The 115,343-nt window shown below is 45.3% G+C and carries 110 protein-coding genes and 2 pseudogenes; 8 read left to right on the forward strand and 104 right to left on the reverse strand.

Annotation, left to right across the window (positions count from 1 at the left end):
• The 3 genes from secF to ACFSW5_RS00525 form a co-directional block, all read right to left on the reverse strand.
• Positions 1-909 (reverse strand): protein translocase subunit SecF (gene secF, locus ACFSW5_RS00515; RefSeq protein WP_379268575.1); only part of this gene is annotated, 909 nt, incomplete at its 3' end.
• Positions 899-2,131: a protein translocase subunit SecD gene (gene secD / locus ACFSW5_RS00520; RefSeq protein ID WP_379268577.1), complete on the reverse strand. Its 1,233-nt coding sequence runs from the start codon at positions 2,129-2,131 to the stop codon at positions 899-901. The genes secF and secD, both read right to left, overlap by 11 nt.
• An 86-nt stretch (positions 2,132-2,217) precedes the next feature.
• Positions 2,218-2,454 carry a post-transcriptional regulator gene (locus tag ACFSW5_RS00525; protein WP_379268579.1) on the reverse strand — a complete coding sequence of 79 codons (237 nt, stop codon included), beginning with the start codon at positions 2,452-2,454 and terminating at the stop codon, positions 2,218-2,220.
• 203 nt (positions 2,455-2,657) lie between these two features.
• On the opposite strand from ACFSW5_RS00525, the gene spoVB reads away from it, so the two are divergent.
• Positions 2,658-4,235 (forward strand): stage V sporulation protein B, encoded by a 1,578-nt coding sequence (spoVB, locus tag ACFSW5_RS00530; RefSeq protein WP_379268581.1) that lies wholly within the window; start codon positions 2,658-2,660, stop codon positions 4,233-4,235.
• Positions 4,236-4,289: 54 nt separating this feature from the next.
• On the opposite strand, the gene ACFSW5_RS00535 is transcribed toward spoVB, so the two are convergent.
• Positions 4,290-5,054: a YetF domain-containing protein gene (locus ACFSW5_RS00535; RefSeq protein ID WP_379268583.1), complete on the reverse strand. Its 765-nt coding sequence runs from the start codon at positions 5,052-5,054 to the stop codon at positions 4,290-4,292.
• A 188-nt stretch (positions 5,055-5,242) separates the two neighbouring features.
• Between ACFSW5_RS00535 and ACFSW5_RS00540 the strand changes: the two genes are divergently transcribed.
• Positions 5,243-5,638 (forward strand): TIGR04086 family membrane protein, encoded by a 396-nt coding sequence (locus ACFSW5_RS00540; RefSeq protein WP_379268585.1) that lies wholly within the window; start codon positions 5,243-5,245, stop codon positions 5,636-5,638.
• Positions 5,639-5,749: 111 nt separating this feature from the next.
• Here ACFSW5_RS00540 and yajC read toward each other — a convergent pair whose 3' ends face one another.
• The 34 genes and pseudogenes from yajC to ACFSW5_RS00710 form a co-directional block, all read right to left on the reverse strand.
• Positions 5,750-6,073, reverse strand: a complete 324-nt coding sequence (gene yajC, locus ACFSW5_RS00545; RefSeq protein WP_379268587.1) for a preprotein translocase subunit YajC — start codon at positions 6,071-6,073, stop codon at positions 5,750-5,752.
• 14 nt (positions 6,074-6,087) lie between these two features.
• A complete protein-coding gene (gene tgt / locus ACFSW5_RS00550; RefSeq protein ID WP_379268589.1) occupies positions 6,088-7,221 on the reverse strand; it encodes a tRNA guanosine(34) transglycosylase Tgt in 1,134 nt (377 codons plus the stop codon).
• 500 nt (positions 7,222-7,721) lie between these two features.
• Positions 7,722-8,780 (reverse strand): tRNA preQ1(34) S-adenosylmethionine ribosyltransferase-isomerase QueA, encoded by a 1,059-nt coding sequence (queA, locus tag ACFSW5_RS00555; RefSeq protein WP_379268591.1) that lies wholly within the window; start codon positions 8,778-8,780, stop codon positions 7,722-7,724.
• A 9-nt stretch (positions 8,781-8,789) separates the two neighbouring features.
• Positions 8,790-10,898 carry a SpoIID/LytB domain-containing protein gene (locus ACFSW5_RS00560; RefSeq protein WP_379268593.1) on the reverse strand — a complete coding sequence of 703 codons (2,109 nt, stop codon included), beginning with the start codon at positions 10,896-10,898 and terminating at the stop codon, positions 8,790-8,792.
• Between the two features lie 31 nt (positions 10,899-10,929).
• Positions 10,930-11,937 carry a Holliday junction branch migration DNA helicase RuvB gene (gene ruvB / locus ACFSW5_RS00565; RefSeq protein WP_379268595.1) on the reverse strand — a complete coding sequence of 336 codons (1,008 nt, stop codon included), beginning with the start codon at positions 11,935-11,937 and terminating at the stop codon, positions 10,930-10,932.
• Between the two features lie 21 nt (positions 11,938-11,958).
• Positions 11,959-12,594, reverse strand: a complete 636-nt coding sequence (ruvA, locus tag ACFSW5_RS00570) for a Holliday junction branch migration protein RuvA (RefSeq protein ID WP_379268597.1) — start codon at positions 12,592-12,594, stop codon at positions 11,959-11,961.
• Positions 12,591-13,091, reverse strand: a complete 501-nt coding sequence (gene ruvC / locus ACFSW5_RS00575) for a crossover junction endodeoxyribonuclease RuvC (RefSeq protein WP_379268599.1) — start codon at positions 13,089-13,091, stop codon at positions 12,591-12,593. The genes ruvA and ruvC overlap by 4 nt, the downstream gene beginning before the upstream one ends.
• A gap of 180 nt (positions 13,092-13,271) precedes the next feature.
• On the reverse strand, positions 13,272-13,901 hold the full coding sequence (locus tag ACFSW5_RS00580) for a BofC C-terminal domain-containing protein (RefSeq protein ID WP_379268601.1): 630 nt from the start codon (positions 13,899-13,901) through the stop codon (positions 13,272-13,274).
• Between the two features lie 128 nt (positions 13,902-14,029).
• Entirely contained in the window at positions 14,030-16,165 is a 2,136-nt protein-coding gene (locus ACFSW5_RS00585; protein WP_379268603.1) for a LysM peptidoglycan-binding domain-containing protein, read from the reverse strand.
• 161 nt (positions 16,166-16,326) lie between these two features.
• Entirely contained in the window at positions 16,327-17,205 is an 879-nt protein-coding gene (ilvE, locus tag ACFSW5_RS00590) for a branched-chain-amino-acid transaminase (protein ID WP_379268605.1), read from the reverse strand.
• Positions 17,206-17,252: 47 nt separating this feature from the next.
• Positions 17,253-18,128, reverse strand: coding sequence for a prephenate dehydratase (pheA, locus tag ACFSW5_RS00595; RefSeq protein WP_379268608.1), 876 nt, complete (start codon positions 18,126-18,128; stop codon positions 17,253-17,255).
• Positions 18,125-19,114 carry a homoserine kinase gene (gene thrB, locus ACFSW5_RS00600; RefSeq protein WP_379268610.1) on the reverse strand — a complete coding sequence of 330 codons (990 nt, stop codon included), beginning with the start codon at positions 19,112-19,114 and terminating at the stop codon, positions 18,125-18,127. Before thrB ends, pheA begins: the two co-directional genes overlap by 4 nt.
• Before the next feature lie 22 nt (positions 19,115-19,136).
• Entirely contained in the window at positions 19,137-20,423 is a 1,287-nt protein-coding gene (locus ACFSW5_RS00605) for a homoserine dehydrogenase (RefSeq protein ID WP_379268612.1), read from the reverse strand.
• Between the two features lie 26 nt (positions 20,424-20,449).
• A complete protein-coding gene (locus tag ACFSW5_RS00610) occupies positions 20,450-20,893 on the reverse strand; it encodes an ACT domain-containing protein (protein ID WP_379268614.1) in 444 nt (147 codons plus the stop codon).
• A 165-nt stretch (positions 20,894-21,058) separates the two neighbouring features.
• Positions 21,059-22,381, reverse strand: a complete 1,323-nt coding sequence (obgE, locus tag ACFSW5_RS00615) for a GTPase ObgE (RefSeq protein ID WP_379268616.1) — start codon at positions 22,379-22,381, stop codon at positions 21,059-21,061.
• Between the two features lie 12 nt (positions 22,382-22,393).
• Positions 22,394-23,131, reverse strand: a complete 738-nt coding sequence (locus tag ACFSW5_RS00620; RefSeq protein ID WP_379268618.1) for a Spo0B domain-containing protein — start codon at positions 23,129-23,131, stop codon at positions 22,394-22,396.
• Positions 23,132-23,372: 241 nt separating this feature from the next.
• On the reverse strand, positions 23,373-23,681 hold the full coding sequence (gene rpmA / locus ACFSW5_RS00625; protein ID WP_379268620.1) for a 50S ribosomal protein L27: 309 nt from the start codon (positions 23,679-23,681) through the stop codon (positions 23,373-23,375).
• Positions 23,682-23,694: 13 nt separating this feature from the next.
• Positions 23,695-24,033, reverse strand: coding sequence for a ribosomal-processing cysteine protease Prp (locus tag ACFSW5_RS00630; protein ID WP_379268622.1), 339 nt, complete (start codon positions 24,031-24,033; stop codon positions 23,695-23,697).
• A gap of 13 nt (positions 24,034-24,046) precedes the next feature.
• On the reverse strand, positions 24,047-24,358 hold the full coding sequence (rplU, locus tag ACFSW5_RS00635; RefSeq protein ID WP_379268624.1) for a 50S ribosomal protein L21: 312 nt from the start codon (positions 24,356-24,358) through the stop codon (positions 24,047-24,049).
• A gap of 283 nt (positions 24,359-24,641) precedes the next feature.
• Positions 24,642-25,940 carry an Rne/Rng family ribonuclease gene (locus ACFSW5_RS00640; protein ID WP_379268626.1) on the reverse strand — a complete coding sequence of 433 codons (1,299 nt, stop codon included), beginning with the start codon at positions 25,938-25,940 and terminating at the stop codon, positions 24,642-24,644.
• A gap of 142 nt (positions 25,941-26,082) precedes the next feature.
• On the reverse strand, positions 26,083-26,967 hold the full coding sequence (locus ACFSW5_RS00645) for a M50 family metallopeptidase (protein ID WP_379268628.1): 885 nt from the start codon (positions 26,965-26,967) through the stop codon (positions 26,083-26,085).
• The gene (locus ACFSW5_RS00650) at positions 26,960-27,898 is read right to left on the reverse strand and encodes a peptidoglycan DD-metalloendopeptidase family protein (RefSeq protein ID WP_379268630.1); all 939 of its coding nucleotides are present in this window, start codon (positions 27,896-27,898) and stop codon (positions 26,960-26,962) included. The genes ACFSW5_RS00645 and ACFSW5_RS00650 overlap by 8 nt, the downstream gene beginning before the upstream one ends.
• A gap of 203 nt (positions 27,899-28,101) precedes the next feature.
• Positions 28,102-29,250, reverse strand: a complete 1,149-nt coding sequence (locus ACFSW5_RS00655; RefSeq protein WP_379268632.1) for an FtsW/RodA/SpoVE family cell cycle protein — start codon at positions 29,248-29,250, stop codon at positions 28,102-28,104.
• Positions 29,251-29,258: 8 nt separating this feature from the next.
• Positions 29,259-30,050 (reverse strand): septum site-determining protein MinD, encoded by a 792-nt coding sequence (gene minD, locus ACFSW5_RS00660; protein ID WP_379268634.1) that lies wholly within the window; start codon positions 30,048-30,050, stop codon positions 29,259-29,261.
• Between the two features lie 12 nt (positions 30,051-30,062).
• Positions 30,063-30,719, reverse strand: a complete 657-nt coding sequence (minC, locus tag ACFSW5_RS00665) for a septum site-determining protein MinC (RefSeq protein WP_379268637.1) — start codon at positions 30,717-30,719, stop codon at positions 30,063-30,065.
• Between the two features lie 178 nt (positions 30,720-30,897).
• Positions 30,898-31,422, reverse strand: coding sequence for a rod shape-determining protein MreD (gene mreD, locus ACFSW5_RS00670; RefSeq protein WP_379268639.1), 525 nt, complete (start codon positions 31,420-31,422; stop codon positions 30,898-30,900).
• A complete protein-coding gene (mreC, locus tag ACFSW5_RS00675) occupies positions 31,419-32,303 on the reverse strand; it encodes a rod shape-determining protein MreC (RefSeq protein ID WP_379268641.1) in 885 nt (294 codons plus the stop codon). The genes mreD and mreC overlap by 4 nt, the downstream gene beginning before the upstream one ends.
• A gap of 36 nt (positions 32,304-32,339) precedes the next feature.
• Complete coding sequence (locus ACFSW5_RS00680; protein ID WP_379268644.1) at positions 32,340-33,371, reverse strand: rod shape-determining protein; 1,032 nt, start codon at positions 33,369-33,371, stop codon at positions 32,340-32,342.
• 41 nt (positions 33,372-33,412) lie between these two features.
• On the reverse strand, positions 33,413-34,102 hold the full coding sequence (gene radC, locus ACFSW5_RS00685) for a RadC family protein (protein ID WP_379268646.1): 690 nt from the start codon (positions 34,100-34,102) through the stop codon (positions 33,413-33,415).
• Positions 34,103-34,253: 151 nt separating this feature from the next.
• Positions 34,254-34,391: pseudogene (locus ACFSW5_RS00690) on the reverse strand (Maf family protein); the annotation flags it as partial.
• On the reverse strand, positions 34,346-36,229 hold the full coding sequence (locus ACFSW5_RS00695) for a recombinase family protein (RefSeq protein ID WP_379268648.1): 1,884 nt from the start codon (positions 36,227-36,229) through the stop codon (positions 34,346-34,348). The gene ACFSW5_RS00695 and the pseudogene ACFSW5_RS00690, both read right to left, overlap by 46 nt.
• Positions 36,230-36,263: 34 nt before the next feature.
• Positions 36,264-36,530 (reverse strand): hypothetical protein, encoded by a 267-nt coding sequence (locus ACFSW5_RS00700; protein WP_080837125.1) that lies wholly within the window; start codon positions 36,528-36,530, stop codon positions 36,264-36,266.
• A gap of 222 nt (positions 36,531-36,752) precedes the next feature.
• Positions 36,753-37,328: a hypothetical protein gene (locus tag ACFSW5_RS00705; RefSeq protein WP_379268651.1), complete on the reverse strand. Its 576-nt coding sequence runs from the start codon at positions 37,326-37,328 to the stop codon at positions 36,753-36,755.
• Between the two features lie 267 nt (positions 37,329-37,595).
• A complete protein-coding gene (locus ACFSW5_RS00710; protein ID WP_080837121.1) occupies positions 37,596-38,204 on the reverse strand; it encodes a hypothetical protein in 609 nt (202 codons plus the stop codon).
• Positions 38,205-38,328: 124 nt separating this feature from the next.
• Between ACFSW5_RS00710 and ACFSW5_RS00715 the strand changes: the two genes are divergently transcribed.
• Positions 38,329-39,516, forward strand: coding sequence for a hypothetical protein (locus tag ACFSW5_RS00715; protein ID WP_379268653.1), 1,188 nt, complete (start codon positions 38,329-38,331; stop codon positions 39,514-39,516).
• 28 nt (positions 39,517-39,544) lie between these two features.
• Here ACFSW5_RS00715 and ACFSW5_RS00720 read toward each other — a convergent pair whose 3' ends face one another.
• On the reverse strand, positions 39,545-41,227 hold the full coding sequence (locus tag ACFSW5_RS00720; RefSeq protein WP_379268655.1) for a hypothetical protein: 1,683 nt from the start codon (positions 41,225-41,227) through the stop codon (positions 39,545-39,547).
• Positions 41,228-41,473: 246 nt separating this feature from the next.
• Here ACFSW5_RS00720 and ACFSW5_RS00725 point away from each other — a divergent pair, with 246 nt between their 5' ends.
• A complete protein-coding gene (locus tag ACFSW5_RS00725; protein WP_379268657.1) occupies positions 41,474-42,169 on the forward strand; it encodes a helix-turn-helix domain-containing protein in 696 nt (231 codons plus the stop codon).
• 46 nt (positions 42,170-42,215) lie between these two features.
• On the opposite strand, the gene ACFSW5_RS00730 is transcribed toward ACFSW5_RS00725, so the two are convergent.
• From ACFSW5_RS00730 to ACFSW5_RS00825, 20 genes and pseudogenes are all read right to left on the reverse strand, one after another.
• Entirely contained in the window at positions 42,216-43,316 is a 1,101-nt protein-coding gene (locus tag ACFSW5_RS00730) for an AlbA family DNA-binding domain-containing protein (RefSeq protein ID WP_379268660.1), read from the reverse strand.
• A gap of 555 nt (positions 43,317-43,871) precedes the next feature.
• Complete coding sequence (locus tag ACFSW5_RS00735; protein WP_379268662.1) at positions 43,872-44,906, reverse strand: DUF262 domain-containing protein; 1,035 nt, start codon at positions 44,904-44,906, stop codon at positions 43,872-43,874.
• Between the two features lie 111 nt (positions 44,907-45,017).
• Positions 45,018-45,338: a hypothetical protein gene (locus tag ACFSW5_RS00740; RefSeq protein ID WP_379268664.1), complete on the reverse strand. Its 321-nt coding sequence runs from the start codon at positions 45,336-45,338 to the stop codon at positions 45,018-45,020.
• Positions 45,339-45,354: 16 nt separating this feature from the next.
• Positions 45,355-45,723, reverse strand: coding sequence for a hypothetical protein (locus tag ACFSW5_RS00745; protein ID WP_080837107.1), 369 nt, complete (start codon positions 45,721-45,723; stop codon positions 45,355-45,357).
• A gap of 153 nt (positions 45,724-45,876) precedes the next feature.
• Positions 45,877-46,236 (reverse strand): hypothetical protein, encoded by a 360-nt coding sequence (locus ACFSW5_RS00750; RefSeq protein ID WP_379268667.1) that lies wholly within the window; start codon positions 46,234-46,236, stop codon positions 45,877-45,879.
• A gap of 309 nt (positions 46,237-46,545) precedes the next feature.
• The gene (locus tag ACFSW5_RS00755) at positions 46,546-47,058 is read right to left on the reverse strand and encodes a hypothetical protein (protein ID WP_379268669.1); all 513 of its coding nucleotides are present in this window, start codon (positions 47,056-47,058) and stop codon (positions 46,546-46,548) included.
• A gap of 199 nt (positions 47,059-47,257) precedes the next feature.
• Entirely contained in the window at positions 47,258-48,424 is a 1,167-nt protein-coding gene (locus ACFSW5_RS00760) for an ATP-binding protein (protein ID WP_379268671.1), read from the reverse strand.
• 160 nt (positions 48,425-48,584) lie between these two features.
• Positions 48,585-49,805, reverse strand: a complete 1,221-nt coding sequence (locus ACFSW5_RS00765) for a restriction endonuclease subunit S (protein WP_379268673.1) — start codon at positions 49,803-49,805, stop codon at positions 48,585-48,587.
• Positions 49,798-51,363, reverse strand: coding sequence for a type I restriction-modification system subunit M (locus ACFSW5_RS00770; RefSeq protein ID WP_080833603.1), 1,566 nt, complete (start codon positions 51,361-51,363; stop codon positions 49,798-49,800). The genes ACFSW5_RS00765 and ACFSW5_RS00770 overlap by 8 nt, the downstream gene beginning before the upstream one ends.
• On the reverse strand, positions 51,360-51,989 hold the full coding sequence (locus ACFSW5_RS00775) for a restriction endonuclease subunit S (RefSeq protein ID WP_139787128.1): 630 nt from the start codon (positions 51,987-51,989) through the stop codon (positions 51,360-51,362). The genes ACFSW5_RS00770 and ACFSW5_RS00775 overlap by 4 nt, the downstream gene beginning before the upstream one ends.
• 74 nt (positions 51,990-52,063) lie before the next feature.
• A complete protein-coding gene (locus ACFSW5_RS00780; protein WP_379268676.1) occupies positions 52,064-54,817 on the reverse strand; it encodes a type I restriction endonuclease subunit R in 2,754 nt (917 codons plus the stop codon).
• A gap of 283 nt (positions 54,818-55,100) precedes the next feature.
• Complete coding sequence (locus tag ACFSW5_RS00785; RefSeq protein ID WP_379268679.1) at positions 55,101-56,564, reverse strand: hypothetical protein; 1,464 nt, start codon at positions 56,562-56,564, stop codon at positions 55,101-55,103.
• 104 nt (positions 56,565-56,668) lie between these two features.
• On the reverse strand, positions 56,669-57,061 hold the full coding sequence (locus ACFSW5_RS00790; protein WP_139787243.1) for a hypothetical protein: 393 nt from the start codon (positions 57,059-57,061) through the stop codon (positions 56,669-56,671).
• 4 nt (positions 57,062-57,065) lie between these two features.
• A complete protein-coding gene (locus ACFSW5_RS00795) occupies positions 57,066-57,599 on the reverse strand; it encodes a hypothetical protein (RefSeq protein ID WP_379268682.1) in 534 nt (177 codons plus the stop codon).
• 17 nt (positions 57,600-57,616) lie between these two features.
• Positions 57,617-58,066: a hypothetical protein gene (locus ACFSW5_RS00800; protein ID WP_080837081.1), complete on the reverse strand. Its 450-nt coding sequence runs from the start codon at positions 58,064-58,066 to the stop codon at positions 57,617-57,619.
• Between the two features lie 113 nt (positions 58,067-58,179).
• The gene (locus tag ACFSW5_RS00805) at positions 58,180-58,473 is read right to left on the reverse strand and encodes a WG repeat-containing protein (protein ID WP_379268685.1); all 294 of its coding nucleotides are present in this window, start codon (positions 58,471-58,473) and stop codon (positions 58,180-58,182) included.
• A pseudogene (locus ACFSW5_RS00810) lies at positions 58,474-58,791 on the reverse strand (WG repeat-containing protein); the annotation flags it as partial.
• A gap of 270 nt (positions 58,792-59,061) precedes the next feature.
• Positions 59,062-59,634, reverse strand: coding sequence for a hypothetical protein (locus tag ACFSW5_RS00815; protein ID WP_379268687.1), 573 nt, complete (start codon positions 59,632-59,634; stop codon positions 59,062-59,064).
• A gap of 131 nt (positions 59,635-59,765) precedes the next feature.
• Positions 59,766-60,344 (reverse strand): hypothetical protein, encoded by a 579-nt coding sequence (locus ACFSW5_RS00820; RefSeq protein WP_379268689.1) that lies wholly within the window; start codon positions 60,342-60,344, stop codon positions 59,766-59,768.
• Positions 60,345-60,781: 437 nt separating this feature from the next.
• Positions 60,782-61,570 carry a hypothetical protein gene (locus ACFSW5_RS00825; protein WP_379268692.1) on the reverse strand — a complete coding sequence of 263 codons (789 nt, stop codon included), beginning with the start codon at positions 61,568-61,570 and terminating at the stop codon, positions 60,782-60,784.
• A gap of 166 nt (positions 61,571-61,736) precedes the next feature.
• Between ACFSW5_RS00825 and ACFSW5_RS00830 the strand changes: the two genes are divergently transcribed.
• Positions 61,737-62,240, forward strand: a complete 504-nt coding sequence (locus ACFSW5_RS00830; protein ID WP_379268694.1) for a cold-shock protein — start codon at positions 61,737-61,739, stop codon at positions 62,238-62,240.
• A 76-nt stretch (positions 62,241-62,316) separates the two neighbouring features.
• Here ACFSW5_RS00830 and ACFSW5_RS00835 read toward each other — a convergent pair whose 3' ends face one another.
• The 7 genes from ACFSW5_RS00835 to ACFSW5_RS00865 all read right to left on the reverse strand — a co-directional run bounded on the left by ACFSW5_RS00835 (position 62,317) and on the right by ACFSW5_RS00865 (position 67,796).
• Complete coding sequence (locus ACFSW5_RS00835; RefSeq protein WP_379268696.1) at positions 62,317-62,715, reverse strand: hypothetical protein; 399 nt, start codon at positions 62,713-62,715, stop codon at positions 62,317-62,319.
• A gap of 335 nt (positions 62,716-63,050) precedes the next feature.
• Positions 63,051-63,530 carry a hypothetical protein gene (locus ACFSW5_RS00840; protein ID WP_139787129.1) on the reverse strand — a complete coding sequence of 160 codons (480 nt, stop codon included), beginning with the start codon at positions 63,528-63,530 and terminating at the stop codon, positions 63,051-63,053.
• Positions 63,531-64,882: 1,352 nt separating this feature from the next.
• A complete protein-coding gene (locus ACFSW5_RS00845; protein ID WP_379268698.1) occupies positions 64,883-65,218 on the reverse strand; it encodes a hypothetical protein in 336 nt (111 codons plus the stop codon).
• A 31-nt stretch (positions 65,219-65,249) separates the two neighbouring features.
• Positions 65,250-65,570 (reverse strand): hypothetical protein, encoded by a 321-nt coding sequence (locus tag ACFSW5_RS00850; RefSeq protein ID WP_379268700.1) that lies wholly within the window; start codon positions 65,568-65,570, stop codon positions 65,250-65,252.
• A 29-nt stretch (positions 65,571-65,599) separates the two neighbouring features.
• Positions 65,600-66,268, reverse strand: coding sequence for an EAL domain-containing protein (locus ACFSW5_RS00855; RefSeq protein ID WP_379268702.1), 669 nt, complete (start codon positions 66,266-66,268; stop codon positions 65,600-65,602).
• A complete protein-coding gene (locus tag ACFSW5_RS00860) occupies positions 66,255-66,848 on the reverse strand; it encodes a recombinase family protein (protein ID WP_379268704.1) in 594 nt (197 codons plus the stop codon). Before ACFSW5_RS00860 ends, ACFSW5_RS00855 begins: the two co-directional genes overlap by 14 nt.
• Before the next feature lie 471 nt (positions 66,849-67,319).
• On the reverse strand, positions 67,320-67,796 hold the full coding sequence (locus ACFSW5_RS00865) for a hypothetical protein (RefSeq protein ID WP_080833637.1): 477 nt from the start codon (positions 67,794-67,796) through the stop codon (positions 67,320-67,322).
• Positions 67,797-68,796: 1,000 nt separating this feature from the next.
• Here ACFSW5_RS00865 and ACFSW5_RS00870 point away from each other — a divergent pair.
• Entirely contained in the window at positions 68,797-69,162 is a 366-nt protein-coding gene (locus ACFSW5_RS00870) for a hypothetical protein (protein ID WP_379268707.1), read from the forward strand.
• A gap of 262 nt (positions 69,163-69,424) precedes the next feature.
• On the opposite strand, the gene ACFSW5_RS00875 is transcribed toward ACFSW5_RS00870, so the two are convergent.
• The 6 genes from ACFSW5_RS00875 to ACFSW5_RS00900 form a co-directional block, all read right to left on the reverse strand.
• Positions 69,425-69,580 carry a hypothetical protein gene (locus ACFSW5_RS00875; protein WP_379268709.1) on the reverse strand — a complete coding sequence of 52 codons (156 nt, stop codon included), beginning with the start codon at positions 69,578-69,580 and terminating at the stop codon, positions 69,425-69,427.
• 69 nt (positions 69,581-69,649) lie between these two features.
• On the reverse strand, positions 69,650-70,522 hold the full coding sequence (locus ACFSW5_RS00880) for a BsuPI-related putative proteinase inhibitor (RefSeq protein ID WP_379268711.1): 873 nt from the start codon (positions 70,520-70,522) through the stop codon (positions 69,650-69,652).
• A 198-nt stretch (positions 70,523-70,720) separates the two neighbouring features.
• Complete coding sequence (locus tag ACFSW5_RS00885) at positions 70,721-71,329, reverse strand: hypothetical protein (protein ID WP_379268713.1); 609 nt, start codon at positions 71,327-71,329, stop codon at positions 70,721-70,723.
• 674 nt (positions 71,330-72,003) lie between these two features.
• A complete protein-coding gene (locus tag ACFSW5_RS00890) occupies positions 72,004-72,219 on the reverse strand; it encodes a hypothetical protein (protein ID WP_379268716.1) in 216 nt (71 codons plus the stop codon).
• A gap of 109 nt (positions 72,220-72,328) precedes the next feature.
• Positions 72,329-74,725 carry a leucine-rich repeat domain-containing protein gene (locus tag ACFSW5_RS00895; RefSeq protein WP_379268718.1) on the reverse strand — a complete coding sequence of 799 codons (2,397 nt, stop codon included), beginning with the start codon at positions 74,723-74,725 and terminating at the stop codon, positions 72,329-72,331.
• 170 nt (positions 74,726-74,895) lie between these two features.
• The gene (locus ACFSW5_RS00900; RefSeq protein WP_379268720.1) at positions 74,896-75,828 is read right to left on the reverse strand and encodes a stalk domain-containing protein; all 933 of its coding nucleotides are present in this window, start codon (positions 75,826-75,828) and stop codon (positions 74,896-74,898) included.
• Between the two features lie 225 nt (positions 75,829-76,053).
• Between ACFSW5_RS00900 and ACFSW5_RS00905 the strand changes: the two genes are divergently transcribed.
• Positions 76,054-76,257 carry a helix-turn-helix domain-containing protein gene (locus tag ACFSW5_RS00905; protein WP_080837050.1) on the forward strand — a complete coding sequence of 68 codons (204 nt, stop codon included), beginning with the start codon at positions 76,054-76,056 and terminating at the stop codon, positions 76,255-76,257.
• A 691-nt stretch (positions 76,258-76,948) separates the two neighbouring features.
• On the opposite strand, the gene ACFSW5_RS00910 is transcribed toward ACFSW5_RS00905, so the two are convergent.
• From ACFSW5_RS00910 to ACFSW5_RS01025, 24 genes are all read right to left on the reverse strand, one after another.
• Positions 76,949-77,314, reverse strand: coding sequence for a hypothetical protein (locus tag ACFSW5_RS00910; protein ID WP_379268724.1), 366 nt, complete (start codon positions 77,312-77,314; stop codon positions 76,949-76,951).
• Positions 77,315-77,806, reverse strand: a complete 492-nt coding sequence (locus ACFSW5_RS00915) for a hypothetical protein (protein WP_213084130.1) — start codon at positions 77,804-77,806, stop codon at positions 77,315-77,317. It abuts the gene before it with no gap.
• A 180-nt stretch (positions 77,807-77,986) separates the two neighbouring features.
• Positions 77,987-78,652: a hypothetical protein gene (locus ACFSW5_RS00920; protein ID WP_379268726.1), complete on the reverse strand. Its 666-nt coding sequence runs from the start codon at positions 78,650-78,652 to the stop codon at positions 77,987-77,989.
• A 42-nt stretch (positions 78,653-78,694) separates the two neighbouring features.
• Positions 78,695-79,744 carry a Kiwa anti-phage protein KwaB-like domain-containing protein gene (locus ACFSW5_RS00925; protein ID WP_379268729.1) on the reverse strand — a complete coding sequence of 350 codons (1,050 nt, stop codon included), beginning with the start codon at positions 79,742-79,744 and terminating at the stop codon, positions 78,695-78,697.
• Between the two features lie 110 nt (positions 79,745-79,854).
• Positions 79,855-80,796: a hypothetical protein gene (locus ACFSW5_RS00930; RefSeq protein WP_379268731.1), complete on the reverse strand. Its 942-nt coding sequence runs from the start codon at positions 80,794-80,796 to the stop codon at positions 79,855-79,857.
• Between the two features lie 129 nt (positions 80,797-80,925).
• The gene (locus tag ACFSW5_RS00935; RefSeq protein ID WP_379268733.1) at positions 80,926-85,413 is read right to left on the reverse strand and encodes a leucine-rich repeat protein; all 4,488 of its coding nucleotides are present in this window, start codon (positions 85,411-85,413) and stop codon (positions 80,926-80,928) included.
• A 181-nt stretch (positions 85,414-85,594) separates the two neighbouring features.
• Positions 85,595-85,786 carry a hypothetical protein gene (locus tag ACFSW5_RS00940; RefSeq protein ID WP_379268735.1) on the reverse strand — a complete coding sequence of 64 codons (192 nt, stop codon included), beginning with the start codon at positions 85,784-85,786 and terminating at the stop codon, positions 85,595-85,597.
• A gap of 93 nt (positions 85,787-85,879) precedes the next feature.
• The gene (locus tag ACFSW5_RS00945; protein WP_080833664.1) at positions 85,880-86,152 is read right to left on the reverse strand and encodes a hypothetical protein; all 273 of its coding nucleotides are present in this window, start codon (positions 86,150-86,152) and stop codon (positions 85,880-85,882) included.
• A 92-nt stretch (positions 86,153-86,244) separates the two neighbouring features.
• Positions 86,245-86,724: a gamma-glutamylcyclotransferase family protein gene (locus ACFSW5_RS00950; protein WP_379268738.1), complete on the reverse strand. Its 480-nt coding sequence runs from the start codon at positions 86,722-86,724 to the stop codon at positions 86,245-86,247.
• Between the two features lie 28 nt (positions 86,725-86,752).
• Complete coding sequence (locus ACFSW5_RS00955) at positions 86,753-87,709, reverse strand: amidoligase family protein (protein WP_379268740.1); 957 nt, start codon at positions 87,707-87,709, stop codon at positions 86,753-86,755.
• A gap of 238 nt (positions 87,710-87,947) precedes the next feature.
• The gene (locus ACFSW5_RS00960; RefSeq protein WP_379268742.1) at positions 87,948-93,068 is read right to left on the reverse strand and encodes a hypothetical protein; all 5,121 of its coding nucleotides are present in this window, start codon (positions 93,066-93,068) and stop codon (positions 87,948-87,950) included.
• 33 nt (positions 93,069-93,101) lie between these two features.
• A complete protein-coding gene (locus ACFSW5_RS00965) occupies positions 93,102-93,356 on the reverse strand; it encodes a hypothetical protein (protein ID WP_080833673.1) in 255 nt (84 codons plus the stop codon).
• A 232-nt stretch (positions 93,357-93,588) separates the two neighbouring features.
• Complete coding sequence (locus ACFSW5_RS00970; RefSeq protein ID WP_379268746.1) at positions 93,589-94,446, reverse strand: hypothetical protein; 858 nt, start codon at positions 94,444-94,446, stop codon at positions 93,589-93,591.
• 110 nt (positions 94,447-94,556) lie between these two features.
• Positions 94,557-95,828 (reverse strand): leucine-rich repeat protein, encoded by a 1,272-nt coding sequence (locus ACFSW5_RS00975; protein WP_379268748.1) that lies wholly within the window; start codon positions 95,826-95,828, stop codon positions 94,557-94,559.
• Positions 95,825-96,385 (reverse strand): hypothetical protein, encoded by a 561-nt coding sequence (locus ACFSW5_RS00980; RefSeq protein ID WP_379268750.1) that lies wholly within the window; start codon positions 96,383-96,385, stop codon positions 95,825-95,827. Before ACFSW5_RS00980 ends, ACFSW5_RS00975 begins: the two co-directional genes overlap by 4 nt.
• Before the next feature lie 755 nt (positions 96,386-97,140).
• Positions 97,141-97,380, reverse strand: coding sequence for a hypothetical protein (locus ACFSW5_RS00985; RefSeq protein WP_080837027.1), 240 nt, complete (start codon positions 97,378-97,380; stop codon positions 97,141-97,143).
• Between the two features lie 79 nt (positions 97,381-97,459).
• A complete protein-coding gene (locus tag ACFSW5_RS00990; protein WP_379268753.1) occupies positions 97,460-98,170 on the reverse strand; it encodes a hypothetical protein in 711 nt (236 codons plus the stop codon).
• The gene (locus ACFSW5_RS00995) at positions 98,151-98,921 is read right to left on the reverse strand and encodes a hypothetical protein (protein ID WP_080833685.1); all 771 of its coding nucleotides are present in this window, start codon (positions 98,919-98,921) and stop codon (positions 98,151-98,153) included. The genes ACFSW5_RS00990 and ACFSW5_RS00995 overlap by 20 nt, the downstream gene beginning before the upstream one ends.
• A 17-nt stretch (positions 98,922-98,938) precedes the next feature.
• Complete coding sequence (locus ACFSW5_RS01000; RefSeq protein WP_379268756.1) at positions 98,939-99,388, reverse strand: hypothetical protein; 450 nt, start codon at positions 99,386-99,388, stop codon at positions 98,939-98,941.
• 1,428 nt (positions 99,389-100,816) lie between these two features.
• On the reverse strand, positions 100,817-101,464 hold the full coding sequence (locus ACFSW5_RS01005) for an HNH endonuclease (protein ID WP_379268758.1): 648 nt from the start codon (positions 101,462-101,464) through the stop codon (positions 100,817-100,819).
• A gap of 25 nt (positions 101,465-101,489) precedes the next feature.
• Positions 101,490-102,185, reverse strand: coding sequence for a hypothetical protein (locus tag ACFSW5_RS01010; RefSeq protein WP_379268760.1), 696 nt, complete (start codon positions 102,183-102,185; stop codon positions 101,490-101,492).
• Between the two features lie 31 nt (positions 102,186-102,216).
• Positions 102,217-102,756, reverse strand: coding sequence for a hypothetical protein (locus ACFSW5_RS01015; RefSeq protein WP_379268762.1), 540 nt, complete (start codon positions 102,754-102,756; stop codon positions 102,217-102,219).
• An 18-nt stretch (positions 102,757-102,774) separates the two neighbouring features.
• A complete protein-coding gene (locus tag ACFSW5_RS01020) occupies positions 102,775-102,996 on the reverse strand; it encodes a DUF5348 domain-containing protein (RefSeq protein WP_245809759.1) in 222 nt (73 codons plus the stop codon).
• 56 nt (positions 102,997-103,052) lie between these two features.
• A complete protein-coding gene (locus ACFSW5_RS01025; protein WP_379268764.1) occupies positions 103,053-103,226 on the reverse strand; it encodes a hypothetical protein in 174 nt (57 codons plus the stop codon).
• 820 nt (positions 103,227-104,046) lie between these two features.
• Between ACFSW5_RS01025 and ACFSW5_RS01030 the strand changes: the two genes are divergently transcribed.
• On the forward strand, positions 104,047-104,241 hold the full coding sequence (locus ACFSW5_RS01030) for a hypothetical protein (protein WP_080833696.1): 195 nt from the start codon (positions 104,047-104,049) through the stop codon (positions 104,239-104,241).
• A 653-nt stretch (positions 104,242-104,894) separates the two neighbouring features.
• Here the strand turns inward: ACFSW5_RS01030 and ACFSW5_RS01035 are convergent.
• From ACFSW5_RS01035 to ACFSW5_RS01070, 8 genes are all read right to left on the reverse strand, one after another.
• The gene (locus ACFSW5_RS01035; RefSeq protein WP_379268767.1) at positions 104,895-105,785 is read right to left on the reverse strand and encodes a hypothetical protein; all 891 of its coding nucleotides are present in this window, start codon (positions 105,783-105,785) and stop codon (positions 104,895-104,897) included.
• The gene (locus ACFSW5_RS01040; RefSeq protein ID WP_379268770.1) at positions 105,778-106,587 is read right to left on the reverse strand and encodes a hypothetical protein; all 810 of its coding nucleotides are present in this window, start codon (positions 106,585-106,587) and stop codon (positions 105,778-105,780) included. Before ACFSW5_RS01040 ends, ACFSW5_RS01035 begins: the two co-directional genes overlap by 8 nt.
• 148 nt (positions 106,588-106,735) lie before the next feature.
• Positions 106,736-107,074: a hypothetical protein gene (locus ACFSW5_RS01045; RefSeq protein ID WP_379268772.1), complete on the reverse strand. Its 339-nt coding sequence runs from the start codon at positions 107,072-107,074 to the stop codon at positions 106,736-106,738.
• Positions 107,075-107,241: 167 nt separating this feature from the next.
• Complete coding sequence (locus ACFSW5_RS01050) at positions 107,242-110,739, reverse strand: hypothetical protein (RefSeq protein ID WP_379268774.1); 3,498 nt, start codon at positions 110,737-110,739, stop codon at positions 107,242-107,244.
• Between the two features lie 2 nt (positions 110,740-110,741).
• Complete coding sequence (locus tag ACFSW5_RS01055; RefSeq protein WP_379268776.1) at positions 110,742-112,229, reverse strand: hypothetical protein; 1,488 nt, start codon at positions 112,227-112,229, stop codon at positions 110,742-110,744.
• Positions 112,230-112,687: 458 nt separating this feature from the next.
• Positions 112,688-114,259, reverse strand: coding sequence for a stalk domain-containing protein (locus ACFSW5_RS01060; protein WP_379268778.1), 1,572 nt, complete (start codon positions 114,257-114,259; stop codon positions 112,688-112,690).
• Positions 114,260-114,363: 104 nt separating this feature from the next.
• A complete protein-coding gene (locus ACFSW5_RS01065) occupies positions 114,364-114,786 on the reverse strand; it encodes a hypothetical protein (protein ID WP_379268780.1) in 423 nt (140 codons plus the stop codon).
• A 183-nt stretch (positions 114,787-114,969) separates the two neighbouring features.
• Positions 114,970-115,152, reverse strand: coding sequence for a Maf family protein (locus tag ACFSW5_RS01070; RefSeq protein ID WP_379268783.1), 183 nt, complete (start codon positions 115,150-115,152; stop codon positions 114,970-114,972).
• Positions 115,153-115,343: the final 191 nt, after the last annotated feature.

A 115,343-nucleotide genomic window follows, 5' to 3' on the forward strand; every position in this document is an offset into this window, starting at 1 on the left:
TTTCGGTTTAACCGCTACCTTCGGCTTTTGCTTGCTCTTCAAGACGAGCCACAGCGGGCTGGCAACGCAGATCGACGAATAAGCGCCGCTCGCCAGACCGATAATCTTCGCCAGGGCAAACAGCTTGATCGATTCGCTGCCGAACAGGAACAAGCAAATCGCCACGACGAGCACGGCGGCAACGGTATATAAGTTCCGCGCCATCGTCTGCCAGATGCTCGCGTTGACCATCTCGGCAAGCTGTTCCTTAGTTTTATATTTGCCGAAACGCAAGTTTTCGCGGATCCGGTCAAATATGACGATTTTGTCGTTGATGGAATAACCGATCGTCGTCAACACGGCCGCGATAAACGGCAAATCGACCTCGAGCTGGAACAGCGAAAACAACGTGACGACAAAAAAGGCGTCGTACAAAATGGCGACGATGGCCGCAACCGAGAAACGCCATTCGAACCGGATAATGACATAAAGCATAATGGCAACGCTCGCGATAATAACCGCGTAAATCGCCTTTTGTCCGAGCTCCTGCGCCATATCGGGCGATACGACGTTTACTTCGAAGGAAGCTTTGTCGCCGTATGTGTCCGTGAACGCCTTCTTGACGGCGTTCACCTGGTCCTGATTCAGCACCTCGTCGAACCGGGCGGATACGCGGTCGCCGTTGTTGCCGCCGACTGTCGGCGTGACATCCTCGAAGCCCGCTTGCTTCAGAAGATCGTCCGCCTGCGTTTGCGTTATGCTTTGGCCCACTGTAATATCCATATTCGTGCCGGCTTTAAAATCTACTCCGTAGTTCAAATTAAATACGAGCAGCGATATAATGCCTAGCACGGTCATAATGCCGGAAAACCAGAAAAACTTCTTGCTGTGCTTTACAAAATCGAAACGGATCTTCGTATTAAAGTTCACGGATTTCAGACTCCTTCACTCCGTAGTATGACGGCTTCCTGAACAGGTTGCTCTTGATCAGCAGATGGATTAGCAGACGGGACAGGAAGACGTTCGTCACGATACTGACCAGGATGCTGAAGATCATCGTGAGCGCAAAGCCGCGGATCGCGCCGTTGCCGACCCAATACAGGACGATGCTTGCGATAATGTTCGTTACGTTGGCGTCCATGATCGTACGGAACGAGTTTTTGGAACCGGACTTAAGCGAAGAAAGCAGGCTTTTGCCGCTGCGGATTTCTTCCTTGATCCGCTCGTACATAATAATGTTGGCGTCCACCGCCATCCCGATCCCCAGCACGAACGCCGCGATGCCGGGCAGCGTAAGCGTCGCGTCCATAAGCCAAAACACAAGAATAAGCAGCCATGTGTAGGTAATGACCGTTATAGCCGCCACGACGCCGGGAACGCGGAACAATGCGATTAAGCAAACGAGAATGATGGCCGTACCGATCAGGCCGGCTTCCACCGTCTCTTGCAGCGACTGCTGTCCAAGCTTCGCTCCTACGCTCTGGGTATATTTTTCCGTCAGCTTGAGCGGCAAGGCGCCCATGTTGATCTTATCCTTCAAATCGTTTGCTTCGTCCAGCGTAAAATCGCCGCTGATTTGCGCCGTTCCGCCGCTGATGGCGCTGTTGACCGCCGGATTGGAAATCATCTCGTCGTCCAAGTAGATGGCAAGCGTCTGACCGATCAGCTCCCTCGTGACATCCTCAAACAGCTTCGCGTCCTTCAATTTTATCGTTACGAGCGGATTGCCCATTTGGTCGTATTCGACTTTCGCGCCGTTCTCGACGAAGTCGGTGCCCTTGAGCTTAACGGTGCCGTCCGGCGCACGGAAGGTCAAATTGACCGGCTCGCCGAGCATTTTGCGCACTTCGTCTTCGTTCGTGACGCCGGCAAGCTTGACCCGAATCCGGTTCGACCCTTCCGTCGTAATTTCCGGCTCGGCGATACCGAGCTTGTCGATACGCGATTCCAGGCTTCGCGCCGTTTCTTTCAACGATTGCGGGGTTACTTCTACGCCGCCTTCCAAAGGAGCCGCTTCGTATAAAATTTCGAAACCGCCTTTTAAATCCAATCCTAGCCTAATGTCCTTGACTAGCGAAGGGCTCGTCCAAGCGATAACGCCAAACATGACGACTACGATCGCAAGGAAGGCAGCTAATCTCTTCCAGTTCATAGTATCCTTTGTCCCCCTTAAGATCTCAATATTCCTATTATAGCGGTGCTTAAAAAACGAGTCAAAAAAAAGAAACCGCTTTTCTCTCAAAAAGGGTTTCCTTTAAATGCGCTCATCGTTAAATAATTCATGAATTGGGTAGCCTTTAGCGACAAAATGTCGTTCACGATTTCGTGGATGGCCGGCTCGCCCTTTTTCGCGTATTTCGCGCTGACGCACTGCCATATTTCTTCGCCCGTCACATGCTCGTAGCCGATAAGCCTAAACTCCTCCGCCTTGCTGATGCACAGCTCTTTAATGGCATCGTCCCAATTCTCCCTCATGCGCCGTGCCCTCCTTTTGCAAGCCATATCAACTCTATTAATTCGCTGTGCGCTCGCCTTTTCCTGCCCGCCCGCCGCCCTTTCGGCAAAAATGCGTGGCATGCACCCGGACATGCCGCGCATAAAGATTTAGTACAGGCTCGCGCGGAAAAAAGGCGGCTTAAGCCTGCAGCCAATAATCCGGTTAAATGAGGGACGTACAGATGACCAAGCAATCGTTTATTAAAGGGGCTATGATTCTGCTGGCCGCCGGGGTGATCAACCGGCTTCTCGGCTTCGTGCCCCGCATCGCGCTCCCCCGCATCATAGGGGCCGAAGGCGTCGGCTTATACCAGCTCAGCTACCCGTTCCTGTCCGTCCTGCTTACGATCATTACGGGAGGAATACCGCTTGCGGTCGCGAAGTGGGTCGCCGAAGCCGAATCGGCCGGCGATTCGGCGCGCATCAAGCATATCGTCCGGACGGCTCTTGGCATAACCGTCTCGCTGGCCGTCGTCATGACTTGCGCTCTTCTGCTCTGCGCTCCTTGGATCACCACGCATCTGCTGCCGGACAGCCGGGTCTACTGGAGCTTCGTATCGATGGCGCCGATGCTTGTCATCATCGCGGTTTCATCCGTATACCGCGGCTATTATCAAGGCAAGCAGAACATGATCCCGACGGCCGTCTCGCAGATCGTCGAGACCGTATCGCGAATTATATGCCAGCTCGGATTCGCTTCCTTCTTTTTGCAATGGGGACTCGAATGGGCCGCCGCCGGCTCGATGCTTGGCGTGCTGGTCGGCGAAGCGGCCGGCCTGGCCGTCATGCTGTGGACCTTGTCCCGCGAAAAACGAAAAAATCGTAAAACAAAAAAGCCCAATACTCAATTGGGCATCCCCTTCCCCGAAGCGCCGGAACGCCAAGAGCCTGTCCTGGGGAGGCTGCTCCGTTTATCGATCCCCGTCACGGCCAGCCGGATGGTAGGGGCGCTCTCTTATTTGCTTGAATCGATATTTACAGCCCGGAGCCTGGCCGCCGCCGGCATCGCGACCGGCGTTGCGACGGCCCAATACGGCGCGCTGCAGGGCATGATTATACCGCTTGTGCTGCTGCCGACCGCTTTAACCTATTCGCTTGCCGTTTCCCTTGTTCCTTCGTTATCGGAAGCGGCGGCGAAAGGCGACAAGGCCGCCATCCATAAGCGGCTTCACCAATCGATGCGTTTATCTCTAGTCGCGGGCGCGCCTCTCGTCGTTTTTATGACGCTGTTCGCCGAGCCGATCTGCAGGCTGCTGTACAAGCATGCCGAGATTGCTCCGATGCTGGCATGGATGGCTCCCGTCGGCGTGTTTATCTATTTGCAGGCTCCGCTGCAAGCGGCCCTGCAGGCGTTAGACAAGCCGGGAACCGCGCTTATGAACTCCTTTGCCGGAGCCGTCGTGAAACTTCTCCTTATCTTGGTTCTAGCCTCCAACCCGGCTTACGGCATTAAAGGCGCTTTGATCGCCATCAACGTCAACATTGTGCTCGTCACCGTTCTTCATGCCGTCAGCGTCATGCGAACGATCGGTTTCCGCATGAATTTGCTTGACTTCGTCAAGGTAGGAGCGGCAATGATCGTGATGGCGGGAGCGGCCCGCTTTACGATGAACCACGAGCCGCTCTCCAGAGAATGGAGCAACTTGCTGGCTGCCGTCGCCGCAAGCGCCGCGGTCTATTTGCTCCTTATGGTTTGGATGCGGATCATCGACCGTCAAGACATGCGCCGCATTCCGGTTATCGGAAGATGGTTCCGTTAACGCTCGGCGGATCGGAACAAGCCTTGCGGAGCGTCGAAGTGCAGGAGGGCGCCACTACCGCTTTCTGTCCATCGTATCCACAAACAAATTCCCTTTGTGATCGATCGTGCACAGAAAAACATCCTTAAAATCGCGAACGCCTTTTTCCTGAAGCACGTTTTTCAGCCAAAAACGCGTTTTTTCCAGCTTCTTTAAATTCTCATCCTGAACCTTGCCGTCCATAATTAACGGTATCGGCAGCAATTCGAACCGGTATTTATGAGGAATGGTAACGTTGTCCGTCTCCGGGGTTTCGGCCGCCGCTTCTTTGCTTGCTTCCTCCGCGCCGCCGGTGTCGCCGTTGCCGGCTTCATTGCCCTCCGCCTGCTCCGGGGATTTGGGTAAAATCGAAAGCTTGCCCGACGTTTCCAAAATGGCAAATTCGACGTCGGCGACGTTTTGAATTTTATTTTCGCGAAGCTGCAGCATGAGATCGTCCAAGTTGTAACGCTGCTTGCGCATCATCTCGCGGTCCAGCTTTCCTTTGGATATGATCAAGCTTGGTTTGCCGTCGAACATAAGACGCAGCTTCCGGTTTTTTAGAATTAGCCAGGATATGCCGAGCTGAACGACAAGAAGCGCGGCCATCGGCAATACGCCTTCCCATATCGGCCGCTTCGTGTCTTCGATAATCAGCACCGCTATTTCGGCGATCATGATAAAAATGACCAAATCAAATACGGACAGCTTTCCGATCTCACGTTTGCCCATAAAGCGGATGACGAGGAAAACGACAACGTAAATAATCAGCGTCCGGGTCAACAGGCTCCACAACTCCACAGGATTACGCCTCCTTGGCACAAGTGTATCTGTATTGCCTATTGTCACCTGCCGCCATATGCCGCATGCAGTTTTACGATGCACGAATATATGGCAAATGAACGGCTGTCCCTCGGGAAAATGGTACTATTCCGCCAGGCTTGGCCATATGGATTAGTAATACGGGTATTGATTTGGAGGGATAGTCGATGAGTGTGGCCAAACAAACAAATGCGCCAAAAATAAGCTCGCCGTTTCTTGCCGGCATTTTGTGGTCCATTATTTGGCTTGCGGCCGGCGCCTTGCTGTTATCGCTGCTGCTGCAATACAGCAACGTGAAGGAAGACAACCTGCCGATGTATTCGATGGTCGTTCACGGCTTCTCCGCCTTTGCGGGAGGCTTCGTATCCGCTAAGCGTTCGGGCAGGAGAGGCTGGTACTACGGAGGGTTTCTGGGCTTGCTGTACGGCATCGCCATTCTGCTCATCAGCTTTCTGGCGGTTGACGCATCCTTGTCGCTGCGAAGCTTGACGCTGCTGTTGACCGCGTTGCTGACGGGAGCTTTAGGGGGCATCATCGGGGTAAACCTGGGCCGGTCGTCCTAAAATAAAAACCTGCCGCCGACAAACACCGTTTGTCGTATACGGCAGGTTTTTTAAATTCTCGCCGAAACGGTTCGTCCTTTGATAAGGACGACAAAATCGTTTCCGCTTGCGTTAAGCTTTCTCTTCCGTCGCGGCAGGCGCGCTGCTTACCACCGTGTTGATCGCACTGCGTTCAAACGTCATGCGCGTCGTATCGTTGACGCGAAGCACTACGGTATCGTCGGTTAATTCAACGATGGTGCCGTGGAGGCCTCCGATCGTCGTAATCTTATCGCCCTTCTTCAGTTGGCTAAGCAGCAGGTTGCGCTGCTTCTGTTTCTTTTGCTGAGGACGAATAAGCAGAAAATAAAAGACCGCAAACATCAAAATAAACGGCCAGATCATTTGCCAAATGCTGCCGGTCGTACCGCCGGCCGCTGTTTCCGCCAATAACATGGATATCCCCCCTTTCAAAATCCTTTTTCGTTGTCTTGCATTCCGTATTTTTCAAAAAACTCGTCGCGGAAATCAAGCAGACGGTCCTCCATAATGGCTTCCCGGACGTTCTTCATCAATTGAATGAGGAAATGCAAATTATGGTAAGTTGTCAGCCTGATTCCAAATGTTTCGTCCGCCTTAATCAAATGTCTGATATAGGCTCTTGAGTAATTTTGGCATGTATAGCAGGAGCATTCCGGGTCAAGCGGCCCGAAATCCTCCGCGTAAGCCGCGTTGCGGACGACAAGCCGGCCTTGGCTCGTCATCGTTGTCCCGTTGCGGGCAATGCGGGTAGGCAAGACGCAATCGAACATATCGATGCCTCGGATCGAGCCTTCGACCAACGCATCGGGCGATCCGACCCCCATCAAATAACGGGGTTTCGTGCTTGGAAGCAGGGGTACCGTATAATCCAGCACCTCGTACATCAGGTGCTTCGGTTCGCCGACGCTCAAGCCACCAATAGCATAACCCGGGAAATCCATGGAAGTCAAATCGGCCGCGCTTTGTCTGCGAAGGTCTTCGTACATGCCGCCTTGAACGATGGCGAACAAAGCTTGGTCGTGCGGACGGGCATGCGATTTCAGGCAACGTTCCGCCCAGCGGGTCGTCCTCTCGAGCGACTGCTTCGCATAAGCGTGATCCGCAGGATAAGGCGGGCATTCGTCGAACGCCATCATAATGTCGGGGCCGAGAGCGTTCTCGATTTCCATCACCTTCTCCGGCGACAGGAACAGCTTATCCCCGTTCAGATGGGAGCGGAATTCCACCCCTTCCTCGCTGATTTTGCGCATTTCGCTCAAGCTGAACACCTGAAACCCGCCGCTATCCGTCAGAATCGGCCGGTCCCAGTTCATAAACTTGTGAAGGCCGCCCGCTTTTTTGATGAGCTCATGACCCGGGCGGAGAAACAGATGGTATGTATTGCTTAATATGATTTGCGCATTCATCGCTTTGAGCTCTTCCGGGCTCATCGTCTTTACGGTAGCCAGCGTTCCGACCGGCATAAAAGTCGGGGTTTCGATAACGCCGTGAGGCGTATGGACGCGGCCAAGTCTCGCGCCGGATTGCTTGCATACCTTAATCAATTCGTAAGTAACTGCCACGTTTTTACGCCATCCTTTGTAAGTAACCTCTATCCTTAAGAAGGACTTATGGGGGGATGCTCCCCCATGCCCCTTTAAAAACTATTTCCTAACCAAAGGCTCGAACCAACCCAAAGACTCCCAACCAAAGGCTCCCAACCAAAGGCTCCCAACCCCCTAAATCCCCCTTGTCGTAAGGGGGACTCCAAGGGGCGTAGCCCCTGAAGGCCACCCCAAAAGGAATAACGAACTTTGCCGCAGAGATGCCTATAAGATCATCTGCTTATGGGTAATATCCCTTTTGCTCAGAATCTTAACCCTTGGAATCAACGTCGTCTCCTCTTCTGAGTCTCGGGGATACTGCCGATAAGGGAAGGAGAACCCGTAATTCCGATCAACATCCGTTCATAAACCGGTATTACGTATATCGGAAAGTTCGGTTTCATTTTATTCGAAAAAAATCGAAACCAAAGCGAAGCGCCGGCCAGAGATGCCGGCTAAGCCCGGGAAAACGGCAGGGCTTAGTTCTTGTAAATAAACATCGCGTCGCCAAAGCTGAAGAAACGGTACTCGCGTTCAACGGCTTCGGCGTAAGCCTTCATGATAAGCTCCCGGCCGGCTAACGCGCTTACGAGCATAATAAGCGTCGACTTCGGCAGGTGGAAATTGGTCAGCAAGCAATCCACCAGCTTGAATTCATAGCCCGGATAGATAAAAATATCCGTCCAGCCGCTGGATTCGCCGACGGGCCGTCCGGCCTCAGCCGCCTCGGAGGCGACGGTTTCGAGCGTACGCGCGGACGTCGTGCCGACGGCGACGATTTTGGAGCCGCGCTCCTTCGCTTCCCGGATAATGGCGGCCGTTTCCGCGCTGAGCTCGTAATATTCCGAATGCATCGTATGCTCTTCAACCGTCTCCGACGACATCGGACGAAACGTGCCCAAGCCGACGTGCAAGGTGAGATACGCGATAATTACGCCTTTGTCGCGCAGCTTCCGCAAATACTCCTCCGTAAAATGAAGCCCGGCCGTCGGAGCGGCCGCGGAACCTTGACGCTTTGCATAGACAGTCTGGTAACGGTCCCGCTCCTCAAGCCGCTCTTTAATGTAAGGGGGAAGAGGCATTTCGCCGAGACGGTCGAGCAGCTCCTGAAAGATGCCTTCATAAACGAACCGGATAGTCCTGCCCCCCATGTCGGCTTCTTCCTCGACGACCGCCTTCAACAGCGGCGTACCGTCTCCCCGGTCTCCAAACCAGATTTCGGTCCCCTTCTTCAACCGTTTGGCCGGCTTCGCAAGTGTCTCCCAGCGGTCGTTGTCCAGCTGCTTTAGAAGCAGCAGCTCCGCTTTGGCGCCGGTATCGGCCTTCATCCCGATCAGCCGCGCCGGAATCACCTTCGTATCGTTCAGAATCAATACGTCACCGGGCGCGATGTAATGCTCCAAATCGGTAAACATCCGGTGCTCGATAGAGCCGGTTTCCCGGTTTAAGGCGAGCAGCCTGGAGCCTGTCCGGTTCGAGAGCGGCATCTGGGCGATTAGTCGTTCCGGCAAATCAAAATCAAAAAGATCAACGTTCATTGGTAGATATCATTCCTTAACGATTTCGACGTCTTTATAGTAGTATTTCAAAATATATTGGTAGTCATACCCTTGCTCGGCCAGACCGTACGCCCCGTATTGGGACAATCCGATGCCGTGCCCGTTGCCTGTGCCCGTAAATCGGAACGACGGTTCCTTCGTTGCCGTACGCACATCGCCTTGCCCGTTCAAAATAAATACGTTAGGCTCCGTCAATTGCTTCGCTTTGCCGTCCGCGCCCATCACGTACAGCGGCTGGGCATTGCTCGTGCGAGTCGCCGTAGCCGAGCTTCCGCTCATCACGATTTTCGCCGTCTCGTCAACGGTGAATTTCGTGCTTGGGAGCGAGCCGAGCGCCGAACGGAATTTATCCGGGTATTTCACCCCGAGCTCCGTGCCGTTGACGTTCATGGCCAGCACGCGTCCCGATTCGCCGCGTTCCGTCACCTGAAGCGACCAGATGGAGCTTGGCACGGTCGATGTAATGTTGTTTTTCATCGAAGCGAGAAGCTCGCTTGAGGTGAATGGCCCTCTCACCCAGCTCATCGCATTCGATTGGACGGTCTTCTCGACCGCCACGACCTCCGTCCCTGCGGCGGCTGTCGCAACGGCCGGCACGTTGCTTTGGACAAGCGGAATTTTACGAACGTCGGCACCGGATACTCCGACCGTCATAATCGGTTTCCCCGCCGCATTTTTTCGTCCCGTGTCCGTCAATTCGCTTTCCTGAATGTAACCGACCACGCCGCTTGGCAGCACCGAGCGGTACCAATAGCCAAGCCCCTTCTCCGCGATGCTGTCGGCCGGGCTTGCCACGCTTTTCAAATAAGGGACCGCATTGCCCCACACCTCGGTCGCATCGGATGTCTTCCCGCCGCCATTCGAGGAGAACAGCGCTTCGATCAGCTTGCCGTTGTACAACAGAACTTCTCCTGCGGTTGCGTCAACGGCCGCCCTTGTCGCGGGCGTCTCCGCACCCGTGCCTCCGTATGCTTCGCTCAGGACGCTGTCCACGACATGCGCGATCTGGAAGCCGAAGCCTTGATACAGCGCGTACGTTCTGGCCGCCACCGCTTGCGCTTTCAACGCCTCGGCCGGCCAGGAAGCGTACATTTCGGATCCTACGACCGAATACAAATATTGCTCGAAAGGAAGTTCGTTGACGACGGCAAGCCTGTCGTTCAAGACGCTGATTTCGAACGAGCCGCGGTAGGTGCGGTTATACCGCTCCGTAAGCTTGATCGGATCGTCGCCCGCTGGCGAAACCCATACCTTCATTTCGTTGCCCGGAATAAGATACATGCTTGCGGAAGCGTCAGCCTTCGCCGTAATCGAATGATCCGTACGCTTGATCAGATAAAGCTCGCCGTCCGCCGCCCGCTGCAGGCTGGAAGATACGGCGGCCGCTTTCGTCTGTACGGCGGCAAGAGCCGTTTCGTCCGCAGCGGAGCCGACCAGCACGGTATACTTCAGCGTCCCGCCGTCGGCCTTGTTCAAGGCGACATAAGCGTCGACCCCGGCGTTGCCGAAAGCTTTTGCCGCATTGACGGCCTCCGCCTCCGTGCCGTAGCTGCCGCCTTTCAAGTGAAGCGGTCCTTGCAGCTCGGGAGCGTATCCGCCGCTCAGCTTCTGAAGCTCTTGATCCGCCTTCCAGCGGGCCTGCGCAGCAGAAGCGGCCGAAGCGGTCGCATAGACTCCTTCCGTCACTTGATAGACAGTCTGGCCGTTTTTCCATAGAGAGAATAAAAACCCGGTCCCCGATGCCGACTGCACCCGTTTAAATACGGATAGCGCCGTGGCGAAATCAGCCGTCTCTACCAATTTGACCTTATAATCGTCCCGCGAGAAGCGCACTTGCTCGCCCGCGCCCGCGGCAAACCAGCGCTCGGTGCCGGCAGGCTGCCTAACGCCGACGCTGACGCCTCCGGTGGACGATAGCGTTGCGGCCCCCGTGTTAACGGTGTACTTGCCCGGGTAATTCAAGAAGATGCCGACCCGGATCGTATCAAGCCCCGGCACCGCCCCTTGCGAAGGAGTGACGCCGAATACGGACATCAACAAGATGCCGATCGTCGTCAGCAAAGATACGCGGCGCAATGTCCAACTAACATTCATCATTCGTACTTCCTCTCTATTTTCGCTATAGTCTTCATGGATTTCTATCCGGATAAGGAAGCTTCATATGGCGATAAGCCTGCTCCGTGGCGATCCGGCCGCGCGGCGTCCGCTGCAGAAACCCGATCTGCATCAAATAAGGCTCGTACACGTCCTCAATCGTCTGGCTTTCTTCGCCGATCGTGGCGGCAAGCGTATCAAGGCCTACCGGCCTTCCCGCAAACGACGTCATCATCGAGCGGAGCATCTTGTGATCGATATAATCGAGCCCCATCGGATCGACCTGCAGCAGCTCCAGCGCCGCGTTCGCGATGTCATGGGTGATGATGCCGTCGCCCCGCACCTGGGCGAAATCGCGCACGCGCTTCAGAAGCCTGTTCGCAATGCGGGGCGTTCCCCTGGAGCGCATGGCGATTTCCTCCGCGGCTTCGCCCGCAATGGACATGTCCAGCAAATCGGCCGTACGCGACACGATAAAGGACAATTCCTCGATCGAATAATATTCGAGACGGCTGACGACGCCGAACCGGTCCCGCAGCGGCGCCGACAGAAGTCCCGCTCTCGTCGTAGCCCCGATCAGCGTAAACCGAGGCAGATCGAGCCGCACGGAACGCGCGCTTGGCCCTTTGCCGATCATAATGTCGAGGGCGTAATCCTCCATCGCCGGATAAAGCACTTCTTCCACCGCGCGGGACAATCTATGAATCTCGTCGATAAACAATACGTCGCCTTCCTGCAAATTGGTAAGCAAGGCGGCCAAGTCGCCCGGCCTTTCGATCGCCGGTCCCGAAGTCGTCCGCAGATTGACGCCAAGCTCATTCGCAATAATATTGGAAAGCGTCGTTTTGCCAAGTCCGGGCGGACCGTAAAGCAATACATGGTCAAGCGCTTCCTTGCGCAGTTTGGCCGCTTCGATATAAACCTTCAAATTTTCCTTCGCTTTTGTTTGTCCTATGTATTCCGACAAGTAGCGGGGGCGCAAGCTGAGCTCCGCTACATGCTCGTCCATCATCAGATTGGCGGATATGATCCGGTCCTCCATCAAGCTTCACTCCTTCCCCGATCAGCCTTTGAAGAGCTGCTGAAGAGCCCGTTTCATCAAACTGTCCACGCTTTCGTCCGCCGTCACGCTTTCCTGCAGCCCATGCCAAGCTTTATCCAGCTCGGCCGACGTATAGCCAAGCGCCATCAGCGCTTCCCTTGCTTCCTGCCACGCCTTGCTGCCCTCCCGGTCGCTCGGATGAACCGCGAAATCGGCCAGCAAGCCGGCCGCGGCAAGCGAACCCGCTTCCCCGTCCAGCAGACCGAACAGCTTGTCCTTCAAATCCAGCACCATCCGCTGCGCCGTTTTTTTGCCGATGCCGGGCAGCTTGGTCAGAAACGCGACATTCTCCTGCTGAATCGCCGCGATAATCGTTTCGGGCTTGCCGCCCGCCAGCACGCCGAGCGCCACCCGCGGTCCGATGCCGGAAACGTCGATCAGCTTGCGGAACAACGTCTGCTCGTCTCTCGTCTGAAAGCCGTACAGCAATATGGCGTCCTCCCGTACATGCTGGTGAATATAAATGGTGACGGGCTCCTCGTTCCTGGCAAAAACATATGGATTGGGCGTAAAAACCCGGTACCCGATATCTTTTACGTCTACCACGATATATTCCGTTTCAAGATGGACAACGCGGCCCTTTAAATAATCGATCATGGATGCACCTCGTTCAGTTTTCGCTTCATTACGACGGAATGGGCATGGCAGATTGCCACGGCAAGAGCGTCCGCGACGTCGTCGGGCTTCGGAATCGCCGCCAGCTTCAGAAACATCTTGACCATCTCCTGAACCTGACGCTTCTCCGCATTGCCGTAGCCAACGACCGCCTGCTTCACCTGAAGCGGCGTATATTCCGCGATAGGCAGCCCGCGCTGAGCCGCCGCCAGTATAATGACGCCTCTTGCCTGACCAACGGAAAAAGCCGTCGTTACGTTGCGGTTGAAAAACAGCTTCTCGACCGCCACTTCGTCCGGCTTGTACTTATCCATCAGCGCGCCTGCCGATTCGTACACGGTAAGAAGCCTCTTCTCGGGAGGCATATGCGCTTCCGTCTCGATCGAACCGTATTGCACCGGGACAATCTTATGACCGATTTTATCAATAAATCCGAAACCCGCGATCGCGATGCCGGGGTCTATGCCAAGAATGCGCAAAACGCCAACTCCCTTATTTTTAAAAAAACAGACGCATGCTTCTGCTTAAGTAGACTCTATTATAGCAAATCTTCCACGGAATGAGAACACGCGTTTGACGGGATAAAAGAAAGCCCCTTCGTAAGAGACCCCGACGAGATAAAAAAACAAGAGGCGTTCCGGAATAAACGCCCCTTGCAGTCAAAACTGGTTATTGTCCTTGCTTTCCAGCGCGTAGTCGCTAAACGTGGACAATACGCTGTTGTACTCATCCATGTCGTTGATTTTTATGCCGCCGATGAGCTGCTTCAGCTTATCCTTCGGCAGGCTGCTTTCCATATAATTGACGTCGAGCTGAAAAAAAGTCCGCATCACTTTTTCCTGGCGGGGCAAGCCTTCGAACAACGATAAATTGCCGTTGCGGTCCAGCCCCATATAGATATCGCTGCGGCAAAGCGGCGACAGCTCCTCGACCTGCTGCTCCATCACCACTCTGCGGCGTTCCTCCGCAAACGACGCCGTCCATTCCGGATGGGTGCGGATAAGCCGGATAATTTGGCCGGCCCTCATCCGGCCAAGCTCCTTCGTCTCCTCGCCGCAAATGTAAATGCGGTGAACGGTCACGTCAATGAGCCCGTCCCGCTTCTCAAGCTCGTTTATAATCCGGGCCTGCGGTTCCGGCGGAACGGGTGCCGCGGGATCCGCGGCGGCCTCGTTTGGCGCCGCTCCCGCGCCCAGCATAAACAAAGCGACGCACCCTAATGCCAGAAGACCTCTTCGACCTCTGCGGAGACGTTTTTTTAATTGCTTCCATAAGCTGAACTGCAGCATGAAACGTACTCCTTTCACTTTTTGGCTTATTGTTCCTCCTTTTGCTTCTATTATGCAAACGAAAAACAAGGCTTCCGGACGATTCCGCTATTGACGGAAAACGGCGGGAGCCTTGCTAAACATTATAGTTACCGGTTAATCCATGGCAAACTGTTTCTGCTGGATGACCTTTTGGCGCGCGAACGCGTTTTGACGCCGGCTTTTTTAGTACCTTTCTTAACGGAGCTCGCCTTAGCTTTGGCTGGCGCTGCCGCCGTCTTGACGGTCGGTTCGTCGTCATCGCGTTTTTTGCCGCATCCGCAATCCTCATCCGGCTTCGCCTCGTTAGGCTCCGTCCAAGGCGGATTAGCTTCGTAACCGCTCAAAGATGCGTTCGGGAGGGGCATGTTGACGTTAGCCGGATAGCCGTAAGGAACGGGCGGGAAAGGCATGTTGCCATGTCCGTAATACGGCGGGAAAACGGCGTTCGGATAACCGGCCCAAGGGGCGGCGTTTGGCGCATTGTCGGCTATTGGCGCGTTGGGGTTGGAATGGCCGAAGTCAATGTTTTCGGCGCCGCCGAACGGATGAGGATAACCGTAGAACGGGAAGTTTTCGTTCGGATAACTTACGTTCGGACCCATCATGTTCGGGAAGCCTTCGTTCGGATAACTTACGTTCGGGCCCATCATGTCCGGGAATTGTTCGTTCGGGTAGCCGACGTTCGGTCCGGCCATGTTCGGGAAACCTTCGTTCGGATAACCTACGTTCGGACCCATCATGTTCGGGTAGCCTTCGTTCGGGTATCCGACGTTCGGTCCGGCCATGTTCGGGAAGCCTTCATTCGGATAACCTACGTTTGGACCCATCATGTTCGGGAAGCCTTCGTTCGGGTATCCGACGTTCGGTCCGGCCATATTCGGGAAGCCTTCGTTCGGATAACCTACGTTCGGACCCATCATGTTCGGGAAGCCTTCGTTCGGGTACCCGACGTTCGGACCGGCCATATTCGGGAAACCTTCGTTCGGATAACCTACGTTCGGACCCATCATGTTCGGAAAGCCTTCGTTCGGGTAACCTACGTTCGGACCGGCCATGTTCGGGAAGCCTTCGTTCGGGTAACCTACGTTCGGACCGGCCATGTTCGGGAAGCCTTCGTTCGGGTAACCTACGTTCGGACCGGCCATGTTCGGGAAGCCTTCGTTCGGGTAACCTACGTTCGGACCCATCATGTTCGGGAAGCCTTCGTTCGGGTACCCGACGTTCGGACCCATCATGTTCGGGAAGCCTTCGTTCGGATAACCTACGTTCGGACCCATCATGTTCGGGAAGCCTTCGTTCGGATAACCTACGTTCGGGTTAACGACGCCCGGCCATATGGAGTGCGGGTTTTCCTGATTGGGCCCCATGATGTTCGGACCCCCGGCATTCGGCCATTCCGCATTTGGACTTACCGGCATATTATACAGCGAATTCGTTTCGGTTGCGGGAATCCCGTATTGCTTGAACAAATCGACATTAGGCGTATGCTCGGCGTGAACCGGCATTTTTTTCTGCTCCACCGGCTTTTGAATCGGGGGCGGCGTTACTTTGGGCTCCGCGGCAATCGGCTCCTTCGGCGCGGGCGATACAGGCACGGGCGACACGGGAGCCTCCGGCGGCTTAGCGGGCGTCTCCGGCACGACGGGCGCCGTCGGTTTTTTCCAGGTCGGGAAATTGCCCGGCGTGTTTACGTTAGGGCCGGTTGCTCCGGGAATTTGCGCCGTGTTTTTCTTGCCCATCCAACCCTGCATGCCGTGCCATACGGCCGCCGGATTAAACGGGAAAAACGATTGCGGCTGCTGCACGCTTTGCGGCGCTTGAACGTTTTGCGGTACGTTCAGCGGACCGACCGTGTTTCCCATTCCCGCCGGCGTCTCTCCGGTTACGACAGGCGGCAGCTCGACGGTTTCGCCCGACACTTTCGGAATATTGACGATTTCTCCTGTCAGCAGCACATTCGGATTTTTTAATTGAGGGTTGGCTTTGATCATGTCGGCAAGCGGAACCCCCCAAGCTTTCGACAGCTTCCACAGCGTATCCCCTTGCTTCACGACATGCTGGCTCATAATTTCCATTCCGCCCGTACCGGAAGTCGTCGAAGGAATTTTGATCTTCATCCCGACATCGATAACGTTCGGATTGGTTATGCCAGGGTTCAACTTTAAAATCTCGTCTAGCGATACGCCATATTTTTGCCCTATCGAATATAACGAATCGCCTTTCTTCACAATGTGAATCTTCACGCGCCGATAACCTCCCGTCACAATCTTAACAACGAAACAACTGGATCAATCCCTACATCCTATGCACGAATTGGGCGAGTGTCTCCTATTTTGCAAAAAAAAATAGCAAAGCAGCTGTCCGGTTATTCCCGGATTCTGCTTTGCTATCTGGAACGATTGAACTAAAAAGCCTGAACGCCGTCGACCGTTACGATTTGGCGGAATTCTTGAAGCAAACGCGTCGTGATCGGGCCCGCCTTGCCGGAACCGATCGTGCGTCCATCGACCTCTCGCACCGCAATGACTTCGGCGGCCGTGCCGGTGAAGAACGCCTCATCCGCGACGTATACGTCGTGCAGCGTAAACGGCTCCTCCTTAAGCGGGAGACCCAGCTTGCCGCACAGCTCCATAATCGCCCCGCGCGTAATCCCTTCCAATGCGCCAACGTAACACGGCGGCGTATAGACGACGCCGTTCTTGACGATAAAAATATTGTCGCTGGAGCCTTCGGCCACGTAACCTTGCGAATTGAGCATAATCGCTTCGCCGACGCCGGCGTTGTTGGCCTGGATTTTGACAAGGACGTTATTCAAATAATTAAGAGATTTGATTTTCGGGTTAAGCGCATCCGGCACGTTGCGCCGCTGAGAGACGGATACCGATACGAGACCGTTCTCGTAAGCTTCTTCCGGATAGATCGAAAGCTCCTCTACGATAATGATGACGAACGCTTCCGGACAACGGAGCGGATCAAGCCCCAGATTGCCCGGCCCCCGGGAAACGACAAGCCGAATGTAGCCGTCGCGGAGCCCGTTGCGCCGAACGGTCTCGACGAGCGCTTCCTGCATCTGTTCCAAGGAGAGAGGAATTTGAAGCATAATCGACTTGGCCGAATCGTAAAGACGGTTCAAATGCTCCTTCAGCTTAAAAATATTTCCGCTATAAATCCGGATCCCTTCAAAAATACCGTCTCCATACAAGAAACCGTGATCATAAACCGAAATTTTCGCATTTTCCTTCGTTACATATTGCCCGTTTAAGTAGATCCATTGCTGCTTCAATCGTTATCCCTCTCTTTCTTCGAATTGGCATCGGTTGTTCCCGATTGTCAAACGTTCAGTTGTTCATAGGTGAAGCTCGGGTAACTGCCCAGCACGCGAACCTGGCAGCCGATCGCTTCGATTTCCGCAATTGCGGATGGCAGCAGCACCGTGTCCAGCCCCATCTCGATATCGATGTAAAAATAATAGGTCCCGAGCTTCTTCTTCGTGGGACGGGATTCGATCCGGCTCAGGTTGATCCGCCTCCATGCGAAAGCGGACAACACTTGATGAAGCGCGCCCGGATAGTCCTCCGGCGGCGTAATGAGAATGCTCGTTTTCGTATGTACCGAGCTGCGCGCCGTGTATGGCTCCGGTCCGACGAGCAGAAACCTTGTATAGTTATTGTCGTGGTCGGTGATGCTTTCCTTCAAAATATCAAGGCCGTTGTTCCATGCGGCCGTAGCCGTGCCGATGGCGGCCCAGCCCGCCTCCGGATGGTCGCCGACGAGCTTGACGCCTTCGGAGGTGCTGCCTACATGCTCCGTCTCCGCCTGCGGCAGTTCGCTGCGCAGAAATTGAAGGCATTGGGCGATGGCTACGGGATGGCTGATCACCTTTCGGATGCGGCTCAGTTCGATCGTTCCGTCCTCGTTCTGGAACGCTTCGCGCCTGCCGATCAAATTTTGGATGGAAGGATACACCCATTCGGCCTGTATCGGCAAATCGACCTCATGCACCAGCCAATCCATATGCAGGCTGACGGAGCCTTCGATCGTGTTTTCGATCGGGATGACGCTGTAATCGGTCTCGCCGTTTACGGTGGACATAAAAACGTCGGCGATCAGCCGATGATGCTTCCATTCCGCCTCATCGCCCGCGAACAGCCGCTTGGCGGCCTCGTCGGAGACGGAGCCTGCTGGCAATAGCGCTATCGATTTCATCGGCAAGCCTCTCCTTTAATCCGGTCCGGCAAAGACGGCTGTCCGTCCTCGCGATTGTCCTCGATCGTAAGCTCGGCGCCCGCCGCCGCCGGCTTGAGCCATATCGTTTCCGCCTCGATCCCCTCCGCGCCAAGCGTATCGGTGAGAAAACGCTCCAACCGCGTTTTGTCGGCGCTGTCCGCGTCCGCGAAAGCGATTAATGTCGGACCCGCCCCGCTTAACGCCGCGCCTAACGCGCCGAATTCCGCGGCCCGCTCGAGTATGGCCGACATGCCGGGTATTAGCGCCGCGCGGTACGGCTGGTGCAGGCGGTCGCGCATGGCGCTGCCGATCAGCTCAAGCTGCCCCGCCGCCAGCGCCGCGACAAGCAAGGAACTGCGGCCGACGTTAAATACCGCATCCGCCATCGGCACTTCCTTCGGCAGCGCATGCCTCGCCTGCTTCGTCGCCAGCTGGAACGACGGAATGGCGACAAGCGTCTCCAGCCTCGAATGCGGCTCAAGCCGCACATAATCGGCACGCTGCCCGTCCCAGGCGGACACGACGATGCCGCCGAACATCGAAGCGCCGACATTGTCCGGATGCCCTTCCAGCTCCGTTGCGATTTGAAACAATCTGTCGTCCGTGAGCGGACCTCCGATCAGCGCGTTGGCCGCCGCCAAGCTGCCGACGATCGCCGCGGCGCTGCTCCCGAGACCCCGCGTCAGCGGAATTTCGCTGTACATGGCAATGTCCAGCTCCGGCAAGGATACGCCGGCCTCGTCGAACACTTTTTGGGCGACCTTGTATAACAGATTGGTTTTGTCCTTCGGCAAGCCTTCCATGTTGCCGCCGTAAAACCGGAAGGACGTCTCGTCCGAAGCCGACATTTCGATCCAAGCGTATAGCGACAAGGCCATGCCGAGCGTGTCGAAGCCCGGTCCCAAATTCGCCGTGCTGGCGGGCACCTTCACGGTCACTTTACGGTTTTTCCATTCGCTGCTCATGAAGCTTTCTCCTTTTTGTCTGCTATCCTTCGACCCGGTATACGCTCTTGATTCTGCGCACCGTCTCCAGCGATTCGAACGAGCGGAGCACCTGCTGAACCGCCGCCTTGCTCGCGTCGTGCGTAATAATGATAATTTCCGCTTCCGGAATGTTCGGGTTCGGCTGCTGCAGCACCGACTCCAGGCTTACTTCGTATTCGGCGAACACCTGCGTAATGCGGGCAAGCACGCCGGCGCGGTCGTCCACATGCAGCAATATAAAATATTTCGAAGATATCTGGTCGTCCGTCTTCAGCTTCTTCTCTTTGTAAACCATGGCGCCTTGTCTTCCCGCCACGCCCAGCTTTTTGTTTTTGATGACGGCGACAAGATCGGACACGACCGACGTAGCGGTCGGAAGCTCTCCCGCTCCCGCGCCGTAGAACATCGTTTCGCCCACCGCTTCGCCGTGCACGTATACCGCGTTAAACACGCCGTTCACCGACGCGATCGGGTGCGATTGCTTCACCATCGTCGGCTGTACGCTGACGCTGATCTGATCGTCTTGGCATTCCGCGATGCCGAGCAGCTTCACCTCGTATCCGAGACGTTTCGCATACAAGATATCCTCCTTGCTGACCGACGAAATGCCTTGCACGGACACGTCGTCCAGCGCAACGTTCGTCCGGAAGCCAAGCGTGGACAAAATCGTCATTTTGCGCGCGGCATCCAGCCCCTCGACGTCGGAAGTCGGATCCGCTTCGGCATATCCGAGCTGCTGGGCTTCCTTCAGCACATCGTCGTAAGAAGCGCCTTCTTGGCTCATTTTGGTCAAAATATAGTTGGTCGTGCCATTGACGATCCCCATAATTTTAATGATCCGGTCGGACGAGAAGCCTTCGATCAGCGTCCGGATAATCGGGATGCCTCCGGCGACGCTCGCTTCGTAAAGCACGTCGCAGCCGTTGTTTTTGGCCGCTTCCAATATTTCCGGCCCGTGCAGCGCCATTAAGTCTTTGTTCGCCGTTACGATCGATTTGCCCCGGGCAATGGCCTCGAGCAAATAAGTCCGCGTATGCTCGACGCCGCCCATCACTTCCACGATCACGTCGATCTCGGGGTCGGCGATAATGTCCCACGGATCCTCCGTCAGCTTGCTTTCGTCAATCGTAAGACTGCGCGCTTTCGCCTTGTTTTGAACCAGAATTTTTTCCACATGAATCGGCGAGCCCGCTTGATTCTGCAAATCCTCCTGATGCCCCTCCACAATCCGGACAACGCCCGTACCTACCGTTCCTAAACCTAGCAATCCTACTTTAACCGGTTTCATCCTGTTTCCCTCCGCAACAATATTTGCTAGCCTTGACCGACTACGATCGCTTTGCGCACGCCGTCCTGCCTTCTTAGCGCGTCGACGAGCCCGTTCAGTTCCCCGGACAATTGCGACACGTCGACCGAAATCACGACATTGGCGTATCCTTGCAGCGGGATGCTTTGATTCATCGTGAGCACGTTTCCTTCCAGATCCGCCACGAGGGCCAGCACTTTGGACAAAACGCCGGACCGATGCTCCAAATCCATCGAAATGGTCGCAATCCTTTCCCGCTTCAGCTCGCTCAGCTCATATACGCCGTCTTTATATTTATAGAAAGCGCTCCTGCTTAGCCCGATTCGCTCGGTTGCCTCATGAACGGTGGCCGCTTCGCCTCGCCTCAGCATTTCTTTCGCCTGTACCGTCTTCATGATCGCTTCCGGCAAAATGTCTTCGCGAACGACATAATAACGGCCTACGTTCGCCACTCGATTCGTCCTCCCTAAAAAGACATCTGTTCTCTTATAGTGGACATTATAAAGGAATCTACCGTCTGCGGCAATAGGTAACGAATATAATTTAGAATAAAGGCCGTCTGTTGTCAGACGGCCTTCTTCCGTGTCAATATAACCTGCTCTTGTGAGCGGCGGCGGTTAAAATATATAATCGGAGCCTTCAAAAAACTCAAACGTATAGTAGCCGATCCGCACCGTATCCCCGTCTTTCGCTCCCGCTTTGCGGAGAGCCGCGTCCACGCCCACTCGGCGCATCAGGTTCGCAAACCGCATGACCGCGTCATAGGAGGTTAAATTAATGCGTTTCATATACCGCTCGATGCTTTCGCTTTCGATGACGAACACTTCGTCCTCCCGATGGATTTCGAATTTCATCTCTTCGCGCTGCTTTTCGTATTTGTATACTTTGCGCTCTTCGATTTCTTTGACTTCCTCCACGGCCGTCTCTTCCGGCAGCGATTCCAGAACGTCCATCGCCTTATAAATAAGCTCCTGTACGCCTTGCTTCGTCAAGGTCGAAACGGGAACGATGACATGCTCCAGACCGTCCTCCCGCTCGGCGATCTGCTGCTTGAACAGCTCCAGATTGTCGGCCGCCTCCGGCATGTCCATCTTATTGGCGGCAATGATCTGCGGCCTTTCCATCAGCTTCGGATTGTAGAGCGCCAGCTCTTCGTTGATTTTCACCCAATCCTCGTACGGGTCGCGGCCGTCGACGGCTGCGATGTCCACGACATGAATGATGACTCTCGTCCGCTCGACATGCCGCAAAAACTCGTGGCCCAAACCGACGCCTTCATGGGCGCCTTCGATCAACCCCGGCAGGTCGGCCATAACGAAGCTGCGCCCGTCGCCGACGTCGACTACGCCCAAGTTCGGCGTAATCGTCGTAAAATGATAGGCGCCGATTTTCGGCTGAGCCGCCGTCACGATGGACAGCAGCGTCGATTTGCCGACGCTCGGAAAACCGACCAGCCCGACGTCCGCCATCACTTTAAGCTCGAGAACGACCCAGCGTTCTTCGCCTTCCTCGCCGTTCTCCGAAATATCCGGCGCCGGATTGCTGACCGTGGCGAACCTCATATTGCCCCGTCCGCCTCTGCCGCCGCGCGCGATCACGACCTCTTGGCCGTGGCGCGTCATATCGGCAATGATCTCCTGCGTGTCGTCGTCAATGACGACGGTACCGGGCGGGACGCGGACAATCATGTTTTCCGCATTCGCGCCGTGCATCCCTTTCACCTTGCCCCGTTCTCCGGCCTTGGCCTTGAAATGCTTCTGGTAACGGAAATCCATAAGCGTTCGGAGACCTTCGTCCACGCGGAAAATAACGTCGCCGCCTTTCCCTCCGTCGCCGCCGGCCGGCCCGCCTTCCGGCACGTATTTCTCGCGGCGGTACGAGACGATGCCGTTTCCACCGTCGCCGCCTTTTACAAATATTTTCGCTTTATCGACAAACATGATGTCCCCCGTTCAAGCCCGCCATTCTGCACGAAGCAGCATGCTTCCATGCGGCTGCCCGGTATGAACCGGCCGCAGCGGCGCGCCTTCCAACTGCTGATTTATTTTGCTCGCGAAGCGCTGCTCGCCGCTAAGCTCGCCTTGATAGTAAAATGCCGCATACAAAGCTTCGTCATCCATGGAAAGCTTCATCGTCAGCATGGACGGTTCGCCGCCAGTCGGGACGGCCGCAAACCGGTAAGCGTTTATAATATCGATGAGCGATTCCGCCACCTTTGCGCTGTCTACGGGCAAATCCTGAAGCATGACGCCGTCTTCGACTTCAACGCATAGCTGAATCGCGTTCGTCATCGCGCGGAAAGACTGAATGTAGTTGACCAGAGCCGGTTCGCCAAGCTTCGCGATTTTGCTTTCCTGGGCCATTTTATCGCGTATTTTCTCCACGTACTCTATAGTTCTGTCCAGCTTCTGCATCCGGATATACCCGTATAACACCTGCAAATCGTTCATCCAATCGTGCCGATGATGATTAAGCGTACGGATGCTTGCAGCTTGAATCGTATGTATGGTACGCCTCGTCTGCTCGGCATGGTTTCTCCGTTCGGCCATCACCCATAACAGGGCCGATCCTGCAAGGCCGGCTACGGCCAGCGTATACAGCCACAGCTCACCCGGCCACACGAACCCGGCAGCTACGGGCAGCACGGCAGCTATCGCCACAATCTTTTTCGCTGTTTGCAAGCGATTCATGGATTTGATCCCACTTTCCCCATTTTTCCGGCTTATCCAGTATACCATGATGACGACCCATTGACCAATGCGCAAGCGGAAGCAGCTCCGCCGGCCTTACCCATGGACGGACCGATCCGGCGTATGTCAATCGGAATGTCCGACATACTAGGCAAAGCAAAAATCGCGCGGACTTAACAGATAAGTCCTTTAACGGCAAAATGCCCCGGCCTGTCGTCAGGTCGGGGCACTTCTGCTGTTATTATTCTACCGCTGCGGCAACCGGAGCTGCATCAACCGGGTATACGCTCACTTTTTTGCGATCGCGTCCCCAACGTTCAAATTTCACAACGCCTTCCACTTTCGCGAAGAGCGTGTCGTCTTTGCCGATGCCCACGTTCGCGCCCGGGTGAATTTTCGTACCGCGTTGACGAACGAGAATGCTGCCGGCCGTTGCGATTTGACCGTCGGCACGTTTAGCGCCAAGACGTTTCGCTTGGCTGTCGCGTCCGTTCTTCGTGGAACCTACACCCTTTTTGGATGCGAATAACTGAAGATCCAATTTCAACATCGATTGTCCCTCCTTACTGCAAAAGTTGTTCGTGAATTACGACATGCTTGCCGTAAGATTGTGCAATAGAATCAAGCATAACGACCATCGATTCGAGCTGGAGCTGAAGCTTCTCCTCCACGGCCTTGTCGGCCTGCTCCGGAATATCCGAAGACACCCAGCCGCTTTTGACGACTGCGGGGAGCTGCACGCCGGCCAGCGCCTCGATGGCATTGACGGTGCCGACCGTTACGGCCGACACGCCGGCGCAAACGATGTCCTTGCCCGGCTTCGCATATTGCGCATGTCCTTCGACCGCGAACGATGCGATCCGCCGGTCGGAAGCCCTTCGAGCGATCGTAACGGTTATCATGAAAACCTCTCGCTTACGCTTGGATTTTCTCGATCGTTACTTTCGTGTAAGGCTGACGATGACCTTGCTTGCGCGCATAGTTCTTTTTCGGTTTGTATTTGTAAACAACAATCTTCTGGCCTCTGCCTTGCTTCTCGACTTTACCGGAAACGGTAGCGCCGGAAACAAGCGGAGCGCCGGTCACGAGACCGTTGTCTTTGGATACAGCCAGCACGCGGTCGAAAGTTACGCTGTCGCCTTCGTTTACGTTCAGTTTCTCGATGTAGATCACATCGCCCTCCTGAACTTTGTACTGCTTACCGCCGGTTTCAATAATTGCGTACATTGCTCATTGCACCTCCTTGTAGTCGAAGACTCGCCTGATGCAGGTGGCACGGGGAAAGTCCCTTCGCTCTTGCGAACCTGATCGGAGCGGTATGATATAGCGCCGAGCAAGCAGAAACGATACTTTCGTCCTTATCCAAGGACGATACGTTTCGCGTAGAAAGATAGCTTGTATATAAGGATAAGACCTTATAAGTCGGTTATCTTTCAGATACGCCCAGAACATATACTTGATTATTCTATCATAAGCATGCCCGCAGTTCAATACTAAATACTAACATGAACTAAGACTTGACGCTCGTCTCGCTCCGAGTCAAACCGCCTTTCTCCATCGGCACAGCGGCTTCGAACGGCTGCCTGCCGGTTCCTCCGCATGCCGGACATCGCTCCGCATTCAGCTTCGCCGAATTTTCCCGCGCTTTCTTGCGGGTCATTTCCAGCAGACCGAGCCTCGTCCATCCGACGACGGTGCACTTCGTGCGGTCCTGCTTCGTCCAATGCTCAAGACGGTGCAGTACCCGGTCGCGATTCTGCTCGAGCTCCATGTCGATAAAATCGATGACGATAATGCCGCCGACGTCGCGGACCCGCAGCAGCCTGGCGATTTCGTCCGCCGCCTCCATGTTCGTCCGGAAGACCGTATCCTCCAAATCTTTGCCGCCGGTAAACTTGCCTGTGTTGACGTCAATGACGGTGAGCGCCTCGGTTTCGTCCCATATTAAGCTGCCGCCGCTCGGGAGGCGAATGCTGGATTGGAAATCGGCGTACAGCTGGGCCGTGATCCCAAACGCGTCGAACATGGTTTCGTTCCCGTCCGGAGTGTAAAACGATAGCCTCCCGGCAAACGGAGGCGACATGTCTTCCAGCAGCTGCTTCAGCGTCTCGAATCTTGCGGGATCGTCAATCCATACTTCGTTTATATCGGCCGTCAAGCTGTCGCGGATAATCCGGCGCATGAGCCCGACCTCCCGGTGAATTTCGGCCGGCGCGGACGCCTTGCCCGCCGAAGCCGCAACGCGCCGCCACTGCCGCCTGAGCTGCGCAACATCCGCTTCAAGCGCTTCGAACGACGCTTCGCCCGCCGCCGTCCGCATAATAATGCCTTCGTCCTCGAGGCGAAGCTCCTCTCCCGCCGTACGGAGCCTCGCTCTTTCCTGCTCGTTTCCGATCTTTTTGGAAACGCCGACATAACCGGCCTTCGGCATATAGACAAGGAACCGCCCCGGAAGCGCATAATGGGTCGTCACGCGAGCCCCCTTGCCGCCGATCGGCTCCTTCATGATTTGAACGAGCAACTCCTGCCCGGGACGAACGAGCTGCTTAATATCGGGCTTGCGTTCCGATTGCTTGTCCATGTTGGGATGGAGAAGCTCGTCCACGTATAGAAACGCGTTTTTGGACAAACCGATATCCACGAACGCCGCCTGCATGCCCGGCAGCACGTTGACGACCTTGCCTTTATATATATTGCCCACGAGACCGCTGTGCTCCGAACGCTCCATGCCAAATTCAATCAGCTTGCCGTCCTGGACGATAGCGGTTTGCAGCAGTTCGCCGTCGCCGTGCATCAACATTTGCTTCATCCCGCGCACTCACCTGCCTTGCCTGTTTTCTTTCATTTTAGCATAAGCGCAAGCGGCTTTCGACGCCCTTCGGCTCAAAGCTTACGTTTGGCGGTGAAATATAAGACAGGAGCATCCGCATACCAGCCTTCCGTCCCCGGCACTATGGCAAAAACAGTTCCAGAAGCGGCCGGTTCGGATTGCGTTCGGTCAGCAGGCGCTCGATAATTTGCTGCTCGGGCACCACCTTTTCGACCGCGCCTCCGCGGCCTTTCAAATAGACGTAATGATAGCGGTCGCGCCAGAACTGCTTGGCGACCTGCATTAGCGTTTGCCTGCCTCCCGCGACGATCGGGAGTGCCGCCGTTTCGCCGGCGAGCTTGGGCTCGGCCAGCCGCTCGCGGTGCATCAGAAACCGATAGAACAGGAACGGAATGTTGCGCGAATAGGTCCAGTTCGTAAACCAAAGAAACAGACCGACCACGGCCAAATTCAGCTGGATGCCCCGAATTCCCGCGAGCGCGGGCACAACGGCGTAAAGGAGCATCAGCGCGCTGCAGGTTAAGCTGATCCTGGCGCTCCATACCATCGTCGTATAGTAATTCAGAAGCTTGCTTAAACCTGCTTGCAGCAGCTTGCCCCCGTCCAGCGGATAAATCGGCAGCATATTGAACAGCCCGATCGCCAGATTCGCTTTGACGATAAATCCGGCCCAATCGGACTCCCACCACCCAAGCTGCCCCAGTCCCCATGCGGCAAGCCCCATCCAGGCGTTCTGCAGCGGGCCGGCAACGGCGACTATGGCGTCCTCCTTCGCGGAAACCCCGCTATGGTTATCGACCTCAAGCACGCCGCCGAACGGCAGCAGCTTCACTTCCCGCAGCTGCCAGCCGAAGCTTCTCGCCGCAACGACATGCCCGATCTCGTGGACGAGCACGATCAGAAACAGCGTAGCCAGCTCGATTAAATAGCCGGTCAAAAAAGAAGCACCCATAATAAAGACGAACAGCGGATGTACCGACCAAACGATCCCTTTCCACTTAATCAAGCGGAATCACGTCCGCCGGATCCACATACCGGCCGCCCTGCTTTACGGCAAAATACAGCAGGCTCGGTTCTTCGCCTTGCGCCTGTCCGATGTTTCCGATCGGGTCGCCCGCCTCCACCCAATCATCCTTCTTAACGGTTGCGCCCGCCAATTTGCCGTAAACCGTCATTCTACCGTTCGTGTGCTGGATGACGATCGTGATGCCGCCGGTGCCTTCCCCTCCGTTCGTCACTTGCGCGATACGTCCCGTCTGAACGGCGACAACCTGCTCTCCGGATTCCCCCGCCAATTCGATGCCGCTCAGCAGCTCCGCGAACGTCTTGACCAATACGCCGGACCGAAGCGGTTCTACGACCGGCTGCTTCACGGTTCCGTCGACCAGCTCGGCGGGCTGCTCTTTGCTTTCGAAGATCGGAATAAACGAAGGCGCTCCGGCGAACGTCTCCCGATACCATGCGGCCGCGGCCTCGAAATCCATCGGCTCGGTCATCGCTTCTTCAATCCACTCCCGGCTCCCGTCCAGCCACGGCAAATCGTAGCGGAATACGGCCCATATGGCCGCAAAAAGAAGCAAAGCGGCCGCAGCCTTCCAGCGCAGACCTTTCCAGAACGCTCCGCCCTCCGTTCCCCTATCGGAGCCCGGCGGGTCGTACCGGTCCGAGTATGCGCCGTTCCAATCGCTCCTGTTCCACGTTCCGAGCCAAGGATTCGGGTTCGCTTTCCATTCCTTCTCCGGGTCGGGCTCGTCCGTCAAGTCCGGATGACCGTAATTCGATAACCGGTCGAACTGCACGCTCTCGTCGTAAACCGGCTCATGGACGGGCGAACGATGCCGGAACGGATCCCGTTTCCGTTCAGCGCGTTGCTGCTCTTCCAGCAGTTTCCTGATTTTATCTTGCCGCCTTTGTCGGATGGCGTCTTTCGTATTCATCTCTCGCCTTCCTCCTCCGCAATTAAAGTTTAAGCTCTGCTAAGCCGAAACGTTCGCGATAAGCTTGTTCTTCCTTCATGCTTATGAGGAGGAGCGGACAACTATTCATGCCGGGAGGCGCGAGATCAACCTCTTATCAGTAAACAAAAAGCAGGCGGACAAGAAAGTCTTGTTCCGCCTGCTTTCGTCTATGACGCTAATGGCTAATCGGCCAGCTCATACACTTCCTGATGCGCCCTGATACTGAACACAATACCGATGCACAGCATATTCAGCAGCAAGGACGTGCCGCCGTAGCTGATAAACGGCAATGTTATGCCGGTTATCGGCATAAGGCCGATCATCATGCCGATATTTTGGAAAATTTGGAATACGTACATGGACGCGATCCCAATAACAATATAAGAAGCCCGCCTGTCGTAGCATTGATAAGCAATCATAATAATGCGGTAAATAAGCAGAAAATAAAGCATCAACAACACGGCCGCGCCGGTAAAACCAAATTCCTCGCCGATGACGACAAAGATGGAATCCGAATACGGATAAGGAATAAAGCCGCCTTTTTTCATATCGCCCTGCATATAACCGTCCCCGCTTAATCCGCCCGATCCGATGGCGATCTGGGCGTTTTGCGATTGGTGCTTATCGTCGGCCGACGCTTCTTCCGGGTTGATAAACGTGTTGATCCGGGCATACCAGTGTTCTTTGTCGTGATCGGTCAGATAGTCTTTAATATTTTCGTTGAAGACGGTAAACAGCGTAACGAAGAGGACGATTCCCGCTACGACCGCGGCCAAGCCGATTAGCACGTGCGTATATTTGACGTTTCCGATCCATAGCATTCCGAGCAAAATAACCAAATAAATAATGGCGTTGCCGAGGTCCGGCTGAATCATGACGAGCATAAACGGAACAAATACGAAAGCTCCGATCGGCACGATATCCTGCACAAAATTAAGTTTGTCTCCTTGCTTTCGCCCCAGCAAATAAGCTACGCCGACAATAATGACGATTTTGACCGCTTCCGCCGGCTGGAAGGACAACGCTCCAAGCCTGAACCAGCCTGTAGCTCCGTTAATATTGCTGCCCGCAAAAAATACGAGCACCAGCAAAACGATGCCTATCCCGTACAGCACATGCCACAGCTTAAGCAAAACCCGATAATCAAATACGGTCGCCATGACGGCTAAAAGCAGGCCGACCGCATAAAATATGACCGTTCTGACATCCGTATTGGCGTAATTGCTGCTTTGGCCGTCGATCGCGCTATGAATCGAAATGACGCTGATACACATCAAACATAACAAAATGACGAATATGCCCCAGTCAATCTTTTTTAGTTTGTTAAGCACAGCTTAAATCATCCTATTCCCAGAAACTTGCGGAACCGTTTGAAAGCGCCGGTCTTCTCTTCCAGCTGCATCAAAGGAACCATGTCCCCAAGAATGCGTCTCGCAATGTTCCGGTATGCGATTGATGCCCGGGAGGAAGGATCCATAACCGTCGGTTCGCCGGCGTTCGCCGATTTAATGACCTTCTCATCATCCGGCACAATACCAAGCAAGTCAACCGCCAGTACTTGGCATATTTCGTCTACGTCGAGCATCTCTCCGCTTTTGACCATTGTCGGCCGAATGCGGTTAATGACGATTTTGGATGCGAGCTTTTCTTTTTCCAACAGTCCGATAACCCGATCCGCGTCGCGCACGGCCGCATTTTCCGGCGTCGTTACGACAATGGCGCGGTCGGCGCCGGCAATGGCGTTCCGGAAGCCGTGCTCGATGCCCGCCGGGCAATCGATGATGACATAATCGAAATCCTGTTTGAGCTCCAGCACGATATCTTTAACCTGCTCGGGCTTGACGTCGTCTTTATCCTTCGTTTGAGCAGCCGGCAGCATGTACAATTCCTCGAACCGTTTGTCCTTGACAAGCGCCTGATTAAGGCGGCATCTTCCTTCCGCAACGTCAACCAGATCGTAGATAATCCGGTTTTCGAGTCCCATGACCACGTCCAGATTGCGCAAACCGATATCGGTATCCACCATGCATACTTTTTTGCCCAGCAACGCGAGCGCGGTACCGAGATTGGCCGAAGTGGTCGTTTTGCCGACTCCGCCTTTGCCCGAAGTGATTACTATCGCCTCTCCCATGCTCAACACTCCTTAAACGTAAGTTGAATGGCCGCGCAGCCGGTAAAGCTGAGTCATCTTGTCGATATGCATCTGGCCATCCTTCAAAAAAGCGAACTCCATCGCGGAATCCCCCGTCATCCACTCCTCGGGAGGCCTGCTGATCACATCCGCGATTCGGAGTTGGGTCGGCCGCATTAGCGAAGCGGCGATGATGACGTCCGTACGCCCGTTGCATCCGGCGTGCGCCATGCCGCGAAGGGCGCCGACCACATAAATGTCGCCCGTGCAAATGACGGTTCCGCCCGGGTTCAAATCGCCGGCCAGCAGCAAATCGCCGTCATGCTCGATCGTCTGACCCGAACGGACGATTCCCGTAAACACTTTCCAGCCGCTCTGATCGTTATGTTTCGTCCCGTTCTCCGCTTCCGATTCGATGGACTGAACCATTAAGTTCCCTTGCGTGCGAATGATGGACCGGATCCGTTCCTTGTCTTCCTCGTCCAGCCGCCTTTCGCCAAGCTTGACCTGCACATGCACGAGAGGTCCGGTCAGCAGCTGCTGATGCGTCTTCTCCAGCTTGTACTGAAGCTCGTCGAGCAGAACGGAAAATTCGCACTGATCGTCAAGAAGGAACACGAGACCTTCTTTAACCCCTTTGATGATAATATGCTGCTTCTCGGCCACCACTGTCCCTCCCCAACATTAACCATTCTTGCAGCACAAGGTCAAATCCTGCTTTAAGGCTCGGATCACTCGCGAAAGGCGGGAGCTTGTTTGCTTGCCGTTTCGACTCCAACACACCCGCAAACAGCTAGAAACGGGCCGTATCGGGCTTCGGCAGCCGACGGCTTCTTTAGGCTGGTCGTCAAGCTTCCTCCTTGTCCGGGTTTTTCTTGGCGTCCGCCTCAAGGAACCTTCTGAGAGGCACATAGACGAGCAGCGCAAAAGCAAGCTGCAGGAACAAGCTGGGCAATATATGATCCAGCAAAGCCCACGCGTAAGTTTCCGTAGAAATACGGAAAGCATAATAAATGCCGTACATAACCGAATCATAAACGATGTAGTTGATTCCGATAACGGAAAGCGCAGCGAGCAGCGTGCAACGCTTGTTCTCCAAAAGGACGCCGGTGTAATAACCGAGCAAGCCCGTTACGAACGCCCCGGGGCCGATCATATGGCCGAAGTAAACGACGTCCTGCAGCAGGCCGAAGCCCGCACCTAGCAAAAGCGCACGATGCCGGTTGCTGTATAACGAACAAAAAATAACGACGACAAACACAAAATGAGGAACGATTCTCGACGTGTAGCCGGCCGGAATGATCCACGGCATTACGGTGCCCTCGACGATAAACAGAAGGAGCATAAAGCCGATCAGCTTGTTGATGCTCATTCGGCGGCATCCCCCGTTTCAGGCATTTGAACGACAAATACCTGCGTCAAATGCTCGAAATCGGCGGACATTTTAACGGAAGCCGTGTTGGTCAATCCGAAATCGCCCACTTGCTTGGACTCGACCGTGCCGATCACGAGTCCTCGCGGATACACATTGCCAAGTCCCGACGTAATGACGGTATCGCCTACGGCCATCTTGTCGTTTTCGGGAATTTTGGTCATGACGAGCATGCCCGATTCATTGTCGTAACCGCTAATGATGCCAAAAGATTCGTCCTGGCGGCCCATGATGGTCGCCGCGATCAGGTTCGACGTCGGCGACGTCTCGTCCAGCTCCGTAATCGGCGTCACCGTTGCGGTGTACGGCCTTACTTCGTCGACAATACCGACGAGACCGTCTACCGTCGTCACGGCCATGTTTTTCTTAATGCCGTTCTTCGAGCCCAGGTTGATGACAAGCGTCTGGCTGTTGGCGTCGTTATTGACCGCAACGACCTGCGCGATCAAATAATTGTAGTCGTACATTTTTTTCTGCTGCTCGGTGAAGCCAAGCGCTTCTTGCAATTCCCTGTTCTCTTGCTCGACCCAGTTGTAATGAATTTTGTCTCTGGCATACGCAGCCGCCGTCTGGCGGAGCTGCTCGTTCTCTTCATAGATCGTGCGGAGGTTGGCAATATCCTCAAAGAAGCCCGCTATCGACGCAGCGGGCTTGTAAAACCATTGTTGAACGGTACCGAACGCATCCCCGAGAAATTTCTCGGGCCAAGTCAGCTCCTTTCGGTCGCTCAACGAAAATCCGATAATCGCGATGAACAGAATAAACCCGGTCATAAGCATGAATACACGCTTATTTCTAAGCAGCCTAAACAGCTCGATCACCTGCCCGTTCCATGTCCGCTTCCCCCTCGGACGGCATTAGCGCTTACGGGAAGACGAGCCGCCTTTATTTTTGAACAGATGGATATGGTCAAGCGAGCGTCCCGTTCCGATCGCCACGCAATCGAGCGGATTGTCGGCGACGATAACCGGCATGCCGGTCTCGCGCGACAGCAGCTTGTCCAGATTGCGAAGCAGCGCTCCGCCGCCCGTCAACACGATGCCGCGGTCCATAATATCGGCCGACAGCTCCGGCGGGCATTTTTCCAGCGTAATTTTTACCGCGTCCACGATCGCATTAACGGTGTCGGTCAGCGCCTCCGTTATTTCGTCGGACGTAATCGCAAGTGTTTTCGGAAGGCCCGTTACGAGGTCGCGTCCTCGAATTTCCATCGATTCAGGCTGATCGAGCGGAAGGGCGGAGCCGATTTCCATCTTCAGCTGCTCGGAAGTTCTTTCGCCGATCATCAAATTGTACATCCGCTTTACGTATTGGATAATAGCTTCGTCCATCTCGTCGCCGGCCACGCGAATCGAACGGCTCGTCACGATGCCGCCGAGCGAAATCACCGCTACCTCCGTCGTGCCGCCGCCGATGTCGACGACCATGCTGCCCGTCGGCTCCCATACCGGCAGATCGGCTCCGATCGCAGCCGCAAACGGCTCTTCGATCGTATAAGCTTCTCGGGCGCCCGCTTGCTTCGCCGCGTCTTCCACGGCGCGCTTCTCTACCGCTGTAATGCCCGAAGGGACGCACACCATCACGTTCGGATGCTTCGGAAACAGCGAGCGCTGTTTCTGCGCTTGGCGGATAAAGTATTTGATCATCGTTGCCGTCGTGTCGAAATCGGCGATAACGCCGTCCTTCATCGGACGTACCGCGCGGATATTGCCGGGCGTTCTGCCGATCATCTTCTTTGCGTCTTCGCCTACGGCCTCGATCGTTTTCGTATCTGTACGCAGGGCGACCACGGAAGGCTCCCTGACCACAATTCCTTTGCCTTTAATAAATACGAGCGTATTCGCTGTCCCTAAATCAATACCCAAATCCTTCGAAAAACCACCAAACATGTTAATACTCCCTTCTAAATGCGACAATCCCTTTTATTATATTACATATATCCGTGTTCCTTCAAACTTACAAAACGTCCGTCGCCGATGACAAGATGATCCAGCACTTCGATGCCGACAAGCTCCCCTGCTTCCATGAGCCGCTTCGTTAAACCGATGTCTTCGGCGCTTGGCGTAGGATCGCCGCTAGGATGATTATGTACGCAGATGAGCGATGCGCTGTTATGCTTAATGGCCGCCCGAAACACTTCTCTCGGATGAACGAGCGATGCGTTTAGCGTGCCGATCGACAATGTTTCCCGGGCAATAATGTGGTTTTTGGTATTGAGGAACAAGCATACGAAATGCTCCTTCTTCAGCAGCCTCAAGTCTTCCATTACGCAATCCGCGGCGTCTTGGGGCTTGCGGACGGTGACCGGCTTGCCGGAGCCGCTTCTGGACACTCTTCTGCCCAGTTCGATTCCGGCCCGCAGCTGCACCGCCTTGGCAGGACCGATGCCGCGGATCGCTACAAGCTCGTTTAAGCTCATATCGACCAGATTGTGCAAGCTTCCCGCTTCCTTCAGAATGCGGGAGGCCAGATGCACGGCCGATTCCCGTTTCGTTCCCGTGCGAAGCAATATCGCGATCAATTCGGAATGGCTTAACGCTTCTGCCCCATATCGCATCATGCGCTCTCTTGGACGTTCATCATGGGGGACATCGCGCAGCGTATAGCTATGCGGCTCCATGCCCCTTTTCCTCCGTCTTTATCTCATATTCATAGAAATAATCATTGTTATCATCAGTCCGGTTTATGAAAGCTGCGGACCGTTTCTCTCGTTTTTAGCGGAAACACAAGCCATGTATCTGAAGTATAACGGATTTAATCCGGCTTGTTACTTAAAAAACATTAATGTTGTAGCGTTCAAGCATATCGGACAACAGCGATAGCGGCAGTCCCACCACGTTAAAGTAGCAGCCGTCGATCCGGTCTACGATCGTCGAACCGTAACCTTGAATGCCGTAGCCTCCAGCCTTGTAGTGCTTAATGGTTCTTTTGACGTTTTTACCGAATTCAATATCTTAAGCGGCGTTACATTCGATTGAATATCAGTTGCTACAGTAGAAATAAAGGATTTTGTTACTGCTCCGGCTTTATATGTAACGGTAGCCTTAGCTTTACCTCCACCACCAGAACCGTCTGGATCATCATCTCCTCCATCGTAATTTAATAATTGCTCAATATTGGCTTTCAAATATATTGTAGGTTCCCCATCTTTACTGACGATTATTTTATCGATCAGAATCTCGAGGTCTTTACGATTCAGTATTTCCTTAGCTATAATATCATCAAAAACTTGGAGAGCAGATACTGCCCCTTCTTTGAAACTGCTCGTTCTTTCCCTAACAGCGGTCAATTCCTCAATCTGCTTCGAGACGATATTGATCTGTTGACGTTTATCAGCTTCTATTTCAGCATAATTCTCGGATATGAGTTCCTCCATATCTGGATTCTTCGCAATATCCTTAATCCGTTGTGACATAGTCACTCTAAGTTCATTAGTAAGTTCCTGGAGTTCTTTATTTAGCCTCTTCAGGGAAAGTTCAAAGTTATCTTCTCGCTCAACATGATCTTTAAGTTTGGCATCGAATCCTTCGATGGCACTACTTAACTTTTCTCGAAGTACGGTAAGATGCGCTTTTATCGCAAGAACAAGTGTACGATCTAAGATATAGTGCGTTGCACAGCCTAGTTTTCCAACTCTCCTGTATGTTCCACATATGTAGGACTTATGTTTACCCTCCTTGTTAAGAGCAACCATCCCATGACCACAGTCAGCGCATTTTAGAAACCCCGAGAAAAGATTAATGTGTTTATAACCAGTGCCTCTATAGTTTTCATCAAGACGTTTATTGGCAATCCGTTGCGCTAATTCAAAATCCTCTTTGCTTACAATAGCTTCATGATTGTTTTCAAAAACATACTGCTTATCTGGTTCAACCTTCGACGCTCTCCCGTTGATTTCTGTTAGTTGAAATCTTCCCTGTCGAAGTGTCCCAATATAGAAATCGTTTCTGACAATCCGTTGAACCATTCTTTGAACCCAATTGGTCGTTACATCCTTCTTGTAGACTTTACCGGCATTTTCTTTATCCCTCTTTGCAACCATTGAAGGAGTTGGAATATTATTTTCGGTCAAGTAGATGCAAATCTTTCTATAACCATATCCCTGCAAATACATTTCAAATATTTTTCTAACAACCCATTCTGTATCTTCGTCAATAATAATCTTTTCACGATTAAGAGGGTCTCTCTTATAGCCATATGGAACGGAAGCAATATACTTCCCTTCCTTCATTTTCGTCTTGATGTTATCTTTTATTTTCCGACTAATATCTTTGACGTATCTCTCATTATACCACGTTTTTATCCCTAGTATCGAATCATCATCTGTTTCAGAATCATAGTTATCACTAATCAGTATTAACCTAACACCCTGACGTTTCATGTCTTCAAGAAAAAGCAAGGTTAATGCATTATGTCTACCGATACGAGATAAGTCCTTGACTGCCAAAATAACTTTATACCCGTTCTCGATTGCTATGTTAATTTCCTTTAACATGCGGTTAAAATCAGGTCTGTCAAAAGTATACCCACTAACATTATCGTCTTCAAACATTACAATATTGGAGACTAAGTCTTTAAACTTTTCAACAAAATAATCTTTAATCATTTTTTGCTGAGCGATAATTGTTGCATAGTTCGACTTATCTTCGTCACGACTAATTCGTGAATACCCAAAATAAAGAGTTCTAATCCTAGACGGATTAGAACTCATCGCTTGATCTTTTGAACTCACGCTATGCTGAACCATTGTTCTATACACCTCATCACAACTATTGTAGTGCTTATTGTACCTCAGCTAACCATGTCGGTTCAACACTTTGTTGTGAGAGGGCATTATCTAGAATCAGTTTTTCAAGACCGGATTTCATATCTTCAATACCAGAGATAAATGTTACAATCTTAAACTTCTTGGATTTCGCAACTTTCTTCAAAACAGCATATTCCTCAGAATCTTTTTGATTTTCGGTCATCCAAACAAAGACCAACCTATTCCCTTTATCGACTTTGACTTTCAAACTTCTGGTTTCATCTGAGAATTTAGTTGACATGCTAATCACGACCCCTTAAGGCAATTTGGAGTGATAACCCCATGCCTTTTCGCGGATACCTCTTAATTACAAAAACAAACAGCCTATTCAAGTGTTCAAACTCCCATTCACATATCTAGAACCTCGAACGACAATTTCTAGAAGCACAAATAAGCCTAATCCTTTGTCACAATGACGAAAGATCGGCTCTCTTTAACAAAATACAATACCTAATTTCAAATATCAGGTCACCAAGACCAAATTACCCCTAACCACTGTGACCTCGATTCGACTAAACGTAAATGTTTCCTGAGAGTCGTCGGTCACATATGCACGTAAGATACCTTGTTGAGCTTCAAAAATGAGGTCATCGATGTAATTTTGAATCGTCTCTTGCCGCGTGGCTCCTTCTAAATCGCCTTCAGCAAGAGCTTCTTCATAAAGATCAAGTGGGACACAAAGATAGCATATTTTAGAGACTAATTTATCGAATGCGTAAGAAGGTAACTCCCCGTCGAGGATTTGTTGTTTACCTTGCATGTCAAGAGCAAGCAAAATGTGATAAACGAGTTGCCCTTGACTCAATAAATCAAATATGACCTCCTTATCCTGATCTGTCGATTCCACTTGGAAAATTTTGTTGTAATGAACATAAACCGTCCTTTGCACATTACCCCGCTTGAATGCATCAATGATACTGTCTTTCATTTTGAAAACTTTCATCAAGTCTTCGGCAAGTCTTTGACTTCGAGTTATAAAAGGCAACACTTTCCCGTTCCCAAATATCCTCTGATCAATTTTTCCATGATCATCCGCCATGTCCAAAACCCCTTCACAAGAATTCCAACCTTAAACCCAGTAGGGAAATAGTTGGTTACTCTATGTAAAAAAGCTCTGGTTTTCACTCTGAATTTGAAGGGATTCTCGATTCTTTTCAAAAATTTATCTGCAGAAATTTCATTATGTACATAAAAATGAGCATGATCCCCATAGATAGCTCATCTTTTAAGTTCCAAATAAAAAAAGCCGGATGCAACATCCGACTGGTAGATTATTAATTCACTATGGTAGAAATAACTCATATAGTTATTTCGATATGAAATAGGTCTCAAATCGTTTAAAATGTCTGACGAAACTTCTTAAACTGAAGTCCAGTATTGTATCACTTCCATCATTGAACTCCCCAATGACTTGAATTACATCAATGTCGGGACGAAGTTTGGAAAGTATATCTTCACAATCATCATATGTTCTCATTAAATAAGCAAGTTCTCTTGCTGCTGACTCCATATCAGCACGTTCCTTTTCACTAGCGTCATAATAACCGCCCCCTACACCTCTAACTACCAAATCAATAAAATTTTTACCAGTTTGATCTTCAATATAATGAAAGACAATTTTGAATAACTCAGCTACAGTCTTTTCAACATCAATATCAAATGACATACTAACGTGAAGATCACTATCATTGCTTTTATTTCGTGCAACATCCAAGGATAGTTCTGCTTTTTTCTCCGATCCATTTTTTCGCCTAGCTTCTTCAACAAAAGACTCAAAGGTTTTTATAATGTTCCCCGTATCATTACGCTGTTCAAAAAACTCTCCAATATAAGACTGTTCAATATCCGATGAACGATCTTTGATTACTCTGTACTGCTTCGTATCGCCTTTAGGATTTACAGAAAAAGTAATCATATCAACACCTCGCTTCACAATGTCTAAATATTCCACAATTCTTCACGGAAAAACATATTCCTCTTATATTCATAAATGATATGGTATAATTCCATGTAAGCACTATTGGCGGGAGGAAGTATAGATGTCCATTCACATAAATGACATATTACCAATCAAAATTACAGAAGTAAAAACAGAAGCAGAGTTACTCCTGATATTTGAAGTTTGGAAATATATCAAACATATCGTCAACTCAAATGTATCCTTTACCAACGTTACAATCTCAACTAGACTGTATGCAACTTCACATTACAAGTTTATTTTTGAAAATGGCTTAAAGTTTGATAAAGTTCCTGACTCTAGCATATCAATAAAAGAAATTGAAGATTACTTCTGTCCAAAGAACAAGTTCCTTTTCGATATTGCGTTTAAAACCATAAATGATGAAATTGTTACCTACGATTACAATTACGACCCTGATAAAAACCGAATTCTTCACAGCGATGATCGCTCTACAGCCTATGTCAGTCTTGTTGCTAGGTTATTAGTAGAAGATTTCTTAAATCATCGAAAGAAACCAAGGAAGCTTATCATTGATCACTATGGCTACCAACACACCGAGGACGAGTATGTAGAGCTTTTTATTTTGCAAAACTATGGTAATCGTATATTAGAAGATATAATCGAAATAAGATACCCCCATAATAGCAAACCACAAGCTGAATGGGTAAGTTACATATACCATCAAAGAAGAATAGGAAATTTTATCGAGAAATCCGATGTTGAAGCTAAACATAAGTACTTAGTGGATAACTTCATTCAAGGTGATGTAGTTCTACTTTATACATTCGAAAAAGGGAGAAACAAGATAAAAAAACTAAAAACTTGTTATCCCGCGATAATAGAAAGCTTTAATGAAACTCAGATCAGCTTGATCTACTACTCTCCAATTGAAACAACTGATACACATATTTGCAGACTCCTAGATAACAACCTTGACCCATCTGAGCATACAATTAAGTTGGAGCCAAGAACAGCTAATGAACTGCAACTTGAAGATGTAGGAATTGATCATTTATATTCAAATGAAAGCAATTATATACTTAGACCAATAGATCAGGAGGGTAACCCCATAGATAACGATGGAACAATACAATATTTCAAAATCGGTAATCACTGTCAAAAAATTTGGCTAAATACCATCGAAACCATTTATGCAGTATTTAAAGACCATAATATACAAGCATTTAACGAAGTACGATTTAAGAATATCTACTTCAAAGATAGAACCCCTATATATGATCAAATCAGAGCAACCAACCGAAGGTAACCAATACTGGGTTACCTTCGGTTGTTAACTAATTGCTTTTTTGGAAATGCTCCAAGTAACCGAACTTCTCGCGAAATTTTGGGAACACTTTTGCTTTACCATTATCCCATTTGAAGATTTCTTGTGGTGAAACAGAATCTTTAACACGCGTAAACTCAGGATTTGGTAATTTAGTACTTTTTGTTGGGTAACCCTTTACACTATCCAAATCCAATCTTATTTGAGAAGCATGATTATAAATTGAGCAGACCCCTAAGTACTCGTCTCTCATTAACAAAAACATAAACTCAACCAGTGTAAGGTTAAATTTTTCGTGAGCTTTTACATGTCGATATTTAACATCCGGATAGAAAACCCTATCTTTCAACTTGTTAAGCTCCCACTCTTTGTTATCAATTACTGGAACGGATAAATCTTCGTCTGAGACTAACGTAAATCCAACTAAAATAGGATAAAACTCCCCCTCAAGTCGATAGCCCTCATATGTTGGATATTTTAACTCATTTATTACAAATAACTTCCCTGAGCTACATCCGAGTTTATCGAAACGGCTTTTGAACTCAGATCTCATCGCCCTTAAAAGTTGGTAATTTGTTGTTTTATATTTCCCATCCCGTAACTTTGAAACAAATTGCCCCATCTCTGAATTGATACCGAGATAATGTTGAAAAACCAATATTTTTTCAGAGTCAGTGTTGAACTCTATGTACTGATTGCGGAAATTATTGTCTTGTTTGTCCTTAGGGATTAAGTCCCAAAAGCGCTCATACCCCGGCTTCACCTTGTACTTACCCTCGAACGTTTCTTCATCAATTATGTCTATATTAGCCTTTATAGCCCCATATCTTCTCTTAAAGCTAATATAAGGCGTAGGGATCATTTCTTTACCTTCACTATTGGTGACACGCCCAACATATCTATCATTTTTCACTTCAATTGCGTTTGTCGATTTAACAGAGAGATATGCTCCCCTTGGATCACCATTTGCCTCACAATACCCTGCGTACTCATCTCTAATGATCAGGTACATGAACTCGTAAAGAGTAAGGATAAAGGGTTGACCTGCTTCCACAGACTCATACTTAATGTCAGACTTTTCAATCCCTGTTACATTATTAAGTTTAACATCGATTCTCGGAATTAATATTTGCTCATCGGATACCAGTTCAACTGCAATTGGTTTGACATCATTAACATACTTTCTGCTCTTACCTTTATGTTTAGTTCGAGTAGCGAACATAGACTCCAACCCTAATAACTTGTTGTAGTGTAGAGTTCCACTCTTACTAGCCAATTGTTCATATTCTTTCCTAGATAGTTTTTCTATCTCGTCGTAACCTTCAGCACGAACAGCTTTATTTTTATCCGTCATCTCAAATACGGCATTACCTTTTTTAGAAATACGAACTTTTGTATCCAGCATCTCCGAAACTATTTCGTCTTTCAATTGGTTATATTTTTCTTGACCAATGTCACCACTTAAAAACTGTTCTCGCAGCATTATAAGATTAGGAATTAAAGTGGCTTTATAAGGAACATCACTAAGTCTCCTGGCATCATCAAGAGTCAACACTTCAGCGTCAACTAACCCTCTCAGTTCACGATTTAATTGGCTCAGTTCACGATTTAATTGGTTGTACTCCAATGTTTTTTCCAGTTCACGACTGAATTTGTTAATTTGCAACTCTTTAGCTAATGGCTTATTCTCCACAAATCAGCACTCCTTCCTCAGTTAATCAATATTGGCTGTCTATCAAAAGGTCTAGGGTCTTAAGTTTATTATAGATATTCGACAAAAAACACCGTTGTCCTTCTATGAACTTAATTCTCGACATTACTCCACTAAGAAATCCTCGTAAACACATCGACAAATGGATTGAAGTAACTACAACTTTCGACCCTTTTTTTCCGAAGAAAATATTAGATGCCTGTTTCGAGAGAGAGGGGGTAATTCTATATGGATATCCGCGCAGAGTTTGGACAGAGAGTCAGGGAACTTCGAGCCAGAAGTGGCATGTCGCAAGAGATACTGGCTCATCGAGCGGAGCTGGATCGTACATACATAAGCGGAGTAGAGCGCGGGGAACGGAATATCAGCATCGTCAACATCGAAAAGATCGCCGCGGCGCTTCAAGTGTCGGTTGCATATATGTTCTCCAATGAGAGATTTTCTGCAACCCCTGCCTACCAACAGAAAGACCTTAGTGTTCCACTAAAAGAGCGATTTAAGTATCAAGTGGATAGCGAAAAGAGGATCTTGGCTTTTCAAGTGCATGGACTACTTTCAGGTGAACACGTGGATTACATGTCAAGAACGCTTCTAGGAATTTGCAACGCTTTTGGGAAAGAAGAATTAAACGTCCTTGTTGACCATCGAGATATGAAGGCATCCGATGGCGAACCCGTTGTTTATTCGCCGGAAGTCGCAGAAAAAGCCGTAACATTCCAACGGGAGCTTCTGAAATACAGTAAGCGGGTCGTAGCTTTGTGCAATTCGGAATTTATGGTGCAAAACCTGAACCATGTGGCAACACAAAGCGGAATAATCCATAAAGCTACTCATATCTTTGGGCGAGATAAAGAAATGGTCGGGAGGGCATATGAACTTCTCGGGATCAATGACAATGAGTTAATCAAAGCTAAAGCAAACTAATAAAAGATCCAAGAAAAATCATATTTTTCCTGGATCTAACGCTTAATCATTTCAATTCGTGCGGATACCTCGAATAACCATAGGCATTCCAAAGTGAATCCATGATGGGGCGGATTATCTCGGGAATAACGACAGAATCGAGATCTTCAATAAATATCTCTGGAAAGATCATTTTATCGAACTCATACGGAACAATGTCATGATCAGCATAAAATGAGTCGATATCTTTGAGTGTCAACCCCTCAATACCGTATATAGAAAGCATAACATATAGCGGCTCCCTCATTTCTAACATTCGATAATTTTGAAAGGAATAGTGGAAGGTCTGTCTTAACTTTTCATATAAGCTACTACCTGACATCGCATTATCATAAATAATCCTGGTCGTCGCATGCTCAATGATACCATTCCTGAAAAGCTGAAATTTACATGAACGATCATCAGTATCAGAATAAACTCCGATAAAGTTAATCCGGCGATTATCGACTGTGGTTGCAATAGGAGTAGTCCTAATCTTATTGAAAATACCTGACAAATCCACTACGTTTGATCTTTCAAAAGCAGATATCGGTACGAAGTGGAGAAGGATAAACGAGCTGCTCCCAAACTTTTCAATATGATGGACAACCCTCTCCTCAAGAAAAGTCGAATACTTCTTAGTAAAATCGCTGCTTTCAAGAAACATTTGCCGCAGTTGCTGAATATCCAAATCAAACTTACCGTTTGCTTGTCGCATAAAGAATTTGTTGTTATGTTTGACCCTATGTGGACGAAGCCAGCTTCGTTTTGTTCGGATCACGATCACATACTTGTTGTCTCCGACTTCAATGAACTCAATCTCAACCCCCGCCAACCTGGGCTCGATATTATTACGGAAGATATCGAGAAGGCGCAACTTTTCCTTGTCAATATCGCTGCACGATACCCCTAAAATACTAAAGGGGATTCCTTCTTCCTCGTCGATACCAATCAGTAAATCTCCACCTTGTGAGTTGGCGAAAGAAGTTACGGCTTCACATAATTGCTCAGGACGGATCATGTCTCGTTTATAATCGATCTGCAACCCTTCTCTGACAGGAATATCGCCCAACAAAGATTTCAAATCATCCAAAGTGATGTTCTCGATTGATTTATGTAACAACGACACTTTAACGACCACCTCGCAAAGAAAATTTATCCCACCCGCTTGACCATTCTCGTAAGCTCCTCATAAAAGTATTGGCAAGCGACTTCCTCCATCAAGAAGTCTTTCTCGTTGGTTCTGATCCCTTTCTCATTGTAATACACGAGCCATCGGTTATTCTTACGTTCCAGACACAGCCGCTCATTATAAAGTCCGCCATCCAAACTGTAACTATCCTCGGGAACGCGTTCTTCCTTCAACCGGAGTCGAAGTTCTTCTCGGGTCAACTTTATCACTTCCTCGTTACTTTAGCGTTTTCCTGATGATTTCAACAATGTCCAAGAAAATCCTGCTTTGATCGGGAATTTGAGTGGGATGAGTAGGTAAATCTTAAAGATGATTACCCCTTTGAGGGGGGTTCAAATTTACTAGGAAAATCGCCAATCAGTGTTTCAATTGCGATTTACCAGTCTGTTTGTCAATGCTTAACTTCAAATAAAAAGAGACACTGCGTGATGAGCATTTGCAATGTCTCTTTCGTGGTAACAGATCAATCGTTCTTGTATTTCGGATCAAAATTCAATTGCTCTGAGCAACGGCATTGGCGAAGGATTCCATACTTTGAACCATAAGATCTGTTCGGCGTTGAATAACCTCTTTGTTAGCCGTTTTTCTACTTAGGGTCTCACCGAACTCAGAGTCCTTGTCGTATTCATCAATCAGGAACTTTTGCGCCCATTGTCCGAACCCTGCCGCGGGCAAATCCATTTCATTCGCCTTTCTCGCCGTAATAAAAAGCGAAGGGACAACGGATTTCTTCAGGCTCTTAAACATTTTTGATGTCCAATCTTGGAAGCCCTCCATCATATACTCGGAGAGCTTTTCGATCTCAGCTACAATCTTAGTGTCAATTGGCGATTTCCCGATTTCTCGCATATACAACTTCATATCTTTGCCAGAAAAGGACATGTCCCGTCCAGAAAGAAGGGCAATGACTTGAACTGCCGTTTTCCGATCAACATAACCCTCTAAATCAGCTTTAGTAAAGTTGACGTTTCTGAACAACGCAGAATCCGTAATATGTTTCAACACCGAACGATTATCTTCTCCGAGCAAAACCTGAGATTGCTCGATGTCAGATAACGGCTTGGTCTGGTTAACGCGGTAGAAGATTTCCTCTACATCCTCAAGTGAATATGACTCATCGAAAATTGTAACAGCAAAGCTATACCCCATCACTGCTTGCTGAAGATCTTCCGGCAACCCACTAAACTTCAAACCTGAAACAGATTGTTCTCCTACCAAAGGAATATCATCGGTCAAAGCGAAGCCATCATCAATGAATAAAAACAAAGTGTTCAAACGCTGGAGACAATCAACTGCATAATAAATGTTTTTCGTCTTGCTTCTTGAATTACTTTCGAGACTATCACCATTTTTCCAAACCAACAGATTCGGAATGTAGCCATCGGTCAAGACAGTGTGCATTAAGAGACTTTGCCAACTACGATCCTTCCGGCGAACGTATCGACGTTGGAAGGGGAGGTCGAAATTGATTTGATTCTTCATCTTGACTAATTGATACGTTGTCCACTGAACTGTTGATCTTGCCAAAATTATCCCACCTTTGAGAGGAACTTTAATCAAAAGACTCTTTTTATTTTACCACTTAATCCGAGCTATCGTATATTGCGTCAATAGCCACCCAAACGGGAGATCGAGAAATTAAATAGAATGATACGCTTTGTAGAAGCTGATCCCTTGCTTGACCCCACTGAAAAACATAAACTCCTTAACGAATAATGACTTCCTGTCCATCACTTCCTGCAGGGCAGTTAATAGTTCAAGCTGGTCATCAGACAAGGATATTTTCAGATCTGCTATAAGCTGCTGCTCAAGATTTCGATCTTCCTCAGGTACGTCTTTTTCCCGATTGGCTAAAACGATCAACCTCATCTCATTTGAAAGTGCCGAACCAATACAAGCAGGTAAACCGATGTCCTCCGTCAAGGTCTTCTGAGTTACATTCCGATAGCGACATTCCAAGAAGAATACCCTCCTTTTAACCAATGCTCTCGCATTGCTTGGCAAACTTGATCCCGATCCTGGCTCCGGCTAAGTAAACCCCTTCATACCTTCGAGACATGTTGTCCTGATTCACCTTGCGCCAGATCTCCAGTTGCTCGAATTGGGATGCAGTAAAGCTGTCTTTTAACTGCTTCATAATCTCCGACTGATGTCCATCCAGATGGACAAATTCATCGGTAGACTGGGCATCAAGCTCAATATATCGACTATCCTCAAGGGACTGCCTGATTAATGAAGGCAATTCGTCTGGATTTTGAGCTTCTTTGGATGGCGACCAAGGCAAAGAATCAGGACTATTCAGAGCAGATACGTGACCGGCTTTTGGGAAACCATTTTCGTGCAATTTTAACCCCTCCTTTGCAATTGTGCTTGTAAGTTACCGTAATTGCTTGGAAATTGCAAGGAACTTCAAGGATGATCGAGAAGGCGAGAAGGGGGAGGGCAAAAGAAAAGCCGTTCGATACCCCTGATTAGGTAAAGAACGGCTTCGATTGGATTAACGAGATGCTTGCTCTTTGATGTACTTTACCAGCGCGGCGGGCGGTTGCTTCATCATTTCAAGAAGCTCTTTCAACTTCGTAAGGGAGGTCGGGTTAACCCACGCCAACTGCTCACCATCAATATCATTTAGAATGGTGACATTAAACTTATCACCTTCATCTTGATGATCAATGCAAACATCAAGGTCACCCTTTTCAAAACGAATGCTTGTGTAGAAGCCAGAACTCTTTGTATAGCTGCCATACTGTCCGTTGTGATATCCGTTGAAAACTGGATTGATGTAGTTCTCCCTCGCCAAGTCCGATACCCATTTGTTTACCAGCAAAAGGACATCTTCCGATGAAAGTTGAATCATGTGATCGCCTCCTGATTTTTCGATATACCAATGTAAATCAGATGGCGATTCGGATGCAAAACGTAAACGGGTTGATCCTTTCAACTAGAAAGACAACTAACTCATTTCGTCTCGATAAGTGTTATTTGATAAACACGATATAGACCATGTCCATCGTCAACGGTTGATCTTCCTCATAAAACGTGATCTTGTCCTTCAGATCAGCCGATAAATTCTTGATAAGGTGCTGCGCGGCGGATAAAGTATCCTCGGAAAAATGGTAGGTACAAAAATTTAGCGCATCTACAAGCTATACCCCTGCGATTCTTACTACTTACTTGGGATGACGATATAGGGTGAACTCTTGATGTAAGGCGAAGATTTACCCTTCCGCTTTTGGACTTTTTTTAATAGGATCTCCGGCAGATCGTAATGATTCATTACAGATTTCTTGATTTGACGGAAATCTGATAAAGAAGCTCGGACTGTTTCAAGATCTTCGGCTTCCATCAAGCGGTTTACTACATCTCCAAGCAAAGTAGAACAGGCTTTTGAAGCATAATGAATATTACCTGCAACTGTTGCAGGAGGAACCTTAAAATAACTTGCGACTTTCCTATGATTCAAGTTTCCTTCGGTTAAATAATAGTTAAGTCGATCACCGACATTGCTACTCGATTGATGATGAACTGAAGTCGCATATTCTTTGGCGAAGTCAAAGACTTCTTCAATTGAAATAATCTTCTCCCGAATCAGTTCCAATTCCAATGGCACCCGTCTTAAATGCTTTTCAGCATTCAATAAACCAAGTTCCCTTTTCAGTTCCTTAAAGATGTTTGCCACAATTAACGCCTCCCTTTCCAAATAATAAGGGATGGAGTCACTCATCCACTTATAGAACAATTTTTACTACTACAATTTTGTAAATTGTATCAGCGAAATTATCCAAAAAATAAACACAGTCAAACCCCTTAACCACTCATGATAGAGTAATTTGGGATTGTGATTGGAGTGTTGTGAGTAGGAGAATGTGACAAACATATCATCTTTCTAAACGACCCTTGTGACGGAATTCTTTAAGCATCTGATTTAAGACTTTCCCCGTTTTCAAGCGGATCACGATTTGCTCCTGTTGACGTTTGGTGTTGGACTCGATCCATGAATACTCGCCATCAAGGGCTGCTAATCTATTCAGAAACTCGTCTTTCTGTAGGTGGACGTACTCAAGAAAAGCCTCCTTCTCCAGCGTATCCTCAAATAACAGAACGACTTCGAAAAATCTTCGCCGCGCATACCCCTGTTCGTGGTTATCTTCATCGTATAGGAACTCGTTCAACTTGTAGTGAGGACTGCCCTTGATAAAATACTTGAAGGCGTAGTCGGGATGGATCTTGAACTCCCCGAAAAAGAGATAACCCCATTCAGGAACAGGTGTGGTGTAGCGACCGCTATCAAGCAAAGCCACCTGTCTACCATATAGCTGCGTTCCGAAATACTTGATGTTCAGCATCTGATACATTGTTGATTCATTATACATTGCATACGCATAAAATTCGGGTAACAATTCTGGTCCTTCATCATCATCCTCAAGTGTGATCGTAAACTCGGGATTGTAGATGTTGTAATAGACATATTCATCGTTTTTCCATTCGTCCTTGTTCTCAAGGCGCTTCATGATCTGCTCGAAAGGGGATCTGGTCAGTAAAAAACGTTTCTTCCAGAGGTATTCGATGTTGTTGACGTCCGCGCTCTTATCAATGTCGGTATTGGTGTCTCCGACTCGGGTGTAGATGTAGTTGGCACGAACCTTTCTGCCGTTGTCGGAGAAGTCCTCGGTTAAAAAATAAGGTGTGTCGGTGCTATTTTTGACGATCAGAACATCGACTTCGTGACCGTCAAGAAATAACGTCCGCATCTCGACTCGGGGTCGGTTTCCCGAGACAAACTTCTTAGATTTTAGGAAGTCGATCATTTGCTGTTGATTTCTACGGTTTTCGTCATGCTCGACCCCGACAATATTGAAAGTGCCATCCGCGATACCGAAGATGATGTAGGCGTCCCTGTCTACTCGGTTGTTTGCCATACAGATGATGTCGTGTAACAAGTTGGCTTTATTGGAATGGTGCTTCTCCTTGAAGTCCCAATAATCATCTTCGCGTTTGGAAAGGATCAGAGCCTTTATTTCGTCTTCTAAGTCGATACCCCGCAAGATTGTCACCGTCCTTAACTGACTCACATTCGCCTAAATTATAACAAAAACCGGCATTGTGCCGGTTAATAGATCCCTATCTGCCAATCAACAAATATCATGCCTAGGATCGCAAAGAAGAATAATAGTGGGGAAGTGCAATAACTCCCCCCAATTTGTATTAAATAAACATCTGACTCATAAAACCTTTTTTCATTACTTCAAGCTCAATCTTTTTCATTCTAAGCAGTTCTATTTTCCTCGATAACTTATAGAGGAAACTGGATATCTTTTGTTGCTCCTTGATGTAAGGTAACGGTACTTCCAAACTTGCTAATGCTGGCTTAGACAGTCCAAAGACTGATACCCCATTTGCATTTACATTGATAAACTTCCTGTATTCAACAGTTTGAGTAAAGAAGTGCAAAAACAACGGGTCAAGGCGGCTATCAGGTCTAAAACAATGGGTATGTAGTCCTCCAATTATTTTCCTATTGTCCACCTCAAGAAGAACAACACTCTTACCAAGATCGGAAGTGTCTTCGGATGCATCAGCAAATACTACATCTCCGTCTTCAAGAAGTGTGTATGTTGTTTCAGTATCAACACTTAATGACGGAAGCTCCGTCTTTGAAGTAATCACTCCCGAGAATTTAGAGTGAATATCACCGTAATGAACATGTTGATATTCCCCTTCTCCCTCAACACTGCGTGAAAAACTGTAATTTCTAATAAACGAACCTAATTCCTCTAAGACCGATGAATCCCATTCAGGAAATTCCTGCCCATTCTCATCCTTGAACCGAAGCTCCTGTGAGAAAATCTTCTGGAGCATGCCTTTCTTGAACAACTCCAGCTGTTCGATCTTCTCCTGTTGCTTCACGATCTTTTGATCGAGAAGGGAGAAAAAGGACGCGATTTTTTGTTGTTCTAATATAGAAGGAACAAAAACCTCAATTTCCGATAGATCTGCACTGTTTATCGCAGGGTAATTTGAACCTGTACATCGTATTAAAACCTGTTTTTCAAATCTGCTTGAATAAAGTAAGTGATATATAAATTCACTTGATTTTTCATTACGTAATTGAGCAAATCCTGTGGATGCAACGACTGGAAGGTCAAAAACATCTTTAAAGATATAATGATTCTTTTGATAAGGTCTAACAGTTTGAAATAGAACATCTTTCTCTCTTAAAAGTCTTTGTGCCCGGCTTGGAGCATCCTCTTTTCTGATAACATTTATTTCATATAATTGCCCCGATTCAACACTTTCAAGGTCTATATATACAAACTCGTTAGGGATAGGATCACTTTTAGGGTTTATCTCACATAGCGACCCCAGTTCCACTGGATTCCAAGGGTCAGTGAAACTATTGAAACGCAGATTAGGACTCCTACTCATTGACTCTGACCCCCAACTCTTTAAAATACTTTTCCAACTCTTGATCTATACTCGAAATCTCATCGTCAATTTCCTTTAATCGAGTTTGAATGGCTTGAATATCTATCGCTTCTTCTTCCTCAAACGTATCAACATAGCGAGGAATGTTCAGGTTGAAATCATTCGACCTAACTTCGTCTAGACTAGCGGCATATGAATACTTCTCAATGGTCTGCCGTGTCTTATAGGTTTCAACGATCTTCTCCACATCTGCATCTCGAAGACGATTTTGGTTCTTCCCTTTCTCGAAATCGTTGGAAGCATCGATAAACAGAATGTTGTCATTCGCTTCTCGGCACTTTTTGAACACAAGGATACACGTTGGGATCGTTGTCCCAAAGAAGATGTTGGCTGGTAAGCCGATAACAGCATCCAAGTAGTTCTTTTCTTCGATTAGGTACTTACGAATAACCCCTTCTGCCGCGCCGCGGAACAATACCCCGTGGGGAAGAACCACTGCCATTGTTCCATTATCATCAAGGTGATGAATCATATGTTGCACAAATGCGAAATCCGCTTTGGATGCTGGAGCCAGTTTACCGTAGGCACTGAATCGCTCGTCCTGCAGGAACTTCTCATCTGCACTCCATTTAGCAGAGTAGGGGGGATTGGCTACTACGGCTTCGAAGCGCATATCAAGATGCCGCGGCTCCTCTAAACTATCGGCATTCTGAATATCGAAGTTATGATAAGATACATCATGCAAGAGCATGTTCATACGAGCCAAGTTGTACGTAGTGGACGTTTTCTCCTGTCCATAAAACTTCCGCACTTTTGCTTCCTTGTTAACCCGCAAAAGCAACGATCCCGAACCGCAGGTAGGGTCATAGACATTTCTTAAATTCTGCTTACCTAGTGTCACTATTTTGGCAATGATTTTTGAAACTTGCGGTGGGGTGTAGAATTCGCCAGCTTTTTTACCCGCGTGAGCTGCAAACTGACCAATTAAATACTCATATGCATCCCCTAAAATATCAATATCCGCATCATCATGTGTGAAAGGTATGCTATTGATATTAACCATTACTTTTGCAATAACTTTGGAACGAGACTTCACATCACGACCCAATTTTGAAGATGATAAGTCCATATCTTCAAACAGATTACGGAATTCTTCCTGGCTTTCCGCTCCTAATGTTGATTCAGTTACAGCAGTGACTGCTTTCTGTAACATTTCAATATCGAACTTACCTTGTTCTCCCTTAGCAATTTCCTCAATCATGCTTGAAAACAGATAGTCGGGTTCGATAACGTAACCAATCTCCCGAATAAGTTGATCCTTTAATCCTTCACGATAAGCTTGATCCTTCCAAGCATCTTTATAAGAAATGTTATCTTCCTCGAGCAATTTGTTAGCCCGATCCTCCGTTTTCTCTGATAAGAAGCGATAAAAGATCAAACCGAGAATATAGTCCTTAAACTCGTAAGCTTCAAGTTGACCCCGAAGGTCGTTCGCCATATCCCAAAGCTTCTTATGTAATTCGCCCTGTTGATAACGCTGTAACTCAGTCGTTGTCATCTGCTTACCTCCTCCTTTAGATACCCCATTAATATTTGCTTGATATACTGCTGTTCCCATACGATTCTCTCCTGAAGTAGACGATTTTTTCGATGTAATAATCTGTGGACGCTACCAATCTTCACTTGATCGTCCATAGGTGGCAAAATAATTTCCAAAGTCCTAAGCATTTGAATAGATAAGGATGTGACGCTCGTTCCTTGAGTAGCAATCTTCAACTGTTTGCGACAATCTGGATGCTCATTGATAAACCACTCTAGGTAGTCAGGATGTAATTCACTTGTAGGCTCGATGATGGCAAAGTTAGAGGGGATCAGCTTACCTGCATGCTCCTGTTGCAATGCCACTGCTCGTTGTCCAGTCAAGCTAATTAAGACTAACCCCTCTTTGGCGAGCGGTAAAGACCCCAAACGATGTTGATCTACAAGAACATCTTGCTGATTTTCTGATGATGTGGGATCGGGACTTAACCACTCATTCATTTCCTTCATCGTGTAGACCGGAAGCTTAACTGCATCCATTGAAGGTGATGTCTGGATACGCGCTAAAAATGCTCCTTGCACAACTGATGCACATTGTTCTAAATACAAACCAGCCCTCCCCTTTGCTATTTCGTTAAATAGCATTCATTTCAACATCTCCATCATAATAAAAAACAGCAGAAAAGGCAATCCCTTTCCTGCTATTTTTATAAATAGCACTACGAAAAGCGTTTGGTATGCTCGGTGATGAATTCAATAATCCGTTGAATCATCGCTCTCTTTTGTAGGAACGGTAACTTGACCGCATCACTTATCTCTTGCTGATTAACAAGTCCACCATACTCATATTCCTGAACAAAACTTTGGATCGCTTCAGGCGATAACCCCACTTCACCTGCAAACGCCTCGATTTCCTTCATACGTTCTTCTTGCTCGAACGCATTATAGTTATCATCTACTGAATCAGCATTCGTTAGGGTTGGTACGACTTTACGCAAGAACTCTTTCAGCAAATTTGCCTTGAGTCGAAGCTGCTCATTGTCTGCCCGATCAATCTCACCTTCAATATCCTTTATCGATTTGTCCCGTTCTTCCTGATTGTCGAAATCGATGTTACGGATCAGATTCATAATGTAGCTGACATTGATCCGGTCGGTATGCATTAACTCGATCAGGAAGTCCACGTTCGCCAAAATCGATTCCTTACCCCCGCCGCGCTTTACTTCATCATAAATTCGGAGATACTTGCTCTTATAGTCCTGGTACTCCTGCTCGTTGATACCTAATCGAGCTGGGTCGAATTCAAACTCGGTGAAAGTCTGGAGACGAGTCAGATACTTGGTAAGCTCGCGGAAGCTAACCACAAACTCCTGTTTTTCTTCCTCTCGCTCCAATGCATCTACTTCCGCTGGCGTAGTGGCGAGGGCTTTTACTTTCGCCAATGCTGCCCTAAACATTTGAAGGTACTCTTCATAGCTTTTCATCAGGACATCGTCAACATTGTCCGTCTTCGAGAACAACTTGATCGCTTCGTCGGTATCTTCCTTCAAGTTACGGAAACAGACGATATTTCCGTAGGGCTTGGTCGCTTTCTCTGTACGATTGGTGCGAGAAAAGGCTTGGATCAAATTGTGATACTTCAAAAAGCGATCCATGTAGAGGATGTTCAAGGTCTTGCTGTCGAATCCCGTCAAAAAGATATTGACTACCAACAGAATATCGATTTGAGCGGTCTTAACTCGTCTTGAAACATCGGCAAAATACCCCTGATACTTATCGGTAGAGAAATTGGTGCCGAACATGGCATTGTAGTCCTTGATTATACGTTCAAGGCTATCTCGCGAATGCTCGTCTTGTCCGTCACCCTCACTATCTTCATTCTGACCATAGGTGAAGATAGCTGCAATCTTGAAATTATGAGACAACGATTTGAAAGTGTCGTAATACTTGATCAGCATTGGAATGCTGTCTACAGTGAATAACCCCGTATACCCCTTGCTGCGCGATTTACGGTCATGATGGGTAATGATATTCTCAGCGATTAAACGGATACGATCATCATGCATCCAAACTTCATCAGTCAAAATTCCTTTTATGCGGGTCTGATCCTTCTCGTCAATCGAAACATCAACGGTCTGGATATAATCCACCGAAAACCCCAAGACATTACCATCATGAATCGCATCTTTAATCAGATACGTATGTAGACATTTTTCAAAAATATCGGCAGTTACCCGACCGTCCTGACTTTTATTTACCTCGAACAAAGGTGTCCCCGTGAAGCCAAAATACTGCGCCTCTTTAAAATGATTGTCGACGAGTCTTTTCATCTTACCAAACTGGCTGCGGTGACACTCATCAATAATAAATACGACCCGCTCTTGCTGATACGGCTTCATAATCTGCTCATATCGCGGATTTTTTATCGCGTTCGCCATCTTTTGAATTGTAGTAACGATCAATGGCTTCGTTAAGTCCGAAATTTGTGATACCAGTTTATTCGTATCATCCGTCATGTCCACCGAATCGGGTTCAAACTTGTTAAACTCCGCCAAGGTCTGGCTATCCAAATCCTTACGGTCAACGAGAAAGAATACTTTCTTAATGTGTGGTTCATTGGCAAGGATTTGACTCGCCTTAAATGATGTCAACGTCTTACCGCTACCAGTGGTATGCCAGATGTAACCATTATTCTTGGTTTCTAAGGCACGCTTAATAAGTGCTTCGACAGCATAGACTTGATACGGTCGCATAACCATTAATAGCTTTTCGGTTTCGTTCAATACCATGTAACGGGCGACCATCTTCGCCATGTGGCATCTTTCTAAGAAGCTGGCGGCAAAATCGCTTAGATTGGTGATCCGATTATTTTCTGCATCCGACCAGAAGAAGGTATGCGAAAACAGGATGTCACCATCCGAGTTCGCAAAATATTTCGTATCAACCCCATTACTGACAACAAACATCTGCAGATAGCGATATAACCCCTTGAAGGAGTGTTTTCGATACCGTTGGATCTGGTTGAACGCCTCTTTGAAGTCTAAGCCGCGGCGCTTTAACTCGATTTGAACCACAGGTAAGCCGTTAATGAATATTGTTACATCATAACGGTTCTTATACTTTCCTTCGACTGTGGTCTGATTGGTGACCTGAAAGATGTTCTTGCACCAATCACGAGTATTCATCAGCTCAAGGTAAACCTCGGTTCCATCATCACGTTGGAACACTTGTTTATCCCGGAGAATCTTTGCGGAGTCGAAAATACTCTTGCCGTCAATCTGTGTCAGGAACCGACTGAACTCGGCATCGGTCAATGGCTGACCGTTTAATTTCTTCTCATTGAACCTATTCAACTGCTGTCTAAAGTTTTCGATAATTGAATCGTAGTCACTTATGGTCACTCGCTCGTAGCCTTGACGAACAAGCTGCTCAATCAAATTTTTCTCCAGTTGGGCTTCTGATTGATAGGACAAAATTCAGAACCTCCTTAGATAACTTATACTCCTCATACATTGGTTTCTTATATTATTCTACAATGTTCTATCGTTATCCTTCTAAAGACCCAGATTGATCTAGAACAACCGAAACAACATCTTCAATTGATACCCTGCAAGGTTAATCACCATTTTAAGTTATTACAACAAAAACCGGCATAAGTGCCGGTTTGGGTGATCTCAATTTTCAATTTACAAGTATTAATGGATGCAACAAACCTCTTATCTTTCATGGGAGTTCCTCTTTTTCTACTTAGCCTTCTTACGCAGTAGATGCTGACGGTTTATTGTCGTTTCGAGCATCGATTAAGACGATGTTTTTTGACCCATGTAACCCTAATTCTTTCAGTATTCTATCAACTTTCTTAAACTCATGCTCGGTGAAATATATAATCACTTTAATCGACTTGCCAGTCTCGTTTGCTTTTTCATAAATAGAAACTTGGTTCTTCAAGTTTCTTCTTAACTGAGAATTGCTTGCCAATTTGAACTCAACCAAGGTCTTATCTTTGCTTCCTCGGGAAATCTTAAAATCAACTGGACCCCTTCCGTTATTGACTTCTCTATTTACATCAGAGACGGTTGCAAACCAAGTTAATCTATACAGTATTTGTAGGTCTTCCTCTTTCTTAATTGGCAAACCATTTGAATAAAATATCCTATACCCATCATTATTCTCAATAACATTTTTCAAATAGATTACTCTTTGCAAGGACTCTTCAAATGTATTCCCTGATGTTCGATAAAAATCAGTCTCCGATTTTAATAAATGTATTAACTGCTTAAACTGCTCAACATAGAATGTCGCTGACTCTTTCACTTTTTCAAGGCTACTAGCTTCCGCCTCATCCCCATGTTGTTCTTTGAATTTAATATAATAATCAATAAATTCAGGATATTCAACTATTACTTTGCTAACAGCATAGCTGCGGTCTTTAGCAGAATGCTTCTTAGGCAACGCCATATAGAAATAATTATTAATTTGTTCCCGAAGCTGCTCATTATCAATACATTCCGGAATCAATGCAAAGTCTTTTACGATATCAGACTTATTAATCCACGTATCATCTTTAGTTAGTATGTCGACTGGCGTTAGAAGCACATAGTCATTATTAAAATAAGGCAAGGTGAAAAAATCTCTTTCCCATGTTTCAGTCTCATAATTAAACCTAACGTTCTGAACATGGACTTTTCTCGTAAATTTCGGTTTCAAATGCTTCAAAGCAAAAGCCTGAGTATACCCCAAAAGATACTCATGTATTAATCTCGTGGTAAAGTCGCTAATATTATCGCGACCTACGTTTTCCTTTATAATACATAATTTTTCAAGATGACTACCCTGTGTAATCTTCTCTTTACCGAAATCAGAAAATAGATTTCCTAGATTTTCATGGAGCGCAACTGCAAAATCTCTACCTAAGCCACTTCCTCCATTTCCATTACGACAGAATCCAAACCAGTTCTGCTTAATCTCGGGAAACATATACCATGCCCGTAAAAGCCCATCGGAAATCATTCCACTCTGTGCTTTATCCCTAAGGAATCTTAAATACTTTAGAATATTGTTATGTAACATCTGGTATTCTTTCTTCGGACTATTAAATAATAGAAACGGGTCAATGAATAAAGGTAAATCATTAATAAGCGAAATATCAAATGCACCATAATTCTCAAGGACACTTGGTTTTATTTCAAAAAAGTCAGAGAAATATACCTTTAATTTCATCGAACCGACCCCCAGTAACAGTCAACAATCTTTTCTAATATGTTCGTCAATTAGTGACATAATTCCTGCAAGATCAAATGTCAGTTAGGTCAAATTGATAAATGTTACTTGATGATCCGATACATTGACAGGTCATACTGAGAATCAGTCAGGGAGGACACTAATCTTTCTCCATTGTTATCGAATGCGATCTCCTCAAGGTTTTGGTTCGAAAGAAACGCTCCCTCAATGTTGCTGATCTCCCCTGACTTAATTCTTTGGGATAGTTGCTGTGCGAGGTATTGAGACAGTGAATTTTGTTCATTAGTTCCCTGACCGCCGACTTTATACCCCAAGTCTTTAACGATTTCTGGATGTCGCTTTTTTACTTCGATAGCCAATTGATATGCCGTTATAAATGGGATGCCAAAGTGATGATCGGGTTTACTCTGATAAGTTATTTCAGAAAGAATATCTACAATTTTGGTTTCAATGTCGTGTTCTTTCCATATACTCACAATATTAACCCCCATAACTGCCATAAAGAATTGTATCCACTTTATCGATACATTCCTTCAATAATCCGAGATCGACTGACATTTCATCAGGCAGAGTAGATGAATAATCAAGCCTCCAGAAATAACGGAAGTGGAATGATCTCGGGTCGACTTGTTGAAACTCTTCGATTACAGAGTCAATAAGCTCACGACCCTCTTTTGTAGTTTCATCCTTGATTTTCTTTCTCACCTTTTCCCATATCTTCGATAAATCGTGATCCATCTTGGTGCTTTTATCATAAATCTTCACATAAAGATTTTTCAGAACAAGCTCTAAATACTGACGATAAAGAAATACAATAGGGAACACATAAGCATCGGCTAAACTGATCCCTAAAACCTTATCAACAAGATCGTCCGCTGCATCTTTATACCCCGAGATGTATCCGAATTGCTTCAATCCCTCAATACCTAACTCTTTCTCAACATTGCTTTGCCAGCCAATATTGACCATATTAGTTCCAGTACGAAATTTATCCTTAAATATCTTCTTGCTCATCTTCAATCACCTCCGATCTACAAAATGGCTTTCAACTTGCGTTGGAAATCTGACGTGAAAACATTTTTACTGACAGCATCAGCAAACAGCATCAGGAGTTCGTTCTCATTAATATCAAGCGGTCTTAAGATCAATCGTTCGTTATCATTTTTGTTCTTCTTGTAGTAGGCGAAGCGAATCTCATCTTCACCACTTGTCTTTACAGTTATCCGTTCGATGGTGCAAATGAATTCACCAAGCTCCAGCCGTCCCTGCTTCAAGAGATCGCAATAATCAGTACTCTTTAATATCTCCGTCTTTTCCTGTGTTTCTTTATGCAGGTCGATTACCCCAAATTCAACTAAGAGCTTCGATAAAGCCAAGTTGATTAGGGAGTTCTTACTCATTTTCGTCTTGTCGGCAAGGTTAGTCAGTGCATCATCAATGTCCTGGGATAGAGACAAGTTCAGTCGAGTTTTTTCATCCATCTTTAACACCTCATATCAATGTCGTTTTCACTTATGGTGTCATTTTAACACATTATGCAAAAGTGAGTCAATGCCCCGAACTGAAAAATGGTGCAATTGTGCCTTGCTTAATGCTAACCATCATCGATAGGTATCTCAGTTCCATCTTTGTTAACACTCCAGCGGTTGTCCTTATTACGAACGATGGCAAAACCGTTCTCGAAGTCCCTGATGATCTCGTCAAATTGAGAGGGGATGATCAGCTTGCCCTTCAAGTCGATGAACCCCCCCCACTTGCCATCGAAATTCTGTACAGCCGCTAATCCATTATGAAAGTAACCCGCGTTGGCGTACTGGAGTGGGATGACTTCATCTCCGTTCAGATCAATGTAGCCGTATCCTGTGGGAAGGTTTGCGTCTCTAACCAAAGCAAAACCTTCATGGAAACCGCTTACCGATTGATACCCCCTTGAGAAGGGAACGACGAAATTACCGGCTTGGTCGAGGATACCGACTAAACCATTTCGATCCTCAGTACGGATTAAACCGTGTTCGATTGGAGCAAAGTACTGGCACTCGCAAGGGACGATCTCGTTTCCTTGGGCATCGATTAAACCATAGAAGTACTGATCCGCGCCATACTCGTTGCTCTGGAGCTGCTTGATAACTGCTAAGCCTGGCTTAAACTTGACGGATGTTTGTACGAGATACTTTGGATTATTCAGTACACTCTTCCTCTCTGGAATGAATTTGTGATACTACTTATATTGCTAAACCTCTTAATTTAAGTCCTCCAATAGAATCAACTCCTTACGAATGTCCTCAACTCCATCAGAAGGCAAACCTAAACCGTTACCCCCTAAGTCAGCAACCACTCCTAAAGGAAGTGTGATTGCTAACTTTCTAAGATTTCATCTCGCATGATCGACCAATATTAGCCTGGATAAACTTTACCGATAATTAACTTTCGGCAACTGATAAAGATAAGTGCCGAATTTTACGTAATCTTAACCTTGTTACTTTTTAAGAAAATCCAACAAATTTGAGTCCATCACCGAATGCTTCAAGATCTTACCCCTACAAGCATCGGATAGAGTCTTATAAAAGAATGATATGATATCCTGACTATTTATCCGAAACTTACCTTTCGGATTTTCAAATTGCATGATGTTGGTCGGAACATAATAATAGGTCGTCATATCGAAATAGACTTCGTCAAGCTGGGAGAGGGTGCTGCTCGAAACAAAGTATACTCGACAACCCGATTTTCTTAACTTCTCAACTATCTTCTTATCCTGTTCCGACAGTAAGCACTGATCAACCTCATATTCATCAACATATTGTTTTACTGGAGTTCCCTTCCTAAAACTGTCAATGTAAAAGTTATCCAAACCCATGACCTTCATAAACCCAACTGCCAGTTCTTTACTGAGATCTTCCCCAATCTTCCTTAACTTCGCCTTGGACGGATAGGGTGGCAGAGTGTCCAAATAGTCGATTAGACCAAGTATCACTTGATACATCCGCTTGTACTCTGGCTGTAACTTCTCGGCATTGATATTTCTCAAATCGTTAAAAATAGCTTCCATTTGTTTTCCTCCTCGGGATAGTAGTTGCCGTTACAGGCACATCTTTATATCTCAACCTCTTAAAACAACTCAATCCGGCACTTTCAGGTGAGCTAACTGCCTCGAAAAAGGCAGTTAGCCCCTAACCCTAGTTACTTGCCAAGCGTTACCTCCAGTCCGATCTTCAAGGAAGGCGGCTTAGGATGCATACCCCACATAATATCCAAACGGGGGAGAGTGCCTAATACCATCGCCTTTGCCATGTCGAACTCTCCCATCGTCCAAGGCTCGGTGGTGCCAAGAACCTTCAGGTAATCCTTGAAGCCATACCGAAGTGAATTCTTGATTTCATAGGCAGCTACGATTTCGGTTTCTTCATCAAGAATAATTACAGGGATGTGCATTTGGTTTGCTAAACCTTCAAAGAGTTGATGCCCGAAACCCCCATCAGCATGGTAGTTCAACCACGACTCCAGATACCATTCGCGCCCGATCTTTACCATCAGGCTAAAGAGATATACATCATTGAGAGCGAATGGGGCAACTCGGATATTGATCTGTGGGTTCGCACCGAAGCTGCCGCGCATGCTTTTGTCTGTCTTAATGAAAAGGGCTGGTCTCAAAACGGTTCCGCTGTCATTCGGAATCATGTCTAGCCCCATCGCTCCTGGCGACATGTACTCGAAGTGGTCAATAATGTTACCGCCGGTGGTTACCTCAATCGTTAGCATTGTCATTCCCTCCAAAAAGTTATTTGTTGAATCTACTTATAATGCAATACCTCTTAAAACATTTCCTCAGGTCTTGTTCAACTCCGCCAAATACAAAAGATATACCCCATGGGGTGGAGATGATGCCTGGACTTGCGATTTTTCATACCGATCTTCCTCCTTAAAATTGGTTGTTGAATTTTTGAAGCTACTTATATTGCTATACCTCTTAATTCAAATCAGTAAGTTGATCCCAACTCCGTTAAGACGCAAATAAATAACCTTAATCCGCGAAAAAAAGGGGCATCCAAAACCCGTAAAACCCCTTGAAGAAGAAAAATCACACCTCGGGGAAGTGTGATTACTGATACTGATATTAAACTCACTGTTTGAGCTGATTTTTTTCTCGTTAATACTCTTTAGGACAATATTTTATCTATGGACGCTTATGTAGCTGCCTATTTTGAAGCCAACTTGTCCAACAGTTCTTCCTTAAGAAGTGAATAAATCCGGTTGTTAATATCCATGTCCTCGATCAATTGTGTTGCATAGGCATACCACTTATGCAAATTGTCGCCCGTGTCTTTTCCTAGTGCGTTACCCCATTGGAATGAAGGGCTGTCCTCGCTGTAGTCAAGATCAAATACGATATAAGGCTTACTCTTTATTGGCTCTTTTTGTCCTCTGGAGATGTCTTTATTTATCAACTTCAACCTTCTTACTGAAGGAAGCCATTCCATCAGATGTCGGCACTCAGAAATGATCATCGGTCTTTCACTTTCCACATATACCCCACGTTTTCGGTAGGTCAGTTCTTTACCGGAATACATCTTGAGGTCTTGAATCTCAATCTTGTAGGACAGGGTCGGATGGACTATCTCGTTATCATCAATACGGAAACTTGCACTCCCGAAACTGCTGTCCTCCATGAAAAGAAGCTTTAGGCGCTCGATATTATATCTCAAGTGAGCTTCAGAAGTAGAAATCAAGATATCCATACTCGATAATACAGATTTACTCAACGACAACTTATCCGTACTAAAGTAATACTGCATCCATGTTGGAACTAATTCCGCATTTCCTGAAGTAAATTCAATAACTACAGATGAATCCTCTTCCTCAAGTTTTAATTGATACCTGTACTGTATCAAATCACCTGAAACTGGCTCATTATACTCTGTGGTGCGTATTGGCTTTGTGAATACCCCTAAATACGAAAGGCTGGTGTTTATCAGTTTTATCTCCATCAATGAGCAACTCCTATTTGAGATTCATATCTCATTATTATCGGTAAATTATGGGGTACTCTTGAGCAAATCTTGAAGCAGTGACCATACATTCGTTAAGCTCGTGCATTTATAAGACGTGGTAATTTGTGTTAACATATATTCAAAAAGAACAGGTGATATATGCATGATCGGTCGGGTTAAGAAATACTTCTCTGAAAAAGGATTTGGCTTTATTGAAAGTGAAGGAACTGACTACTTCTTTCATGTGAGTGAAGTAAAACAAGGTGTCCAATCGATTGAGCCAGGGTTGCAAGTTGAATTCGATGTAACTCCAAAACCAAAGGGACTCACAGCGACCAATGTCCGGGTAAAAGAAACACATAGGGCTACATTTCTCAAGTTCGGTGATACGAGAATAAAAACAACAAATATTAAACAATATGGTATCGATACAGAAAGAGTAAGAAAACAAGAGTGGCAGAAGGCAACTTTTGGAAAGGTATTAGGAGCAATATTTGAGGGTGGAACAATCTCTACAAAAGGAAATGTCTTAGTCAATAATTATGTGGATGTAAAAGTTCTATATGTAACAACTTATCAGGGAGACAACTATAGATTCAGGGAAGATCAGGTTGACTTTGACATCGACGAAAAGTTACGGGAGATAGATGAGCTACTTGCAAACTAAACAATTCAATATAAAAAACGAGAGATGGTGCCGCGCAGACACCATCTCGATTCCATATCGGTAATAGGTGTAGCTATTAATGAAGCCTATCCTTTGAATTCTTCGACAACTCAAACAATACCATGCTCGCGATAGTTTTCAGAACAACTGGTTTATACACCCCCCTGAATTTTCTAGAGGGGTTGCAAACAAAATAATCAGATGAACATTCGCTGTCATCGATAAGAAGCTTCATAGTTTGATAGGTGGAATGCGACTTGTCGACTGTTTCCTCAACGTAAGAGAGCACCTGTTCTTTGATAGCGGTATCGATAGACATATCTTCTTCAAATATTCCCTTCCTAAAGAAAAATGTATCGATACCTTTAACGAAATTACCCGAAAGGCGGCTTCTGTTTACCAGATCAAGCAATTCTTCAACAGACTTAAGGGCATCTCTCAACTCATCGTCTGTTAACTCATTGGTTTTTAACATTTTATTATCCTCCCGTTTTCGAGCTCACAATCTCTTCTTTAGCCCATCAATTGGAGTATGATTACCCCGTTACCATAATACTTTCAGGCTCTTGCAAGATCCGCTTCAGAGTCTGAACCTGCTTTTCGTCTAAATCATCTATTTGTTTAGCCTCCATTCTCAAAGCCCACCACAAGGTGCTTTGGATTGAACAACTCCCACATGTTCTTGGGGAAATGACCTTGAATGCACCCATCTTAGGCGGGTAATCCCAACCTTTCTTATAACCCTCTTCAGAAGTGAGAAGCTCGTCTACTCCACAGGATTCGCAGATGTGACGGATTAGCATACTCTCCTCACTCCCAGTCTCGATGTTTGCTTTTTATTGCCTCTCTAACTGAATCTAATAATTCTCTGTCCTCTTTTGACTTTCTCAGCACACAGCGAATCAACATGGTCAATAATGCTTCGTCGGAAAGTTCCTCTTCATGACTATTTGTTTCAACCTCTTCAGCGCTTCCTCGAAAGAGTGAGTTGTGACGAACTAGATCAGATAATGGTCCGTTTGCTAAATAACTGCTGTAAACCTTGAGTGCACGATTTGGAGTGTTAAGAATTGCCTCACTCTCCAAGACGATCTTAATCTCACTTACTCCTGAACTATTATCGACCACACACTCTGTAATCGCTTTAGGATTTTTACTGCGTTTTGATACCGAGTTGTAATACTCCGGTCCATCAATTTCAATTGCTTTAAGATATTCATCCTGTCTAAGATCAACTGTCTTACGAAGTGAATCGTCTGAAAGCCACAATATACAGGTATATCTGTGCATCGAGTATCGCCTCCCCATTGACTACTTTATTACCGTCAAAGTTATTGTAAGCTTTATGATTATCTTTGTCAACCACTTGTCCGAATGCGCGTTATTTTAGATATAACTAGACATTAATTTCTGCCATCGTAAACAGAAGCACCTGATTGGTTACCATAAACGGGATGAATGGGTAGAGAGGTCAGATGGGGGTGAAGGGGATGATCGGGAGATGCTAATGGGAGGGCGTGATTCTCTCTTAGGGGTCGAATAGACCCATTGCCTCAACTGTCGGGTTGACCTGCAATCCGTAAGCTTTGTTTCTTCTTACCATTAATTGTAGTCGTTATTGGTTAGACTTCTTCTCCTTTAATGTGTATTTGCTCTTTAACCATCTCCAAAAATGATTTCGTCTCCATTCGATTTCAAAAATATCGGTTTGACCGTAAAGCAACCTGAACTACAAGAAACACCCAAGCTGGATACGAAATCCAACTTGGGCGTTTCTCACCAAATGCTTTCCGGTTTTGAGATCCTAGATTCTGGTCTAAAATATAATGTTATTCTTACAATACCGAGAAAGACTAATGAAACGATAGAATCGTAAAGCAACCTATCCATGCCAGCCCAGAACGAATCAACCATCCACATCTCCTCCAAACTTTGACTTTTTATTTTTCCCTTCACTGTTTGTAAGAAATATCAAATGCTAACTGCAAAAATTGATTCCAACTCCCGACAGTCGTGATATGAAATTCAGGAGTAAAGCTGTCGAATACCGATAAATATCCGTTCAGAGAAAATTAACTGCACTTTACTTCAAAATCTCAAGTTACCCCGTTACAAAGAAACGGAGTGCTCAGCCAGCCCGAACACTCTGCAAGAACGCCCCCAACTCAATGGGAACATGATGGTATGGCGAGGTAATGTAATTCAAGTCAAACTCGCGACTACGTTGATATAAATTGTGCCTCGTTCTAACAGCATCACGCCTAATCTGCGGGTGAACCGAGTATAATGGCTTTCCATAATGATTAATGGCTGTATAATGATCGCAAAGATTATGCAGATCAATAAATAGCGAACTCATATTGATCGTAACCCCTTGCTCCACGCAAAAGTGATAGAACTCCTTAAACTCCTTCCAAGTCTTTATACAATTTTGAAGAAACACCATCCGATGCCCCCCTAAATCCAAGTACGACTTCTTAAGTTGATTGGGATCAAGCGGATAGTCATCGGAAAACAGTTCACTATAGTGACCGACGAGCGTTTGAATATGCACCTTGCTCCGTAGGTCTATGATGATTACCGCCATGAAATGATCTGGTCTTCTCAGAATGGTTGATTCAGTCGTCATATACCCTCAACTCCTATTCATCACTCAGAAATGCTTCTTCAAATTGATAAATCGGGCATGAGCTACATTGAAAAAACATCATTAGCGAATTGGGCTGCATAACCTTCTTACAACATATTGAGCCGCAGGAACGCATCAACTCCGATAATTTCCCGAAATGACCGTTGGCTTTGAAAGTCATCAGATCAAGTGATTTATGAATCTTATCGATCTCTGATTTAAGCTCCGATAAATCTTGGGGAGCGCATAATCCATGCTCAACCCCGATTACCTGTAACGACTCCACTTTCGCTAGTGCCAATTGAAAGGATTGCCTCACTTCCTTAATTTCCATGTTACCTTTTGCCAATGCCTACACCACCCTTAAGGACACATATACCTCACCGTCTAACATCGATGAGTAATAACCCCTTACTTTGGAGATCAGTTGCCGACTCCAGATCCCCGAAATGCAGAACCCCTTGAAAGCGACCTGAATCAGCGTCATGAATTAGGTGATCCCATTCTAATCTTGAACCGGCTCGGTCGATATAGGAATCGATGATGACAATGTTGCTTGTAGAGTACTTGAACTCGAATACCTTCTTGAGCATCATTGCGATTTCTCGATCTGCATCTTCTTTATTGACGGAAGCAGACCACAAATAGACTGCCGCGGCGAAGGTGTCGCCGTATTTTTCAAGTTCCGTATAGACATCCACGCTATCAACCCCAGTTGGCTGAACTTGCTCTATAGAAGCGTGGGTTCACCGCCGAGCTTAGAAAACCAGTAACCTTGAAAAGCATCAGCTACCAAGGTCATACGTTCAAACTGCACTCGGGAATTAATACCACCTGCGAGGATCTTGATCCCCATTTCCCTGTACGGCTTCATCAGATTTGACACCGTCTTTAAGATTTCATCATCAATCATGCAAGATTGAATCACATTATCCGCTAACTTAATAATTGTTGGGCGAAGATGGAGCAGAAACGGTAATGATAAGAAGCTTTGACCGAAGTCAGCAAGTGCAAAGCTAACCCCCTGAGAGGATAATTGGTCATACCTCCCCATGACAAAACCGTTCAGCCAAACCACAGGGGGAGTTACCGTTAAAATCACTTCATGTCCCCTGGGCTGAGGTAAAGAACTCGGATAGGGATCAGATACGTTGGGATATGTGTTGAGGATCAACGGAAGTGAAGCCTTGTAAGACTCAATTGCTAACTTCTTATAATACCGATCCATGTTGGCTTGAACCTCGTGTAATTCTGAAGCATGAAACTCAAAGTCCTCCTGATTTGGATTATTCTCTTCTAGTGATATTAACGCTTCGTAAGCGATAATTCTCAGACCTGAATCAACAACAGGAATGAAATCAACATTGATTCCTATCTCCGATAAATTAAACTTGTCCATATTGACTCCTCCGTTTCCTGAGCTCACGCTTAATAGTACTTTCACTGATACGGGTAATACTTACGACTTCTTTCATACTGTGGGTTTGAAGCAAGCTAATCGCATGATCCAGTTGAAGCTTCGTAAACTTAGGTGGGCGTCCTTCTCGAAAACCGGATTTCTGCTTAGCGATAGCTTTTCCCTCAGCAGTACGTTCAATAATCAAGTCGCGCTCGAACTCAGCGAAAGCAAAGAAGATATTACGGATTAATTTACTGGTTGGCGTGTTATCCAAGATCCCAATGTTAAGGATATGAATCCTAACACCGCGCTCTATTAACTGATTGACGATTTTTACACCCTCGATCATTGAACGAGCAAAACGATCCAATTTAGTTACAACCAATGTGTCGCCCGCCTTCAACAATCGAAACAACTTAGAGAACTCAGGGCGATCCATTTTCGAGCCAGTGAAATTATCGACAAAGATGAAAGACTGATCGACCCCCTCAGCAAGCAGTAAATTCACCTGATGCTCTAAGCTATTTCCATGCTTGGACTGTCCGACCGTACTTACTCGGGCATAGCCATATTTCGGCATAATTCAGACCACCACCTATGATTATTCGGATTCATTTATGACCCCCAGTTTTGACACCGCCTAAACCCGCATTCCACCGTCCCGAAATTGGACGGAATTGAACAGGGCAAAACTTAAGAGTTATGAACCATTAGACTATCGGTTTTGAGCCGACTGAGCTGAAAGAAGGAGAAGTGTGCTTTAAGATACTCCTATTTGCAGATGCTTCAATCGTTCTAACATGTGGGGATACGGTACGGCTTTAATATCGAAAAAAGAAGGGATGAGTCGACATACCCCATTGAAGGGGAGTAGGGTTATTACCAACCGCCATACCGCATCCTTATTACATGTATTCTTAATCTAAATCCGACTGCCAAAATAGAAATAGTTCTCCGGCATCTGATCAACTTTTTCTAATAGCTATAAATAAAAGAGCAGTATTGAACTCGACCAGCGAATTCGATACTGCCAAATTTAAGCTGTTATTGATCACCGCAGATTCAAGATCAATTCCTTATTACTCGCTACCTTCTGCTCGAACATTTCCCTTGCAAACTTGATTTCCCTGTCGGTCTTCGCTTTCATAATTTCCTTAACCGCCTTGTGAGCAAGCGATCTCATTACTCCGTCAATACGATAAAGAACCATCTGAAGTTGATTAGTAGGCATATTCAAGTGACGAGCTGCTGACCTTAATCCCGATAAATAACCACGCTCATGATACTCTTGGCTAAATACTTCAAAGCACTTCTTCATTGTTGGTGGTAAATTGTTCTTAAATCCACCTTGCAGAAAAGGGTAGGTGTGGTCAATCGCTGACCCCATGAAAGCCAAGATATAATCGATTGCACGAAATCTCGCCTCAGCTACCTCTTTATCATATTGCGAAGGGAATACCTTACCTTTAGCTCTAGCTTCAGCATGGCATTTGTTGAAACAGTTCTCTAAATAGAGAAGGAACCTCATTTGAACCAGTCCTTTCAGTCTTGATAATCAACAAATAGAAGGGCGACCCCATCGAGGATTTTCAACGGCGACAAGGATTGCCCTGAACGAGTTTCTACTATAGTAATGTAAACAAAATAGCGAGAAGGGGAAGTGTGTTTTTAACGCGCCAATGGGAAGTTTTATGGACACGTTACCGGCAGAGCATTTTCGTTCAAGATGAAAGAGAGCTTATCCCATTTAAGCGTGAAACGGCTTGTAATCGATTTTTCCCTGCAAACCGAACCGCTGATACAATAAAATCGATTGTAGAGACACGTAAGAGCGAAAAGGATGGGGGAGTGGGTAGAGTGGGTAGAGTGGGTAGAGTGGGTAGAGTGGGTAAACCGTCAACCCCGTATGGACTCCTTTTCTTTAACTCTCCGAAGTCTTGGAATTCTACCACCTGATACATAGACGCCATCTTGACGAATACGATAAATATACTCCGCCCCAATTCTAAACCGATCCCATAATGCCTTGATTCCGGATTTCTTGGCTACCTCGACTTGCTCAGGTGTGAGGATACAAAACTTATTATTCATATTCGGCATTGGATAACCAGTCTGAGCTACAATTTGATGAGTGCGCTCTGTCCGCATTTGGACAAGCTCATTAAAGATTTGCTCAATGCTCTTACCTTTAGAGAATAAACCCCTCAAAGTTACCCTAAGATCAGCGGGATAACCATCCTCAGAAACCCAAATCCTTTACCATTGACTCTACTATCGATGACGATAGCTCTGGTACTCATACTGATCGCCTCACTTTTGTAGAATAAAATCTTACAATTAAGGTGTTTTTACTCACCTACAAAGTGCAAAAGTAAATAAACTCTGGTTATGGAGAACATATTCACTATCGGTTTTGAACAACCCGCCATTCAGAAAATTAATCAAAGGTTCAAGAACTCTATTTGCTTCATTTGGAAAACATCTGATAAAATAAGACACAATAAAGTTGTAATATGAGGGGGAAGAAAATGTCGGTGGAATATATCTATACCTTTCACGGGGATTCAGACCACAAATACATTTGGGAGCATATAGAAGAAGATCGCTCGTATCGATTATACATAGCAAAAACAAGAGTCCCGCTCCCCATACCCCGAAAAATTAAGGTGGTCTTTAACATTGAAAGTCAAAGGGTTCATACCGGTTTCAGCTTAAAAGACCCCTTGGTGTACTATGTAAACAAATATATGGCGGGCGAGAAATATATTGCTTCTAACAAAAGAGATTCACCTATACCGGTTGTTTATATGCCGCGCTCATTTTTTGAACAGACAAAAACCCAAGATCAACCACCCAAACAACTGCAAATCATTGTGTATTGGAGCGATGAATAACTTCAACCTCAAACATTAAAGGCAGTATAAAAACTCGATGAACGAGTTCTATACTGCCCGATGGTATTTATCCTTCCATTTCGGACTGAGAAATCAAGATGCCGTTCTCATCAACTAAACCTAACTCATAGGCTCTTAATATCGTATTAAAGCGTTGCCGGGCAAATGGATCATATCCGTTATACTGCATGTAGATCTGGTTATTCCTCATTTCTTGTTCCGGTATCGGTCGGTCGTACTTGTCACTGGCGATTTGGTTCTCCTAAATCGCTTCCATAAACTGTTCAAAAGTCATGAAATCTTTACTGTAGCCTTTTCCATTGATTTGACTTTGCACACGATTCGCAATGACCAAATGTGTGTAAGCGGCATATTCCGCTGTGAATCTGCCATTTGCATCAACTGGACTAAAAGTCATATCCATACCCCCGAGAGATTTCATTATTCATAATATCGGTCTATACCACGCAATCCATTAATCGGATTATCAAATCTCAACTACAGATGTCGCGGTCAGTTCATCTTCACTGATCAACCCCGACTCCAACCCAATCATGACCTTGACCACAATTGTGTATTTCCCTGAAGGAACCGACTCTCCCTTGTTATCCTTCAGGTGCCATACCTCATCAAACTCTAACTTTTCGGATTTCTTTAGCTCCCGTTCAATCAAAGCTGTGGTAAATGCTTTATTGTATGACCATCTGTAGACCTCTTCGTCCTTCTCGTTATATACCCATATGTCATACCGTTGACCAGAACCGTAATTGATTATCAAGTCCTTCCTTGAGATGTTCTTGAGTGAAAAATGGATGTCGATTTTCCCGTCAGTTTTTTCCGTCTCCATCGTGGTTTCAAATAATCCCTGCATCGGTCGCTTCTTCTCCAGTAGTTCCTTTTCAAGCTGCGGGTCAAGCCTAATTTCTCGAACCTCGGACTTCGATACATGCTTTGAGTCATCAATGATCTGGATGGGTTCGTTTATCTTCACCTGGGCTTTCGGATTCTCTTTAGCCGGTGTGTATAAGGCTCGACCCCATTTCCCGAAATACAGGAGATCATTGCTGTCCAATGGACTTCCGTATGAGTAAATATTGAAGGTCGCATTCTCGCCTTCACCTTTTTGAGTGTAAACCCCATTTTGACAGTCGAGGTAACCGAGCTTCATGCCTGGTTCTAAATCCGTACTACCTATGGTTTTCAATGTGTAGGTTTGCTGTCCCCATGTAAAGGAACTTGGCGGTTCCTTACAAGATGGAACATCATCGGGCATGGCGATTAGTGTATTCTGAATGTCGCTGCACCCCATTAACCCAAATGTCAGACTGAGTAATAAAACGATATGCTTAGATATCGACATCCTCATTTGAACACCTCAACCTTCTACGTCAAAATAAGTCCACTCACCAACCCCTAATGGAACTGACGAGAACAACTTGGAAAATGTTACATCCTTCATCTAAATAAAAACGGTAATACCGGACTCGAAATTTAAGTACGATATTACCGTTTTGCTACATTAATATCTTAACAAAAAGTCTCCAATATTATCTGTGGCTCAACTAGCTTCCTTCTTAAACCAACCCTCACCCCATATATAATGACCTTCCTTACTCCGAACATATCGACCTGCCTGAAGGATTTCATCAGCTACTTTAAGCTTGAGACTTCCCCTAGGATAGAAAAGTAGCCCTTTACTGTAAATTTCACCATCACTCGGCTTATTAAAGAAATAAACAGGGATCTCATCATTACCTCGTAGCACATTATAATTTTGTGCCAATCCAATTATCTGTTCCTTAGTTAATGCTTTCTCAAATCCATACGCTACTAAAGTACTGCCAAAATCATTTGCTATATCTTCAAGCTCTTTACGTGAGTAATCACCTTTATCAGGTAACCGATGAAAATTAGACACGGAATTCACGCGAATTTCTGCGTCCGCATGACCGAACACATGATCAAACGATTCGTCACTAAAAGCTCTCCGACATGATAATATAACAGCATTCTGCTTAGAAACCCCAAGCGTCTGATATAACCGATCAAGCCCAAATAAAGCTACATTATTTTTGATTGTACTATCTTTACTAGAAGTAATCAGTGCGTAATTTACAGGAACCACTTCACCTGAGTTATTAACTTTCACACCTTGCCAAATATGCATTGCAGATTCCTCCTTATATTTGAGTTACAAACTATGTAATTTTGATCACCCCGCAACTCCAAAAGTTATTTTATATGCCACATATCACTCGAAAGTTCAGAAAGATTGCCTTTAATCTGATTGGAAATATTGAACATATTCAATCATCGTTGTCAAAACCTGCTGACTCAAGACAACGATTTTTGAAAACCCATGCCCCGATGCCCTGAATTCCCCACCTAAGCAAACATTTGTGGGAATTCTTTACGAATTGCTCCGAAGCAATTATCGCATACAATGAGATTCTTCTCGCCTAGTCCGATGAACTTTGCTTGAACCTGATAAGTGACATCAGGCTTTGGATCGGAAGGCAGGAAACTATGGCTGCATACCCCGCATGCTCCTTGTAGCTTCATATAGCATTCAATGCAGAGAGAACCAAGATCATAGGTTAAATGATTAAACAGCTTCTCAGCGTCATTGGAACAAAAAGAACAACTCATATTTTCAACCTCCAGTTAGTCGAAACGCAAAAAAAAACCGCAGACCTCGCCCGTAAAGGCAATGTCTGCGGTGCTTCCGCTTCAAATTGATTATTCTATTAGCTTAAATATACTTGAATGTCCGGTAATATGCAATCTTTTTCCAATCAACATAACTCGGTTACCATATAAAGTCCAAAACTACCGATTTTATTACCGATTGCCGTTTGACTTACACATATACTCTTGATCACGGAAATACTGATCGGATATATCAGTGATGATCTTAGTAGCAGTCGCTCCGTAATAACGATCTTTGTAAACGACCAATAAAACCCCTTCACCATAAAGAATAATCAGCATCGCAAAATTAAATACTGCTGTCCATATCAGCCAAAAGGGATCTGTCTGATATAATCCTAAGAACATAATGAACCACCTATGTATTTAGTTTCCTCCACTGTAGTATAGCTAGGAAATAGGATTCATCAAAATAAAAGTCAAGTGCCAAAGCACCTGACTCATTACCCCTTACCGCCTAATAACTGAATATAAACAATCTTTCTTTTAGTTTCTTGACTTCTTCTTCATAACCCTTGAGGTTTAGTGGATTATTTTCTATAAAGACAGTATCTAGTTTTGGTAACCCGAATAGCGGACTAATATCTTGAATTTGATTACCACCTGCGTAAAAGTTTGTGAGATCCTCAAACTCACTGATGATATTAATATCACTGATTTGGTTGTTTGCAATCGCTAGTGTTGTCATAGATTTCAAATTACGCAAAGCTTCAATGTTCGTAATCTTATTTCCAGACAAATTGAGGTCCTCTATTGTTGTTAAACCTTCCAAGGGGCTAATATCAGAAATCAATTGACAATCATCCAAATAAAGAGTGTGTAGTTTTTTTAGTCCACGTAAAGGACTAATATCAGATATCAGATTTTCACCAAGATAGAGGGAAAACAAACTGCTCAATCCATCTAAAGGACGGATATCGGTTATCTGATTATGACCCATATTAAGGTAAGTTAGGTTAGTGAGTCCTTTTAATGGACTGATATCCGCAATTTTATTAGACTCCAGATTCAGTGCTGTTAACTGAGTTAGTCCACTTAGCGGTCTAACATCATCGATTTTATTATAAGACAAGTTAATACTAGTTGGTTTCGTTAGTCCGCTGAGCCAACGCTCATCACTAATATTATTATACGATACGTCCAGATCCCGTAATTTAGGTAACTCAGTCAATGCTGAGGGATCAGAGATATTATTTTTGCTTAAAATTAAAGTTTCAAGTGATGGAAGGTCAGTAAGTGAACTTATATCCTGAATTTGATTATGCGTTAAATCCAAATACTCCAATGTAGGAAGTTGTCCAAGTGGTCCAACATTACTAACTTCGGAGTTATTGATCTGTAATATCTTCAAATTACTAGCATACTCCAGTCCATTCAAATCTTTAACTAGATTCACTCTTTTATCCATTTTCAACATACTTAAGTTCAACAAATCAGATTGCGTTACCGGCTCGTTTGTTCCCCATTTCCAATGCAACTTGTTTTCTTCGGATATAGTACCTGCCGATCTGTATAAAGCATCCCGAACTGCTTTCTCAAGCACAGGATCAGTGAATTGGATGGCTACATCCGATTCACTTATTTTTGTTGCATTCACATGAATAACAAGCTCTTTATCAGGAGTACGAACACTTGCAATTCTATTGGCACTATCCCAACCTACTTCAGCCCCCAACATTTCACTAGCAAATCTGACAGGAACCATAGTTTTAGAGTTAAACAATTGGGCAGGAACATCTAATTGATGAACTGTGCCATTCACCTTAGCTTCTTTCGAGTCCACCTGCAGAACAATGGTCTTATCATCTTTTTGAGCTGTCACAGTCCTTGTTTTGTTATCCCACGAAATAGTCGCACCTAAATTCTCAAATACATCTCTCATTGGAAGCATAGTACTTCCATTCATAATTACCCCATAATATAAGTGCACCTTTTCTACTGAATCAGAACTAGGATCATTACTTGAATTGGAAGTAGGCTCTTCATTTGAGCTAGAATAACGATCTTTCGTCGTGAATGACCAAGTAATGGTTCGATTTGCACCATAAGTCATAGTTACAGTGTAGGTTTCACCATATTCTAATTCTTCTTTCGGATAGATGAAAAATGCGCCGCTATTCTCAGAGAAAAATGGAACATCTTCACCTTTACTGTTTACTAATCTAGCATCAATATCTTCGATGAGCGGCTCACCGAATACATATTCCGGAGAAAACGAAATAGCAAACCCCGATTTTGATATATTAAACTTCTTTAGCGGATTAAACTCCCCACTGCCCTTGAAATAAGTTTCTACACCTGTTTGACCATCGTAAGGATACATGATAGGTGGGGAATCAATAGGTTTGGATGGACCTCCCCTTACAAAAACAAATATACCCTCAGATACCCCGATGCCTATCTTGTCATCCGCATGATTAAGAAAGGCTAATCTGTCATAAGCAGAATTCATCATATTTTCAACAACAGTATTTAATTTCTCAACCACTGGTGAACCCATAAATATAGCACTAAAGTGAATTTTCTCAGAGACAAAAGCATACATGTCATATCCTGCCGCAGTTGCTCTCTCCCTTACCGATTTTCCGGTAAACCCCTTCTTGGAAGGATCTTCGGAGCCACCTTCTTGATAACCATTTAGTTCAAGATAATCGGCATGATTTTGAGCCGCCTTCGTCAGGTAAGGGTCAAGCTCAAGCTCTTGAATACCAACAGCACGCCGGATCTTATTAAGATAGTCGAGCACTTCCTGAAATTCCTTTGGAATTTCTGCCGCGCTCGCCTTCAGCGGTGCGCCGAAAGAGATACCCCCTAATAAGGATACTGCGAGTATCAATGAAAGCAACTTCCTCATACTTTTCCTCCTCGATATTTATTCCTTACACTACTGTCCTGTCCTTGACTACAGTTTGCCTTAAACGTAACAAAAACCGTACTTGCTGTCTGTCGAGTTTACAGAAACTCGGTATGCGATTCCTATACTGCCGTTTTTATAGACTTTCTACGCTTATTTACAAGATTCAGTTATTCCATGACATACCCCGTTGAGGAATCAATACCAATCGTATTCGTTTTAGAGTCCCAAGTTACACCGAAATCAATGACCGCTGCTACATCACGAAGTTTGAAATAGTTGTTGCCATTGATCAAGTAAGCTGTAAGCTTAACCTCCTTACCGTCAAGATAGATGATCGAAGTTGACAGCGTAGCTTTCTCAGAATTAAACTTTTCAGCAACCGTCAACTCACCGCCAACTTCTTCGTATGGCTTCCCGGATTCAAGAGAAATTGCATTCTTATCTCCATTCCAACCTACTGAAATGCTCTTTTCCGTCCCATTCAAAACCATTGCAAGATCACGAAGTTTGAAGTAATTGTTATTATCGATGTTGTAAGCTTGGAAGGATAACTCCTTACCATTGACCAAGACTTTTGAAGCTGTTGGCTTTGCTGAAACATTCACTGGCTCTTTCTTTGGAGTAGAAGCAGGCTCAGCTTTACCTCCAGAATCTCCAACCACTTGAATGATAAAAGGTGCTGCAGTTGAAATCGTGATGTCAGATCCAAAATTCACAATCCCCTCATAGAAGCCCGGCGAACTTAATACAACCTCGTTACCAGTTACATCAATAGACTTCTTTTCGCGGGATGGTACGAACATTTGTATTAACTCATCGGAGTATATTTCACCATTGGGATAGTAATTGATTATTGATTGTGGGTCATCACCAACAATCTTTAAAGTTACTGCTCCATCAGAAATATACACATATTCGCTTGGAATAAGCTTGACGCTGTGGATCTTCACTACATTTACAATATTGGATAAAGTCACATATCCGCCTTGTTTCGTCTTAATTACCAGATCACTCGCCGCGCTCGCCTTCGGTGGTGCGGCGAAAGAGATACCCCCAATCAGCAAAGAAAAAACTACCATCAACGATAACAACTTCTTCATTCTTTCTCCTCCTCGAAATTTATCAACTCTAGAATCGAGAACACATACACATTTTCTTCACGTAGAATCCCATAATGTTGAGGAACCCCTGATATCACAAGACTTTCGACAACTATTGACAATTATAATATACGTATTATTCTTCGCCAACTATAATTCATTATCAAAAATTCGCGCATTATATACCATTAAGGGAATCAACAGTGCAAGGAGTTGTTCCCTACTGTGAAATTAAAAGATGCGCGAGAAAAGAAACGACTTACACAAGAGTATGTGAGTCGTGCAGTTAATATATCCTTAAAACACTATCAAAACATCGAACACGGAATCACAATGCCAACAGTCAACATCGCTCTTCATATTTGCGAAGTCCTTAATGTTGACCCAAGAGAGATTGATGAGTGGAAAGATAGACGTCCCTCAGTGTAATGTGTTCGCAATAACCATTGTAATATTAAACAGAATTCCGTCGTTGGTCTGTCGACTTTACGTCACATTGCCTTGTGGAAACTTTAGGTGAGCAAATACTTGGAATCTCTGTGCATCACCTGACCTTTCATACGAGGGTGAATTTCCGACAAAATTCTTCTTTAGCCTGCCTGATCCAACAGGGGTGTTGTAACTTTAGCGTAAACGAAAAGGGAGTTCCAGAGCTAAAGCAAATCAAAAAAAAGGCGACCCCAAGTTTATCGGGGAAGCCTTACCGAGTTTCTTCTTATATAATGTTAGGGAGCTTATACGAAAATCATTGGGTTGATAGGGTAAGAATGTGTTTAATCATCGGAAATTACCCCAAAAAATCGTCATGCTCTACGGCTGATAATTTCCAGTAAAGTAGACATGGTTTACATGGAGGGACGGGCATGATAGGCTCAGTGGCCTCTGCGAAGCCCGTGGCTTCGCTCTTCGCAATGAAACATGCCCGTAGAGGCTCCATGTCAACCGTGTCGTCAATTTCCAGCTGCAGACGATTTTTATGAGTAACCTGACATGATTTTTTGGGGTAATTTAGCTCGATAAAATACAGGTAAGAAAAAGAACCAGAAGCAATTTCAGAAAAGGCAGACTGTTCTTTCCCTTCATCCCACTCATTGTTGTCAGTTACTTTACTTGATTGAAATTAAGAAAAAATCCAAAACGGGAAGAAAGTCCAATAGTCATCAACAAACATCACAACAATAACTCCCATAACCGTTCCAACCCCTACGGACAATACATAATCCGATTTCCTTTTTATCCATCCTAAGGACAAACCAATTGCTAATGCTAGTGGTATGAATGTCAGACCCACTGTTAGTTGTCCTATCGAAAACCCTGCTATAAAACTGAAAATATATATTCCTATAGCGGTAATCCAGTAATGGCGGTGTTTCCCACTGATAGCAATAATTAAAGACACCATCGCAACAGCTAAAGCGGAAAATGCAATTATAGAAAAGATAAGCATTTTATCCCCTCCATTTTGGATGTTACCATTACCAGCCACTCATTGCTTACTCCAAATATTCTTATACAGGTCGGTCATGGTTAGTTTGACCATGCCAACACCTTCTACGGGCTCTTCATTCGGATCATCCTTGAGAAAGAAGCTGAATGAAAAACAGTCGCCATCCTTGTAATTCATTCCGCATTGTCCCGTTGGTTGAGCATCGTAGGTTTTGCCCTTATACTCGGCGGTCATCTTAGCAGGTGTTGACATGGTGAAGGAATGATCGTTGATCGTCTCATGATGAACCCCCGAAATATGTGTGGCTCCAGAAAGAGAGTACTGTCCGCTTGATCTGAATCCGATATCATAGCCGCCATTCTGTGTATGTTGGAGCCATGAGACGTAGATTCGATGGTCGCCATCAGTGTAGATGTCCTTGCCAATGTTGCTATCAAAATCAGACAGGTTAACCTCCAGTGAATACTTGCCATCGATTAAGTGACCTGACTTATCAGTAAAGTCCCTCGTATTGTTGGCAATATGAGCCATACCACTCGTCCATAAGCCGATTAACCCCGATTACCAGAGAACAGCGATCACCACAGCTGCGAGAAGTGCTGTGATGAAGAATACCATTTTAGCTTTCATGTCAATCGAGACCCCCTCATTTCATTCTAACATAAAAAGAGACAGCCATTTGCCTGCTGTCTCGGATACCGTTCTATAAATTCATACATCATCAGGATCGGCATTATTACTGTTACTGGACAAATAAAAGATGTTGCTGATTAACTTTACCGTCCGGAACTTGTTGTTTAAATTCATGGACTTATCACGAGTTATGACAATAACCTCTTGACGAATTGACGGATCAGCTGCTTCCGCCTCTTTACTCTGGTCTGAAATAATTGCCTTATAAACTTGTCGACCCGACATAAAGAACACAGGACAAACACTTATGAAATCCGTCTTAACGTATATGACAATCACGATCACTACAATAGCCAATGTCACCATCAAATTTATAGCCGAAGCTTGATCTATAGATATCAATGGCAACAGCAAGGTCATTAAAAAGAATGAATAGTCATTTACACTTAAACGTTCATACTTCCTGACCGAGACACTCTTACCTATTTCCTTATCCTTTAATTGGCGATCATAGTCACTGAAAAGCCACATGGCAACCATGCGATAGATGAGCAGTGATATGACGATTATCCCCGCAATAACGATTACGTCAAAGACCGTCTTATCAATATGCTTGGCTAACCACTTCGCCCATTCAGTTTTCTTAAAAAAGTTGTTACTGTCAACGAATCTATAGACCATGATTAGGACTAAGGGAAGGTATGCTGTCGCCCATAAAATGACCTGTTCACGCTTACCCCACATTTTACTCTCCCTCCCAGAGAGGACAATCATACCCCCTAAGAATTATTCTTCGTAAGCAATCGCCACCTTGAAGTCTTCAGATACGAATGACTTTACGATTTTATCAGCAAAGAAGTGCAATAACGCCCTGGGGGAAGCACCCTCTTTAAAAATAATCTTACGGTTATCCAGATCAATATATTCGAACAATTCCCAAATCATGCTGTACTTCTTCTTATACCGTTCCTGCTCAGCTTGATCCTCAGGAAGGTTCGCTTTGATTTGCGACAGCTCATTACATCTAGCCTCGAAATTAGTCTGAATAGCCGTTAAGGTGTCACGTTTAATTTGAGCTAGTCCCCGTGAGTGGATGTACTTTTTACAGGATTCCTCGAATTTCCCTTTGTTTGAATTCTCACCGTCAAAGAACGGCATTGAAATAATGTCAGTCAGATTCCGATCTCGCTGCTCATTAATATGATCTCGGTAATCAAATGCGAACTCGAAATGTCGGACGTTAATAATGAAGATAAAATCTCCGACAATAAAGAAGTCGATGTTACCCCCTAGATCGATCATAGTATCCTCAGTAAAAATAAATTGATTGGCATTTTTAATTGCCCATATCTTCTTACTTGAGGTACGCATACTATTTTTCTTAACCCCGCGATAATAGCAAAAATACGCATCTTGCTCACCTAAGGTTAACTTAACTATTTGAAAACTGGTGTGTTTTTCTGAATACTCAGGATCTGGACTACGCAGTGCTGTGGTCAGCTTTCTAACTTTATCTAAAAGACCCTGATTCTCAGACAACTCAAACCTTGCTATACGGTCATTTATCTTGATTTCATGGTTATAGTTCCCGACTAGAAAAACCTTACTTTCGGTATCGTCAACTTCCTTTAACCCCTGCAAGGTTTTGATGATACTTTTCTTGACCCACTTTATAACATCTGGCGCAAGTTGGATACCCGAGGATTGATAGAAAGAATCAGATTCCTTCTGCACCCTTACAAGGTGAAAAGACAAATCTACTCCATTCAAGGCTTCGTCCGTCAACGCCAAATTGCTGAGTCTATTAATGATATTATCATTGTGGTTTATATCCATTTCATATCGCCTCCCACTCATCAATAATTCGACAAAAGGAAAGGATTTCCTCTATTGCAGTTGCCGAATCGTGTTGAACTGTGGAAGGCGCATATGGGAATGGGAATGGCTTAGTTACCCTTGATAGCGGAGGAAATATCCTCATACAAGGTAATGCAAACTTTCTTTACACCTTCGTATATTGGCATTACTATCTCACTTGCAGAAAGCTCTGAATCGTTAAAATACATGTTAAACACAATTGTAAGGATCAAAATTAAGACAACTATCGCAACAAATTTCCCGATATAACCAACGGCTTCTCTTACCCCATTGTGCAGTGATCGGAAAAGCCACCTGATCGGAGCGACGATAAAGACTCTGACTGCCCAAGGCTCCCTAGACTTGGTACTTGATTGGTGAGGGGCTGCTGGCTTACCGTCTATTGTCAGTCTTCCAACATTGTCCTTTGGCTTAACATATTCAGCCTCCAACTTCTCAACATCATCGAACGGAAGTAGCGGAGCTTCAACTGATTCCTCTTCAATGTCGAGGAAACCCATTGACTCGGTAGAGTGGGTCGAGTGGGTAGACTGGTTGACCGTGATATTGTGTGAACTCATATGGGATCTCGTATCCTCGAACAGCTTGGCACTCTTACTGATATGTTCCTTCAAGTCATCAACCGATGATCTGTCTGGCTCGGGATTGTCCGATTGCTCTGCCGCGGCGATGATTAAACCGAAATTTGGCTTGATCTCATCCTGGGGAACTTGTTCTTCCGGATCAGATATGTCCTGCTGATCGATTGGAGTAGGTTGGTTAGGCTCGGGCTGCGGATCATTTTCGTGCGCTGGCTCTGCTGGGTCGGTCAGAGTCCGTGGATCGGGATCAACGATGGGTGAATGTCGTAATGTAGGATTGATCTCAGTGCCGATGCCAACATCAACTGTTGAGCCGTCAGCGTTATCGAAGAAGGTGAAAGGGAAAATATCCTCATGCTCCTCCGAATCCTTAGTCTGTTCAACGTTTCTTTGTCTGTCTATCGTTTGATGTCTCGTTAGGTTTATCATTGCTTCTTCACCTTCCTCTACTACTATTTATTAGAAATCTCTAAATTCGTCTCCGTAAAGATAAAATGTCCGTCGAAACTACTTGAATCATGATAAGACACCTCGTGAGCTAACGAGGTGTCTTAGAAATTAATCCTTTGAAATTGTAATATTAATATAGGCTTGGTCTTCTGGCAAACTTACTGGCAGTTTACTCTCACCATACTGCAAGAACAGATCGACATTTCGGAAAGCTGCAGGATTTTTGAACTGAACACGAATGTGTGAGACTTCTATTCCAGATAGATCGATAGTTGTCTCTGGCATCGCTTTAACTCGCAGTTTCTTGAAAATCAAACCTTTATAGGTATGACTATCTGAAATATCGTAGATCACTACATTTTTACGACGGAAGTAGATAATCACCGCTATGATCAATATTGGAGTGACCGCTATCGGGATGATCGGCAACTTACTTCTCGGTTTAACTGGCTCTGGTTCCTGTGGGATTTGTGGGATAACTACACCGTTGGTCACCAACGGCTCAATGATAAAGTCGATTCTTTGAACAGACTGAGATTCGCTTAACTCAACAACCGTTTTAATTTCATTCGTATCCTTTAATGACTCAGTTTTAGAAGAAGCTTGCTGACCATCTTGATATACAACTATTTCGATTTTACCAAGCTCCTCATGCGTCAACGGATTCTTCAGAATAACGGTATGCTGTCCAAGTTCCACATCCTCGAAACGGTACTTACCATTCTGATCAGTGTAGGTGACTCTCGGATTGGAATGCAGTTCGACTTGAATGCCTTTCATCGGATTACCGTTGGCATCCGTCACAACCCCAAAGACCACTCCATATTGTTTTTGCTCTCGATACTTGAACTCGATCACCAATTGCCGATCCTTTTGCTCAATCATTACACTTTGGACAGAAGGCTCCAAAGGAGTATACCCCTCTATAGCGGGAGCTGAAATCTCATGCTTGCCGAGTGGTAAATCCCGCAGAATCTCTTCTGTCAAGACTTCATCCGTTTCAACGTCAATCGCAACAATACGAACCTGATCCAATTTTGGAGCCTTTTCAACTTTCGACACATCATTTGAAACCTGAACATCCTCTGATGAACCTTCATCACTTACCGGCTCTTGAACGATAACAGGTTCATTTTCTACAGGTTCGTCAGCAATTGGATCTTCGACAACCGGCTTTTCATTACTAATAGGTTCCTCCGGCTGCTCGACAACAGGAGGTTCGGCTGGAACTTCAACTACAGGTGGATCAGCAGGTTCTTCAACCACTGGTGGTGTAGGTGGTTCTTGAACTACAGGAGGCTCGACCGGTTCGTCCTCTACTGGTGGATTGATTACAGGTGGTTCAACTGGATCATCATTCTCATCTGCAGGTGGAGTAATAACCTTCTCTTTGTAGAAGTAAGTGATCTTTTGGATTGGCTCAGCAACGGTCAGGACAACCTTTTTCAAAGCTTCGCCAACTAATTCATAAACCCCGATCACTGCATCGGCAATATAGGAATGCTCTCCAAGCTCTAAATCCGTTAAGACCTCATCATCTCGGATCTTCTCACTCGATTCAGCATTCCTGAACTCGACTGTAATTTCGCCCTTGGTTACTGGCGGTGAAGTGACCGGCTCGAAATATGCTGTTGCAGTTTTGTCCTTATCCATCAAGATAGTTACATCGGCTTCGTGAAACTCTTGACCATCAACGACCCATTTTACAAATTTATATCCGTCCGCAGGGTTAGCAGTCAGGTTAACCGTCTGTAGCTCATAAAATTTTGATACCCCTGCAGGGGAGACATCGCCTTCACCGACATGATCAACCGATAAAGTGTACTGAATCAGCGGTTCGAAGTAGGCGGTGGCTGTTGTATTGTTATTCATGGTAATCGTCATTACAGGGGCGAATGATTCAATTCCATTAACAACCCACTTAACGAATCTGTGACCAGATGCGGGACTCGCAGTTAAGGTTACCGGCTCTAACGGAAAATGATTTGTTACTCCTGCAGGGGAGACAAGACCTTCCCCGATCTGATTTATGGTCAACGTAAACTGCGCGGGAGAAGTCGGCTTAAAGACCGCTTGAGCTACATGATCTCGATCCATAACGACATCAACCCATAAAGCAAATGGATTCGGATAATATATATCCTCGCCATCGATGACCCATTTTTCAAACTCGTATCCTGGAACGGAATTGTTGGTCGATAACGAGACTGTCTCTCCGGATGGATACTCGTGAGTCCCAACGGTCGGAAAGACGGAACCTTGTCCTAATGGATTTAGAATGGTCAGAGTGTGCGTGTTCGCAGGTGCTGTCGATTGATAATAAAATACGACAGGATGATCTTTGGAACCATGATAATCAAAAGTTAAAGGGAAGCTTCCTTGCAATACCCCATTCAGAGCGATATTCAAGGTTACATTCCCATCTCCAACTACATACAGCTTACCGTCCGTTTCGTCATAATCAAGAATACTCTCATCCGATACCGTGTAGGTGGTCGAATTCGAAGGTTCTTCAACCCCGAGCGACTGCCCTGAACTACTGTCGATCAGATTTAGCAACGGAACAAGTTCGGAAGTATAAACGTAATCTTTATTCGTTATCATTTGGGTTGGATCTCCGACAAGCGAATAACCATCAATTTCTTTCGATTCGTATACGGTCACATCATCAATTTGTAGGCTATTGTCGGCAGTAGAATATATTTCAGAATCAAGTACGGTATCCGTCCCCGTTTCTCTGTGCTCGACTTTTAAGGTATCCACTCGATCAAATCGGTAGCGGTATTGAGGAGTCTTGGCTTGTGGATCACCACTTGCTAACCCCGAAACATCCAACCAATCATTGTAAAACTGAATCCCCTCCGAATCGCTTCTCAGATTCAAAAAATTATAATCGAAAAGCATTCGACCATTCGGATTCAAGACACCAAACAGACTCCGCAAAGAAATGACACTACTATTAGTAAGATCATTATTTCTGAAGTCGATCAACTTTCCATTGATAAACTCAGTCATTGTAAGATTTGATAACCCCAAGATATTATTCAGTTGATTATGGCTAAAATCGAGAACCGAATCGGGATTAAGGTTGCTCTCTGGCTCGATGATTGTGGTAAGGTTGGACAGACCATCTAAATTAGTCAACTGGTTATTTGAGAGATCAAGATGAGCCACTCTTGTCAAACCATTCAAGCCATCGATGTTGGATAGTTGATTATCGCTTAAGTCCAACAGATTTACTTCAGATAAAAAGCTAAGGGCGTCAACATCCGTCAACTCATTACCGTTCAAATAAAATGCGGCATTGGAACTGTAGTTTGGATTGGACAAGATCGAGTCCTTAAAAATCTGCAACCCCTCAAGACTTGTGAAGCCTTTATAATCTGGATCACCGAAAGAAAATACGCCGAAACTAGCGTAATACAACTCCATTCTTTTCTCTACATCACGTTTATTGATTGTGTCATTAACGGTTCCAGACCAAACAATAGTTTCCATTGGAAACGTAGGCAATGATTCACTCATCCACTGGACAAAGTATTCAGCTAAGACCGGATCTTCAAACAGGTTAGCCACCACAACATCCTCACCCCGATGGAAACGGGACAGTGGATCTTGATCCCCATTGTCTGGTTCAATGAACCCTGGATTGCTTATGTCCCTGAACGGAATATTATTATTAGTTGCATATTCTTCGGCTGTCGAACCGATATGTCCAACAATCGTAGCTTGATATGGGATGGTGTTTAAATCATCTGCAGACCCACCAATTGCTGTGTTCGTCCCTTCAAACGAAATACTTCTTAGCCCATAATCGTAACTGAATGCACCACTGACTACTTGTTGAACGTTCTCGGGAATAATCACAGTCTCCAAATTACGGTTAAAACTAAAAGCACCATTTCCGATGTAATCTAAACTGCTTGGAAATGAAATGGTCGAAAGTCCTGCATCTTCGAAGGCGAAATCGTAAATCTCCCTTAAAGTGTCTGGCAACGAAATGCTCGAAAGACTGGTGCATCCTCTGAAAGCCTTGTCGGAAATAACAAGCAAATTACTCGGTAGGGTGACATCCTTCAGGCTAGTGTTGTTTTCAAATGTTCCCGTACTAATTTCCCCGACAGTACTCGGTAACTTAACCGTAGTCAGATTATGATTATCCTTAAAAGAATTTGGATCAATCACCCTGACTCCTTCAGGAATCTCAACACTGATAATATCTTGGTTAGCTTGAAAAGCTCCAACATAATCTGAAATCGAAGAATCCCAAGAACTTCGAATCGCATAAACAGGGTATCCATCAATACTGTCAGGTATAACAATATTTCCTCCTGCTCCCGTATATCCCGTTATTTCAATACTGCCGCTATCTCGATCAGACATCACGTAGGTAAAATCAGTCGGATCGGAATAAACCGAACTGGTGACCGAAAAGTCTCCGTATACATCACCTGTTACGCTGCTGTCACCATAAACAGCATCCGTCACGCTTGCCCCGCTGTCAGCAAATACCCCGAGAGGGAAAAGGCTGACCATTAAGCAAATGACCAAAGATAGGGCAACTCCACTAAAGAACTTCCTCTTCCTCACATTCACATCTCTCATCCCCTTAGACTTATAAGAATTCATCTAAAAGGAATAAATTTGATCTGAGAAAAGCTGCAAAAGTGAATTTTGGCAATGACTTTGCAAAGGGATTCTGCAGGGTTATACTACCTGATTCAAAAATAAAAAAGCTGCAACCCCGAAGGATTACAGCCATTACTAACGAATCAAACTATTCGACCTCTACATAAACCATGATAATCCGCAGTGCTTCGTCGTAACTACGTGCTTCGGACAATACCCTGTCCTTCATTTCTTTTGCTTGACCATCGAGTCCAGCATCCTTTAATGCTCTTGAAGCAATGCCTAGCAGATTGAAGATGTTCCCATTTTCACCGACCAAGCGAACCTTCGGCTTCTCCAATAGCCTTACCCCCATGAATTATTGAAATACGCTACTCTGAATCACATACCGAATAAGTTCCATTTATTCAACATAATTCGACAAGTCGAACAATCAGTACTCACTCGGGAGTAAGAAGGTATAATATTTCGTTTTGCCATCGTCACCGTATATCGCCCATACATCTTCGGAAAAGAGATGCTTATTGTCAACGGTCACCAAGTGATTATCATTCCCGTCCGTAACAACCGTGTTGTTACCCACATTTTTGAAAACGATGAACTCTTCACGCTGCCGATATAATTGAAAAAGAAGGGCAATCGCCAAGTCCCAGTCTCGACATCCGCTTTCCTTAACTCCTTGGGTCATTACAACTGAAAGTTCCATTCATAAAAACTCCTTCCTAAGGTACTGATCATAATAAGAAAGTCATCGCTAGCCATTAAATGTCCGAAATTTCCATTCTACTCAAACCCGACCTATAATTCTTCATCAAGATAACCGGCTCCCGACAAAATCGCTGCAACTGCAAGTGGACGAGGATGTATTCCGTGATGCATGTAACCTTCTCGGATGACCTCGTAGTAAAATGGACTCGGTGGTGCGATGGGTCTCGATTCATCAACGTTCATGATATAAACCATCGCGTTCACTTTTTTATGTTGTTGACTTTCACCTTTTTTCCTAAGTTCCATATTGACCTCAAGCATCTCTTTCCGATACAGACCGCTTGCAACCCCTTCATAGCGATCCAACGCGACTTCGTCCTTTTCTGAAATACTCCAAAGGACAATTGGCACGTTTTGACCTGGACTGTGTTTGATATTGGCGACACCTCGAAATTCCAATTCATAATCTTCAATAAAGCCTTGCCCAATGACATAAGCATCTGGACATCTGCGCTTCATTTGAGGGATATGTAAATTTGAACCATAGGCTGCATAGAGCTTCCTCTGCATTTTCAACACCCTTTCCAGAAATATAAGATTACGTTACTTCAGCCAAAACAGGTTCTTGTTCATCGCGTCTTGATGGATCTCGCCATGCGGAATCACCTGCAAGTGGTTTTAACAAGTGGTGTCGCATGGTCTTGTATTCATCGGAGATCGCCCCCATCCTCAAGAGCCAAACTCGCATAGTATATTTGTCGTTGCCATTTTCCGAAACGGTTACCCGACTAGAAGCCTTTCTCTGATTCAAGGCTTGATTCACGATGAGTAAGCTCAATTGGACATAAGCCTTAACTTTGCCGGCATGTAGGGTACTATTAAACAATCTAAACTCTACGGTTTTCTGTCTCCCGCTTAGTATAGGATGCAGATTAAGGCAACGATAACGTGAGTCATTATAGTGGATAGTCCTGCCTTCTCTAACCCCGTGATACCAGCAATCCGACAAATGGTTCATGGTCTTCGGTTTCTTCTTGTTTAACCTCTGGATGAAATCATCGGATAAACTTTGGCAATATCGCTGGCGAATACTTCTGACTTGTACGGCTTTCATCAGCAAATCCTGCTTGGCGTAGACGATGTTACATAAAATCCGTAACTGATTCGGAGTAAACTGATCAGCTCCAACATGGACGTGGAGTCCGCAACTTCTATTGGGTGAAGCACCCGCCGAGCGTAATTCTCTGATCAGATCTTGAAGCATAGGGAGATCGGCATACTTCAATACCGGAGAGACTAATTCGCACTGGTAGCTATCATCAGCAATGATGATGTCACTCCCGCTCACCATCTCAGGCTCAATAGAAGCATCTCGAACGACTTTCCAGATCCGTCCTGAGTGATCCCGAATGTCGTAGACCTCATACCCCCATATCATTCGAGGGATCGGATTGGTGTTAAAGAAGTCCGCGATGACCCTGGCGGCGAAATGCCTTTGGATACGGGTGAATTCGATCTCGACACCATACGTTTGATTTGAGTGATCGACTGGCACATTTTAAGGCTCCTTTCCTTGAAATTCCGTCCCTGTATGTAGTAAAAAATCTCCGGTTTCCAATGCAGTTTTTAAGGCTTCTCAGAGGGATTTTGAAAAAATATCTGAGGAAATGGGGGGATATTTGATAAATCAAGGAGCAAGTCTGGTGGGATTAGTGGTACTTGTCGGAAATGAACAAAATAAAACCGCCCTGATACCAAGGCGGTCACGAAGCTTTTATAGAATTGAATTCAACTCACTCATCTTGAGCCTTCTGGCTGTCCTTTGCTTTTCGAGATTTGGACTTTTCATCTGACTTTTTCTCATCTCTTTTTGAAGCCAAGTCATCCATATAAGCTTGAAATGACTGATCTTCGGTACGATTAGCGATTTTCGAGTTGTCGCTTTGTGTATTGTGTATTGCAGACTGTTTATTATTCGACCAGTTCTTATAGTCCTGGGCAAGCTGAGCAGAAACAGTTGAATAACTCTCGTCATCACTAATTTTCGAGTCCATGTTGCCATTGGATTTGCCGCCGCGAAGCTTGCTGAGTAAACCGACTTTCCCCGACATTACCCCTCCCGAAATACCACCTTTAGTGGTTGATCCGCCAAACGTATCGCTTTTACTCATAGACAGCTTATTGGAGATAACCTTAAATGCACCGATTCCTAATTCAGCAGTAGCAAAAACCGTTTTGATGAGATGCACTTTGAGGGAGTTGAATAACATTTTAATCAATCTCCAAAGCAACCAGATATACACAAGATCCACAATCGCCATTAACAATAGCATAATGGAAGGATCAGTCACACCAAGAGAAGGAGTTCGTCCACCTACATACCCCGTTAGCCCTTCTCCCATAAAAAGTGATACAAGATACGCAAAACCAACACTCACTGCAAAAAAGAGTAATGAAGGTGTTCCAACCCTCTTCAAAATTTCTTTTCCAACCCGTTCTGGCGGTACTAAGACACAAGAAAGACAAATCACTATACTTAAGAACAGAAGAAGTAGCAGAACTACCATTTTAACTGTTGGGATCGCCATAACTGCCAGTAAATCATTCACCAAAAGCGCAAGTCCCGTAAAGAATGACGTTTTGTCGATAATTCTGACATACAAATCTTTATCCGACATCAATGGCTCGCCTGTCGCATTCAACAAGATCAATCTCATAAAAGCATCATAGTTGAAATTCTTAAGCTCAAAATTTTGAGGGTATTGTATAACACTTTCTCCAAGCAACTTAAACTCCGAAAATTCTCGATTGAAATTGAAGGTTGCGATCATTGCTGCAGATGTAATCAATACCTCGTCATCAAAATCACGATAATTTGAAAGATACAATAAATCTTTATAAGATGCCTTTAAAGTAGCTTGGATTCGAGTTTCTATATCTGTCAAGTCAGAAACTCTGTAATGTTTAGCTGCCATATCCGCTTCCGAAAAGATCATTGGTCTGCCCACTTCAAAATAAGCACCTGGATTTAAAGCATCTGGAACAAGAGTAGTTCGGTTAGCTATTCGTGTTTTTTGATTATACACATTCAAGTCGTATAACTGATCAACCCAAGGTGAATATAGCTTCCAAACCTTTTTCATATCTTCTTTTTTACGAAGTTCAGCTTCATATTTCTTGAGTAATTCTGGATCGCTCGGTGCAACCCCATTGGCAAAATCGTAACCATCTACGCTCTCGCCATTAATACTCATCCACCCATGAACATATTGATTTCCTTGTTGCAAGTAAGGAATAACATAGGTAAATAACCCCTCAAGATCAAGAAAATCTCTCAGTTTTTGATTGACCTCGGCATTATCACTGTTAACTTTAAACACGTCCTTTGATAGCAACGCCGATTTAAAGCCACCGTCTATGGATGAATAACGATGCCTGAATACATTATAGAAATAATAGAACGGACTTTCCGTAGATAAAGAGAACGCATTGTAATACGGATTCGAAGTGTCCGTATTGATACCCACGTTGTTTTCAAAATCATTACGGAAAATCGCCTTCGTTACATCAGCATTGTTCAATATCCAATAACGGTAATCGTCAATAAAGTCTTGATTTGTGCCCGGTGCTCGATAAGCTCCAACTGACTGCACCAATTGAAGCTGCTGATTGGAAAATAAAGAACTAACATCCGCATCGTTGAACAGTTTAAATCGATAATCTGGTACTCCTTTCAGATTTTCCTTGGCACTTTTAATCTGGTTAGATATTTTTTCTCTATCGATAGCATTAACCTCTACTGATTCGTAAGAATTTTTAGCTTCAGCGGCTATGGCGTTATATGGACGATACACATAAGTAGCTAAGGGGTTGTCATATACATACTCAACCTGATTAAAGAAGGAATTAAACAACCATCGGAAAATGGTGAGATTCGACATCAGCCCCTGTGGGCTAGTATTATGATTGAACATCTTATCAAACACGTCATCCTTCTTGGGTGACATCCATTTTACCCGAACTCCAACATCGGTTGAGTAAACATTTTTTGCAGCTTCCATGTTCTGAGCAATGATATAATCTATCTCATCGCCTCGTCTGGAGTTGATCGTTGAAATGGATTGTTGATGCTGGGTTATCGCCCAGTAATTGAACCGTTCAGAATAAATTTTATCTCCAGCGGCATTCGATACATTGATCACATTCGAAAGCAAAAACTGAGGTAAAATCAGAACAAATGCCATCAACAATAATATTAAGACCCCTACACCAACTCTTCTTTGTCCAACTATTACCATGAGGATGACAACGAACAGAACAAACAACAGCAAAAACATATAGATGTGAAGATAATCATCTAAAACCCAAGAAGTCAGCGGTAAATCGTAAAGACTCGGAGAATTGATGTAACCCACAATTGAAGCGTATGAGTTATTTCCTCCTGCACTCACACTTAAAATGTTCCCGATCCATGAACCTGTTATCGCTCGATGGGTCTGGATGACCCAACTGTCCTGAGCTGACTTCACCAGTTTATCCCTGTAGGGACTTGGTCCGTCTGACAGTAGACCGTATACTTTCTTAATTATATCCTTTGACATCTCCGCCATCGTTCTCTCTTCAGAAGATACAACCCCTGTAGAGTTATTGAGCGCGTCATTTAAGTTAAAACTGCCCCCCAAAGTGCTGATCACCATATAAGGAAGCAAAGGATTTGAATAAGGTTCGCTTTTCCAGACTTCTCCGTCTTTATGAATGTTCAATAACTGCACCATATACCCCCAGTAGATGCCTGGGTAGTTATTGACACCATTCATAACAGCTGTCTTAACCGTATACTCTCCTAATGCCCCTGATACTTTATCTCCGGCATATAGTTTATTACTATCAATTTGCGATGCGAATGTGCTGTTCATGCCAAATATTCTATAAACCATCGTATTGTAAAACAAAGTGGAGATCGCATTTTGACCGTTTTTACCTACTGCCTTACCATTATCATCATAGCCAACGATTTCTCCACCATTGCCTGCACTGAATAAATCTGTCCCTTCAAATTTAAAATATGGAGCGTTGGGAAAACTCTTACTGTATCCCTTCCAAAAGCTACTTTCTCGTATGGCGGATGAAATGAAACCTAAACGCCGTTCATTCTCCACTAGCCCAAATCCTGTTGGTGAAACAGTATTTTTGAAAATATTCGAATCCAATGTGTTCAAATTAACGGAAGTAGAAGAAGGGAGAAGATTATAAACAAAATTGTTCCCATCAAATTTAAGTAGCTTTAACGCATTGTTAATAACCTTTGGATCTTCTGTACCGAAATTTCCTGAATCGAGAAAACTCTTCAAAGCTTTAAACGAGTTAGATTCTGGATTAACTTCCTTGCTTAACGTATGTGTCTTTAGGTAATTAACTAGGAACTCTGTCCCTTTCTGAACATCATGACTATTGTTATCAAAATATTGCTTTAAAAAACGATTAAACGGAGACGAGAAATACGATTGCTTATAGAATGTGAAATTCCCATCGACTTCTTTAGCAAATAATTTCTGTCTCTTGATCAGATCATCGTCACTACCATTATTCCAGCTTCCCTCATCCGTTCCACTTGCCCCATTGGTAACATTAAAGTAATACATATCATCCGCTAGTTCATTTAAGGAAAAGACGCTCCCACCGAATAAGTAATCGGATAAGGACTCTTTCTGAGCGGTTGTTAATGATGACTCTCCATCGAAATACTTTTTTCCGTCTTTAAACTTGCTGGAGTCAATCGTAAATAAAATAAACGAATTTGCATCCGAAAAAGTGGACTCCGTGGTTTCGGATAAATACCCCTTTATATCTTCATATGGATTAGACTCTACACGATTACTATTTTCAATAATGGTGTCCGTTTCACCAATAGCCCCTATCTCAAGGGAAATTCCATTATTCTTTAAAACCGTTTTAGCAGAAGGTGACTGGAGTCCAAAGATATTCAACATATTATTAGTATTCATTTTCGCCGCGCTAGTTGTCCCTGTAGTAAAGTAGTCCCTGATATTGTAATACGGAGTCATAAAATGACTGTCAGCAAGAAAATCCTCCGTGATCTTCACAATACCTCCCATAACAAAAACATTCGCAACAGGGAACTTACCATTCTTCGTGTTTTTTGAAAACACTACCGGATTTAAAGCTGACGGAAGAATTAATACATACTCTTCGATAGAGACATTATTATAAGCGCCCCAAATATTTCCCAGTCCGTCAATATACAACGAGTGAAATGCTCTTAAGCCCTTTTCCTTATCCAATATAAGTTCTGGAGCAAAGGAAAACAAAACCTGAATGGAAGCCCTTGTTGCCTTATCCTTTAAATCCATGACAACTCCATCTGGGGAAGAAATATTCCCATAAATCTTCGAATCTTGATCAACACCCGCCAGTTTGTTATACAAATCCGTTCCAGACATTACTTTTGCATCTTCCGATGGGGGAGAAGCATACAAACCGAAGGACGATCTTGACGTTTTTAACACATCTGTAATGGCAGAATACAATTTATTGTTGATATTAATGATCTGCTGATAGTTACCTGTTGAACCGAAAAATTTGTTACTTATCTGCTTAGGTAAGGTGTCATCCTTATCCGTCGATGGATCAATCAAATCTTTTAACTTGGTCTTACCCGGAACGAAAAAGTTGGAAAGAAAGACTCCATATATCATAAGCTCATCCTTCGAAACCCGATTCACATCTATTTGTGTTTGTTCCTTTCGGAAAAAATCGATCATGGATCGAGTCATGGAACTGCCGCTATTCTCCGACTCTGCTGCTTGCACATCGGGATACGGTGTTACTGTTAAAAAGGCAATGACCATCAGCAGAGCGATGACTATGCCTTTTGTCCACCTATTTCGTTTCATATTATCCGCCCCTCTGCATGATTCAGGATCAACTTATTTACGCTTAATCATCGTTTTCCCTGTATGTTGCTCCAACTTATCATTTGCCCATGATCCTAATCGATCTAACTTTAAAGCTGCATGTTCCATACCATCTAGAAATTTGATAGTAGCTCGTTGCCACCAAGCTAAATCTTCTAGTCTCATAACCCCTGTGGCACTTTGCCACCAAGTCAATTCCTTAGAAGTATCAACTGGCTCATCGTTTACGATAACCGTCACAAACACCTCAACATTTTTATTACTCATTCATCCTCATCCTTCCCAAATCGACTTTTCTTTCTGATACTTGTAAATTCGATCTGCAATTAACTCCCAAAAGCAAACTTGAATAAAAAACACATCATAAACTGGAACAACATCGTTTGAAACTCGATTTTTTTCAATAAGAAAACCGCCCTATAAATAAAGCGGTCTGAGAAAGTTTTATATTTTTCAACCCCTGGTGAACACATTGATCACCCGTTACAAAGCATTGATGTTACTGAACCACTCCTTTACCAAGACTCAAAAGCCATGCAATGAGTCCACCCAACTCACCTGCGACTAAATAGAGTAAGCAGATTGAAAGTATAAAATAAGTCAACAGCCTTTTCTTAAAATACAGAAGATACGCATTTTTATATGAATTCGTAGTTTCAAGGGATGCTTCAACTTCCCTGACCACGACAAAAGCATCGTCAGAAACAAAAGAGGGCTTGCGTTTCCCTTTCTTTTCGCTCCTATCCGTCATTGACTCCCGCGCTACCGGTAGACCGATGTATACTAAATCAATAATTGTTACACCGACCAACAGGATCGTAATAACGATAGCCCCGACTCCGAGAATCACACGTAGAATAGGTAAAATCGGGGCACCCCACCTCATTGCTGTATACACATCAGCAGTTGTTGTCTCCATGACAATCGGTATCAACATTTCAGAAACATCATGATTCATCGAAGTCATTGTATCCATTATGTTCTGCTGGGTTTGAGGAGATACTCTTGATTCCTGTAATGCCGAGACAAATGTTTGTAACGCTTTATATCGGGACTCGCTGGTAGCTGCCTGAAAAATATCAGCTCGAAATTTTAATACCCCTTCTTGGGGATCATATACAAGAAGTCTGGTGTCGGATTCGCTTCCATGAGAATCCATCTTAAAATCTAAGGTCAAATAATCTCCATCCACGCCCATCTGCGACCAAAGCTCCTCCATAGCTTTCATATCGGCAGGAGGAATCCATATCGACTTCACACCAGCCTCTTCAGCATTTACCGAAATTTCTCCAAAGAAACTGAATACAATCGATAGGAATAATACTAGAAGAATAGATAAGGTCAGTTTTTTTGTCATGCCTCCCACCCTCTTAAGGGAAATCAACAATTAAAAATCAAATATGACCTATAAAACCGAATCAATCCCTCTCGTTCGAGAGGGATTGATTCATTAACATCAACTATTCATTAGTCCAGTTCAATCACGAAGGAAACCGTATACTTAATGATTTCCGCTTTATCGAAGGCATTACCATGTTTGGCTTCAAAGACAAAGTCGGATGTCCCATTAGCTGCAATTGTGCCGATTACCTGATTAGAGAAATTATTTGCAAATTGTGTACTGGCATTATCTAACACTTGCCAGTTCTTATCTGCCTTGATACCCACAGCCAACTTCTTACTGTCTGTTTTATTTAACTTTGACCACTCAACATCTGTAAAAAGACTTGGAGCTACACTCTGAAACCCTTTATCAATCGATTCTTGCTTCATATCAAAGCTCGCAATCGACACCTTTACAGGCGCATTGGTCTGATTTTGAACTGTTAATACAGGTGAAATGAATCTGTCCTCAACGTTCTCCTGGTTTGGATCGATCACAAAAGTAACCTCAGATGGAACTGTGACTCGAAGAACGATAGCGTATACACTACCCGTGACAGTTACGTCTTCAGAAATCGGTTCAGTTCCACCAGTTCCCGAAGCGCCGCTAATATCTTCGAAAGGTATCCCATTTACCGTAGCATAGGTTTCAGCCGCTGTTCCGGATTCACCTCTAATTTTGAATGACGGGGCATTGTTAACAAATGCATCAGTTCCAATAGTGGTTACAGACGAAGGAATGGTGGCACTGGTCAACCCCTTACTCGCGAAAGCAGAAGGGGCGATCTCAACAACAGTTAAACCATTAATCGTATCTGGAATCACCAAATCTTGAGGGATTGTTCCATCATACCCCGTAATAGTAGCTGTCCCATCCATATTGTCGGTATACTTAAAACCTGAGGTTACTGGAGCAGAAAGGGGGACAAAGGTATAACCTTTGCTCATTGCCAAGGACTCCGCAGTTGATCCCGAATATCCGTAAATAGTCAAATCAGAGGGGACTGCCTGCGTATTAGCAAAAGCTGTAGGATCAATGGAAACAGAGGGATTATAAATCTTAACTTCACTCAAACCATTTCCACTAAAGGCATTTGAACCGATGCTAATAACACTTTGAGGGATTTCCACAATATACAAACCTTTATTCTCGAATGCCTGACTTGAAATAATTATTTGGTTAACCGAACCAATCTGATCGGGTATTACAATACCTACATTAGTTCCCAAATAGTTAGTAATCGTGACGGTTCCATCCCCATTATCTGTGTACTCATAATCTCCGTATGTTGCTGCAAATGCACTTCCGGCGAAAGCCAAAGTAAATAACATGACCAAGAATATCAGTTTTTTCATTGCTTTAAGCCTCCATCTTTAATGGTTAAGTTAATTAACATAGAATTGTTGGCGACTAAATACTTGGTTGTTTCATCATAGAAGTTAAATGCTGCTACAACCTTACTTGTACCGACTTTCAAATTGCTCAGATCAACTTCCGCAGTCTGGACTTTCTGATTTGGCTTTAAGGTCGGACTCTTATAAATCAACTTCCCGTCCAAGTAAACGTCAACCTGCAATAACTTCCCATTCTTTGCCGGATTCTCGATCATCCAATTCACTTTCCCGTTTTCATAAATCGGGTTATTGTTGATAACCAATTCCAGCATTGATTCATCTGCTCTTTGCTGAACTCCGGCTCGGATCGTTTTAGCATTTGTCATATCCAATTCACCATCTTCACCAAAACCGCGTTCCTCCATCTTTGGAGGGTCGATTGAGTTCACCGGCTGATTATCCTTTCTCTGTGGAACGAGGAATAACGCTCCGATCAGAGTAACCAGCAACAGTAGGGTCAAGCCGATGATCAGCCTTCGCTTTCTTTTCTCTACAGGTTCAGCTTCTTGTACACTCAATCACATCACTTCTCCCTTCAAAAAGTCTCTGTCTTTTTACTTGTGTTTCACTTGCAATTGGGGGCGAGTCAGCAAGTGAACCGATTTAAAGGTTGAGCAAAAAGCAAGAGGGGAAGGGCTTGCGTTTTACTCATAACCCGTAAAATTTCTTAGGCGAAAACTCGAAAAGTAATTAATTGTCCGATGAACCCCAAAAATTGATAGGCATTTTGTAGCTTGATCTCATACAGATGAGGGGACGGTTATCACATAAAGAAAAAAGCCTTACCCCTACATGAAGGGGAAGGCACTTTGTGAATACCGATATTTAATACGGACTTTGCCTGTAACAATGAACAAGTCCCGAATAATGAGCAGATTTTCAGCCATGCAAAATCATAGCCGATGAACCAACATCAAAGAATGCTCAAATATTAAGCAGAAAACATCTATTTGTAACACCGAAATCCGATTAAGTATCCCCGTTCGATTTAATAACTCAAGAAATTATTCGATACTTTGTTTTAGCTTGAACATCTGCTATTTTACAAATCCTACTCCCCTGATGCCCCCTATGCCCTGGTTCTGTAGCTCATCCTCATAAAAAAGATCCACTCTCGCTAATAAAAGCAAGAGTGGCAAGGGAAGAGAGAATGATGAATGGGAATAGACAGAAGAATGAATCCATTGATTCCGTCATTCCATTTTAATACGAAAATTTCTCACTTCTCATCTTAATCCATCAAATATTCTCAACTCATTATTCAAAAACTCCATTAAAATCCGCCACTCTGGTCATTCAAGTTATCCTCGAGATCAACCCCAGTATCGCCCCAATCGGGAAGCAACTTAGCATCAGGATCACCAGTAACCGTTTGCCATGCGCTGTTGATCGGACTTGAGATCGCATCGTAAGCCGTTCTTACAACCCCTCCATCATTAAAAACAAGACTCCAGACAATGAATGCCAGCATCAGTACGCCGATGATCAGGAATACCTTTTTAATTGAGTTCATCTTGAATCACTCCTTGGACATTTGTCCCCTAATGTAGAGCAATCTCTTCAGAAGTCGCCATGAAATTACAAAATACCGGCTACTTGAAGTGCAGTAAACTCCCTGCGACATTTGCAATTGACTTTAGCTCCTGACAGGGGATATCATTCGGATTCAACTCGCCCGTAACCATTTGAACGAAAATTGTCGGGTCATAAACTCGAATCTTCATACTTACGAGATTATTACCCTTTTTCATTAGCGACGGTGAGATATTAATATTGACCAACACAAGTTGCCAACTATTATCAGGCTGTATCAACCCGATCAACAATCGTTCGAAAGTATTGCAGGATTCCAAACTATACTGGACAATTTGAGTCGTTACTCTCTGCATTAATTCCCCACTGAAGCCCAGTTTAGAGTGAATCGTATACATGCCATAACTGCCAAGGAAATCAGTCCCCTTGAGCCATTTGATCTCCCTCACTTGATAGAGCGGCGATTTCAAATTGGTGATAATAAATAGGCAACGAATCGGGGCTTCTGGAACTAAACTCGTCTCATCGCTGGCATCTTGCTGAAGCTGCTTGATTATATCAAGGTAGCCCTCGTCAGCATAACAACGAAGTGAAGGATAAGAAACAGAATACGCCAATCGAAGAAAGTGATCGTCTCGGTAGGGGAATGATGCTAACTGGAGCATCTGGTCGGGAGCTAAAGGCTCGAGTAATACCCCATCAAGGAAATAAACCTCGTCAGGCGTAGGGAAGCGGTACTCTAACAGAGTTTTAATCCGCATTACTGGCATCGTACTCAGCCTCCCAATCTAAGTTCCGATACGGATTCTGTTCTTCGAGCCATTCGTATAGCTGATTTAACTGATCGGTTATCGTATGCTGACCTTGCAGGGTAAACTCACCACTAAAGAACAGTTTCACCGCATCTCGATCCCACTTCTTCCCGTTTCGTGTGCTTAGCAGGGCTAAAATATGAGCAATTTTTTCAGGATCACAGTCTTTCGTTAAAACATACTCTGCAAAATGAGCATATACCCCAAGTCGAGCTAACTCTTTCCTGCAATCCTTTAAACTTAAACTCGGATCATACTTAGGTGCAGGTAAATATAGAGAAGTGCCTGGTAAGAAATAACCATATGTCCCCGGATGGGTTGCACTCTCTCGGTAGGCTTCGATGGCTTCGTCGATAGATTCAGGATCTTTTGCTCCCGTAATAAGACTTATTGCCCTATCCACTGAAGGTCTGATCTTGTCCGAAGCGTACTTGACTGTCTGTTCAATTACATTGACATTATCGACTTCAAAACGGGAAGCTGTGGTTCTACAATTCAAGTCGGCATGATTCAAATAATATTCAAGACGTTCCTTTGCTTTCTTATGCTTGATCCAGTGAAGTGATCTAAGGTCTCGAAGCAGTTCATCTATGGCATCAAGCTTCCGCTTCACCAGATCATATTCCTTTGGATTGGCTCTTCTCAATTGCTCAATTATGACTTCCCGAGTACTAATTACTTCTCGAAAGATATTTTGTTTGTGCGCCATAGTGATACCCCCTTCGATTAATTTTGAGCAATGAAACGCAATAACTGCTTATTTTGCAGAACGTTCGTTACATACCAATTTTTTATCTCCATCACCTCGGCAAGAGAATTCGTTTCAAACAAGCGATTAACTTGATCGGTATTCAAAACGGTAGCTTCCAATAAAGTCTCCATCTGGTTACGCACATAACGCATGTGATCCAACGTTCGAAAACCTAATTCACGCATGTCCTTACTGGTGCATCTACCGCCGCGCATACAAAGAGTAACCAATGTTGCTTGTTTCTCAGAGATATCCTTCATTGCTTTTAGAAAATCGAAGATCATTTTGACGATCGATAGCTTTAAAAGAAATACTTGCCGTTCTTCATCCGTCAAACTCGATGAACTAAGCTGAATCCAAATTTGAGCTACTCCATCATTCAAAGTCTCTAGGTTAGTAGCAATCTGCGTTTTAGTTGTAGACATATGCAATCTCTCCTTCTAAAATTTTTATACAAAGCTCCAATTCAAACCAACAAAGTCGTTTAAAAAGAACATAATTAACCTATTTGTTCTTGATTCGACCCCCTACTTAGAAATGTGGCTCACTTTCACCGATTTTTAGGCTTCAGGGCTTTTTGTAATTTCTGAAAATCCCTAGACGTGGCAAGCGAAAATCGCCCAAAACGGAATGGTCGAAAAACATAATACAAGTAGCCGAAGCCTAAGTAGTATAAAGTCGCTCAGATTCAAGCTGCCTAAATCAAATTCATGTACCGATTAAGATAAAAAATATTACTCGGGGAATTTCGTAAACCATCAAGGATTGAAATCTGAATAAAGGTGATTAATTGAAAAAAGGGCATTTGAGGAAGTAGGAAGGAACCAACAAGATCAGACTGGTATGCACTTGCTCCCTGTCTCTCGAAGATAATCAAGTCTGTCAGGATAAGATCGTTCTGCCGGTTTTGTTGGGGAAAGCAAGGATAATTTACATAATCGAGGAAAAAACATCTTTCACTAGGTCAGTGCTCATACCCAACCTGGGAAGGTGAATACTCAGGGGTGAGATTCCACATGGGCAGTGAGTTGTATCAAGCTCTGCTTATTCGGAGCATTACTGAGAGATTATTTGGATCGGATCGAGTATTTATTAAAAGATTGAGAAGCTTAATAAAAACATTGAGCAGAGTTATAAAAGTCCTCATTTTGCATGAGGTAAAACTCAGCCGATTTGACTGAAAGTTTAATAAAAATATTGAGTTCGGAGCTATAAACATTGAGCCTCGTAATAAAAACATTGATTTGAGGTTAAAAAGGTTGAGTACTGTTATAATAAGATTGAGTGACGTTATACAGAAAGTTGAGTATCGTAATAAAATAAATCGAGTGTATTTATTAAGAACTCCTTCCTTTTTCTGATTACACACCATACCCCTCCGCAAATAATGAGAAATCATTGAACCAATTCTGCACATGAATAAAGGGATCTCTTCACTTCCAATCTGTACAATCATAAATTAAGTGAAGAAAATGACAATACCGATTTCTTTCGCAATTAAAGTATCACTGCAGGGTTGGTTAACTGTGGAAATTTTATTGAGATAAGATTCAAGTAATGGCGATTGTCGATTCCTTGCCGGATCTTGGGTTAAATAAGAGCAGAAACAGATAGGAACCCCTGAAGGGTGGGAAGCGAAGGTAGACCAATATGAACAGTGGCACGTATATTTGGACATTGACGAATTGACGGACTACGAGTCGCGGACTAGAAATTAGGATGAGATTCGAGGGTTTGATACTCTTGAAGGGATTCTTTATGAAACAAACAAGTGGGCGTAAATATAGCGAGGAATCGTATGGACGCCTCGCTGTTCCAACTATTATGTTGCACAATTTTTCTCTCCCAACAGATTAGAAATTAAAACCTAGCTCGCCATTTGGTAATTTGATAATTGATAGAATATCAAGATTTTCGATACGGTGTTCCTGATTCTCCTCTTTAGTCCCCAACACTAAATTATTGGGGCTGTTATTATAGGTATTCCTATCGAAGTGATTGACTTCATAATGCCTATTCTCACCGATTCCAAGTAATCCAACAGATCCATCGCGGAATAATACAATTAATTGGTGATCCCGAATGATAATACCCTTGCGAATTGTAAATACTTTGTAGCTATTATTGCTGCCTGATCTTTGGCAACTTTCCATTAGCCAATTTCCACGAGAAATATTAAATACCCCATCTTCATAGACTGCCTTCCACTCTCTACGATCATTCTTTCTTAGTAAGTAAAGTGTACTCCCGTCTCTTAACAATTCAAATTTTTTATTGTTGTAGCGATATACTCCACCGTTCGTCATGTCGATAAGAAATGATAATCTTTCAAAGGTTGTATGGAAAACTGCCCCATATAGATGCTGTAGGTTTTGATACATTGTCCAACATGCAATTAGCTTTTCGTTGATAGTGAGAATAACTTCTACGCCATCAAAACCCTTCACGATCTTTGGAATAGGTCTCGAATTCGGATTTCCGTTTTCACTCACTTTTATCATCCTGCAATGCCTCCTCCATAATTTTTCACACTACACGCTTAAATCTCTCATCAATATCAACGAAAAACTTCTTCGGTTCAAAAGTTATAGGTTCGACTTCGTTATGCTCAACTACGCCATTTGGTCTCGTGAAAGTTGCATCCTCGTCTTTCAGTTCAAATTCTTCTATGAGAATCTCATCTTTTAGAACAAACTCAATAAGTTCTTTCTTTTCAAATTGCTCAATCCAGTACCTTATTCGATTGACGTATCGTCTAAGTCCCGTAGAAAGAGCCTTACTAATCAAAGTCCTAATATTTACACCATGCTCGATAGTTAACATCCAGTCAAACTCTTCAAACTCTGCTCTTTTCGAGATCCTTTCCTCATCCTGCATCACTTTCTCAAACTGACTTTCAGAATCACATTTCAAAATTCGCCGCGAACCTGAATGAAGAGTTGCATCAAAAATACCGCGATACCCCCGCTTTAATTCATACTCATTAATAAGATTTTCCTCACGATTTAATTTCATCATTCTTGTATTGGTCTCACAGCAAAATGCCCAACCTTCAACATTAACTACTTCTGCGTCATCAGGAATTCTTCCATCAATGGATGCAAAGTACACTTCGCTCTGCCATTCCTTACCCCATCTTGATTGAACTCCAAGTGATCGCATTGTTGCTTTGGCTTTTTCCTCCTCGGTTGGATTAATTGAAAAGCTAATCACCCGATTCATTCTCCCTTCCCCTCTCTATATAAAGCGGAACTTAAAACTTTAATTCGAATAGCTTGATCAACTCGCGAAACTTATTGTAGCTGACCGACAATTTCTTAGCGGCTTCCAGCCCGGAAATTCTATTCTCTTTTTCCGGTCTCCGATATTCTTGATATACCTCTAGGAAGTTCGGTGGATATGGTTCCGAACGCCTTCCAATCTTGGTCTGCATTGAAGTTTGAGAAATCGTCTTATTCTTCAGAAAATCATCAATGAAACAAAGAACTTCGAACCCTTGATCATTCAAAAAATCCGGTTCATTTTCATTAAGAACCACCAACTCTACGTCCAATTCCTTCAAAGTCGCAATAAAGCTACGTAATCCGAGAACATCGTTAGCCACATCTATCAGACTACGAATTACCAATGTGTCTCGAGCCTCAATCCGCTCTAACATCAATTTCAGGGTTTCGCCACGCGTAAAGCCAACTTCATTTGTCAGGTCAACAAAGGTCTTGTCAATTTTGGCTTTGCTCTCGAATTCTTCGATCTCTTGTTTCCGTTTGGCACGAAGATAACCAATTCTCGCCACACCATTTACCCCTTTCGCTTAATAATTCACCCGATACCGGCTCGATTTACGTAGATTGAAGCTGGTTCCATTCACGATCAAATACCACTCACGATCCATCTCAATCGAACAAGGGAGGGCTTGTTGACCAAGATAAATCTCGAAGCCTTCTCCACAATGCAATCCATAGCTTGTACCGTCGAGTTCAACACACCAGCGATCTGAATCTGGATCGTAGAACATTGGAACGTTACGCTGCACGATTTCACCTCCCTTCTAGTGTGTTCTCTTAGAGCAAAAAACGTTCACTGTTGCAATCAACCAATCTGATACTTGGTAACGATCATGATGATAAAGAATCCTACTGCCAATACACCTGAAACACGTCCTTTCAGAGTTTCGCCAAGGTCAACCATTGCAATAGTGAAAAAACGAAATCCTAGAAATAAGCTCAATAATCCAAAAAAGATGACAAACAACTGATCCAACATGCTCACTCATCCTCTCTCGTAATCTCTCTTTAATTTACTTTTTTAGTACTTTTTACCTATTTAACTTGTGTTATGAGTATAGCGTCATTTAGCGAGTAATTCAAGTCCTTTTTAACGAAAATAAGAACTTTTTGATAGACCCAAAGAAGCCGAAAACCCTTGATACGACTGGATTTTGGGCGACCGACCATTGACCGAGAAGCGACCACCGCACGTGACGAGCCGTGAGCCACCTGTATTCGATTTTAGGAGCGAGGGGAATAGGACAATAGCCCTAAGCGGGGGCAGAGGGCGCAGAGGGCAAATATGGAGGGCAGAGCAAAAGGCGAACATGGAGCGAACAGGGGTGACCCCCTGAAGGGAGCGAGGGCGACCGAGCGACCATTCCTTACCATGCAGAAAAATGAGAGTTACGCGGATTACGGGCATTAAGTATCGATTTGCTTTTGGTTAACTCCTGAAATTTAGCCAATCTCAAATCAATACTTCGAAAAGTGTGTTTTTAGAGCCTTCTTAAGTCACTGTGTCCTGAACTGTCGGATACTGTACTGGCTAGAAGTGTGCTTTTAGAATAGGTTTGCGACATCATGTTGTCAGTAAGATTGAGAATTGAGCTGCTCATCGTTTATCAATACGACCTGCATGGCATAAAAGCCATTTGAAGTGTTTTTATAAAACCGCTTCATCTCGTTCTAAAAACCTTCAGACGAAAAGTGTCCTAACAACCCCCTTGAATCAGAAATGTCGCACCAGACCGAGCTTTCGATCAAAATTTGTGATAAAATTAAGGGAACCCGTACTTCAAAGGAAGGTGATTGAATTGCGGAAATTCGGCTTCGATACTCCTGCAGATGAAACCGACGACATCCTGAAGGAACAATTTCAGAAAATAACAGAAGCCATTCTCAACTCTGGACATCCCGTGAGAATGGGTGATCAGCTCGGCGTCTTCGACAAATACAAGGATGGAACTAAGGTGTACGTTAAGAAATACCATACCGGCAATGAGCAATGACCATATCCGCCTATTGGATGTGGTCATTTTCGTTTATCCCTATTTCATTCAGTCCACCAAAATAAATTCGGCAACTCCTTTGAAATGAGCAGATTCAAACCATTCCCCACAAATAGAAATGACATCAAAAGCCAACAATGACTTCGAGCCGACATTCGAACGCACGATGTGAGCCACCTGTTGCCAGTTTAAGACGCTTTTGAAGGCGGGGTAGACCTATGACAGCCTGAAGGGGGAAGGAGGGCGATTTCGGAGCCTTTCTGAAGGGCGCGGCGACCCCCGAGATAAACTCGGAGACAATACGGAATTTTGCCGATTACGAAGATTCGAGCCATAAACAACTTGATTACGGCAACCTTACCTCTCAATTTTCGACAGAAATCTATAAAGCATTCGACAAATCAAGAGTGAATAATCACCAATGTGTTCTTTTAACCAGATTCTCTAGCCGGTTTGCGACATCCTGTTGTCATAAAGATCCCACTACGCTCTTGCCAAGTGTGTTTTATCTGAATATCAATCCTGCGATGCTAATTATCATCATCAGAAGTGTGCTTCATCGAAGCTTAATTAATCTGTTGAACGAGCTGTGCTGCATAAAAAAGACCCCAACTCGGATGGAAACAGCCGAATTGGGGCTACGATTCTATTTTTCAAACCATAATTTTGACCAGCTTGTCTGGGTAGACAGGGTGGATATCTAACCTGGATAATAAGAAGCTCGGAATCTCAAAGTTCGTCCAAATGAACTCTTCCTGCACTGCATCCGCCTCACCAACATTACTTCTAGGTATCTCTCCAAGACAATACTTATGCCATCCTCTTTCTGTGAGATAGTCATAGATGGTAGTATCAGTCCCACAAAGGATAACCTTCATTTTGGTGTCAACGATACGTCTGACCATTTCATCATGCTTTTCATCGGGAAATTCATCCTCGTAGCAATCTGATCCGATATAAGGCGGATCTAACACGCATAAAAAATCAATCCGATGACTGTAATAATCGAAAAGCTCTTCATAGCTGGCACAGGTTATAATTACATCTCGCATGATTGGAACCAGCTCCAAGAAGGGTAAATGACTTTCGTATTTAAATCCTCGTTCCGCATTTGGCTTATAATACTTAACTCGATCCGCTGCTCGACTAAACTCCGCAACTATAAGTGTAAGTGCTGCTGATTTGATAGGTGGAGTCTCCTTTAAACGTCTTATCTCACGCGCCTTATGAAAAGCCGCTTCAATTCGATACTCATCTTGTAACCGATAGGCTAGATCAATAACCGCTCTTGCTTTGTTTTCATCCGTCATGCAAGCCATCAAATTCGAGATGCCTTCATCTCGCTCATTATATATTCGGATGGGAATTGTGAATCGATCTAGCTGCGGAATAAATTTATTACCCCCTCCAAAGAGATCAAGAACACCTTGAATTTGTTCAGACTTTATTACGTAATACATAATCGGTATAAGCTTTTTCAATAGGCGGGTTTTTCCGCCTATTGTTTTAAGGGTCTTGATAAATTTCAACCTGAAATCAAACATTTCTGCGTCCCTCCTCAACTAATACGGAAGGATCAATTGTAAAGACATATGCCTTCATTGAAACCCTGTCGGAAAGCGAAACCACAATATCCTTTCTTGCTTTTTTACCCCCACCGCAATACAACAAGCCCTTTTTTACAAGATCATCGAGAACTGCACCATACTTATTCGTGTATGGTATTTGGAATATCTCACGAAGGTGTTCAGGTATAACAGCATAAGCATTCTTACCGAATTTCTTCACTTGCTCCGGTTTATCTAAATAAACACCATGACACCAATTCTTTTCAAATAAACCGCTGCTCCGCTTAGGGAATACCGTACTATTTTCCTCAATGTATTCAACAAGAAGCTTATAGTACTCTAAACTGTCTTCATTCTCGGATAGATCTTCAGTTTCAGAAAGATACTGTTGATACTTCTCGTCATATGTCTTATACAATTTCGCGCGTATTAAGCACTTGATATATTCATAAAGAAATTCGAAGTCTTTGTCTGGATCAAAAAAGGTCCGATTTACCAATTGTATTATTACATTTTCTTTCTTTTTCTTATCGATTAAATCACCAAGAGGAAAAAACATCGGCTTTGACTCTCCCCATACACTTGTTAGCTTTGCAATGAAAATTTTGCCGTCATAATCCGGGTGCTCTACATGAAGAACCTCTACTTCCAGTTTTTCTTCCACTACCTCACGTAAACCCGCAGGAATCACACTTTCTTTTACAACTACTTCGTCTGCGGAAGGCAATACTCCGTTTTTGACAGTGACATTTTCTAAAACCACATTTCTTTTGCTCATTTTTCTAACTCCTCTACCAGTGAATTTGAATTTCACCAGTAGGGCGAATACCTCTTAAAAACTCTTTCAACTCCCTCACTAATATCAAAACACCCTCAGAGAAACAAATAAGGTGCCGCGCATAGCGACACCTTCAATAGATGCTCCATTATTCGTCTTCATCCTGAAACAAATCTCGTGACAGTCTGGTGTACCTCCGAACAATCGCATAAACATCTGCGTGAGGACAATACATTTCGACTTGAAGCTCGCCAAACAACTCTTGCATCCCGTAGATGGCGATTTCCACTGGCTCATTTCTGTTAGCGAAGTAAGACTCGATCTCCAAAAACATTTGCTCAATCAGCTTTAATACCGGCTCAGCGAAGTCCCAAGGTTGTGGATCGCAGAAATACCCGTCTGCCTTATCTTGATCAGATAATGCCGGAACGACCGGCTTTGACCAAGGAAAACGGTCATGTAGATCAGACTCCGTTAAAACTGCCATAGCAATACCCCCATGCAAAAGAATTAGAAAAATCGTTGTGTCGTACTATACCGTACATAGAAACATGGTCGCAAGAAAAGAAGGTGCCGATTTTTACGACACCTTCTTCTTGAGAATTCTATATCCGATTCAATGCCAAAGCTTGAGCAACCCCTAATGGATAATCATTACTGACTTGAGAAACTGTCCAAAATCGAGACGTTAGGTACTACAAACTGTGTGGACTTCTTCACTCCGAAGTCACCCTTGAAGGAATCGGCAATCATCTCGACTTGTCCTACCTTGTACTGGAGCAAGGTATGTCCAGTTGCGCCCTTGGAGAAGAACTGGTTTTTATCCATCTGGACTTCAAGACCGGGAATCTCCATCGGCACTTTGTCCACTGTCATGTAGGACGGAAGGTCGAAGGTGGTGGTGTACTCTCTTACGACCAAAATTGTCGAGTCTTCGTTGTAGAAGCCTTTGTCGATAGCGAGATCATTCGTGCCGCGAAGGGCATTTCCAAGGTTGGCGACGAGCTGCTCGTTCAACTTTGCACCAGTGCCGCGCTCGAAAGTGTTAAAGACGTTGTCGTCACCGAGGATGTGCATCCGAGTCAAGGCTTCCTTCAGTTCGGTCGGCAGGTTGTTCAAGTTGCGACTGCCATTGACCCCCACCAACTTGCCGCCGCGCACTTCCAAGACGTAAGATTTCACCGATTCATCCGATTGCTCGGCAACGACTTGACCTTGCTTGCCACCGTACTCTTTACCCCCGATGACCAGCTTACCATCAGCATTCAGAGTCGCCTTCCATTTACCTGTTGCTTCGTCCTTGGCGGCATACTTGGAAACGAAGGCTTCGTTGATGGCATCGGTCGAGTAGGAGATGCCTGGATTCCAAGCATTTTTGAACGCATCATTCCCGATGTCCAAGGCAAAGGTCTTCAGCTCCAGTTGACCCCTGACCTCGAAGTTGGTAGTTACCGCGCTGCCTTTGTATAGAACCTCTTTGTCGGCTGCATTGAGACTCTTTGCTAATTGCTTGGCGTTCGAATCAGTGGCAACCGACATACCTGTTACGGTCGGCTTTACATCGACATTAACGAATTGAGCTACATTGTACGAGATAGGTTTGATCGGACGGAGTTTATCTCCTGCGACAAAGGCGACACTCGTGTTACCGCTCTGATCGTCATACGCCATTAAGATTTCCGGATTGACTTTCAAGGTGTCCGCACTTTGATACGTCTCCCAATGTTTGCCGTTGACCGACTCCGAAGCATTTTCAAAGGTCTTTGGTGCGGTGCTATCCTTCGGAATGTAACGCTGGAAGGTTACGGTCGTATCGTAGTCAGCCGTGTCGTAATTGCTTGTGGCGTTGGCGGTTCTCGGCTCCCAACCCCAAATAGTCCAACAGCCAAACTTACTACAACTCGAACCTACAGGAACACGCTTGTCCTCGGTGTAACGGAAAGGATCAACCCCGCTATTGACCCCATATTGGAACAAGAAGCTCTTGGTTACCGTTGCTTGTCCGGCAGGGGAACCTGCGGTTGCCGAACCGATACGATTATTGAACAAGGTTATGTTGTTTACCCAAGAAGCAAACTTGTTATTACTGATTGTTTCGTTGTCCTTAATGGCTAACAGATCTCCGGAAAGGTTGAACTTGGCTGACGTGTTGTAGGGCGAGAAGCTGCGGTACGGCGTGTCATTAAACAACTTCGCTCGGCTGATCGCCCAAGGTACCTGACTCAAATCAGGATCGAGCAACTTGAAGGTCACGCTGGAAGGCGAAAGACTCGGGTTTCGGAATGTTTCAATCGGAAGCTGGAGACTGAAGGTTGCCGGATTCTTAGCCGATGGGGAAATATCTCCCCAATACTTCGACAGTCGCCATTGCGGGACTTCAAGGTTGGTCTCGACCTTCTCATCTTTCAGAGTAGCTTCTTTCGCTTGGACGAATAAAGTGATTTGAGCATTGGAGAACTTACCAGTGCCATCGTATTTGTTCTCAACCGATGACGACCCCGACGATGCGTCTCCACCCAAATACTTATTCAGGTCGAGTGGGAGAGGAGTATCATACCCCAAACGGATTTCCCAAGTGCTCGAATTTACACCAACAGGAACGGAAATGACTCCATCTTCTCCAACGGAAGCTTTCGTTAAAGTCGCTTTATTAATATTCTCATCATCCTTGATGTCAATCAACTTGAAGGTCGCGTTCTCGTTAGGGACAAGATCATAGGTTTTTCCATCATGTTCGACCGTCATACCCCCAACGATTACCGTATCGTCATTAGATTCCAATTCATCTAAATACTTTTCACTTGTCTCCGTCCAACCCTTGATCGGTACGGTGAACGTTTCATCTGTCGGATTACCGGCTTTGTCGACCACAGTGACGTCAAGTTCAGCGGTAATCGCTGGTTTATTTCCTGTTTCGTTATCTCCGTAACCCCAAGGTTGGAACCCCCAACCGCCAAATCCGTTGACCTTATAGTCCGATGACATCGGAACGCTTTCGGTTACCGGCTTCAAGGTACGGGCGTAATAATCTCGCGCATAAGTGCGGAAAGAGAATGGAATATTGCCGTTTTCCTTGTAAGGGGAAAGGGAACCTTGCTCGGCAGTAGTTGCACCTCCAAGGGATACGGCTTCGAACTCTTTGTTAGCGGTCAACCCCTGCACGACCGAATCGGTTGGTCGGGCTTGCTTCCGTACATCCAAATACCAATCCGTTGCGTCATGGAACGGCATGAAGGCATAGTCTCTGGCTTGCGGATTGCTTCCGTCTTGAACGGAAATGCCGATTACCGTTTGGGCGAAGAAGATCAGCTCACCTTTCTTGAACTTGTCCTTCATCATCTGCTCGAAGGCGGTGTACTCGGCTCCTGTCAGGACTCCCTTAGACTTGATTAGGTCGAGATACCCCGAGAACATCAAACTGCCGATGATTTGGGCATCGAACTCGCTGTCGTCTTTACGCTTGGAGATGTAGTCCTCGATCATGGTCTTCAGAGCGTCTCCGATTACCTGATCGTTTCCTTCTCCCGATAACGACCTGTTTGGGTTATTCGGGTCGATGTTGTAGAGAACGTCGCCAATGATCTGCTTGAAGTAATTGGTATTGTGATTCGGATCATAGTTACGGGAAATGTCCGCATAGTCGAGAGTGCGCTTCATCAAGTCTTCTCGACTATTTTCGGCTTGAATGCTTGGGTAGAGTGGGTTGTTGCCGTAAAGCGTTCTTACCCCTTGCCCCCGTTCGAAGGAGATCAAGCCGGAGCCTTGCTTTCTCCAGAGGGTGTCGGATACCTGGCTCGGAGCCATGTAGAACATCAGGTCTTCGTAGTTAAACTTGAAGGGATCTTCAAGATCGGTAACCCCTGAAGAAGCGGAAAGAACGCCATCTCCGCTAGACTTTACCTTGTTCGGGATGAAACCGAACTGAAGTACGGCAATCTTGTCGCTGACTTGGAATGTTCCTGCTGGAGTCCTTGAAGTTGCGTTACCTGTTGCGGGTCCAGTTCCGCCAACATTTGCATCTGACTGCGCGGCGGAAGCTGATGTCGGTGCTACTGCTGAAAAAATTGAAGTCATGAGAGCGACAGCTAATAAAAGACTCATCAGCTTTGTTGTAGGTGCCGATTTTATGAGGTTTCTTAGGTATCTCATCATTGTTACGCACGCTCCTTACGATTCTTTAGATACCCCATCCAAGCCCAACATGCTCCTACTGCTGCAACTGCAAACAAGGTTACCAAGAAGATGATTGGGTCACCTGTATGCGGTGTACTTGCCGAACCGCCGAATACTACTCCTGCGCCTAAGACGACTCGGGTGGTCGGGGAGTTCGCGTCGATGGCGACGGTCTCGACTTTACCCGTATCGTTGTCCTTAATCATGTAGGACTCACCTGGTGTTACGGCGAAGGTCTGGGGCTTCGAACCCTTATACTGCCTGTCAACGATCTTGGTAACATTGATGACCGAGAAGTTGTATGGCTTGCCATCCTTGCTGATTTCGAGAACATGTTTCGGCTGGATCGTGCCCTTGATGCCCCCTTTACCCCCTTTAACGGAAAGGGAAGCGGAATCGAGCTTGACATCGGCGTACTTGGCGTTGGCTTCCATCTTGTACTGACCGTCTGCTAGACCTTGGATTGATGTCTTGTTAAGATCAAGGACATAAGTGCTTGAGACCCCATTTGCATCTGTTACCGTCAAGTCGAACTCTGACCAAGCTTTACTCAAGTCAGTATTTGCATCGGTAGAGAGGGAAACTGAAATCTTGCTGTCTGCAACGGATTGTTCTGTCGATTTAAATACGACTGGCACAATGACTACCGATTTCTGTGTTCCTGCGATGGCGGTTGCCGGTAACTCAATTTCTGCTTTACCATTAGAACCATTTACTGCGGTCAACCCCTTTGCAGATACGAGGAACTTCCACGTTAACTTGTCGGTGTCGAGCCAGATTAGACCGCTACTGTTGGATAGGGCTGTGAGGGAGCCTTTACCGTCTAAGAGCTTGATCTCGACTGGAGTCTGCTTCAATGGAGAGCCGGACTCCGATTGGAGCAAAAGACCGACCATCTTCGGGTTGGTTACCAGAGATGCTTGCAGTGGATTGAGCTTGGTTGCTGTTAGGTCTTGGAAAACTCCCTCATCGTTGTCGCCCTCGTAATAAGTGTACTGGTCGATAGTGAATTTATAGTGAGTGTTCGGCTTGAGATGAACACCGTTGAAGTTCAACTCCTCGATGATGGCGTCCGTCTTTCGCAGGATCAAAGCCAGCTCGTCTCCAAGTCGATACCCCGGATGATTGAAGATCAGGTGATACTTCCCGTTTTCGTAATTCTGGCTATTACCTGTAGCGGTACTGATCAACTTGTCGGTTGGTACGTCCCAAAGCTCTAAGGTGAACTCAGGGATGTAGGTGATTTGGTCAGACGGGTAGTAGATATCTACATACAGACCGTCCGTTACGACCCGCTGAGTATTGTCAGTCAATTGCTCGGGTTGAGTGGGGAGACTGGACTCACTGGTCGGAGTGGGATTGGTGGGATTGACTGCTCCTTCTGTCGGCGGCTCAGCGGCGAAAGCTGATGCCGAGAACAGCGAGAAACATAGAGCCAGTGAAGCCATGATGGTAAACAACTTCCTCATTCTCTCTTCTCCTCCTTGGGAAATCTTAGATTGGATCGGGATGCCTTGATGGTTGGCATTCAATCTTCCTGATAAATGTAAAATTGATTGGGATTCATCTCGAAAACGTGAATGAACTCCGTAAGAAATGTCGGGAAATGAAAAAAGACGGTGTCGGGTGGACATCGTCTCGGTATTGGAGAGGGGGCGTTAATATGCTTTGTGGGGTGCACAGATAACATCAAGTCAAATTCAAGTGGAAATACCCCACGAAAAATTCTCTATTCACGATTACCTTCATGTCTCGTCCTGTTTATCAACTCCGTAGTTCGTTCTACTGGATTGTGATTAGTCCTATCGTTACTGAAAGTATTTCTTATTAATTTCCTTCTCCAAAAGTTGAAAAAATCTCAGATCAAGTATTTGCGGAACTAAAAAGACGATGCCGGTTAGGACATCGTCATGATATCGCTGAAAAATTACTTAAAGACAGACCCATCGGTAGGTAAGGAGTAAATGTACGAACCGTTCTCTAAAGCCTTTGATACATCCACTAACCTAAATGTCCCTGCAACACATTCAAACCATTTTCCTTCAATTTGAATTAGGACTTCCGCATGATTATTACCAGCAATGATTGCGGTGTTATACCCCATCATATCGAACACTAGAGAGAATACTTGAGCATCACTGTCGCAATCGGTTATGCGCGGAGATGCTGCAAGGGCATCATAAGCCGATCTCGGAGAACCGTCTCGCGGGTCTGTTGCGCCATCCAGCAAATCGTAAGCAATCGAAGCGAGAGTCCTGACTTTAATAATCTCTTCCTTGGAAACCCCGTCTTTAACCAAATCCCCTAACTGAGCTTCGGCATAATACAAACCGATATTCCGAGCAGATCGATCTTTCTTATTTCCTGACCATCTGGCTCCGTCGAGGTATTCAAGATAATATTCGTGATCGCTACCGCCAAATTTGGATTCATCATACCCCGCAAGAGCTTTCTCAGCAATACGAACAACGGTATCGTATTCGCTCTGATCGCGGCTACCATACGTATGCTTGCCATACTTTACCTTGATCCCGTCAACAAGCTGAGTCTGTCCTACATCACTTGTTCCTGCGCTATCGATATAAGCTGTTCGAGTTGAATCATCCCATTTTACCGCCGCGCCAAGGGCTTCACTGACGAAACGTAATGGAACCATCGTATTCCCGTTGATGGACTGTGCCTTGGCGGTCAGTTTTACAGGATTACCGTTGATAATAGCGATGTCTCGGTCTAGCGTTAAGATTATTACGGTGTTGCCCTTCGTTGCCGTGACGATTCGGGTTTCCCCATTCCATTTTATCTCGGCTCCTAACTTCTCAAATATGGCTCGCATTGGAACCATTGTACTACCGTTTATTGTGACTGCAGGTTGGGGAAAAGCCTGGACTTGACCGTCGATGACTACGGAGACTTCATTCTCGGCTGCGGAAGCGATCCGAACCTTAGCTTTTTTATCAACTGGAGGTGGGGAAGCAATATTGGATGGCGTTAACGTCCCCAACTTCATCTCGATGCTTTGTAATGTCTCGTTGATCGAATTCCCTTTTCCCCTAAGCTCCGTTAGACCATCCCCGCCAAATTTAGACATCACAAGCTTGGTCTCAACGACTGCGTCCTTTAATCCCAAAGTGAACTTGTAGCCAATATCATTGGTTAATTTGTCATCAATAGCATGAAGATTCTCAGCTATCACTTGCAAGGTCTTCTGACTCCAGCCGATCTCCTCAATGGCTTTGATTGCTAATCGTAAATTCTTAACGAGTGCATCCTCTTGTACTTGGATTTGTTGTGATGTTGGAGCAGAGATTGGGTGAGTGGGTAGATCGGGTGAAGTTGCTGCAAAAGCGGATACACCTCCCATTGCGATATTGCTCAACATAACCGAGCTGAGCATGATCCCCTTGATGACGAGACTGAAGGTGCGCTTCGGCTTACTGTGCCTAGTGTAAGTGGCTGACATGTGTAATTGAGCATCTACATTACGCTTTGGCTTGCTCATGACTGTTTTACCTCCTTACCTTAAGAGTTAGCTCCTATGTAATGTAATCCAGATTCGATTTCTTATCGAAAATTCGGAAAATGTTGTAAACACTTCTTAACAGATCACTTGTGTTTGTCGGTCAAATATTCCAAATAATCCGTGTAATGCTCTAACCCCCGAATATCCGTGCATATAAAACCTAAAACTTGATTCGGAAAAATACTGCTGTTGTCGGGAAAGACCAGAGCTTCGACCTCATCATCATCCAATGAATGGCACTTGACGCGCTTGACTGCAACATTCTTCAAAATAACCTCGGAGGGGCGTTCATCCGACAAGGCATCATGATAAAAAACAAGTCTTTTACCCCCTGCTAACGAGAGAAGTCCTTTCTCCAAAGACCAAGTAAACGTGTCGAAGGTTACAACAAAAGGATTTGACCAAGTGATGAAACCCGTGCCATCAGGATCGAAATAAATACCTTCATCTTCCGTATGTGCATATGTGACCATCCCACTTGCCCAAAAACCGATTAGATCGATCAAAATATCTGATCCCATCAAGTTTTTCTAAAAAGGCGTGGTATCCTTACTTACAGTAATTTTGATTAAGTTTCAAGTCGGATTTTGAATAAATTTTTACTTGATATGAAAAATAAACCGATCAAAAAACCACCCAACGAAAAGAAGGTGCCAATTTTTATGGCACCTTCAAATGCGATCTTCTTTTCAATTAGTCTTGAAAGGACTGACTCCAAACTTTAACAGCATCTGGTAAAGCAGGTTTAAGGGTAACCCCATAATGATGTAGAAATCCCCCTTAATTTTCTCAATGAAAACCGCCCCAATCCCTTGTACGCCATAACTTTCGGCTTTGGTGTCGGAGACTGCGTGGACAACTATTGAGATCATTCAAACACCAATGCGACTTTCCCTGCAAGTTTCCCCACTTTAACCATTTTAATTATTGTACATTATCCATGACGGATTTGTACAACAGCTCACGTATTGTATGATGGAAACGACATCCACTGTGTCACGTCTCAGTTTTCTCCCGAAGCCTTCCTACCTTCGGAGCCATCGATGGCATTCGACTTTCCCTT

The sequence above is a fragment of the Paenibacillus thailandensis genome (assembly GCF_042685365.1).
Taxonomy (GTDB): domain Bacteria; phylum Bacillota; class Bacilli; order Paenibacillales; family Paenibacillaceae; genus Paenibacillus_AP; species Paenibacillus_AP thailandensis.

Excerpts from the sequence above, each read along its gene's own strand:
- ACFSW5_RS00865 (WP_080833637.1), bottom strand. The coding sequence starts at position 67,796 with ATGAGGTTCCTTCTCTATTTAGAGAACTGTTTCAACAAATGCCATGCT.
- ACFSW5_RS00705 (WP_379268651.1), bottom strand. The coding sequence starts at position 37,328 with ATGGCGGATGATCATGGAAAAATTGATCAGAGGATATTTGGGAACGGG.
- ACFSW5_RS01070 (WP_379268783.1), bottom strand. The coding sequence starts at position 115,152 with ATGATCTCAATAGTTGTCCACGCAGTCTCCGACACCAAAGCCGAAAGT.
- ACFSW5_RS01005 (WP_379268758.1), bottom strand. The coding sequence starts at position 101,464 with ATGATAAAAGTGAGTGAAAACGGAAATCCGAATTCGAGACCTATTCCA.
- ACFSW5_RS00985 (WP_080837027.1), bottom strand. The coding sequence starts at position 97,380 with ATGAACTCAATTAAAAAGGTATTCCTGATCATCGGCGTACTGATGCTG.
- queA (WP_379268591.1), bottom strand. The coding sequence starts at position 8,780 with ATGAACGTTGATCTTTTTGATTTTGATTTGCCGGAACGACTAATCGCC.
- radC (WP_379268646.1), bottom strand. The coding sequence starts at position 34,102 with ATGGAGCCGCATAGCTATACGCTGCGCGATGTCCCCCATGATGAACGT.
- rplU (WP_379268624.1), bottom strand. The coding sequence starts at position 24,358 with ATGTACGCAATTATTGAAACCGGCGGTAAGCAGTACAAAGTTCAGGAG.
- ACFSW5_RS00715 (WP_379268653.1), top strand. The coding sequence starts at position 38,329 with ATGTCCATTCACATAAATGACATATTACCAATCAAAATTACAGAAGTA.
- ACFSW5_RS00920 (WP_379268726.1), bottom strand. The coding sequence starts at position 78,652 with ATGTGGGGTAAGCGTGAACAGGTCATTTTATGGGCGACAGCATACCTT.
- ACFSW5_RS00785 (WP_379268679.1), bottom strand. The coding sequence starts at position 56,564 with ATGAAATTAAAGGTATATTTCTCTGACTTTTTTGAAATAAAACCAAGT.
- ACFSW5_RS00960 (WP_379268742.1), bottom strand. The coding sequence starts at position 93,068 with ATGAAACGAAATAGGTGGACAAAAGGCATAGTCATCGCTCTGCTGATG.
- ACFSW5_RS00775 (WP_139787128.1), bottom strand. The coding sequence starts at position 51,989 with ATGCTATTTAACGAAATAGCAAAGGGGAGGGCTGGTTTGTATTTAGAA.
- ACFSW5_RS01025 (WP_379268764.1), bottom strand. The coding sequence starts at position 103,226 with ATGTTGGATCAGTTGTTTGTCATCTTTTTTGGATTATTGAGCTTATTT.
- ACFSW5_RS00840 (WP_139787129.1), bottom strand. The coding sequence starts at position 63,530 with ATGCACAGATATACCTGTATATTGTGGCTTTCAGACGATTCACTTCGT.
- ACFSW5_RS00950 (WP_379268738.1), bottom strand. The coding sequence starts at position 86,724 with ATGCAGAGGAAGCTCTATGCAGCCTATGGTTCAAATTTACATATCCCT.
- ACFSW5_RS00835 (WP_379268696.1), bottom strand. The coding sequence starts at position 62,715 with ATGTTAAAAACCAATGAGTTAACAGACGATGAGTTGAGAGATGCCCTT.
- ACFSW5_RS00605 (WP_379268612.1), bottom strand. The coding sequence starts at position 20,423 with ATGAAACCGGTTAAAGTAGGATTGCTAGGTTTAGGAACGGTAGGTACG.
- ACFSW5_RS00885 (WP_379268713.1), bottom strand. The coding sequence starts at position 71,329 with ATGCATATTTGGCAAGGTGTGAAAGTTAATAACTCAGGTGAAGTGGTT.
- ACFSW5_RS00525 (WP_379268579.1), bottom strand. The coding sequence starts at position 2,454 with ATGAGGGAGAATTGGGACGATGCCATTAAAGAGCTGTGCATCAGCAAG.
- ACFSW5_RS00860 (WP_379268704.1), bottom strand. The coding sequence starts at position 66,848 with ATGCCGAAATATGGCTATGCCCGAGTAAGTACGGTCGGACAGTCCAAG.
- ACFSW5_RS00650 (WP_379268630.1), bottom strand. The coding sequence starts at position 27,898 with ATGAATACGAAAGACGCCATCCGACAAAGGCGGCAAGATAAAATCAGG.
- ACFSW5_RS00925 (WP_379268729.1), bottom strand. The coding sequence starts at position 79,744 with ATGGATATAAACCACAATGATAATATCATTAATAGACTCAGCAATTTG.
- ACFSW5_RS00640 (WP_379268626.1), bottom strand. The coding sequence starts at position 25,940 with ATGAAGCAAATGTTGATGCACGGCGACGGCGAACTGCTGCAAACCGCT.
- minD (WP_379268634.1), bottom strand. The coding sequence starts at position 30,050 with ATGGGAGAGGCGATAGTAATCACTTCGGGCAAAGGCGGAGTCGGCAAA.
- ACFSW5_RS00870 (WP_379268707.1), top strand. The coding sequence starts at position 68,797 with ATGTCGGTGGAATATATCTATACCTTTCACGGGGATTCAGACCACAAA.
- mreD (WP_379268639.1), bottom strand. The coding sequence starts at position 31,422 with ATGAGCATCAACAAGCTGATCGGCTTTATGCTCCTTCTGTTTATCGTC.
- ACFSW5_RS01035 (WP_379268767.1), bottom strand. The coding sequence starts at position 105,785 with ATGTTTGATTTCAGGTTGAAATTTATCAAGACCCTTAAAACAATAGGC.
- ACFSW5_RS00765 (WP_379268673.1), bottom strand. The coding sequence starts at position 49,805 with ATGAGTAGGAGTCCTAATCTGCGTTTCAATAGTTTCACTGACCCTTGG.
- ACFSW5_RS00695 (WP_379268648.1), bottom strand. The coding sequence starts at position 36,229 with ATGGTTCAGCATAGCGTGAGTTCAAAAGATCAAGCGATGAGTTCTAAT.
- pheA (WP_379268608.1), bottom strand. The coding sequence starts at position 18,128 with ATGAAATCGATAGCGCTATTGCCAGCAGGCTCCGTCTCCGACGAGGCC.
- ACFSW5_RS01010 (WP_379268760.1), bottom strand. The coding sequence starts at position 102,185 with ATGAATCGGGTGATTAGCTTTTCAATTAATCCAACCGAGGAGGAAAAA.
- ACFSW5_RS00995 (WP_080833685.1), bottom strand. The coding sequence starts at position 98,921 with ATGGCGCACAAACAAAATATCTTTCGAGAAGTAATTAGTACTCGGGAA.
- ACFSW5_RS00890 (WP_379268716.1), bottom strand. The coding sequence starts at position 72,219 with ATGTTCTTAGGATTATATCAGACAGATCCCTTTTGGCTGATATGGACA.
- ACFSW5_RS00700 (WP_080837125.1), bottom strand. The coding sequence starts at position 36,530 with ATGTCAACTAAATTCTCAGATGAAACCAGAAGTTTGAAAGTCAAAGTC.
- ACFSW5_RS00815 (WP_379268687.1), bottom strand. The coding sequence starts at position 59,634 with ATGGAAGCTATTTTTAACGATTTGAGAAATATCAATGCCGAGAAGTTA.
- ACFSW5_RS00975 (WP_379268748.1), bottom strand. The coding sequence starts at position 95,828 with ATGAAAAAACTGATATTCTTGGTCATGTTATTTACTTTGGCTTTCGCC.
- ACFSW5_RS00630 (WP_379268622.1), bottom strand. The coding sequence starts at position 24,033 with ATGATAACCGTTACGATCGCTCGAAGGGCTTCCGACCGGCGGATCGCA.
- ACFSW5_RS01050 (WP_379268774.1), bottom strand. The coding sequence starts at position 110,739 with ATGATGAGATACCTAAGAAACCTCATAAAATCGGCACCTACAACAAAG.
- spoVB (WP_379268581.1), top strand. The coding sequence starts at position 2,658 with ATGACCAAGCAATCGTTTATTAAAGGGGCTATGATTCTGCTGGCCGCC.
- ACFSW5_RS00580 (WP_379268601.1), bottom strand. The coding sequence starts at position 13,901 with ATGCTGCAGTTCAGCTTATGGAAGCAATTAAAAAAACGTCTCCGCAGA.
- ACFSW5_RS00825 (WP_379268692.1), bottom strand. The coding sequence starts at position 61,570 with ATGGAGATAAAACTGATAAACACCAGCCTTTCGTATTTAGGGGTATTC.
- ACFSW5_RS00770 (WP_080833603.1), bottom strand. The coding sequence starts at position 51,363 with ATGACAACGACTGAGTTACAGCGTTATCAACAGGGCGAATTACATAAG.
- ACFSW5_RS00945 (WP_080833664.1), bottom strand. The coding sequence starts at position 86,152 with ATGGAACTTTCAGTTGTAATGACCCAAGGAGTTAAGGAAAGCGGATGT.
- ACFSW5_RS00725 (WP_379268657.1), top strand. The coding sequence starts at position 41,474 with ATGGATATCCGCGCAGAGTTTGGACAGAGAGTCAGGGAACTTCGAGCC.
- ACFSW5_RS00915 (WP_213084130.1), bottom strand. The coding sequence starts at position 77,806 with ATGGCTCATATTGCCAACAATACGAGGGACTTTACTGATAAGTCAGGT.
- ACFSW5_RS00900 (WP_379268720.1), bottom strand. The coding sequence starts at position 75,828 with ATGAAGAAGTTGTTATCGTTGATGGTAGTTTTTTCTTTGCTGATTGGG.
- ACFSW5_RS01060 (WP_379268778.1), bottom strand. The coding sequence starts at position 114,259 with ATGAGCAAGCCAAAGCGTAATGTAGATGCTCAATTACACATGTCAGCC.
- ACFSW5_RS00560 (WP_379268593.1), bottom strand. The coding sequence starts at position 10,898 with ATGATGAATGTTAGTTGGACATTGCGCCGCGTATCTTTGCTGACGACG.
- ACFSW5_RS01045 (WP_379268772.1), bottom strand. The coding sequence starts at position 107,074 with ATGGCAGTTTTAACGGAGTCTGATCTACATGACCGTTTTCCTTGGTCA.
- ACFSW5_RS00875 (WP_379268709.1), bottom strand. The coding sequence starts at position 69,580 with ATGACTTTTAGTCCAGTTGATGCAAATGGCAGATTCACAGCGGAATAT.
- yajC (WP_379268587.1), bottom strand. The coding sequence starts at position 6,073 with ATGTTATTGGCGGAAACAGCGGCCGGCGGTACGACCGGCAGCATTTGG.
- ACFSW5_RS00970 (WP_379268746.1), bottom strand. The coding sequence starts at position 94,446 with ATGACAAAAAAACTGACCTTATCTATTCTTCTAGTATTATTCCTATCG.
- secD (WP_379268577.1), bottom strand. The coding sequence starts at position 2,131 with ATGAACTGGAAGAGATTAGCTGCCTTCCTTGCGATCGTAGTCGTCATG.
- ACFSW5_RS01055 (WP_379268776.1), bottom strand. The coding sequence starts at position 112,229 with ATGAGGAAGTTGTTTACCATCATGGCTTCACTGGCTCTATGTTTCTCG.
- ruvB (WP_379268595.1), bottom strand. The coding sequence starts at position 11,937 with ATGGAGGACCGGATCATATCCGCCAATCTGATGATGGACGAGCATGTA.
- ACFSW5_RS01000 (WP_379268756.1), bottom strand. The coding sequence starts at position 99,388 with ATGTCTACAACTAAAACGCAGATTGCTACTAACCTAGAGACTTTGAAT.
- rpmA (WP_379268620.1), bottom strand. The coding sequence starts at position 23,681 with ATGTTGAAATTGGATCTTCAGTTATTCGCATCCAAAAAGGGTGTAGGT.
- ACFSW5_RS00880 (WP_379268711.1), bottom strand. The coding sequence starts at position 70,522 with ATGTCGATATCTAAGCATATCGTTTTATTACTCAGTCTGACATTTGGG.
- ruvA (WP_379268597.1), bottom strand. The coding sequence starts at position 12,594 with ATGATCGATTATTTAAAGGGCCGCGTTGTCCATCTTGAAACGGAATAT.
- ACFSW5_RS00540 (WP_379268585.1), top strand. The coding sequence starts at position 5,243 with ATGAGTGTGGCCAAACAAACAAATGCGCCAAAAATAAGCTCGCCGTTT.
- ACFSW5_RS00930 (WP_379268731.1), bottom strand. The coding sequence starts at position 80,796 with ATGATAAACCTAACGAGACATCAAACGATAGACAGACAAAGAAACGTT.
- ACFSW5_RS01040 (WP_379268770.1), bottom strand. The coding sequence starts at position 106,587 with ATGAGCAAAAGAAATGTGGTTTTAGAAAATGTCACTGTCAAAAACGGA.
- ACFSW5_RS00895 (WP_379268718.1), bottom strand. The coding sequence starts at position 74,725 with ATGAGGAAGTTGCTTTCATTGATACTCGCAGTATCCTTATTAGGGGGT.
- ACFSW5_RS00710 (WP_080837121.1), bottom strand. The coding sequence starts at position 38,204 with ATGATTACTTTTTCTGTAAATCCTAAAGGCGATACGAAGCAGTACAGA.
- ACFSW5_RS00750 (WP_379268667.1), bottom strand. The coding sequence starts at position 46,236 with ATGATTCAACTTTCATCGGAAGATGTCCTTTTGCTGGTAAACAAATGG.
- ACFSW5_RS00965 (WP_080833673.1), bottom strand. The coding sequence starts at position 93,356 with ATGAGTAATAAAAATGTTGAGGTGTTTGTGACGGTTATCGTAAACGAT.
- ACFSW5_RS00820 (WP_379268689.1), bottom strand. The coding sequence starts at position 60,344 with ATGCTAACGATTGAGGTAACCACCGGCGGTAACATTATTGACCACTTC.
- ACFSW5_RS00620 (WP_379268618.1), bottom strand. The coding sequence starts at position 23,131 with ATGAATCGCTTGCAAACAGCGAAAAAGATTGTGGCGATAGCTGCCGTG.
- ACFSW5_RS00990 (WP_379268753.1), bottom strand. The coding sequence starts at position 98,170 with ATGCCAGTAATGCGGATTAAAACTCTGTTAGAGTACCGCTTCCCTACG.
- ACFSW5_RS00795 (WP_379268682.1), bottom strand. The coding sequence starts at position 57,599 with ATGAGCAAGAAGATATTTAAGGATAAATTTCGTACTGGAACTAATATG.
- ACFSW5_RS00800 (WP_080837081.1), bottom strand. The coding sequence starts at position 58,066 with ATGGATGAAAAAACTCGACTGAACTTGTCTCTATCCCAGGACATTGAT.
- thrB (WP_379268610.1), bottom strand. The coding sequence starts at position 19,114 with ATGAGCAGCGAATGGAAAAACCGTAAAGTGACCGTGAAGGTGCCCGCC.
- ACFSW5_RS00855 (WP_379268702.1), bottom strand. The coding sequence starts at position 66,268 with ATGGACAAGTTTAATTTATCGGAGATAGGAATCAATGTTGATTTCATT.
- ACFSW5_RS00680 (WP_379268644.1), bottom strand. The coding sequence starts at position 33,371 with ATGTTTGGTGGTTTTTCGAAGGATTTGGGTATTGATTTAGGGACAGCG.
- obgE (WP_379268616.1), bottom strand. The coding sequence starts at position 22,381 with ATGTTTGTCGATAAAGCGAAAATATTTGTAAAAGGCGGCGACGGTGGA.
- ACFSW5_RS00830 (WP_379268694.1), top strand. The coding sequence starts at position 61,737 with ATGATCGGTCGGGTTAAGAAATACTTCTCTGAAAAAGGATTTGGCTTT.